Source organism: Clostridium mediterraneense, assembly GCF_900091705.1.
GTDB classification, from domain to species: Bacteria; Bacillota; Clostridia; order Clostridiales; family Clostridiaceae; genus Sarcina; species Sarcina mediterraneense.
This window is the reverse complement of sequence record NZ_LT594785.1, coordinates 981943-1097285: the sequence shown is the minus strand read 5'-3', so window position 1 is coordinate 1097285 and position 115343 is coordinate 981943. Positions and strand designations below refer to the sequence as shown.

The following is a 115343-nucleotide window of genomic DNA, read 5'->3' as shown; positions in this document are numbered from 1 at the left end:
AGTTCTTGGTAAGATGTTTGAACTAGGAAAAATTTCACAAGAAGAATATGATAACGCTATAAAAGATATTGATGATGGAAAACTTGTATTCCATTATACTCCTCCATCAAATAGTCTTAAATATGAATGGTTTACTAGAGCTGCTATAGATCAAATCGAAAAAGACCTTCAAAAGAAAGCTGGATATTCAGAAGAAGAAGCTAAAAGACTTTTAAGACAAGGTGGTCTTAAAATTTATACAACAATGGATGAAAAACTTCAAAATGAAGTTCAATCCATTATAGATGATAGAAGTAATCTAGGAGTACCTGGTACTGATACTACTAATGAATACGGAACTCCTCTACTCCAAGCATCAGCTGTAATTAAAGATTATAAAACTGGTGAAATTAAAGCTATGGTAGGTGGAAGAGGTGATCAACCTCCTATGTCACTTAATAGAGCTTATTCTGTATTAAAACCTACAGGTTCAACAACTAAGCCACTATCAGTTTATGCACCAGCAATAGATACAAAAATACTTACTGCTGGAAGTGTAATTGATGATGCTCCATTTGAACCTGATCAAAGAGCAAGACATAATGGCTACTCACCTAATAATGCTAGTCGTACATTTAGTGGAAATATGTCTCTTAGCAACGGACTTGCAGTTTCATCAAATGCTGTTGCAGCTAAAGTTGTTGATAAAATAGGTCTTAATAACGCTGTAGCTTATGGTAAAAAATTTGGTTTAATATACAATAAAAAATCTGAGACTTCTTTAACTGCAGCTGCATTAGGACAATTTAATAATGACCCTCAAGATCCTGATGGAAGTAACCCTTATTATTTAGCTTCTGCTTTTGGAGCTTTTGGAAATAATGGTGTTATGACTGAAGGAATGCTTTATAGAGAAGTAAAAGATTTTACTGGTAAAGTAATATTAAAAGCAAATCCTGAAAAAACTCAAGTTGTTTCTCCACAAACAGCATATATCATGTATGATATGCTTAAAGGACCAGTTCAAGGATTTGCATCTATTGCAAAAGTTCCTAATATCACCACAGTTGGTAAAACAGGAACAACAACTGATAATAAAGATTACTGGTTTAGTGGACTTACACCTTATTATTCTGCTTCAGTTTGGATAGGATATGATTCTCCAACTCCAATGGGTAGCTCAAGTAGTAAGACAGCTGGTAGATTATTCGGTAAAATCATGACAGTTGCCCATAAAGGTTTACAAGATAAACAAATTGAAAACCCTGGTGGAATTTCAAGAGCTTCTGTTTGTTTAGATTCTGGTCTTATACCAACAGCTTTATGTAAATCTGATCCAAGAGGAAGTAGAGTTGCAAGCTATTGGTTTATAAATGGAACTCAACCAAAATCTTATTGTGATGCTCACGTTAGTGTTAAAATAAATAAACTTAATGGAAAACTTGCTAATGATAATACACCTGCAGCATTAGTAGTGAATAAAGTCTTTATTAAAAAGAAATATATTCATAAAGGAACAAATGTTGCTGATTATCAATATTTAGCACCTTCCTCTTCAGATGATATGAGTTCAATTCCTAATATTGATGGCACAGATACTGAAAATCCAGATACTGAAAACTCAGAGGGTGAAAATATAGAAGGTGGAGCAAATGGTGAAACAGACGGAGGAACTACCACTCCTCCAAATACCGGAGATACTGTAACTCCTCCAAATACTGGAGGAACTACTACTCCTAATTCAGGAGGAACTACTACTCCACCGGCAAATAATACAACGCCACCAACTAATAATACATCACCACCAGCTAACAATGCAGTTCCACCAGCTGCTTAGCAATATAAAACAAATTTAATTTTAAAAGAAGCTATTTAAAAGATAGCTTCTTTTTTTGTAAAATATTTAACCCAAATATAAAATTTCTTATTTTATTAAGAAATAATTTTTTTATTCTTAAATTAAAATAACTTTTTTGTATAAATTTTGCTACTATTTTGGTGTTTATATTTAATATTAATTCATATTTATATATTTTAAAATTAATTAATTTTTATTAATTGTAGTTTTTAAGTAACTTTATACCACTTACAACTTTATATTTAGCTATAAGTTGTATTTATTTATGAACTTCCAAGTACTTTTTCTTGCATTATTAATAAAAATATATTAAAATCTTATTATAAAATTAGATAACATAATATTGGAATTTTAATAAGAAGGGGGATTTATATGAATTCATTAAATAATTTAATACTTCAAATTAATGATGTTCTTTGGGGAAAAGTACTTATAATTGCATTATTATCTCTTGGAATATATTTTACTTTTAGAACTAAATTTGTACAATTTAGATATATCAAAGAAATGTTTAGACTACTTGGTGATGGATTTGGTAGTTCAAAAGATAAGGAGAAAAAAGGTGTTTCTTCATTCCAAGCATTTTGTATTAGTACAGCATCAAGAGTTGGTACTGGAAATATTGCAGGAGTTGCTATAGCTGTTGCAGCTGGAGGACCTGGTGCAGTATTTTGGATGTGGCTAATAGCTCTTATCGGTTCAGCATCTAGCTTTGTAGAAAGTACACTTGCTCAAATTTATAAAGTTAAAGATGGAGATAGCTTCAGAGGTGGTCCAGCTTACTATATGGAAAAAGCCTTAGGAAAAAGATGGATGGGATTAATCTTCTCAGTACTTATAACAATTTGTTTCGGATTTATATTTAATGCAGTTCAAGCAAATACAGTTTCTCAAGCATTTGGAGCTGCTTTTGGATTTAAACCATTAGTTGTTGGAATAGCTCTTGCAGTTGTTACTGCTTTTGTTATTTTTGGTGGAGTTAACAGAATAGCTAAAGTTTCAGAAATAATAGTTCCTATTTTTGCTGTTGCTTATATCTTAGTAGCTGTAATAGTTATACTTTTAAATATAAAACATATACCTTCAATATTTTCAGAAATAATCCAAGGTGCTTTTAACTTTAAAGCTGCTGGTGGCGGACTTTTAGGTGCAGCAATTATGCAAGGTGTTAAGAGAGGTTTATTCTCTAATGAAGCTGGTATGGGTAGTGCTCCTAATGCAGCAGCTACTGCTGATACATCACACCCTGTAAAACAAGGTTTAATTCAAACACTTGGAGTATTTACAGATACTCTTGTAATTTGTACATGTACTGCATTTATAATACTTGTTAAGAATCAAGTTAAATTCTCAGCAATATTAGCAGCTAAAGGAATAACAGATCCAACTGGAGTACAACTTACACAATATTCACTTGAATCACATTTAGGTGTATTTGGAACTTACTTTATAGCAATATGTATTTTACTATTTGCTTTTAGTTCAGTTGTAGGTAACTACTACTACGGACAATCAAATATAGAATTTATCTGTGGTAACAATAAATTAATACTTAATGTTTATAGAGTATTAGTTGTAGCTATGGTTATCTTTGGTGCCCTAGCTAAAGTTCAACTTGTTTGGGATTTAGCAGATTTATTTATGGGTCTAATGGCCATATTAAATCTTATAGCAATTGCCCTACTTGGCAATATAGCATTTGCAGCACTTCAAGATTATACTAAGCAAAAGAAACAAGGAATCAAAGAACCTGTATTTAAAGCTTCTACAATTCCTTTAATAAAGAATACTGAACATTGGAAATAAAAAAAGAACTATCTCATTTGAGATAGTTCCTTTTAATTTTCCTATATTAATCTTCTAAATACTACTTCCTTACTAATATCTAAGCTTTCTCTATCTATAATAATCTTAAATATTTCAGGACACCCCTCATCTCTCCACTTTTTCATATAAACAGCTGTAGCTTTCTCATTATAATAAATCTCTTCTTCATACTCATCTGAAAATTCTAGAAAACTAACTACTGATTCTGAATCAAGTTTTATAAACTCATTATTTATATTTCTAATAAGAGGAATAAAAAATTTCATTGGTATTATGTATGGATATTTTTTATTGCTTTTTATAGTTCTACTTTCAAATATCGCCCTTTTTATTATCATATTATCTTTAAGCTTCTCATCTACATTTGCTCTAAATTTTAGAGCTCCTTTATTATCACTTTCTATCTTAATCTCTAACATCTATAAAACCCTCTCTATAAATCTATACTTATATTATAAATCTATTTTTAAAAAATTTAAAATACGATTTTTTTCTTATTTAAATATAAATTTCTACTGTTAAATCCTTTATTTCTATCTATACTTATAGTATTTTATTAATTTATTTGATATTATTGTAAACTTGCCCAAAGCACACTATAATTTGTATATTTATGTTTATTATATGTCTAAAATTTACTATAATATATATATAGATAAATTTAAGGGAGGCTTAATTATGAGATTATCACAACTATTAGAAGAAAAAAGAAAAGCTAAAAAGAGACAAGCTATGGCTAAAACAGCTAAAACTGTTGGTGTTACTGCTGTTGTTGGTGCTTCAATCGGTGCAATTGGAGGAATTCTATTCGCTCCTAAATCAGGAAAAGAAACTAGAGAAGACTTAAAAAATACTGCAATTGATGCTAATAAAAAGTTAAAGGCTAAAACAGAAGAAGCTAAAATTGCGCTTAATGAAAAAATGCAAACTGGAAAAGAAAATATTTCAGAAGCTAATGCAAAAATTAAAAACTATTTAAAAGAAAAGAAAAATAAAGAAGTAGTTACTCCTGCTAATAAAGTAGAAGAAGTTGTAGCTGATGAAAATGCAGTAGAAGAAAAGGCTACTATAGAATAGACTTAATTCTTTTATAGAATTAAGAGGAGGACATAATGATAACAATTAATATATTTGATATATTTTGGGCTATAATAGGAATTCTTGGAGCGATAGCTCTAATCTATTTAATAATTACACTTGTAAATCTTATAAAAGTTTTAAAGAATGTAAATAGCCTAATTGAACAAAATAAAAAAAATCTAGACACTACTCTAGATAATGTAGCACATATATCTGAAAATGCTAAAGATATAAGCGATGTTGTTACTGAAACTACTGCTGATGTTATAGTTGCAAAAGAAAACTTAACTAGTCAGCTTGATACAGTAAAAGATATTATAAATATAATACTTAGTGTATTTAATAAAAAATAAGAATTAGGGTACCTTTTAAAGGTATCCTAATTCTTATTTTTATTAAACCTCTACTATATCAATAACTTTACCACCACATAACTTTTCCATTACATAAATACTTGCATCTAATGTTCCCTTTATACCTTGAGAAAGAATAAACTTTCCATTATCTATAAAAGATTTATTTAATAAATTGTAATTCCAAAGTTCAGTTTTATATCTTTTTATTAATTCGTCTGGTAATATTATTTCCATTCCTTTTAAAAGTGATAACTCCATAAGTATACTAATTGAATCATCCATTGTAACTACAAATTCTGATTTATCTATCATATCTCTTAAAATCTTCTTTGTTTCTTCACTTTCTTTTATTATGTCAACCCCATCAATAAAGATCACAATATTATATTTTTTTCTTACGCTTATAGTACTCTCTATATTAATATTTAAGCCCGAATTAGATTTAACAATCATATCCTTAGAAAGAATATCTATATTAATTAAGTTCTTTTTTTCTTTATTACAACTATTTAAACATTCTGTTATAAAACCTAGCTTAGATAAGCTAAAACCATCAAAAGCTACTATTGCAACTTCTCTTTTTCTAACAAAACTATTTTTGATAAATTCATCTCTAGTTAATTTATAACTACTCGGTCCTATTTTATTAAAGCCTAATTTTTTTAATGTATGCTCCCCTTCTTTTGTCTTAACATTATTATCAATAATGAACTCTCCATAAAACTCATAAAAATAATATTCAAGAAGTAATCTTGTAGCTTCAAGTCCATATCCCTTACCTCTATAAGAATCTTGTATTCTTATATTTAATCTAGCTATTTTATTTGCTGAGTCATATCCATGAAAACTTACCTCCCCCACTGGAGTTCCATCATTTCTGTAAACTATACAATAAAAATTTTTTCCATCAGTTGGATTAATCATCTTCTTATAAAAGGTAATTCTTTTTCTTTCATTTAAATCAAAGGTTCCTCCAACATCTTTCATACTCTCATAATCTGACCAAAGCCTCTTTGTATATTCTAGCTCTTCAAAAGATGGCTTTTTTATATAAACTAAATTCCCTGTTCTTTTATATGCCTCTTTATTACTATTCATAAAATCACATCCATTTAAGATTTTGACATCATATGTTAATTATAGCACATAATTACCATTAAAAGTAAATTTATACCTATATTTATTTAATAATCATAAAAACATATAAAATTGTTACTTAAATTCAATTATTTTGTTTTATTTTTTAAATTTTAATAATATTTTAATATTTTTATTATTGTGTTGATTTTAATCATTTTGTAATTTATAATATTTTTTGTTGTTTTGTTTAGTAAATTTAAACTTAAAGTTTACTAAAACTGAACTCAAATTCGATAATTTAGCATAAGCTAAATTATAAGATACTTAGAGGTGTATTTTGGATATTGGTGAAAAAATTAAAAGAATGAGAATCGGAAAACAATTAACTCAAGAAGAATTAGCAAATAGATGCGAATTATCAAAAGGTTTTATTTCACAACTTGAAAATAATTTAACCTCTCCATCTATTGCAACTCTTATAGATATATTAAATATTCTTGGTTCAAATCTCCAAGAATTTTTTAATGAAGATAAAAATGAGCAAATTCATTTTACAACAGATGATATGTTCGAAAAAGAAGATAAAGATTTAAAATATAAGGTAAAATGGTTAGTTCCAAATGCTCAAAAAAATGAAATGGAACCTATTTTGCTAAGTCTTGATTCATTTGGGAAATATACATTAGAAGAACCTCATGAAGGTGAGGAGTTTGGATATGTCTTAAGTGGAAGCATTTATCTTTATCTTGGTGATAAAAAAGTAAAAGTAAAAAAAGGAGAGAGTTTCTACTTTAAGCCTGTAGCTAATCATTATATTGAAAACGCTGGTAAAAGTGAAGCTAAAATAATTTGGATAGCTACTCCTCCTTCCTTTTAAGGATATAGAAAGAGGTGTTTTTTTTTGAATGATAACATTATTGAATTAAAAAAAATTTCTAAGACATTTGAAGATAATAAAGTTCTTGACAACCTATCTTTAAATATAAAGAAGGACGAGTTTCTAACCCTACTCGGACCTAGTGGTTGTGGTAAAACCACTACTCTTAAAATACTTGCAGGTTTTGAATTTGCAGATAGTGGAGATGTATTTTTTAATGATAAAAAGATAAATGAACTCCCTCCTTATAAAAGAGAGCTTAATACAGTATTTCAAAAATATTCTTTATTTCCTCATATGAATGTATATGAGAATATAGCCTTTGGACTTAAGCTAAAAAAGCTTTCAAAAAATATTATTGATGAAAAAGTAAAAGAAGTATTAAAGTTAGTATCACTTGAAGGATATGAAAAGAGAAATGTAGAGTCATTAAGTGGAGGTCAACAACAAAGAATAGCCATAGCTAGAGCCTTAGTTAATGAGCCTAAAGTTCTTTTACTTGATGAACCTTTAAGTGCTTTAGATTCTAAACTTAGAAAATCTATGCAACTTGAATTAAAAAAGATGCAAAAAAAGCTTGGTATAACTTTTGTATTTGTAACACATGATCAAGAAGAAGCACTTACAATGTCTGATACTATAGTTGTCATGAATAAAGGTAAAATTCAACAAATGGGAACTCCTGAGGATATATATAATGAACCCTCAAATAGATTCGTTGCTGAATTTATAGGAGCTAGTAATATTATAGATGGAGTTATGCTTGAAGATTATAAAGTTAAATTTCATAATATAATCTTTGATTGTGTTGATACTGGCTTTGAAAAAAATGAAGATATCGAAGTAGTTATTAGGCCTGAAGATATTGAAATGTGCCCTGCTGAAAATTGTGAATTTACAGCTACAGTTAAATCAAGTGTATTTAAAGGTGTTCACTATGAAATTGCAGTTGAAGATGGTGATTTAAATTGGATTATCCATAGTACAAAAACTGCAAAGGTTGGTTCTAAAATTGGTATGTACCTTGAACCTGAAAGTATTCACATTATGAGAAAAGGATTAGATGGTGAAGAATATGAACGCTAAAGAAAAAAGATCAATACTTGCTTATCCATATATTGTTTGGTCTATTATCTTTATAGTTATTCCTCTTTTACTAATACTTTTTCTTAGTTTTACAGTAGAAACTGATAATGGTTTTGCTTTTAGTCTTTCAAACTACAAAAAAATAATGGACCCTTTATATGTAGGAGTTTTCTGGTACTCTATTTGGTTAGCATTTTTATCTACAGTTATCTGCCTTTTACTAGGCTATCCTGTTGCTTATATAATTTCTAAATATAATATAAAAACAAGAAATATTCTTATATTACTTTTTATAGTTCCTATGTGGATGAATTTCTTACTTAGAACTTATGCTTGGATGGCTATACTTAGTGAAAATGGTATATTAAATACTATTCTAAACTTTTTCGGATTTCACTCAGTAAAAATGTTATATACAGAAGGTGCTACTCTACTTGGTATGGTATATAATTTCTTACCTTTTATGGTTATACCTATATATACAATACTTGTGAAAATAGATAAAAACCTTATAAATGCTTCTTATGACCTTGGAGCAACAAAAAGTCAAACATTTAGAAAAGTAATTTTACCATTAAGTCTTCCAGGAGTAATGTCTGGAATTACTATGGTATTTATGCCTGCTGTTTCAACTTTTGTAATCTCAAGACTTCTTGGAGGTAGCAAATATCTTTTAGTAGGTAATTTAATAGAACAAGAAATTAACGCAGTTGGTGATTGGAATTTAGGATCTGCAATAGCAATATTTATGATGATACTAATACTTATTTCAATGGCAGTCATGAATAGATATGAAGGAAAATACTCACCAAAGGAGGGAGCAAAATAATGAAAGGAAAACTTTTAAAATTTTTATCTAGATTTTATATATATATAATTTTCATATTTTTATATGCCCCTATACTAACACTAATGGTATTTTCATTTAATGATTCTAAGTCAATGGCTGTTTGGAAAGGTTTTACTTTTAAATGGTATGGCGAACTTCTACAAAATGATAGAATCTTACATGCTTTATATTACACAATTTTAATAGCCTTACTTTCATCTGTTATTTCTACAATAATAGGTACAATTAGTGCAATTGGGATTAATAATATGAGAAAAACTCCAAAAGCAGTACTTCTTAATGTGAATAATCTACCAGTTCTTAATCCTGATATAGTAACTGGTATAGCTCTTATGAGTTTATTTGGATTAATAGGAAAGATTGTTCCTTTAAAAACTGGCTTTTTAACAATGTTACTTGCACATATAACATTTAGTATACCTTATGTTATATTATCAGTATTACCAAAACTTAAACAAACTCCTAAAAACATAATGAATGCAGCCTTAGACCTTGGAGCTAGTCCATATTATGCAATCAGAAAGGTTTTACTTCCACAAATAAAACCTGGAATAGCTGCTGGATTTTTAATGGCATTTACTATGTCTATAGATGACTTTGTTATAAGTTTCTTTACTACAGGACCTGGGGTTTCTAATCTTTCTATAGAAATTTACTCAATGGCTAGGAGAGGTATAAAACCTGAAATTAATGCTCTATCAACTTTAATGTTTATATCAGTATTAATACTTCTTTTAATAGTTAATAAGAAACAATCTTTAGTAGAAGGAGAATAGCTAAATGAAATTAAAAAAACTTATTATTATAGCTTCAATTTTTATTATTGCTATTGCTCTTATAATATCTGGCTATCTATTGTTTAATAAAAATAGTAAAGAAGATTCCAAGAGCTCAAATAGTAATGTACTTTATGTTTATAACTGGGGTGATTATATTGATCCATCCCTAATTAAAAAGTTTGAAAATGAAACAGGTATTACTGTTAAATATGATGTTTATGATACAAACGAAATAATGTATCAAAAATTAAAAAGTGGTAATGTAAAATATGATGTTATCATCCCTTCTGACTATATGGTTCAGAAAATGATACATGAAGACATGCTTGCTAAAATAGATTATTCTAAAATTCCTAATTATAAGTACATAGGTAAAGATTTTAAAAACCTTGCTTATGATCCAAACAATGAATATTCTGTTCCATATACTTGGGGAACAGTTGGAATAATGTATAATAAGAAAATGGTTAAAGAACCAGTAGATAGCTGGAATATTCTTTGGGATAAAAAATATAAAGATAAGGTTATAATGGTTGATAGCCCTAGAGATGCAATAGGAATAGCACTAAAAAAATTAGGATATAGCCTTAACTCTACTAATTCAGAGCAACTACTTCAAGCTAGAAATGAACTTATTAAACAAAAGCAAGAAGGTCTAATAAGAGCTTATATGGTTGATGAAGTAAAAGATGCTATGGTTTCAGGAGAAGCTGCTCTTGCAGTAGTTTGGTCAGGAGATGCTATTACAATGATGGATGCAAATCCTGATCTTGGATTTACTCTTCCAAAAGAAGGCTCAAATAAATGGTTTGATGCTGTAGCAATACCAAAAAATGCTCCAGATAAAGAAAATGCAGAGAAATTTATAAACTTCTTATGTGATCCTGAAAATGCAGCAATAAATGCAGAATATATAGGTTATTCTACTCCAAATGTAGGAGCACTTAAATTATTACCTAAAGATATAACAGATAACCCTGTTGCATATCCATCAGCAGATAAATTAAAAAACTTTGAAGTCTATGTAGATTTAGGAGATAAAAAAAATAAAGAAATAGATCAATATTGGATAGAAGTTAAAGCTTCAAGATAAATAAAAAAAGCACTACAACAGATTTCTGTAATTAGTGCTTTTTTTATTAAAACCAAATAGCCATTTCTCTTTTTGCGCTTTCTACTGAATCAGAAGCGTGAACTGAATTTTCTCTATTTGAAATTGCAAATCTATGTCTTATTGTTCCTTCTGCTGGATTTGTTGTTGATCCATTTAATTCTCTTATTTTAGCTATAGCATTTTCACCTTCTAAAATTAGAGCTACTAATGGACTTCTTCTTATATAAGCTATTAAAGGTTCAAAGTAATCCCTACCTTCATGTTCTTTATAATGTTCAATAGCTTTTTCTTCGCTTACTTGTTCCATTTTTATATTTACTATTTTTAATCCTGCGTTCTCATATATGCTTAGAATACTACCTATTAAATTTCTTTCAACTGCATCTGGCTTTATTAGAACTAAGCTCTTTTCCATTTGTTATCACTCCTTATGATTTATCATTGTCATTATACTCTCTCTTAATATTTAATTCAATTCCTTATCATATTATTCACATTATTCATAAATATATTTTAAAATCGTATTTATTTAATAATTTTGCTATTATTAAAATATAAAATATTTAAGGTAGGTGAAGTTTTTTTGATTAGAATTAAATTAATAGTTAAAGGATTAGTACAAGGTGTTGGCTTTAGATTCTTTACTAAACTTACATCAACTAAGCTTAATATAACAGGATATGTTAAGAATCTAGATAATGGAGATGTTCTTATAGAAGCACAAGGAACTCGTTCTAACTTAGATAAATTAAAAGTTCAACTCTATAAAGGAAATGGATTTTGTAAAGTAGTATCAATTGAAGAAACAAAGTTAGATATTATTCCCTCTGAAAAAAACTTTATATTTTAATTGAAAAAAAGATACTATTTTAAATTAGTATCTTTTTCTTATTTATTATTAACTTTACATATCATCCCAAAGTTGCTCAATATCATCATATGATTCAAAAATATTATCTAACATTTGGTTAATTTCTTCTATTGTCCACAATTTATATCTTTCTATTTTTTCAAGATTAATAATATTTTCATCTTTATTCCCCTTATAAAGAATCTTTTCACTGGCTCTATTTATGTATTCATCAACTATTTTTCCAACACTATTTTCTATCTCAATACTTTTTACTCTTTCATTATTTTCATCTCTAAAATCGACAACCATTCTTGTTGATTCCTTAAGAGTATTTAAAAAATCCTTATGTAAATCCTCAGCATAATTAAACCATATATCATAAGTAGTTTGAAAATTATCTGCGAACTTAAACATAAGTAAAAATAATAAACAATCATTACTTCCTACTATTGAATTTTTTAAAGCAATAATCTCATTATCTCCTATAATATCTATAGTTTTTCTATAATCCTTAACAAAGAATACTGGTATATTTTCTGAGTTTATTGTAACTAAAAGGGGGATTATTGTACCAACTTCTCTGCGATTTAATATGTCATTAACTGTTAAATCATCCATTTTTATCACCACCTAAAACGTCTCACTTTTCATACTAACACATAATAAATACTTTTTCCTTAGTAATGTTTACCAACAAAATATAGCACAATCTAAGAACAATTAAACTCAGATTTGTGCTATATAAATCTATTTAAAGTTTCTTTGACTTTTAAAGTACTCCTGTACTTCCCTATCACTTCTTAAAGTTGGAGAATTATAACTTATAAGATATCCTTTCAAACTCTCATAAAGTGGTAGATTTAAATATTTAAGCTTTACTATCTTTGAATCTAAAGTATTAAATGAAATAGTATCTTCTTCTTTTATGATTTCTCCATCAATTTTAAAACTAACTTCTTCCCCATCTAAAACTGTTTTAAATAAATTTTTACTTTCATCATAGTCGAATTCATAACATATATCACTACTCTTTATTCCTTTTTCCTTATGAATCATTGTATAAAAATATATATTATCTTTTTTATTTAGCATAGCCTCACCCACTTTAAAAAATTTAAACCATTTCATTAATGATTCTATATATTATATATTTTAAAATCTTAGACTATTCCCATTTATAAAATTATTTTATTTATCTCTTAAAAGCATAAAGCTACTAAGGTGTATATTTATAACATATTTAATAAAATAAAATTGAATATTTTACTATATAAATTAAAAGAGCAAGCTTGTTGCTCTTTTTTTATAAATTTAGTTAGGATATTCTCTATCTTATTTTTAATGAATATATTACATATATTATTACAATTTATTACTTTTAATGTCATTTTTATTGTTTTTGTAATATTTTGGTGATATACTATTTTTGTAAAATTAAACTTTTGAAAAGGGGGAGAAAATGTTTAAAAAGAGCTTACTTACTTTAACATTCCTAATTAGTTTTTTAGCTATGACTTTTAATATCTTTCCAGCTACTTATGTAAATGCTAATGAAACTAATAATACTGTAGACTTACCACAAATAGTAGGTAAATCTGCTATAACTATGGATTTAAAAACTGGTGAAATAATATATGCAAAAAATATAGATAGTAAGAACTATCCTGCTAGTATAACAAAACTTATGACAGCTTTAGTTTTTGCAGAAAATGCTAGCAAAGATTCTATTATACCTTATACTGCAAGTGCAAAAAAACAACCTGAATATTCTTTAGAAGCTAATTATGGTCCTATTAATATAGGAGATAAATTAACTGCAAATGATGTAATGAAATCATTATTACTTTTCTCAGCTAATGATGCAGCTTATATGGTTTCTGATTATGTTTCTGGAAGTGATACAGAATTTGCAAATCTTATGAATGATACTGCAAAAAAATTAGGACTTAAAAATACATACTTTAAAAATCCTAATGGTCTTCATGATCCTGAGCATTACACTACAGCTTATGACCTTGCTCTAATGTCAAAGGCTATAATAGAAAATAAGTGGGTTAAAGAAACAATAGCTACTAAGACTTCTCAAATACAATTTTTAGATAGCAAAAAAAGAATTAATATTGAAAATAGAAATAAGTTACTTGGTAAAGACCATAATATAGGCGGTAAAACTGGATTTACAGATCCTGCTGGTAGATGTCTACTTGCTTTTTATGAAAAAGATGACAGACTTTTAGTTGGTATAGTTTTAAATTCAGAATATGGGGCTACAGATACTCAAGTTTTTAAAGATATGAAAGCTATAATGGACTATAGTTTTGCTGCTAAAAAAGTTAACTATAAAAAAGCTGGTGAAGTTATAACTGAAGTTACTGCTACTTATAAAACTTTTGGTTTCTTTGGTAAAAAACAAGATATAAAAATTCCTATTGCTTTAAATGAAGATATAAAACGTTATGATAATTCATTACCTCCAGAAGATTTAAAAATAAATATTGATACAAAAGGAATGAGTGCTTGGGAAATAGCAGGAAATAAAGAACTAAAAACTGCTTTTAAAGAAAAAGATTCTACTATAGCTACTACTTCTAGTGCTAAGATTTCAAACTTTACTATTATAAAACAAAATCTACTTTATTACATAATAAGAATTGGTGGATTTATAGCTGCCATTATAGCTATAATAGTAATTATAAGAAGTATCAATATCTCTAAAAGAAGAAGAAGAAACTTTTACTCTAGAAGAAAAAAACGTATATTTAAATAAAGAGAGCTGTTAAAAACAGTTCTTTTTTTATTGTTACTAAATAAATTATATAAGCCCATACCCTACTAATTGGAGCAATTGGATAAAAAATTATAGATTATAGCCATATAAGTATTTGACACTAGTTTAATATTCTGTTAAAATTTTTTTAAAAGAATGGATATAAAAAGCTATGACAGGAAGAAGTAATTTAAGTATTTTCTTTAAAGCGAGTAAGTTATGGTGGGAGTCTTACAAGAAAACTTTTATGAATAACATCCTTGAGCTTCTAATCGAAAGAACTTTAGTTTTAGTAGACTTAGACGGAGCCTTACCGTTATTTTAGGAGAGTATCGTTTTTTACTGTACTTTTTGAGTAGGCTTATTAATTTAAGCAATTTAGGTGGCACCGCGGAAACCTTTCGCCCTATTTTTATAGGGTGGAAGGTCTTTTTTTATTTAAAATATTAATTTGGAGGTAATTTATTATGATAACTGAAAAAGGACTTATCTTACCAGAAAACTATAAATCAATTTTATCATTAAAAGAAACAGCTATAGCAATAAAACAATTAAAAGACTTTTTTGAAACTGCACTTGCAAAGGAACTAAAACTTACTAGGGTATCTGCTCCTTTATTTGTTCTAAAAAGTTCAGGACTTAATGATGACCTTAGTGGAAAAGAAAGACCTGTAAGATTTGATATGAAGGCAATTGAAGGTTCACAAGTTGATATAGTTCACTCTCTTGCTAAATGGAAAAGAAGTGCCCTAAAAAGATACGGATTTAAATATAATGAAGGTTTATATACAGATATGAATGCTATAAGAAGAGATGAAGATCTTGATAATCTACATTCAATCTACGTTGACCAATGGGATTGGGAAAAAATAATAAAGAAAGAAGAAAGAAATACAGATACACTTCAAAACATAGTTAAAAAAATATTTAATGTTTTTAAACAAACAGAAGAATATATCTGTGGACTTTATCCTTCTATCCCTAAAAATCTTCCTGATGAAATATTCTTTGTAACATCACAAGAACTTGAAGATATGTACCCAAATCTTAGTGGTAAAGAAAGGGAAAATGCTATATGCCGTGAGAAGAAGGCTGTATTTATAAGTTCTATAGGCTACCCTCTACTATCAGGAGAAAAACATGATGGAAGAAGTCCTGATTATGATGATTGGACACTTAATGGAGATATCTTATTCTACTACCCTGTTCTTGATAGGGCTATAGAATTTTCATCAATGGGTATAAGAGTTGATGAAGAAGCTTTAATAAAACAACTTACATTCTCAGATTGTTTAGATAGAAAAAATCTTCCTTTCCATACTCAACTTTTAAATGGTGAACTTCCATATACAGTAGGTGGTGGAATTGGACAATCTAGAATTTGTATGTTTTTCCTTCAAAAAGCTCATATAGGAGAGGTTCAAGCTTCTATCTGGGATGAAGAAATGATGGAACTCTGCAAGCAAAATAATATAGATCTATTATAATATCAAATTATATTTAAATAGGCAAAATTTATATTGTTAATTTTTTGCCTATTTTTTTTAACCCATATAATAAAAACGAGTATTATAAATAAATATCAATCTTGAAGCTTTTATTTATTCATAATACAACGACATACCATATTTTCCACTGATTTTTATGTGTACAAGCCTACATTACACTATACAAATTGGTATAATCATAATAGAATTAGTATGGATATAATTTTTACATAAAATATTTAATTTACTTAAAAACTAGGGAGGAACCAATGAAACTTTTACGTGAAATGCTAATTATACTAGCTATCTATTTTGTAGGACAATTTATTTCTACAGCCTTACATTTACCACTACCTGGTAATATATTAGGAATGATTATTCTACTTATTTTATTATGTACTAAAATCCTTAAAGTTGAACAAGTTGATAATGTTTCAACTTTCTTATTAGATCACCTTGCTTTCTTATTCATACCAGCAGGAGTTGGATTATTAAATGCTCTTGGTTACTTAGAAGGTAATATTACTAAGTTATTAATAATTGTAATTACATCAACAATGGTCATTATGGCTTCAACAGGAATAATAGTTCAATTTGTTATGAAACTTATGAATAAAAATAAAGGAAAGAAGGTAAGTTAGATGAGCAGTATTTTAGATAGTAGTTTATTTAGTATTATGATTTGTATATTTGCTTTTGAAATCGGAATATTAATTAACAAAAAAACAAAGATAGCACTACTTAATCCATTACTAATCGCTATAGCTTTAGTCATTATATATTTATTAACATTTAAAATAAGCTATACAACATTTAATAAAGGTGGACAATTTATAACTGACCTACTTCAACCAGCAACAGTTGTTCTTGCAGTTCCACTTTATAAGCAAATTAACTTATTAAAGAAACACCTAGTTCCTATAATTACAGGAATATTCTTTGGAAGTGGAATAGGTATTATATATATATTCTTCCTAAGTTACTTCTTAAAACTTAATCCTGCTCTTATAAGATCACTTATGCCTAAATCAATAACAACACCTATAGGTATGCAAGTTTCACAATCACTTGGTGGAGTCGTACCAGTAACAGTTGTTGCTATTATTGTAACAGGTATAACAGGAGCAATAGTTTATCCATTTATCTTAAAGATATTTAAAATTAAAAATGAAGTTGCTGTTGGAATAGCTCTTGGAACTTGTTCACATGCTGTTGGAACATCAAAAGCACTTACAATTTCTGAAACAACAGGAGCTATGAGTTCATTATCAATAGGGGTTGCTGGTCTTTCAGTAGTTATTCTTGCACCTCTTTTATATAGTGTATTATCTAGCATAGTTGGATTACACTAAGAAGAAGGGGCTGTCTCATAATACCACAATTTGGAAGAGTGAGACGGTTCCTTTTATTTTAATTGATTTTTATGCATGATAAATAAAGGTATTAGAAATACCCATTTGAATAAATATGAAAAAATGTTAGAATAAGTGCTTTTTTAATCTACCTGTATCTCTTTTGCTAATATAATTAATCATATTATGTGCTAATGAAATTAATAAAAATTGCGTTTCAACGTTTTTTAATCCTCTGTATGAAAACCTTCTAAACTTTCTACTTTCTTTTATCAATGCAAAGACACCTTCAACTTGTATTGATCTGTTTGTCCTAAGTTTAATACCATATTCAGATTTTATGTTTTCATTTGATATTTTTCTCATTAATTGAAATTCTTTATTTACTTGAATTGTTTTATTTCTATTAGTTTTTTTACATAATGATTTAAATTCACAGTTACTACAGTCTTCTGCTTCATAAATATCTACAATATATTCGAAACCACTTTTATTCTTGCGTTTCCCCGTATATTTATAACTTAAAGTTACGTTATTAGCACATATGTATTTATTATCTTTAGGGCTATAAGTCATATTATCAATATTGCTTACTTTGGTTTTGTAATTTCTTTTTTTTCTTATTTCATAATTATTAGGTTTAATATATGATTTATAGTCATTTTCTTTTAGATATCTATAATTTTCTAAACTTTCATAACCTGCATCTGCAATTATATTTTTATATTTATGATATTTAGATGTATCTTCTAGAAATGGAATTAACGTATTAACATCCGTTCTTTCTTGAGAAGCCATAAAATTTACTATATATCCAGAAGCAACTCCTATTTGTATATTGTAAGCCGGTTTTAATTGTCCATTTAGCATGTGATCTTCTTTCATTCTCATAAATGTGGCTTCAGTATCTGTTTTAGAAAAACTATTTCTTTTTCCTAAGATTTTTTCATAAGTGCAATACCTTTCAAGTTTTTCTATATATTCAGTTATTATTTCATATTCTCGTTGAACGGGTGATTTCCGTTTACCCTTGCCATAAACAAATTTAATAGCTTCATTACTTATCATTTCTTTTAAATATTTTTGCAAAATTAATAGGCAATATAAATAATCATCATTAACAGAAACCCCATAAAGTAAAAAGTGATTTTTAATCTTTTCTTGTAATTTTTCCTTAGATTTCTCTATGGACTTTCTCCACACAAAGGAATATTTATTAGCATATGCCTCTATTTTAGTACCATCAATGAAGATATTTTCAAAGTTAATTTCACCAATAGATGAAAGATAATCAACAAACTTACTAAGTATTTTCTTCATAAGTGGAGATACTTTTTTTATAAATCTGCATATTGTATTTCGTGTAGGCGGTTTTAAATTTTTTAATAACCAAATAAAATCTAAATTTCGTTTACACGCATCTTCTATTTTTCTACTAGAATATATCCCTTTTATGTAAGCATAAACTATTAATTTTAGCATAGTAATTGGTTCTACCGCTGGATTTCTACCTTTTTTGTAGAGATTACTTAAATCCTTTCTTATTTTTAAATTATCTATAAAGTAATTTAGCGTCCTCACCATACAATTTTTTTCTAGAATATTTTCTGTATTTATGGTTAAATTTATATCATAGGTTTTGTTTGTTTTTTGCATACTTATATTTTAAACAAAATCTATAAAAAGTCGTTTAAACGCAAAAAAAGGGATTGCCTCTAAAGATGGAATCTAATTCCACTTTGAGACAGTCCCTTTTTATACTTAATATAAATTTCTTACACTAAAATTCCTACTCTTACATAAAAAACTCAACTATAAGCCATAATAGCAATATATGAAAATTTAGGAGGTTAAATAGTTATGAAAATATTTAAAAATATTGCTATAACACTATTAGTAAGCTTTTTACTTATTTCTGTATATTCTATTATAGCTAAAGCTGATTCAAGTAAAAAAAAAGATATTTTATATACGAACTCAAACTTTAGTACCCAGGCTGACAACTTAAATCTAATAGTTAATACAATAAGTACAAATAATAATAATTTAGTTATAGACTCTTATCTATTAAATACTACTTCAAAAGATATTAAATCCATAAAAAATTTCAATCTAACTTTAAAGGATGCTAATGGTGCAGTAGTTACTAAAGAACTATTTCCTAGTATTCCTATAGAAAAACCATTAAAAGCTCTTAATGGGGTTAGAGTTTTACTTACTATTCCATTAAAAGATGTAAATCTAGCTAATAAAGATTTTGTTAATATTAGCTATAACTTTACTTTTGATTACGAAAATTAATTTTTTATATTTTAGGTACGTTAAAGAACGTACCTTTTTATTTTTCTTTATTAACAAGTTCAACACTAGTCTTATCACTATCTCCTAACTGAATATCTACAATTATTTTTTTATCTTTTATTTCATTTTCAATATCACTCTCTTTATAAAGACTTTTTAATGTAAATAGTCCTTGACATTCTCCTGCCTTTATATCAGAAATTAATATATTTTTCTTATCCCCCACTTTTTTTACTATTTTTATTTTTTTATAACTAGCAAGTTCCTTTAAATCTCCTAAATATTTAGCTTCTAACTTACACTTTACTTTTTTCTTCTCTACTCTAGTTAAAGTATAATTACAATCCCACATATCATTTTTAGCACTAAATACACATTTTTCTTGAGAGCTTACAAAATATAATATAAACATTACTACTAGTATATTACTTGCTAATATTATAAAAAATATTTTTTTATTCATAAAATCACACCTATTTTTATTTATATTAATTTATAACTATTCAGAAAATTTAAAAGTCATTCTATTTTTTTACTATTTTATACCTTTTTGTACCTATATTTAAAAATTATAAGTCTTTATGTTAAACTACATAAGTATAAAAATATAAGGAGATTTATCTATGCAAATAATAAAATCATTATTTTATAATAGCAGGTATCTTTGAAATAGGTGGAGGATATCTTATTTGGCTGTGGTTACATGAAGGAAAAAGCCTTTGGTATGGACTCTTAGGTACTCTTTTATTAATAATTTATGGAGTTGTACCTACATTACAACCTCAAACTGATAATTTTAGTAAAGTGTATGCTGCATATGGTGGTATTTTCATTGTTCTATCACTTTTATGGGGATGGAAATTTGATAATATAATTCCTGATAAATTTGATTTAATCGGAGCTTTTGTTGCACTAATAGGAGTTTTAATTATTATGTATGCTCCAAGAGGCTAAAATAATTATTATAAAAACCATTATAAACATTATTATTTATAATGGTTTTTATTTATATATCAAGTTATAATTTACATATATTGTTAGTTAATTTACTAATCTAAAATTATTTTGGTGGTGAAAATTATGGATTATAAAGATATCTTAGCTATAATTATTGTGATTATCGCTATATTTATTTCAGGAAAATTATTCCCTAATACTCCTTTAGCTATTTTAGGAAATAATATTAAACTCTTATTCAGACATAAAAAATAATATCCTAAAAGCTAACTTAGAGCTATATAAACTATACTCTAAGTTTATACATAAATTTCTTATTATATAAAACTTATAGAATAAAGAAATCAGTATATACAAATTTGTACATACCGATTTTTATTACTTTTAATTTCTTGTAGCTATAAATAATGCTCCTGCATCATTAACTAATAAATTGTTCCCAACTACTAAAAATGATACTGGAATACTAGAAGAATCCATATTATTAAGACTAGCTATACTAGGATCTTCTGAACTAGTTGATGCTGATAGTAAAGTAAGATATCCATCTTCAAGACCTAAAGGATTACCTGGTACAGCTCCAGTTAACCCTGGATTTCCATATGCAGGATTACACGGACTTTGTTTTGTCATATAATAATTTGTAATATTATATTTTGTCCCAAAATAATCTATAGAATGTTCACTTATAGTAAATTGTTTTCCTGGAAGATTCTTAATCCCCTCAAAGCCATAAGCTGAACCTCCACCATTATATCCTACAGCTTTTCCTACAGTCCAAGTTCCTATAAACTTAGAAAGCTCTGCACTTGTAAGTGGTGTTGCTTTAACATTTGATTGTGAATTCTTTGGTTGTAAATCAAAGCTTAAAGAGCCTTGATTTTTTATGCTATTATTTGAAGTTTTTGTAGATATTACTTTTTTACTATCAGTATTTTCTGTAGTACTACTACTTCCTTTACTATTATTAGCACTATTACTATCTACACTAGATTTTACATCACTATTACTACTTGATGTATTTAAATTATTAGCAACATCCTGTTGTGTTTTATTGGCTTGTGCTTCAGGCTTTGTATTATTATTATAAATTGCACTACCAACTGTAGATGCTACTTCTCCAGAAGCTGAACTATTTGCTACACTATCAGCAAATGCATAACATGCTCCTCCAATAACAGCTACTGCTATAATTATACCTATAATTGCTTTTTTCATTAATATTTCTCCTATATTTACAAAAATGCTATTTAGAGTATATACCTTACATATTATTTATTCAAATACAGTAAATTGTTAACTATTAAATAAATTCTATTATAGAAATTAATTCTATTAATAAAATAATATAACTTTAATTATTATCTAACAAAAGTAGTTTTTAAGAATTAATTTCTTTAAAATATCTTTTATAATAAATAAAAGATATACAAACTATTATTAATAATCTGTATACCTTCTTAAAATTAAATTATTTAATTTATATAAATTCAATTTTCCAGTTGAAATAACCTGTTTCTTCATTTAATTCATATCTAAAATATGCACTAAATAAATTTCCTTTTTTACTCTTTAAATTTCTAAATCCAACTTTCCCATTTTTAAGTAAAAGAGCAACCATTTCTTTGCTTACCTTTTTACCAAAGGAAGTTATATATTTATCATCTTTCCAAATAGTATATTTGCAACCATTTTTCCAGTTAACACAGCCAAATCCCTTTTCCCCTTCTATTACGGAGTTACCACAAACAGGACACTTACCTATTTCTTCTTTTCCTTCTGGAAGTTCAACTTTAAATTTATGAAGTAATGATCTATCTTCTTTTATAAGTTTTACAGCATTTATAGTAAAGTTCTTTATAAGATTTAAGAAATCTTCTTTTTTAACTTTACCTTTTTCTATATCTGATAAAGTTTTTTCAAGCTTTCCTGTATATTCAAGGTCTAACAGTTCTCTTGCTGGGAAAATTTCTACTATTGTTCTACCAAGTTCTGTTGTTGTTAAACTCTTACCTTTACTTTGTATATATCCTATATCTTTAAGCTTCTTTATAGTTTCAGCTCTAGTTGCTGGCGTTCCTATACTAAATCCACTAAGTATAGCAGCCATCATTTCATCTGAATTTTCTTCTGACACTAAATCATTATTTTCAGAATCTTTATCTATATCTTTATCACTATTTGATTTATCATTTTTCTTAAAGCTCTTTCCACAAGTCTCCATAACTCTAAGAAGAGTTTTTTCTGTATGTAACTTTGGTGGTTTCTTAGTAACTTTATTTACACTAACTTTTATTATATCAAGCATTTCTTTTTCTGATACCATAGGAAGTATAGTATCTTTAGTTTCAATGCTCTCAACTTTTCGCCAGCCTTCTACAAGTTGAACCTTTCCTCTTGATACAAATACTCCTTTTGCCTCTTCTTTATTAACTTTTAAAGTTATCTTAGTTTCTTCAAATTCAGCAACAGGCATAAATTGCATTATAAATCTATTCTTAACTGCAGAATAAACTATCATTTCATCTTTAGAAAGTCCTGAAGGTTTAACATATGTAGGAACTATAGCACTATGGCTTTCTACCTTAGAATTATCAAATACTCTCTTATTTTTAATAAACTTAATCTCATTTTCATATGGAAGATCTCTCTTTAGAGTTTCTAAAACCTTTTTAGTTCTATCAACTAAACTTTCTTCAAGACATATACTACCTGTTCTTGGGTAAGTAATAAATTTCTTTTCATAAAGTGATTGAGCAACTTTTAAAACTTTATCTGAAGTCCATCCTTTATATTTACTTGTTATATGTCCTTGTAAATTTGATAAATTAAATAAAAATGGTGGATATTCTTTTTTCTTTTCTGTTTGCTTCTCTACAACTTCTACTCTTTCAGACTTTATAGCTTTAGCAATCTTATCTAAATATTCCTTTTCCTCAAACTTTTCATCAAGCTTTCCCTCTTTATTAGTTTCATAATAAAGTCCTTCAAATTCTTTATTTTCACTATTTTTAAAACTTGCAAGCATCTTATAATAGCTAGTTGCATTAAAGTTCTCAATTTCTTTATCTCTATCATATATAATTTTTAAAGTTGGAAGAAGTACTCTACCTATATTTAAAATACTATTATCATTAAGCTTATATCTAATAGTAGCTACAGATGTTAAGTTTATTCCTATAATCCAATCTGCCCATTGTCTACCTATCCCAGCATCTTGAAGAGATTTCATTTCTTCATTAGGCTTTAAAGCTTTCATTCCTTTTTCAACTTCTTTAGCTGTCCATTCATTTAAAAGAAGTCTATAAACCGGTTTTCTCTCATTAAAATAAATAAAAAGCTCATCTGAAATAACTTGCCCTTCTCTATCATAGTCAGTAGCAGATATTATTCCATCAACATCATCTCTATCTATTAAAGACTTAATTATATTGATTTGTTTTTCTGCTCCCTTATCTGTAATAGCTCTATTAGCAGAATCTGTTTTTATCTTATACTTAAATTCTTCTGGGATAAAAGGGAACTTTTCCATTCTCCATCCCTTCATATTCTCATCATAATCTTTAGCATCATAAAGTTGTAGAAGATGTCCAAAAGCCCAAGTAACTAAATACTCATTCCCTTCAAAATATCCATCTTTTCTTGACTTTATCTTTAACGCATCTGCTATATTCTTAGCAACAGAAGGTTTTTCAGCTATAATAACTTTCTTCAAAAAATCATCCTCCTAATTATTTAGGCACTACTTTTCACATCTCTTATAGATTATTAGCCAAATTTATATCTATAAGTCAAATATCATACATTTAATTAATAAAACCCACAATATAATATTATATTGTAGGCTTTTGTTCTATATATAATTATAATATAAATTATGTAAAACTCAAAATTTACTAAGGCTACTTTATCTTAAGTCTTATCCTATTTCTCTCCATAGACTCTATATGTCCTGCATTAAATTGTAATTTCTGATTTTTCTTAAGATTTGTAAATGCAACAGCAAGTTTTAAATCTCCATCTATTTTTTCTTTATTGAGACTCCAAATAACTTGATGCTCTTGAATTAAGTCTCCTTCTTCAACTTTAATTTCAAAAGCCTTAGCACTTAAGAACTTAATATCTACACCTATCTTCATAATAATATTTATCCCTTTTTTAGTTTCTAAAATTACAGCCTTATTCTCCTCTAATATTTTCTTTACTTTGAATCTATATATACTTCTTATCTTTTCATCATCAACATAAAAAGCAAAACCATCTCCCATAATTCCTGAAGAAAAAATCCTATTATTTATTTCATCAAATTCAACGAGCTTTCCTTTCGCAGGGGAGAAAAAATTTATATATACATCTTCTACTATCTTATCTTTTTTCTTTTTTACAAGCTCCTCTTTAACTATCTCTTCATCTTTCTTGCTATTGTTTTTTTCACCTTTAAAGAACTTTATCTTATTCTTTTTTATAATAAGTAATGAAGAAAAATAATAAATAGCTGCAAAAACAACACCTAAAACTAATAGTTTTAGAACATTTAAATTTTGCTGTATTAATGAAAAAATAATAAATTCTATAAGTCCACCTGAAAATAAAATTCCTATATTTATATTAAATAAAGCTAAAATAAGAAAGGCTATCGCTGATATTAAACAATAAATTATAAAAATTAAAGGAGAGAAAACTAATAAAAATAGTTCTAAAGGTCTTGATACTCCTAGTAAAAAACATAATATAGCTATAACAATTAATATCTTATCAAAATCATTTTCATCTTTTCTTTTTTTATATATTGCAAGAATTATAAACGGAAGTGAGAACATCTTACAAATATATTCTCCAGCCATATAATGTCCAAATATAAATGACTGCTTTTCAGTAAGTTGTTTAAAAAATACAGCAAAATCTCCCGTAACAATTTGACCAAGATTATTTATATACTCACCTGATATATTTAAAAATGAATTTTCCCAAAGGTATTCAAGCTCAAATGGACTTAAAAGCCTATCTATAAATCCATATATAAATGGTACAAAGATATTTTTACTATTAATTAAGAACTTTGAAAAATTAAAAATAGTTTCTTGAATAATAGGCCAAGCTAATCCAAAAATAACTCCTATAAAACCTGCAATAGCAAAAGAAATAAAAGCAATAACTAGACTTAAAACATAATAATTTCTATCCTTCTTCTTTAGATGCTCTACATATTTACTAATATATATAACCACTATGCTCCAAAATAAAACTAATACTATACCAGTATCTAAGCTTGGAACAGATAAGACCATTTTACACATAGGACTAGCTAAATTATCTAATCCAATATTCGCTACAATAGATATAATCATATTATTAATAATAAATCCAACGACAAATATAATTCCCATTAAAACATCTGCTTTACAAAAATTCATCACAATTGAAAAACCTAAAATTAAAGCAGAATTTTCACATATAATTTTCACTAATGATTCTAAAATAAAAACAAAATAAGTTAAAAAACTCATATAAAAATTGTCAGTATTTAAATATCTAGAAACTATATAAGATATAAATAATATTGATTGTGAAATGCTTAAGATTGCTATAGGGAGCAAAATTGCTTTTCTTAATTCATTCTTAAATTTAATAATCTTAAATTTCACCCTATTCATTCCCTTCATCAAATAATATTTCATCCTTTAAACTTTAGTGTTTCCTTAAGGTATTCAATCTATTTATACTTATATATATTTATTAAAAATTTTATCCAAAATAAAAAAGAGTTATCTATTCTTAGACAACTCCTTATATTAACAAATATTATTTTCTATTAAGAAATTTTTAAATTCTTCTGATTCTCTAACTACTTTTAGTTCTTCATCTTTATAAATATATTTCATAAATCCTTTATATAACTCCACTGCTTTTATTATATCCTTAATAGCTTTTTCCACATTATTATTTAAAGCATAAAAACAACTTCTATTATAAAAAAGAAATTCTGATTCTGGATTATACTGTATTCCTTGTGATAATATTTCTATACCTTTATCTAGATTGCCCTCTTCCTTATAAATAACTGCTAGATTCAGAAAACTACCAGCATGACCAGGATTCTTTTTTATTGATTTTATATACATTGATTTACTTTTATCAATAAGATTTAGTTTCTTATAAATAACTCCCATATTATATAGAGCCATATAATTATCCTTATTTATATCTAAGGCTTTAGAAAACATCCTATAAGCATTATTTATATCATTTTTTTCTTCATATATAGAACCAAGATTCATATTTCCCCAAAAATCATCAGGACAAATCTCTAAAAGTTTCTTATACCAAACTATTGCCTCATCTTTATCACCATTAAGATCTAAAGCATTAGCTAAAAAGAAAATTCCTCTATCATAGACAGGATTAATTTCAACTGCCTTTTTATAATTTTCTATAGCTTTAGGATAATTTTCTTCTTCATCATACATAACAGCAAGACCATAATAGGCTCTTGCCTCATAAGAATTTATACTTATAGCTTTTCTATAATTTTCTTTAGCTTTTTCTATCTCTCCAAGCTCATCATATAATAAGGCTATATTAATGCTAAGATCTACATCTCCCTCTTCGCCTAAAAATTCCTCTGCTCTTAAATAATAATTAAGAGCTCTTATAAACTCTCCAGCATCATGAGCTTTCTCACCTTTATCTATATAATTGTCTATTAATCTATCTTTTTTCTCCATTTTACACCTACTGTTTCTAAATATACTATCTAATATACTCTAAAACATTACATAAGTATAGTTTATCTTAACTAATTACTAGTCTTAAGAAAGTTAATCATATCATCTATAACTTCATCTCTATTAGAGTCATTTAGCATTTCATGTCTTCCATCTTTATATAATTTATAACTAACATCACTAACTCCATTAGCTTTTAAATCCTTTACTAAAGATTTAATCCCCTCACCAAATTCTCCAACTGGATCACTATCACCAGCAAATATATAAAGCTTTGTTGATTTTTTAATCTTAGCAAGCTCTCCATTTTTATGTATTGCTCTTGTTCCTCTCATTAAATCATAATAAAAAGAAGTTGTACATACAAATCCACAATCAGGACTACTTATATATTCATCTACTGATTTTTCATTTGCACAAACCCAGTCAAACTCAGTTCTACTTGGCTTAAATCTATCATTAAAATTACCAAAAATAAGTTTATCCATAAGCTTACTCTTATGTTTTCTTCCTCTAATCTTCATTTCTACCCAAGCTATCATAATTCCAAGAATTGCAATAGACTTCTGTCTTCCATTTGTTCCAGATAATATAACTCTATCTATTTCTTGTCCATACATTTCTAAATATCTTTGACTAACAAATGATCCCATACTGTGTCCAAATAACACAACTTCTATTCCTGTATTTTCTTTTCTAGTATTTTCAATAAGTTCTTTAACATCAGTAACTAACCAATCAAATCCTTCGTTGTCAGCTATATAACCTCTGTTTTCTTCTTCTTTATCAGTAAAGCCATGTCCCCTATGATCATGTGAGTAAACATAATAGCCTTCATTAACTAATCTTTCAGCTACATAATCATATCTTAAAGCAGTTTCTGTCATTCCATGAACTATATAAATAATAGCTTTTGGCTTAAAATCTCCAGTCCACTTATAACAATTTATTTCTTTTCCGTCACTATCTTTAAACTTGAAGTTATCTCTCATTTAAAATCTCCCCCAAAATTTATTGTCATATATATAATTTTACCTTCAAGTATTTTGTTGTCAACTAATCTTACTTTATCTTATAGTTCATAAAATATTTTTCTATTTTTTCTCTCCAATACTTTCCTCTTTTACTATCTATCTTAGTAACTACCCTTAGAAAATATTCAAGCTCTCCCCTTTTTTCAAGTCCCTTCATTAAATGTCTTGGATATGATAATTTCCTACTATAATTTTTCTTTGGATCTATTATCATTACTTTTTTAGTCTCTAGATTATAAAATATATCTTTACATCTTATATCAAGTCTCTTAAATTTTAATCTTTCAAATTCAATAACCATCTTATAAAGTTCACGAGCTAAATCTTCATCTACTTTATTTCTTCTAAGATATTTATCAAGTCTAACTCCAGGAACATAGTCTCTAATTATATAGTTATTACCAACTTCATAAACTTTAGGAAAAAACTTCGAACCATTAACTTTCTTAAGTATATAAGACTCATCTTTCCAAGATCTAGGCCTTCTAAAAAATTTAATAGTCTTTCCATCTTTAAATAAAAAAACTACTCCATTATGTCCTTCACCAATCTTAACTGCCTCTTTAAGAGCATGCTCAAGTTCTTTTGAAACTTCATTTGAACTATAATCAAAATTCTTACTCATATCTTCCCTCAAAATATCGCTTTATTAATTATATGATTTGAAAGTAAAAAAAGACACTACTCATAGCCTTAACTATCAATAGTGTCCTTAAATTCTTCTTATTTATATAGAGCTGTATATATATTTTTATATGCTTCTACTTTTTTAACGTATTTATCTGTTTCTTTAAATGGTATATTATCTATATTTTTGCCATCTGAAGAATATTCATGATTGCTAAGCCACTTTTCAACATTACCCCTACCAGCATTATAAGCTGCTATAACTAGACCTTCATCATGAAATTGTTCATTTAAATTATTTAAATACCAACAAGCAAATTTTATACTAATCTCTGGGTTTAAAAGCATATTGGGTTCAAAATTTTCTTCACCTAATTGCTCTGCTATCCAATTACCAGTAGTATTAGTAATTTGCATAAGACCTTTTGCATTTTTTCTAGATTCTGCACTTTCATCAAAATTACTTTCTGCTTTCATAACAGACATAACAAGCATTGGATTAACATTATATTCCCTGCTATACTTTGCAACATAATTAGTATATTTTAATGGAAATAGCACCCCTTTAACTAAAATCATGCTCCCTTGTAGTATTAAATACGCAAAAGCTATTAAAAATAATAATTTAAATGCTTTTTTCATTTTAAACTCCTAATTTTCATATAATTTTAAAAAATCTATTAAATCATCCACCTGTTCTTTAGTATTTATAAGATTACCATTATTATCAATTATTAAATTAGCATAGTCTCTTTTCTTTTCAAGGCTCCACTGTGAGTTTATTCTGTTAACTGCTTCACTTTGAGTAAGTCTATCACGTTCTTTAAGCCTTTGAATTTGTATAGGTAACTTTATCCACACTAAAACCATCATATCCATTTTCTCATTATATCCATGTTCTATAAGTGTAGCCCCATCTAATATAACAAGCTTTTCACCTTGCTTTTCATATTCACTTAAAGCTTCATCTATAGCATTTTTTATATATGGCATGATAATATCTTCATATTTTTTTCTTTCCTTTGGAAATCTAAAAATATGATTTCCAAATTCTCTTCTTCTAAAATCCCCTCTCCAGTCAAAGAAACCTTCCCCAAAATTAAGTTTAACTTCTTTTAATATATTAGGATTTTTATCTAGAACTTCTCTAGCTATTATATCTGCATCTATAATTTTAAATCCAGCTTCTTTTAACATTAATGAAATAGTGCTCTTACCTGAGCATATTCCGCCAGTAAGCCCTACTTTAATCAACCTATCTTCACCTTCCTATTTTGCATCATACCATGTACTTCCTACGTTAATATCTACATCTAAAGATACGCTAAGATCTATAACATTTTCCATTTCTTCTTTAACTATAGTCTTAACCTCTTCAAGTTCATCATTATAAACATTTAAGATAAGTTCATCATGTACTTGTAATATAAGCTTACTCTTTAGATTTCTTTCGTTTAATTTATTAAATACATTTACCATAGCAAGTTTTATAATATCAGCTGCTGTTCCTTGTATAGGAGCATTCATAGCAAGTCTTTCCCCTAAAGCTTTTACCATCTTATTAGATGCTGATATTTCTGGTATAAATCTTATTCTATTTAACATAGTAGTTACATACCCTTTAGTTTTAGCCTCTTCTAAGACACTATCTATAAATACTTTTATATTAGGGTATCTATCAAAATAAATGTCCATATATTCTTTTGCTTCATTCTTTTTAATATTTAAATCTTTAGCAAGGCTAAAATCACTAATTCCATAAACTATTCCAAAGTTAACAGCCTTAGCCCTACTTCTCATAAGAGGAGTAACATCTTCTATTGCAACATTAAATACTTCTGAAGCAGTTTTTGTATGAATATCTGAATGATGATTAAACGCATCTATCATATTAGCATCATCTGACATATGAGCAAGAATTCTAAGCTCAACTTGTGAATAGTCGGCTGAAAGAATACATTGATTTTCTCCTCTTGCTTTAAATACCTTTCTTATTTCTCTTCCCATCTCATATTTTATAGGAATATTTTGAAGATTAGGTTCAGTTGATGAAAGTCTTCCTGTAGTTGTTATAGTTTGATTAAAGCTTGAATGAATTGCTCCATCTTCATCTATAACTGCTTTAAGCCCTTCAACATATGTTGAATATATTTTTGCTAATTGTCTATAATAGATTATTTTCTCTACTATTGGATGTTTATCAGCTAATTTTTCTAAAACTTCAGCATTTGTTGAATATCCTGTTTTTGTTTTCTTAACAGGAGGTAAATCTAATTTTTCAAATAGAATCTTACCAAGTTGCTTTGGAGAATTAATATTAAATTCTTCATCTGCAAGCTCAAATATTTCTGCTTGAGTCTTATCAAGTTCAGATTTAAACTTAACTGAAAGATCATCTAACATTGATTTATCTACTGTAAATCCTATTTCCTCCATAGATGCTAAAACTCTTGCAAGTGGTTGCTCTATTTCATATAAAAGCTTTTCCATCTTCTTTTCTACTATAGCTTTTTTAAGCTTTAAAGTAAGCTTTGGCATATAGTAAAGTGATACAAGTTCTATATCCTTTTCTTCAAATTCTGGATATTCTTCTAAATATATTTTTACTAAATCTAAAATGGGATATTCTCCCTTTGATGAGTCTAGTAAGTAAGCTGCAAGCTCTATATCAAAATTAATATTTTTAATATCTATATCAAATCTTGATAATATTTTTAGTGCAAGCTTTGAATTATATAATATCTTTTTAGTTTTTTCATCTTCAAAGATTTCCTTAAGTATTGGCTTTGCTTCTGCATCTGAGAATAAATTATCTGATAAAATAGTATCCATAAATAAAACATAATTTTTTTCATTACTATTAATAAATATTTTATCAAACTCAATTGTAGAATACATATGAGCATTTTTACTTGTAAATCTTATAAATAATTCATCTGATAAATTTTCTTTAAGCTCTCTAAGACCTTTTGAATCAGTTATTTCTATTGCTTCTACTTTTAAGTTTTCCTTAGGTTTTTCTTCTATTTCTGTACCAGCAAGCTTTGCAAGCTTTTCTTCTGGTATTCTCATTTCAAGCTTTGTATAAAGCTTTCTAAGTCCATCTATATCATAACTAGTATTTGACTTAATTTCATCTAGGTCAAAATCTATTGGAACATCAACATTAATTGTAGCAAGCTTCTTTGAGAATATTGCTTGTTCACTATATTCTGTTAAGTTTTCTTTTATCTTCTTACCACTAATATTATCTATATTTCTTAATACTTCTTCTATTGAACCATAAGTATTTATAAGCTTATAAGCAGTTTTTTCTCCTATACCTGGAACCCCCGGTATATTATCTGATTTATCTCCCATAAGACCTTTAACATCTATAAATTGTGTAGGAGTAACAGTAAATTCTTCAATCATTCTCTTTGCATCATAACACTCAATTTCTGATACACCTTTTTTAGTGATACAAACTTTAGTATTATCAGTAGCTAATTGAAGAGCATCTTTATCTCCAGTCATTATAAATACCTCTAAGCTTTCTCCTTCTGCATATTTTGCAAGGCTTCCTATAAGGTCATCAGCTTCAAATCCATCCATCTCATAAATAGTTACTGAAAGTTTTTCTAACATATCTTTAACTATTGGAAATTGCTCTGCAAGCTCTGAAGGCATCTTTTTTCTACCTGCTTTATAATCTTTATATTCTAAATGTCTAAAAGTAGGTGCCTTTCTATCAAATGTTGTTACTATATAATCTGGCTTTATATCTTCTTTCATTTTAAATAACATATTTAAAAATCCATAAACTGCATTAGTATGCACACCATCTTTATTACTAAGCGTAGGTATAGCATAAAATGCTCTATTTAATAGACTATTCCCATCCAATATAAGTAGTCTTTCCATTATTTATCCTCCATTTAATTAACACTAGTTAATTATTCTTACCATTTTAATATTTTATTATAATCCTTCTAGAAAATACTTAAATCCATTTCATCTGAAAGATTCTTTAGAATATGTTTTCCTCCGACACTATTACCTTTTGAATCTAGTGCTGGTCCATAAACTCCTATACCCATTCTTCTTGGGACTGATGCCATAATTCCTCCACCTACTCCACTTTTTGCAGGGATTCCTATATGTACAGCAAATTTACCTGAATCATCGTACATTCCACAAGTAACCATTATAGTTTTTACTATTCTACATACATCTCTTGATATAATTCTTTCATCACTCCAAGGAAGAACTCCATCATTTGCAAGCATAGCTCCAAATTTAGCAAGATCTTCTGTTGTTACTTCCATTGAGCATTGCTTGAAATATAAATCTAAAACTTCTTCTACATCACCTTTTAAGAATCCACTACTCTTTAAGAAATAACCAAGTGCTCTATTTCTATCTCCTGTTTCTTTTTCTGATAAATAAACATCTTCATTTATTCCTATATTATCATTACCCATAACTTTTCTTGTAAAAGCTAAAAGTCTTTCAAATTTTTCTTCCTGTGTTTCCCCAGCTATTAAAGATGTAGTAACTATCGCACCTGAATTAACCATAGGATTATAAGGCTTATCACTATCTCTTATTTCTAAATTAACTATACTATTAAAACTATCTCCTGTTGGTTCCACTCCAACTCTTTCAAATACATTTTCTCTTCCATTATCTAAAATAGCGAGCATAAGTGAAATTACCTTTGATATACTTTGTATAGTAAATTTCTTATCAGCCATTCCTGACTTATAAACATCTCCATTTAGTGTAACTACACAAATTCCTAAATCATTCTTATCAGCTTTTGCAAGTTCTGGTATATATGAAGCCACTTGGCCTTCATTAACTACTTCTTTTCCTTTTTCTAAAAAACTATCTAATAATTTATTCAATTTTAAACCCTCTTTTCAATGTCCGCATTTTTAATATATTTTTCCTTAGTTTAAATATATTTTAATACTTATATTATAAACTTAAATTTAATTATTATCTATATATAGTTACTTTACTAGACCTTTCATCATATTTTAAATTAGAAGAACTAACTAGGAGATAAAAATGAGGCTTAATTCAGAGTCAATAAAATATTTAAATAACTGTTCGATAAAAAAATTTATGAGAAATTATGAATTTCTAGGAGAAGGAATTGCAAGAAAAGTATTTGCTTTAGATGACAAATATGTTATTAAAGTTGCTAAAAACGAAGATGGTTACCATCAAAACTTTGTTGAAAGATATGTATATGCAAACTGCTCCGATAGAATTAAACAATATTTATGTCCTATCTACTATTCTAATGATAGGATTATAATCATGGCTAGGGCTATGCCATATAATAAAATTATAAAGAAACAGGGATTTGTTAATCCAGAAAAATTTATAGATGATAAATATATCTTACGTGATTTAAATTACTTAATAAATAATTTTTATCTATATAGAGAAGATATATTTTCTGCTCGTTCTTGGGGAATTATAGATGGGAAATTCTATTTGATTGATTTTGGTTGTACCTCTGATTATGGAGATAGAGTTTATGATGATCTTAAGGAAATCTATTATAAAAATAAGGAAAGACATAGAAAATATTAATAATAGCTTTATTATAGCTTAAACTATCTCTAATAGGTATTAATCTATATTTGTGATAATAATAATTATTTATTATAATAGTAATAATAAATAACTGATATCGATTAAAGAAAGGTGTGATTTTATGATAGAAAACTTTGATTTACTATTAGATAAATATGCAAAACTTGCTGTAAATATAGGTGTTAATGTACAACAAGATCAAATTCTTGTTATAAACTCTCCTATAGAATGTGCTAACTTTACAAGAAAACTTGTAGAAGAAGCTTATAAAAAAGGAGCAAAGGAAGTAGTTGTTCACTGGAGTGATGAAATTACAGGAAAACTAAAATATGAATACTCTCCTTTAGAAGTATTTGAAAATGTTCCTGAGTGGGTTAGAGATTCTAGACTTAGCTATGCTAAGAAAGGAGCTGCTTTCTTAAGTATCTCTGCTTCAGATCCAGAACTTTTAAAGGATGTAGATCCTAAAAAAGTTTCAACATTTAGAAAGGCTTCAAGTATTTCATCAAGAGAATTCAGCGAAATGCTTATGAGTAATCAAAACTCTTGGTCAATAGTTTCAATTCCTACTAAAGGCTGGGCTAAAAAAATATTCCCAGATGTTTCAGTTGAAGAAGCAGTTGAAAAGCTTTGGAATGAAATATTTAAAATAGTTAGAATCGATAAAGAAGATCCTGTTGCTGCTTGGGAAGAACATAAAAATACTTTAAAAGAAAAAATGAATTATTTAAATTCAAAGAGAATTAAGTCCCTTCACTATACAAATAGTCTTGGAACTGATCTTGTTTTAGAACTTCCTAAGAATCATTTATGGCTTGGTGGAGCTGAAGTTAATACTTCAGGAGTTGAATTTATAGCTAATATGCCTACTGAAGAAGTTTTCTCACTTCCTTTAAAAACAGGTGTTAATGGTATAGTATATAGCTCAAAACCTCTTAACTATGCTGGAAATCTTATAGATAACTTCTCATTAACATTTAAAGATGGTAAAGTTGTAGATTTCACAGCTGAAAAAGGTTATGACACATTAAAGCATCTCTTAGATACAGATGAAGGTGCAAGACATTTAGGAGAAGTAGCTTTAGTTCCGCATGATTCTCCTATCTCTAACTCAGGTATTATATTCTTTAATACTTTATATGATGAAAATGCATCATGTCACCTTGCTCTTGGTAAAGCATACTCTGTATGTATTAAAGATGGAGAAAATATGACAGATGAAGAACTTGCAAAAGAAGGTGCAAATGATTCATTAACTCATGTTGACTTTATGATAGGAACAGCTGACTTATCAATAGTTGCTACTTTAGAAAATTCAGAAACAATAAAGATATTCGATAACGGAAACTGGGCTTTCTAATATAATAAATTTAGGCTTAGGAAGAAATAATAAAATTATTTCTTCCTAAGTCTTTTTTATGAAAAATTTGTCTATTATTTTATTAAATTTTCATATATAATATAATTCTATTATATATATTAACAAAAATTTAATAAAAGGAGTATAATAATGAATAAAGATAGGTTACAATCATTTACGGATGCTGTAATTGCTATTATAATGACTATTTTAGTATTAGATTTTAAAGTACCAAGTACAGTAAGTTTAGATGGTCTTTGGGATATGAGATATAAATTTTTAGCTTACTTACTTAGTTTCTTAGTACTTGCTCTTTATTGGATGAATCATCATCATATGCTTCAAATAGCGCAAAAAGTTACTGGGAAGGTTTTATGGGCAAATATTAATTTTCTTTTCTGGACTTCATTACTACCTTTCTCAACTTCATGGCTTGGTGAACATATAAATAGTGTTTATCCAGAAATGTTTTATGGTATTATCTTTACCTTAGGTAATTTTGCGTACTATCTATTACTTAGATCCTTAATGCAAGCAGACGGAAAAGACTCAAAAATATATAAGACATTTCAAAATTATTATAAAATATATATAACTTTAAGCGTGGGTATTTTAGGTGTTATCTTAGCAAATTTCTACCCAATAGTTGGAATAATAACTTACTTTATAATTATAGTGCTTTGGATTATTCCTGAAAAAAGAATAGAAAAGCTTTTTAATGAAATATAAAGTTTTAATAATATTAGTATAGAATAACTATTACTTAAAACAATAAAAATATCCACTCAGATTTTAAATCTAAGTGGATATTTTTTAATTAGATATCTTATTTATAAAATAATTTAATATCTCTTTATTATCACCCTTAAGCTCTATTTTTTTATCTTCCCCTCTATAAATATATCCACCTTTATTAAATCCATTTGCAATTTCTGCCTTTATTTTTTTTATGACATATTTACTGTTTATCTCTTGTTCTCTTAAAAATTCTAATCTTTCTGGATCTTTTCTCCACTCAAACTTTAATTTTTCTATAACATTTAAATAAGCTATTATATATTTTACTTTTAAATCAAGTTCTGCTTTTCTCTTACCATACCAGAAAATTATATTTTCATACTGTTTAGTATTTAAAACATAATAGCCTCTTCTTATATCTCTATCTTCTTTAATGTAACTATCTAGCTTTATCATTCCGCTACCTTGGCTCTGACAAATCTTTCTTCCTTCCACATCAATAGATACTGGAATATTCTCCAAATCTCTATCATTTAATAATTCTTTAAATACCTCTTCTACAGTAGATATTATGAATTCATTTTTTTCTGCTGATGTTACTCTCTTTAAGTGCATAGCTACTCTATTATCTACAATTTTCTTTTCTTCACTTATAACTGAATAACTGCCTGTCCAATCACAATAAATAACTTCATCCTTAACTAAAGTTTCTAAAACCTCATCTATTGCTAAATTTATAGAGACCTCTCCTCTTATAAATGAATATCTTAAATAACTTTTTATATCATCTTTTCTTGATTTCTTAGTTTCTGAGTTTTTAAATAGATATAAAAGTTTTAATAATCTATCTATAAGGTCTTCATGCTCTGAATAAGTCTTTGTTAATCTATTTATTGCTTCAATTTCATCTTCCCTTAAAAGATGTTCTGCAACTCCTAAATAAAGATCAATATTTTGTTCTACTATCTTTTTAACAACTGAATATATGTATGCTTTATATTCCTCATTTGTCTTCATACCCTTATTTAAATTAATATCTCTTGGCATATACAAACGACCATTTGTTGTATATGTTTCTCTTCTTTGTGATAAAGTTTCATCTTTTATTCCCTGAACAAATATTATTTCCTCAAGTTGCTCTTTATTTTCAATAAATCTTTCCATAGCAAAATTTATTTTAACTATTGCTAAAGCGACTTCATTTTCATCTAGTATATCTTTATCTTTTATAAGCTTATAAAAATTATACCAATTTATAAATTCTTCCTCTCTAGTTTTATTTACGTCCAATTTAATTCCTCCATAGTCTTAAAATAATAAATAACTTTCTTTTAATAATTAATCAAATCCATTAGCTATTATGTTATTTCTACATATACTATTATTATATTATACTACTAGACACTATAAAATAAATAATAAAAACTTTTTGTTGAAAAAGCTGTTTCTAAACAATAAATATAGGTGATATCTAATGCTTAACAAAAATCCAGATGATTTTCTGGAAATAAAACAATTATCATTTATTTGCAAGTATAAATTTAATTCTAAATTATCTGAATCTACTATAAGAAATTACTTGTATAAGGATATAAAAAATAAGTCTTTAAAATCTAAGTATATAAATGGACATCATTTTATTATGTGGGGTGACTTCTTAAATTTATTAAACCATGATTATCTAAGACTTGGATTTAGTTATAATCCAATAATAAAAAAATAAAAAGTTATCTCAAAAGAGATAACTTTTTATTTTATAATTTAAACTTATGTATTTCTGATCTAAGATCCATTGCAATTTCTTCTAGATTATCAGTTGAATCACTAAGTCCCTCCATAGTAGCACTTACTTCTTGTGTAGAAGCTGTAACCTGTTCAGTTGCTGCTGCTACTTGTTCTGATATAGATGCAATACCACCTATTTCAGAAACTACAGTATCTTTATTTACATTTATAAAATCAACAAAATTCTTTATTTCAAATGAGCTCTTATTTACTCCATCCATATCAACACAAATCTTATCGAATATCTCTTTAGTTCTTAAAACTGCTTCTTCTTGTTCTTTCATAACAACATTACTTTCTTCAATAGCACCTGTAGCCTTTGAAGATTTAACACTAACTTCATCTACTATTCTCTTAATTTCTTCTGTTGAAGTTTTTGATTGCTCAGCAAGTTTTCTAATTTCTTCTGCAACTACTGCAAATCCTCTTCCAGCCTCTCCAGCTCTAGCAGCCTCAATACTAGCATTTAAAGCAAGTAAATTTGTTTGCTCTGTAATTTGAGATATACTATTTGAAATAACATTAATCTTATTTGTACTTTCAGATACATCTAAAACAACATCATGGAATTCCATAGAATTCTTTTTACTTCTAGTATACTTATCCATTAAAGCTTCTATAACAGCCTTACCTTCTTGTTCAATTATTTTATTAGACTGTTCTGATGACTTACTCATATTATCACTTATAAATGCTATATCGCTAAGTTGTACTGATAGAGCTTCCATTGAGTTAACGCTTTCATGCGCATTATTAGATTGTTCTATAGCTCCTCTTGATATAGATTCTATGGCTTTGGCCACTTCAGATGTAGAAGCTGTTGTTTCTTCTGCCATAGAAGCTATATTTTTAGCTGCTTCAAGGAATATATCTGCATTCTTATCTATATTTCCTATAAGTGCTTTTATACTTTCAATACTTATATTTAAGTCATTTCCTAAAGCTTCAAACTCATCTCCACTTTCTAAATGAACAGTTTCACTAAAATCACCTTCAGCCATATTATTAATTATTTTTCTTAAAGTAACAACACTATTATTAATACTTTTCCCTAAAATATTAGCTAAAATAATACTAACTCCTATAGTTATTAAAATTGAAATTAATACTGTAAGTCTTAAATTTCTCATTGCTTCTTCTATCGATTGATTATTTCTTATAGCATTATTAGTTTGAAAATACATAACTAAAGCAATTGCTATTTGAGCCAGTATTGAAATTCCAAGAACATATAGTTTTACTTTACTTCTAATACTTTTTAAATTCTTTTTGTTTTTCACTTTAGATCCCCCTTACAAATATATCAGCTATTTTAAATTACAATACACTTAGATATATTATCGATATCACAAGTGAAAACTTTAACATTTAAAATAATAAATATATACAAAATAAAAAGAGCTATCTTCTTTTAGATAACTCTTAAACTAAATTCCCTTAACATATTTCTTGCTTACTGCTAAGTTCGAGAAAAAAATTGTTCGTTTCCTCAACAACAACTTTTCTTAGGCCTATTATCCCAACTAAATTAGGAAGAGCCATAAGTCCATTAACTATATCCGCAATAATAAATATAGTTCCAAGTGGTAGAAATGCCCCAATTCCAACCAACATTATATATATTATTCTATAATACTTAACAGATTGTATTCCCATAAGATACTCAATACATCTCTCACCATAATAATTCCATCCTAGTATAGTTGTAAAAGCAAAAAATATAAGCCCTATATTAACTATATAAGTCCCTAAAATTTCTAATGGTAAACCTCTCTGAAATGCTGCAGTTGTCATACCTGCACCTTCTAAACCACTTGCTGAATAAACCCCAGTTACAACAATAACAAGTCCAGTCATTGTGCATATTAAAATAGTATCAAAAAAGGTACCAGTCATTGATATAAGCCCCTGTTTAACTGGTGAATTTGTTTTTGCAGCTGCAGCAGCTATTGGCGCACTACCAAGTCCTGCTTCATTTGAAAAAACACCTCTTCCTACTCCCATTTGAATAGCCATTGTAATTGTTATACCTGTTGCCCCACCAAAAGCCGCTCTTGGATTAAATGCACTTTCTAAAATCAATGAAACAGCCCCTGGTATTTCCTTATAATTAAGTATTAAAACTAATAATACAGCAACAATATATAAGCCTGCCATTAAAGGAACTACCTTTTCAGAAACTTTAGATATTCTCTTTATCCCTCCGAGTGTTACAAGTGCTACTAAAATTGTTACTATAATAGCTGTAACTACTATCGGAACATTAAAGCTAATTTTAGCTGCATCTGCTATAGATTTAACTTGTCCAAAAGTTCCTATACCAAAAAATGCAACTCCTATTCCTAATAATGCAAATATCTTTCCAAGCCATTTGATTCCTAGACCTTTTTCTATATAATACATAGGTCCACCTGACATATTACCTGACTCATCAACTTTTCTATATTTTATAGCAAGAACTCCTTCTGCATATTTTGTAGCCATTCCAAAAAAAGCTGCAATCCACATCCAGAATAATGCTCCAGGTCCTCCTGTTTTAATAGCTGTCGCTACTCCAACTATATTACCTGTTCCTATAGTAGCCGATAAAGCTGTACATAATGCAGCAAAACTTGAAACATCTCCTTTTGCCTTATCTGAAGAAAACTCTTCATCTTTTGAAAAAACATACTTTAAAGCAAGAGGTAATCTAAATACTTGTAAAAGCCCCAATTTCAAAGTTAAATAAATTCCTGTTCCTACTAAAAGTATTAAAAGTGGTGGACCCCAAATAAAAGAACTTATCCCCTTCAGTCCTTCCTCTAGTGAAAATCCTTGTAACAATAAACTAAAACTGAACATAAAAAAACCTCCTTAAATTACTTTAGGAGGGTATACAAAATAGACTAAAATAATATTACTTATTTTAGTATTTTCTATCCCCTGTCCTTTTACCTGAGAGTTTGAGCAAATTTCTTTGCCTTGCTCCTTCGGTGCTCATTTTAAAAATGAGTCTCTCCAGAGGCTCGTCCAACATTGGTCCTTTTACCTGAAAGATTTCCCTCTTCGGTGGATTATAAAAATAATCTCTCTCCCAATGCCTTCATCCGAACTCTATTAAATATTTATTCTTCTCTATAAAGTTTATACTGAGTTTTTTTAAAAATCAAGAATTTTTATAAAAAATTTTTAAAAAGATTTATATTCTATTTCTCATTTCCCCTCTATAAAAGGCTCTTATATTTTCCATCATATCTTCAAATAATCTTGTTCTTGCCTCTAAACTCGCCCAAGCTACATGTGGAGTTAAAAGTAATTTATCTTTCTTTTCTACTTTTAATAAAGCATTATCCGCATGCATAGGTTCATATTCAAATACATCTAAAGCTGCTGCTCCTATTAAATCTTTATCTATAGCTTTTGCAAGATCACTTTCAACAACTATTGGACCTCTTCCTAGATTTAAAAGTACTGCTGAATTTTTCATTTTCTTAAATGCTTCATAATTCATAAGTCCTTTAGTATTTTCATTTAAAGGTGCATGTATTGAGATTACATCTGATTTTTTTAAAAGTTCTTCAAATTCAACTCTTGTAAATTCTGAATCTGAGTTTCTTCCTGATGTTGAATAATATATTACTTCAGCTCCAAATACTTTTGCAAGATTTGCAACCTTCTTACCAATTTGTCCAAGCCCAATTATTCCCCATGTCTTTCCTTCTAAATCAACTATAGATTTATCTAAATGAGTGAATATATCTGACTTTGTATATTCTCCTGATTTAACATAATTATCATAATATGCAAGCTTATTATAGATATTAAATAACATAGCAAAAGTATGTTGAACAACTGTATTAGTTGAATATCCTGCAACATTAGTAACTGCTATATTTCTTGATTTTGCATATTCTATATCTATATTATTATAACCTGTTGCCATTTCACAAATTAATTCTAAATTCTTAGCATCTTTTAAAGTACCTTCATTTAAAACTACTTTATTAGTAATAACTATATTAGCATCTTTAATTCTATCTTTAGCTTCTTCATAAGAACTTAACTCATAAGTTTCTAATTCACCTATTTCAGAAAGCTTATTAAAATTAAATTCTCCCATTGTCTTTGCATCTAAAATAACTATCTTTTTCATTTTTTCACCTCTTTAACTTGTTTTATATAATAATATATTATTCCTCTTAAGAAATAAAAGCAAATTTTTCTATATAAAAAGGTTATCTCTTTAAGAGATAACCTTAAAACTAAGCTGTTTTTCCTTTTTTAAATGCTGCAAAAATATAATGTAAAACTACACCTATAACTACACCTATAGCTAAATTAGATGTTGCAAGAACTATAGCTATTGTTACTATCATAACTATTGTATCTGTTATTGAATTTTTAGGAATTGTATATATTGACTTCCAATTAACTGTTGTTATAGCTATCATAACCATAACTGCAATAACAGCTGCTATAGGTATAATCTTAACGATATCTATAAAGAATACTATATATATCATAAAGAATATTCCAACAAAAAATGTTGAAAGTCTAGTTCTTCCACCAGATTTTGTATTAATTATTGACTGTCCAACTAAAGCACAACCAGCCATTCCTCCAATAAATGCTGTAAGTATATTTCCAAGTCCTTGACCAATACATTCTCTACTCTTATTACTTTCTGTATTTGTCATTTCATCTAAAGTCTTTGCAGTTAATAGACTTTCTACTGATCCTACAATAGCAAGTGATATTGAATACATAAGAATAATACCTATTGTATGTGTATTTATAGCTATTGTTGGCAGTAAAAACTTTGGATATCCAAGCTCTAATCCTTTTAATGTACCTAAATTATATCCATCAACTTTAAATAATAAAGCAATTATTGTAACTACTATTATAGATATAATTGCTGGTGGTATCTTTTTTGTAAGATAAGGGAAAGTGTAAATGACTAATATTCCTATACCAACTAAAATGTACATTACTAATCCTTGACCTTTAAAATAATGTATTTGGTCCACAAATATAAGTATACCAAGTGCATTAACAAATCCATGCATAACTGATTCCGGTATGTATTTAACTAACTTTCCTGCTTTACAGATACCAAAAATTATTTGAAAAACTCCTGTCATTAATGTGACTGGCATTATGTAACTAGTACCATAATTTCTAACAAGTACTGCTAAAACAAGTGCCATTGATCCAGCTGATGCTGATATCATCCCTTTTCTACCACCAAATATTCCTACCATTATTGACATAGATATTACAGATAGAAATGATATGGATGGGTCTACACCTGCTATAAAGGCAAATCCTATAGTTTCTGGAATAAGAACTAGTCCTATAACTAAAACTGATAGTAGATCTGGTCCTATATTAGAAAACCAATCTTCTTTAATCTTACTTAACAAGATTTTCACCTCTTCCTTTGTTTATTTATTTTTTACATAACCTATTTTATCTCAAAACCTACCCTATATCAAAACTTATTTTATACCAAAAATATATAGTTCTTTCTTTAATTCTTCTCCTTTGTTAAATTATATATACATAATAAAAACAAACAATATTTTTAAAATACATTTATATTTAGTTAACAAAAAATACATCTCTTTAATATTTTATTAAAATGTTGTATAATTCACTGTATATAAACTAAAAAGGAGTGAGCTTATGGTTTTAATATTAACATTTACAATCTTTTTATTATTCTTCTTGATGGTAATAAACTTTTTCGCAGTTTTATTTAGATTGACTGGTATGCCTATAGATAAAGCCAGATTTCAAGTTATATCTCTACTTACAAGTACAGGTTATACAACTAGAGAAAGTGAAACTATAGCTCAACACCCTACAAGAAGAAAACTTGCTAGTTGGCTTATGATATTTAGTTATGTAAGTACAGCAACATTCATATCTTTCATAGTAAGAATTATAACAAGCAGTCTTTCAGACACTCGTTCAATGGGAGAATCAATTGCACTTATGCTTTTATTTTTCTTAGGCTTATTTTTAATTCGTAGAAGTATTTTCTTTGGAAAACTACAAAATATAATGGAATCAGTAATTATGAAATCATCAAAATGGCACAGTATTTTTGATGATAGACTTATAAATATTGTACAAAGAAAAGGATATGGTATTTATGAAATATACATAAGTAAAAATAATTACCTTGTTGGAAAAAGTATAATAGATAGTAAACTTAAAGATATTGAAATACAAGTTCTTAGTATAGATAGAGGGGACAAGCTTATAAACTTTCCTTCACCTGACTTTGTTTTTCAAGTTACAGATAAAATAACTGTCTATGGAAATATTAAGAGTATTACAAATACCTTTAAAGAAATAAACGTAAAAAAATAGAGAATAGTCGTTACTATTCTCTATTTTTATTTTTTACATACAAATTCTTTTACTTCTGAAGTTTTTGCAAATTCAAATTTAGATTTATACTCTACCTTTTCAATCTTGCAATTATCTCCTATGATAACTTCATCTCCTGAAATAAACTTACATTCAACATTTTCTATATATATTTTTTTACCTGTAATCTCATTACATCTTAATATATTCTTAGACTTAAACTTATCTAATAAACCTGTCTTCTTTTCTTTGTCTGTAACTATTTCTAAATCATCACATATTATTCCCTTAATACTACTCTTTTCTTTAAAATATACCTTTATATTATCAACTCTAATTTCCCCTGCAATATCTACTGTTCCTAAAAGATCGAAATTATCACCTGTTAAAATTCCCCTTGACGCAAACATACCTCTTAATTTAGCATTAATAAATTTTATATTACCTTTAACTGAAAGATTTCCTTGCACTAAAAGTTCATCACAAATAAGATTTTTATTTAAATTTGATATCCCTTTTGAATTAAATATATATGTCGCAGTCACATCTTTTTCAGCTGTTAAACTACCTGAAACCATTATACTCTCTGCTTCTATATCACCAAATATTGTACCAAGTCCATTTACTTCAAGAACCTCTGTATTTATATTAGATTTAATTTTTCCTATTCCTGAAATATTTATATTTCTATAATCTCCTCCATCTGCAGTTTCAAAAGGCTTAACTTCTAAGTCTTTTAAATCTTCCACTAATAAGCACCTCTTTCTTAAGTCTTCTAAAATTATAAAAAGTATCAGGAAAATTAATTTCCCTGATACTAAATCTATCTACTAGTATGCTATTATTTCGATACCATCTTCTGTAACAAGAATTGTATGCTCTGCTTGAGCTGATAATGATCCATCAGCTGTTCTAGCTACCCAACCATTATCTTCATCAATAGTTACATGATATTTCCCTGTATTAAGCATTGGTTCTATTGTGAATACCATTCCTGGAACTAAGACAACTCCTTCTCCTTCTTCACCTATATGAGGCACAAAAGGTTCCTCATGGAAATGGATTCCTACTCCATGTCCACCAAAGTCTCTAACTATTGAATATCCATTAGCATCAGCTATTTTTTTAATAGCTGCCCCTATATCTCCAAGGTGTCCCCAAGGCTTAACAGCTTCTATACCAGCTTTTAAAGCTTCTTTTGTTACATCAACAAGTTTTTGAGCTTCATCTGAAACTTTTCCTATTGTAAACATTCTTGAAGCATCTGAATAATAACCATTCTTTATTGTTGATACATCAACATTTATGATATCTCCTTCTTTAAGAATTATATCTTCTGATGGAATACCATGACATACTTCATCATTTATTGATGTGCATACGCTCTTTGGGAATCCTTCATAATTTAAAGGAGCTGGAATAGCATCATGTGCTACTGTATAATCATATACAAGCTTATCAATTTCAGCTGTACTCATTCCTGCTTTAATTTCTTTTTCAATTAAATCAAGAACTCCATTATTAACTTCTGCTGAAATTCTTATCCCTTCTATTTGTTCTTCATTTTTAACAAGGTCTCTTCCAGGCATTTCCTCGAAGTTTCTTCTCATATGTTCATATTTTTCATCAAACTCATAGTGGCATTTTTTATATTTTTTACCGCTACCACACCAGCATGAATCATTTCTATTTATCTTCATAAAATTTCACTCTTCTCTCATCAATTAATATATATTTTCAATTATACTACTATGAACAATTTTTTAAAAGTTTATAGACAAATTTATTTTGATTCACAAACATTCTAAAATTCTTTAATCATCTTTATATGTGGAATTCCTGCTTCCATATAACCTTCTCCATATATCTTAAATCCTAATTTTGCATAAAAATCTTTAGCATACTCTTGTGCTGAAATTTTTATCCTTTCTTCTGATAAATTTTCCCTTATATATTCTAAGGCCTTCTTAACTATATCATAGCCTAAATTTTTTCCTCTATACTCTTTTAATACAAGAACTCTTCCTAAAGATATTTCATCATATGCAAGACCAGCTGGAACAATCCTAAGATATGCGATTACTTTATTATCATTTTTCATAAACAAATGATAAGATTCTTTATCATTATCATCTAATTCATGTTCTGATGTAATTTTTTGCTCCATAATAAACACTTCAAATCTAGCTCTAAATATTTCAAATAATTCTTCTGTAGTTAATTCATTAAACTTTTTAATATATATATCCATTTTTCCTCCTCCTCTCTAAAATAAATTAATAAAATTCATTCCTAAAACTTTATTTAATTATATAAAAATATTTACAAATTAAAAAGCTTTATATTATTTGCTATCAAATATAATAAATTATCTTAGTAAATGCTATAATTAAATAATTAAATTTACTTATAAATAAAAAGGATACTTAATATGAAAATAAGAGAATATAAATCAGAAGATTTAGACGAAATCATTAAACTATTTTATATGACTGTTCATTATATTAATTCTAAACATTATACAAAAAAGCAACTTAAAGTTTGGGCTCCACCTATAGATAAAATTCCTAAAAAACTATGGGATGAGTCTCTTCAAAATCACTATACCATTATTGTAGAAGATAATAATAAAATCCTTGGTTTTGGCGATATAGATAATACAGGCTACTTAGATAGACTTTATGTTCATAAGGACTTTCAAAAACAAGGAATTGCATCAATAATTTCTAACAAACTTGAAGAATATGCAAAACAATTAGGCTGTAGCTCTATAACTACTCATGCTTCAATTACAGCAAAACCTTTTTTTGAAAAACGTAGTTATAAAACTATAAAAGAGCAAGAAATAATGCGTAAAAATCAAATTCTTATAAATTATATAATGAAAAAAGATTTATAAAATGTATTAAATTTTTTATATAAGGAAAACATAACTATATATCATATAGATAAGGAGAATTTTTTATGGCTACAGAAACAGGAACAGTAAAATGGTTTGACCCTGAAAAAGGATATGGATTTATAACAAATGAACAAGGAAATGATGTATTTGTTCATCATTCTCAAATACATGATGATAAGCAAGAAAAGAAGCTTAATGAAGGAGATAGCGTAAGCTTTGTTCCAGAAGATGGTAAGAAAGGTCCAATGGCTACAAATGTAGAAAAAATAATGTAAAATAAAAATAGGAAGTAGTTTTTTTACTACTCCCTATTTTTTATATAATTTTTTTGCAAAATATCTTTTATATTGTTTTAGCCAATCATCTAATAATCCAAAGAACTCATATTTTTTTAAATAAAAATTAAATACAGCAAAAAAACATCACAATAAATGTGATGTTTTCTATGGTGCGACTAAGTCTATAAGCCGAGTTCTGTATTTGACAATCATCTATCTAGGCTTAATGTTACCACTAAGCTCAAGCGACACACCCGAGAACAGAGCGAGCAACTCCTAAACGTTCTCCTATTCGGTCTTGCTTCAGGTGGGGTTTACATAGCTATACTGTCACCAGTATACTGGTGCGCTCTTACCGCACCGTTCCATCCTTACCTAGCTAAGCTAGGCGGTTTATTTCTGTTGCACTTTCCTTAGAGTCACCTCCACTGGCCGTTAACCAGCACCCTGCTCTATGAAGCTCGGACTTTCCTCTCCTTATTTCTAAGCAGCGATTGTCTGGCTTACTCGCAATAATTATATTATCATATAAATTAAATCATATCAATGTAAATTTTTGTAATTATCTATAAAAATATAATGCAGCTAATATTAAGCATATCAAAAGACTTATAGGAAAACTAACTATACAAGATAGAATTATAAAAACCAAAAGTCCTACAAGAGCTTTCTTAATAAGCTCTCCCTCCCTACTTTTTGCTGGAGGAATAACTACTTTTTTATTTTTAAATCCTTTTCTAAAATCATTATATAAATTTTTTAGATCTTCCTTAATATCAGAATAAGAAAAATTATTTGATTTATTATATTTTTTTCTACTATAATTTTTGCTTTTTCTATAATTCCTATAACCAATTCCATAAAGCTTATATTTACTATTTAATTTAGCCATATTATGCTCCTTAAAATAACTTTATATATAATATGAGCAATTACGCATATAAGTTTTTAAAATTTAGTCACCAACTCCAAAATCAGTATTTTCAAAAAGAACCTCTATATCTTCATTATCTTTTAAATATGCATATTCTTTTTCAAACCACTTTATAAGTTCTCCATCTCTTTTAAACTTTGTTGTATTTTCAGTCCATATGTTTATAGTTGCTTTAGGAAATTCATTTATAACTATATCCATATCTCTTTTTATCATTTCTTTAGTTTGTCCCTCAATTCCTACAAGAAGACAAATTGAATCATAGTATTTCTTAACTTCATCAATACTATCATATTCTATATTTTTATTTAAAACATTATTTCTAAAATCATCATCAAAAGTTTCAATACCTGTTTTAAATATAACTTCTACTCCATCAAAGAATTCTTTGATTTTATCTAGCCTTTTTCTATAAAGCCAATGTGCTTCAAAATATAATCTTTTAATATTTTTTTCTTTAACTATTCTCTTAATTTCATTTAAATCTTCCTGTGGTATTTCAAATACACTACCTGAATTTATAACTTCAAGTACTCCTTTTTCTCCTGTTATTTGTTCTAAAACAGGCTTGTTTACATTTAATATTTCACATTTGTCTTTTGAATTATCTGAAATATAATCACAGAAAGTACATTTTCCCCAAGCACAAGGAAAACTCTTTAATAATACTATTTCTCTTTCATTTTTACCATTTATAACATTATATCTATCCATATTTTTCACAACCTTATTTTAATCTATTTTTCATTGTGCTACTCATTCTTTTCATTATAATTAATGAAACTCCTGTACAGAATAATTGATTTCCATAGTCAGTCATAAATTGCATTATAACAGCAGCTACTACTGGACTAAATCCTAGATATTTAAGGAATAAATAAACATAAGTTGATGCTGATGGTGTAATTCCTCCATAAACATAAACTGTTATTAATGCACTTGAAGTACTTACAAATATTATTACTATAAGCATAGACCAGAACATCTTTTTCATATCTATCCAGCCTTTTCTGTAAAGTAATGCTATTGCAATTCCATTAAATACTTGTACTACTGCATAATAGAATGATGATGGGTCAAATATTACTCCACATAATAATGAACCAAGTACCCCTACTATTACTCCTTCAGTAGGTCCCATAAGCATTGCTATGAGATTTGTACCTATTGCATCTAAATAAATAGGTATTCTACAGGTCATTGCTATAAATGGTGCTACTACATTAATAGCGATTCCTATAGCCATTACAGCTAATTTAAAGCTTGTTAATTTCTTCATGGTATAACTCCTTTGATATTATTTAACCATAGAAGAACTGCTTAAAATAAAAAATGCCATAACAAAGAAACATACCTCGTTACAGCTACAGTTCCTAGTTTTTTATAGAAGGATGGTTTCGAACTTCTACTAGATATTTATCTAGATTTTATTTATTTTTCATTTAATATTATATCATCTATTTACCAATATTCAATATTTTTAAAAATAAACTAATTTAAATAAAAAAGATATAGTAAACCTATATCTTTTTTAAAATATCTATAACTCTATTTTAAACATTGTTCCATAACCTAGATCACTACTCACAGAGATTTTAGCATTATGTAAGTCTATAATCTTTTTTACTATAGATAAACCAAGTCCACTACCACCAATTGACCTATCACGAGCTTTATCTACCTTATAAAACCTCTCGAATATATGTACTAATTCATCTTTAGGTATTCCGGGACCATTATCTTTTATATAAAATTCTACCTTATCATTCTTATTAATTAAAGATAGACTTATCTCTCCACCACTTTGAGTAAATTTAATACTATTTTGAATTAAATTTATCCATACCTGACTTAAAAGCTCTTTATCTCCTAAAATACTTACCTTTTCAAGATTTAAATCCATATTTATATTTTTATCAATCCATTGTGGCTCTAAGGCTAAAACTACATCCTTTATTTGAGTATCTAATCTATATTCCTTAGCTTCAAAACCATTAGAATCTGATTCAAGTGTAGTAAGCTTAAGTAAGTTTTCACTTAATTTACTTAAACGTGAACTCTCAAGCTCAATAATATTTAAATATTCTAATCTTTTCTCTTCACTTATATTTTTACTTTTAAGGATTTGTGCAAATCCTTTAATTGATGTTAATGGTGACTTTATTTCATGAGATACATTAGATATAAACTCCTGCCTCATCTTTTCCATCTTATCTAAATTAGTACTCATATCATTTATATTTTCTACAAGTTCATAAAAATTTTCATCATCTACAAATTTATTTTTTAATTTAATATTGTACTCACCTTTTGAAATAGACTGTATGGCTTTATTTATAAGACCTATATAATCTTTTATTTTTATATTTAAGAAATATATAAATGCTACTATTAAGATTAATAAAAAAATTAGATTAATAACTGAATTTAATAATTGAAATAAAAAACCCTCTGTTCTTTTTCCAAGGAGATAAAAAATAAAATTACTTATTGTATAACTAAAGTAAGTAAATATTACTGGGAGTATAATTAGAATTAATATACAAGCTATTAATTTAAAAATATTTTTTAAATTCATATGTCCACTTCCTATATATAATTAATTACTTTCCATACGATAACCAAGTCCTCGTATGGTTGTAATTTTAAATGAATGTTTTTCTTTTGGAAATTTATCACGAAGTCTATTTATATGAACATCTAAAGTTCTCTCATTTCCATCAAAATCATATCCCCATATTTCTTCTATTAAAACATCCCTACTTATAGTTTTTCCTAGATTCTCTGCAAGTTTATAAAGAAGTTGAAATTCCTTCAACGCAATATCTATTTTTTCTCCATTAACTTTTATTTCAAAATTCTTTTTGTCCATCCAAAGCTCTCCTACACTTATACTTTGAGATAGATTAATCTTATATCTTTTTAGAAGAGCCTTAATTCTAACATCAAGCTCTTCTAAATCAAATGGTTTAGACATATAATCATCTACTCCAGCACCAAAACCTTTAACTATATCCTGTGTTTCTCCTTTTGCTGTTAACATTAAAATTGGAAAATCATAATCTTTTCTAATTTCCTTACATAAATCTAATCCATTAACTTTAGGCATCATAACATCTACTATTGCTAAATCTATTTTACTCTCATAAACTTTTTCTAAAGCTTCCTGTCCATTACTAGCTCCTTCTACTTCATAAGCAGAATTCTCTAAAAAAACCTTAATTAATTCTCTAATATGATTATCATCATCTACAACAAGTATTTTAATCATTCTTATCTCCTCATTAGTTATATCAAAATATATTATTACTCTTCTTCAACATCAGTAGGAGTATCCTTATTTACCATTAATGCAACTATAGCTCCCAGTGCACATATAATTGTTCCAACTAACATAGCACTGTGCATACCAGCTACAAATGAATTTGCTGTTGCTGTTTTAATTACATTATTAATTTGCTCTGAGGCTCCATTAATTATAGGCGCAACTCCTTGTGTTACTGTTTTTGTTACTATATCACTATTACTAATCTTATCTATTATATTACTTGGTATATTCCCATTTACTAAATATTCATGGAAGTTCTTTGTTGTACTGTTAGCCATAATTACTCCAAGTACTGAAACACCTAAAAGGCCACCTATTTCATGTGATGTATTTTGAAGACTTGAAGCTGCTCCAGCTTGTTTAACACTAGCATTTCCAATTAAAGCATCTGTTGATGCTGGAATTATAATTCCAAGACCAAAACCTAAAATACCTAAAGAAGTACCTAATATCGCATAACTACTATGAACTGTAGTAAATGTAGCTAAGAATAAACCTAATGACATAATAAGTATACTTATTACTAAAGCCCATCTGGGTCTTAAAAATCTAATAATAGGAGCTGAAATTACAGCACTAACTAAAAGACATATTCCAAGAGGTAGAAGTCTTATTCCAGACATAAGTGGTGTAACTCCTTGTATTTGTTCTGTGTATAACATTACATAAAACATTGTCCCTTGAAGTGCAAACATAAATAGCACAGTCATTACTACACCAGCAATTATTGATTTATTCTTAAATAATTCAAGTGGAATACATGGATCTTTAGCTTTTCTTTCAACTAAAATAAATAATATTAAAAATATAGCTGCTACTATTAAAAGTTCTATTACTAAACTAGAATGTATACCTTTCTCTGGGATACTTATTAAACCATATGATAAAGCACCTAAAAATACAGACATAGTTAAGATACCTAAAATATCAAATTTAGTTTCCTTAAATCTTTCAGTTTCTGAAATAAGCATTAAAGCGAGTACTGCTGATATTGCTCCAATAAATACATTAACATAAAATGCCCAGTTCCAATTTAAATAATTTATTATTAATCCACCAATTATAGGCCCTATAGCCACTGTTAAGCCATTAACTGAAGAAAATATACCTATACCTGCTGAAAGCTTCTCCTTAGGCATAACACTACGAATAAGAGCTAAAGCATTTGTACTTATTAAAGCTCCAAAAACACCTTGTATAATACGAAATGCTATAAATAAAACTACTGATGAAGAAAGTCCTATAGCAAGTGATGATAAACCAAAACCAACTATACCTATAGTAAATATAATTTTTCTTCCAAATCTATCTCCAAGTTTTCCTGCTACAATCATAAAGATACCTAAACTTAAAAGATATCCACTAGTAATCCATTGTAATTGTCCCTCTGTTGCATGCATATCCCTAACTATAATAGGGTTAGCTATTGAAACTATTGTACTATCTAAACTAACCATAAGTGAACCAAAGACTATAGCAAGTAATGCTAACCAATAATTCTTACTCATAGTTGAACTTATTTTTTTAGAATTCTCCATTTCTAATTCCTCCTATGTAAACATCTCAATCTTTTGTATGTATACATAGTAAAACTTCTATTTAAACTGAATTTAAATAGAAGTTAAAATTCTAAAAAAATATTTTATAAAAATGAATATGGATCCTCTGACTTTTTAGATATTATAAACTCTACATTTTCTCCCATATCCTTAAGCTCTTTTTCTAATTTCTTATTTACTTCAATAAGAACAGGCCATTCTGATTTAAAATGTCCTATATCAAGTATGCACATACCCATTTCCTTATAATCTGAAACAAAATGGTAAGTTGTATCTCCTGTTATTATAAGCTCTGCTCCTCTTCTTCTTGCAGCTTCAAAAAAGCTTTGACCACTTCCATTAACTATAGCAATCCTTTCAATTTCTCTATCTAAATCACCTGCATATCTTAAATGATCTACATTAAAAGCATTTTTACACTTTTCTATAATTTCTCTTAAAGTTAATTTCTTTTCAAGATTTACCATTCTTCCTATACCAGCATTATTATCAGCTTTATGTTTATCTATAATTTCTTCTGATTTAAAACCTAACATACTAACAATAGTATCATTTATACCTTCTTTAACTGAATCCCAGTTAGTATGTGCTGAATAAAGATTTATATCATTTCTTATAAGTTCTATAATCTTCTTTCCTTGTAAGGTATCTGTTGTTATTGAACTAGGCTTTTTAAATATTAAAGGATGATGAGTTAGAATAAGCTCTACTCCATTTTCTTTTGCCTCTTCTATAACTTCATTAGTACAATCTAAAGCAAGTAAAACCTTTGTTATTTCCTTTTCTCTATCTCCAACCATTAATCCAACATTATCAAAATCTTCTTTAAGATTAGTTGGAGCAATCTTTTCCATTACTTTAATAAAATCATTTAATAGCATTTAATCATCTCCTCTAATACTTTTATCTTTTCCGCAAGTTCTTGTTTCTTAATATTTGCTGATTCTGTATCTTCTTTAATATAAGTAAGCACTTTTTTACTATGTTCAATCTTAGCTTCTATATACTCCTTTAATAAGTCTCCTTTTTTTCTAAGAAGCATTGGGCTTATTTCATAATATATTTTATCTTCAAATTTTAATCTCTCAGCATTTTCATTATATCTAACAGTAAATAATTCATAATATTTACCTTCATCTTTTAATAACTTCTCATCTATTATTTTATACTCATTATTATATAAAAATTCTCTTAATACCTCTGGATTTTGTGCTGGTTGTAAAACCATAAGCTTATAATTTTTAACCTTCTCTATATCAGCAAGAAGAATATCTCTAGTTAGATTTCCTCCCATTCCAGCTATAACTATTCCTTCAACCTCATTTACCTTTAATGGTGCAAGTCCTGGTCCTAAATAACACTTTACCTTATCTTTTAATCCATCAAGTCCTATATTTTTCTTAGCTTTTTCTAAAGGTCCTTTATTTATATCTGAAGCAATAGCTGTTTCACATATTCCATTCTTAACAAGATACATAGGAATATAACCATGATCTGTTCCTATATCAGCTATACTTTTACACCCTTTAACTTCATCTGCTATTGCTTTTAATCTTATACTTAAATCCATTACTTTTCCTCAGCTCTTTCTATAAATAATTAATTAATATTTGTACCTGTATAAAAGAAAATAAAAATGTTGTACTTAAAGGCATATACATATATCTAATAGCAAGTTTTTTATCATACTTAGCTGTAAAATAAGATGCATAGTACATACAAGTTAGAATTATCATATTAAATACTCCATACATCATTTGTTTAAAAGCAAATTGCTTCCCATTTCCCCAAAGAACTACCATAAGATTTGCATTAAAACTTAAAGGCATCTTTTCAGGAAAAATATCAAAGATATACAGTATAAAAGGAAATGCAGTCATTAAGATAACAACTATAGTAGTTATTATTAGTGGATATAAAAATGACTTCTTTTTAAATAATTCTTTACTATTATAATTTTTAATCTTAAATTCTTTTATAGGTACTGATTTATCAAATAAAAAAGTTAATACCTTATCTATCTCTACTGGAGAAATTCCATAAGATAAATTTTCTGTATGAATATAAATAACTTTCTCTGAAGATGTTATAAAAGCTCTAGTTGTTCCTATACCTTCTACAACCATTCTTCCAAAAGCATATCTTTGCTTTCCAATTCCAGATAATTTAAATCCATCTATGTATTTTTCTTTTACAAGTAAACCATTAATTTCATCAAAATTTATTTGTATATTCTTCATTCCCCAAAAGGCATGAATTATTATCTTCTCTTTTTTAATTATATATTTTAAAGTTAAATCTAATAAAATATAATACATACACCATATAGTATATATTATCGTAACTAATCCTATTAATTGTTTTTCTATATAACCATCAACTAATCTAGATAAAAAAATTAATATTCCATCACCAAATAATAAACAAAATACTAATTCAAATACAGCTATTCCCCTCTTACTTTTATACTCACCCATGTTAATCTCCCCCTATTGTAGTATAACATATCAATATATTAGGCTCAAAAAAAAGATTAGTACCAAATGGTACTAATCTAAATAATCTTTTAACTTCTTACTTCTGCTAGGATGTCTTAATTTTCTAAGAGCCTTAGCTTCAATTTGTCTAATTCTTTCTCTTGTAACATTAAATTCTTTTCCAACTTCTTCAAGAGTTCTTGCTCTACCATCATCAAGACCAAATCTTAATCTTAATACTTTTTCTTCTCTAGGTGTAAGAGTATCAAGTACATTTATTAACTGTTCTTTTAATAAAGTGAATGCTGCTGCTTCTGCTGGTGCTAAAGCATCATCATCAGGAATAAAGTCGCCTAAATGTGAATCTTCTTCTTCACCTATTGGTGTTTCTAATGATACAGGTTCTTGAGCAATCTTTAAAATTTCTCTTACCTTATCTACTGGCATATCCATTTGTTTTGATAATTCTTCTGGAAGTGGATCTCTACCTAATTCTTGTAATAATTGTCTTTGAACTCTTATAAGCTTATTAATAGTTTCAACCATATGAACTGGTATTCTAATTGTTCTAGCTTGGTCTGCTATAGCTCTTGTTATTGCCTGTCTTATCCACCATGTAGCATATGTTGAGAATTTGAATCCTTTTCTATAATCAAATTTTTCAACAGCTTTTATAAGTCCAAGATTACCTTCTTGTATAAGGTCTAAGAATAACATTCCTCTACCAACATATCTTTTAGCTATACTTACAACAAGTCTAAGGTTAGCTTCTGCAAGTTTTTTCTTTGCATAAACACTGCCTTCTTCTATCTTATTAGCAAGTTCAATTTCTTCTTCTGATGAAAGAAGTGGAACTTTACCTATTTCTTTAAGGTACATTCTAACAGGGTCATCAATTGCAATACCTTCTGGTATTGAGATTTCTAAATCCTCTTCCTCTTCTTCCTTATTCATTTCACTTATTACTTCGACTCCCATGGATTCAAGTACTTCATAAATCTTTTCAATTTGTTCTGGTGTTAAATCTATTTCATCAAGTTCATCCATTATTTCTTTATAAGTTAATGAACCACTTTTCTTACCTTTATCTACTAACTTCTTAACTATTGCCATTCTGGCATTCTTATCCATCATTTCTATTTTAGCACCTTTACCCTTAACATTTGTTGTTTTATCACTCATGGGTTTGCCTCCTTCCGCTTTAAGAACTATCTACTACTTCTTTAAACTTCTTAGTTTTTCCTGTATTTCCTTTGATTGTTTTAAATATGATAAGGATGCTTCTATATCTCCTAATCTTTCACTATCCTTTAATCTCTTCATTATATTTTCTTGTTCCTTTTTTAGTTTGTGCGTTTTTATATTATATATATAGTCTTTAATTAGAATCTCTACATCTAGATTATCATTTATAGAATTAATTTCTTTTATCATAAGAATTTCTTTTAAGACTTCTGAATCTTCACATCTTAATTCTAAACTCCTATACAAGTCCTTAAATCCATTCTCTGCAACAACTTCTTCAATTAAAGTATATAATTTTTTATATGAATTATCTGTACAATCTTCCACTAAAAAATATTTTTTTACTAGTTCATAAGTTTTTTCATTCATCATGAGACTAAATATATTTCTTGTAGATTTTACATATGCAGGTTCTATATATAATTTTGTTCCATAATATTCCTCATTATTCATATTTTTATTGCTTTTATTTAATATTGTCATTTTTGAGCTTAATAAATCATATAAAGCTTGCTCTTTTATTCCAGTTTCCTCTGATATTTTCTTAATATAAACATCTTTCTCCACTGGATTAATAGTAGCTAGAACTTCAGTAATTCGATTTCCATACTTAACAATATCCTCTTGTTTTGACAGATTAAGTCCTTGTTTTGAAATTGACAATTTATAATCTATAAGCTTTTGAGCTTTATTTACTTGTTCTAAAAACGCTTCTCTCCCATTTAATCTAATAAATTCATCAGGATCTTTTCCTTTAGGAATATTTAAGACTCTTACTTCAAGTCCAACTTCAGTTAAAATATCTAATCCTCTAAGTGTTGCCATCTGTCCTGCTACATCAGCATCATAAGATATTATAACTTTATCAGCATACCTTCTTATAAGTTTAGCCTGTTTTAGTGTCAATGCTGTTCCAAGAGAAGCTACAGCATTAACTATTCCATGTTGATGAAGAGAAATACAGTCCATATACCCCTCCACTACAATAAGACTTCTATCTTTTATACCATTATTCTTTATCGCAAAATTTAAGCCATAAAGGTTAGTTCCTTTATCAAATACTATTGTTTCTGGAGAGTTTAAATATTTTGGCTTAGAATCATCTAATACTCTTCCACCAAAACCTATAACATTGTTATTGACATCAAATACAGGGAATATAACCCTATTTCTAAATCTATCATAAGAAGTTTTTTTCTCATCATTATAAATAACAAGACCTGTTTCTCTTATAACTTCTTCCTTTAGCTTTAGCCCTCTCAAAAACCCAAGTGTTTCTCTCCAACCATCTTTAGCATACCCTATACCAAATGATCTGAGAGTTTGCTCTGTGAGTCCTCTTTTGTAAAAATATTCTTTTATAGAACTATTTTGTTGAATATTAGAAAAATAATATCTTGCAACAGCCTTATTAATATTATGAAGAATTTTTTTCTTCTCTTGCTGTGGATTTCTCTTTCCCTCTTCAAAATTTATTTGAATATTTGCTCTATCTGCTAAATACTTTACAGCTTCAACAAAATTTAAATTTCTGATTTTCATAATAAAGCTAAGAACATTTCCTGCCTCACCACAACCAAAACATTTAAATATTTGCTTATCTTCTGACACACTAAAAGACGGAGATTTTTCATTATGAAACGGACATAAACCTGAAAAATTTCTGCCTGATCTCTTGAGCTTAACATATTCTGATATTACATCTGCAATATCATTTTCTTCTTTTACTCTTTCTATAATTTCCTCTGGAATTTTCAAGAAAACTCCCACCTTACTTTAAAGTTTTTATTGGAACTATTACTAATTCGACATTTATTTTATTTTTCCTCTTTTTTTTTAAAAGTTTTTTTATTTTTATCTATATTTTTGTCTTTTAAAATAATCTTAAACCATTTTATTGAAAAAATACTTTTTTATTTAAATTTATTTGTAGTTATTATACTTTGTAATTAAAAGCTTTTATATGTATTTTTATTTTAATTCTACTAATTTAATATAAATAAAAAAACTATCTAATCTATACTATTCTATACATAATAAAAAAAATCCTTTTATATTATATTTTATTATACTTTTAGGCTTTTATAACAAGTTACTTAATCAAATAAATCTCCTTATTTAGTATAATGCCATCCTCTTAATAATATGTATATATTAGGTAATTTATCTAGGAGGATTTCTATGAGTGATGACAAAAAATTGCTTACTTCTGAAAAAGAACTTTTAAGACTTGCTCGTAACTATGTACTTCCCGAATATAATCTACAAGATTGTAGTATAGAACAAATAAAAATTAAAAATAGTGCAAAGCATAGGGCTGTCTATAAAATCAAATCAGAAGATAAAGAATATTGTTTAAAAAAGGTTTATTATGACGAAAAAAAACTTTTATTTATGTATTCTGCTATGGAATGGTTGTTTAGGGCAGGATTTAAAGTTCCAAGAATACTTGCTACCAGAAATAATAATAGATATGTAAAAATAAATGGCTTACTTTTTATATTAAATTCTTGGGTCCCAGGAAGTAAATGTGATTTTAATAATCTTGAACATCTTAATATAGCTTCAGAAACCTTAGCCCTTATGCATAAATCAGCCAAAGATTTTATTCCCATAAAAGGAAGCCATCTAAAAACTGGGTATGATAATCTCTACATATCCATAAACAAACATTTTAATCAACTTCTTTCTTCATATAATCAAGCAAATAAAAAAAAGGACAAGTTTTCAAGAATATATCTAGATTACTTCCCTCAAAATATAGAACTAGCTAAATTTGCTCTTGAAGTATCAGCTACTATAAATTTTGATAAACTTAGTCGTTCATTATGTCATGGAGACTATGTTAATAAAAATCTTTTATTTAATGATAAAGAAGTTTATATAATTGATTTTGATAAATGTTCTTATGATTATTGTATGTCAGACCTTTCTTATTTTCTAAGAAGACTTCTAAAGCGTGGTGAAACTAAGTGGGATTTTGAAATAGCAAAAAATATTATCTTAAATTATAATAAAGCCAATCCATTAACCCAAGATGATATAAAATATTTAATGGTTTATTTATCATTTCCTCAAAAATACTGGAGAACTTCTAGAGATTATTACTCTAGTATCTCAAAGTGTAATAAATCTGCTTCAAAAAAAATGCTACTTGATACAGTTTTAAAAACTTCTTATCAAGCAGAGCTTGTAGAAAAAATGAAGGATTTTTTCTTAGAAGAATTCAATATTCAATTCCAATAGACTAAAAGGAGCTGTCTCGTAAGAGATAACTCCTTAATTTTTTATCTTCTATTCTTAACTTGTGCTTGTGCAGCTGCAAGTCTAGCTACTGGAACTCTAAATGGTGAACAACTTACATAATTTAATCCCAAATTATGACAGAACTCTATTGAAGATGGATCTCCACCATGTTCTCCACATATTCCAAGCTTTATATTTTCTCTTACTGATTTTCCTTTTTCTACAGCTATCTTCATTAATGAACCAACACCAGTTTGATCTAATTTTGCAAATGGGTCTTGTTCATATATTGCCTTACTATAATAATCATTTAAGAATTTAGCAGCATCATCTCTTGAGAAACCAAATGTCATTTGAGTTAAATCATTTGTACCAAATGAGAAGAATTCTGCTTCCTTAGCAATTTCATCAGCTGTAATAGTCGCTCTTGGTATTTCTATCATTGTACCAACTTTATATTCTATCTTAGTATTATTTTCAGCCATTACTTTATTAGCTGTTTCTACAACTATATTCTTAACATATCTAAGTTCTTTTATTTCACCAATTAAAGGTATCATTATTTCTGGAACTACATCATAGCCTTTATTTTTCTTCACTTCTATAGCTGCTTCAATAACTGCTCTTGTTTGCATTTGTGCAATTTCTGGATATGAAACTGCAAGTCTACATCCTCTATGTCCCATCATTGGGTTGAATTCATGTAAACTATCTATAGTTGCCTTTACTTCTTCTAAGCTTAAATCCATTTCATTAGCTAGATTTTTCATGTCTTCTTCATGAGTTGGTAAGAATTCATGTAATGGTGGATCTAAAAATCTTATAGTAGCTGGTCTACCTTCTAAAGCTTCATAAATTCCAATAAAATCTTCTTTTTGCATTGGAAGTATCTTTGCAAGAGCTGCTTCTCTATGTTCTACATCCTTTGATAAAATCATTTCTCTAACAGCTTTAATTCTATCTTCAGCAAAGAACATATGCTCTGTTCTACAAAGTCCTACCCCTTCTGCTCCAAAGCTTACTGCTTGTCTTGCATCTTTTGGAGTATCAGCATTACTTCTTACTTGTAGCTTTCTTATTTCATCAGCCCAAGACATAAATGTTGCAAAGTAACCACTTATTTCTGGAGTAACAGTCTTAAGTTTTTCTGCATATATATTTCCTGTTGATCCATCTATTGAAATATAATCGTTATCAGTTAAAACCAAATCTCCTATAGTTACTGTCTTTTTATTTTCATCAACTTTTAATTCTCCACATCCAGCAACACAGCAAGTTCCCATTCCTCTAGCTACAACAGCTGCATGAGAAGTCATACCACCTCTTACTGTAAGAATTCCTTCTGCTGCTATCATACCTTCTATATCTTCTGGTGAAGTTTCAAGTCTTACAAGAACAACATTTTCTCCATTTTCTTTTCTAAGCTTTGCTTCATCTGCTGTAAATGCTATTTTACCACAAGCTGCTCCTGGTGATGCTGGTAAGCCTTTTGCTACAACTTCTATTTTTTTCATTGATTCTAAATCAAATGCTGGATGCAATAAAGTATCAAGTTGTTTTGGTTCAACTTTTAAGATAGCTTCTTCTTTAGTTAACATTCCTTCTTCAACTAAATCTACAGCTATTTTAAGTGCTGATTGAGCTGTTCTCTTACCATTTCTAGTTTGTAAGAAATAAAGTTTTCCTTCTTCTATAGTAAACTCCATGTCTTGCATATCTCTATAATGATTTTCAAGTTTATTAACTATTGCTATAAACTCGTCATAAATAGTTTTATTTTGCTTTTCTAATTCTGAAATAGATTTAGGTGTTCTTATACCAGCAACAACATCTTCACCTTGCGCATTCATAAGATATTCTCCATAAATACCCTTATCCCCATTTGCTGGGTTTCTTGAAAATGCAACTCCTGTACCTGAAGTTTCTCCTTTATTACCAAATACCATTTGTTGAACGTTTACTGCTGTTCCCCAAGCACTAGGTATATCATTAAGTCTTCTATAAACTATAGCTCTTGGATTATTCCATGATCTAAATACAGCTTTTATTGCTTCTATAAGTTGAACTTTAGGGTCTGAAGGAAAATCTTCTCCCTTTTCTCTTTTATATACTTCTTTAAACTTACCTACTAATTCTTTTAAATCATCAGCTGTTAAATCAGTATCAACCTGTACACCTTTTTCTTCTTTCATTTCATCTAGTAAATCTTCGAATAATCTTTTTTCTATTCCCATTACAACATCTGAGAACATTTGAATAAATCTTCTATATGAATCATAAGCAAATCTTGGATTATTAACTAACTTAGCCATAGCTTCTGTAGCTTCATCATTTAAACCTAAATTTAATACAGTATCCATCATTCCTGGCATTGAAACTCTAGCTCCTGATCTTACAGAAACAAGTAAAGGATCAGTCATTGAGCCAAATTTTTTTCCTGTTTCTTCTTCTAATGCTTGTAATTTAAAATAAATTTGATCGATAACTTCTTCAGATATCTTTTTCCCATCTTCATAATACTTATTACATGCCTCAGTAGTTACTGTAAAACCTTGTGGAACAGGTATACCTAAATTAGTCATTTCAGCTAAATTAGCTCCTTTTCCACCTAATAAATTTTTCATGCTTGTATTACCTTCTTTAAAAAGATATACATATTGCTTTTTATCCATTCTCATACCCTCCGTTTTACCTAGAATTTAATATTTTTAAAGACTCGCTCACAGATTATGTAAGTAAGCCTATACTAATACTATTCTATTAAACGGAAAAATATTTATTCTATTTTGCCTAATTTAACAAATAATTTAGTTATATTTGTTTTAGATACCTTACCTATTATTTTTAAGTATACCTCACCATCATCATTCTTCATTTCTTCAACTACTGGTATAGAATCAATTTCATGATTTATTATTTTACTTGCTACTTCAAATGCACTATCTTCAACATTTGCTGAAATTATGTTAGGCATTCTTGTCATTATAACACCTACTGGTACTTTATATATATCTGTTCCTCCAATAGCAACTTTTAAGAAATCTTTTCTTGAAACTGCTCCTGTTAATTGACCGTTATTTTCAACAAAAATAGTTCCTACATCTTTTAAAAATAAGTAAACTATAGCATCATGAACCATTGTATCTTCTGATATAACACTTGGTTTTGACATTATATCTCCAACTTTTATATTACTTAATTTTTCTAACACTAAATTATTAGATGATTTTTCTGAACATACATAACCTACTTTAGGTTTTGCACTTAGCATACCTATCATTGTAAGCACTGCTAAATCTGGTCTTAAAGCTGCTCTAGTAACTCCTAACTTTGATGCTAAAGCTTCTGATGTTATAGGTGCCTCTTCCTTAACTAATTTAACTATTTCTTCTTGCCTTGGTGTTAGCTTCACTTTATCTACCTTCTTTCCCGAAAATTTAAGAGGAATGCTAATTTATAAATGAATACATAAACTAATCCCTAGTCTAAAAATCCAACAAACCATAAACTAACTATTCCTCTACCAATAATCCTCTCTATTTTTGTTTATCTATATCTTCAAAATTTACTGTATATGAAAAACTTGAACTATTATCTAGTTCTTTAGATTTTTTATTAAAACTTGGTTTCTTAATTGATTTAATACTATTAACTATAGCTAAATCTTTTTCTTCAGTTTTGTTATTTGATTTGAACATCCCAGTCTTATTTTTAAACATATCTGTTGCAGTATTTGCAAAACCTTTTGTTTTTTCCTTTAAATCTGAAGCTGTGCTTTTAATTATTTTATTTACAACCTCTACTGATCCATCAGTTTTTGTAATTTCTATAACAACATTACTTGCTACTGCTGCTACTGCTAATACAGCTAATACAGGTGGTAATAAAACTGCTATAACACCAGCTGCTATACCTGCATTTACTGGAATATCCCCAATTACTTTATCATCTTTTTTAATTTTAATTCTTGAAACATTACCTTTTTCAACTAATGATAATATCCACTTTTTTAAATCTTCTATTGATTCTTGTTTTTTAGCTTCTTCTTCATTTAAAGCATCCATTTGGGCTTTAAATTCTTCTCTTTGCTTATTTTCTATATAAATTATAGCTTCTAATACATCTCCATTTGAAAGTTCTAACGCCTCTTTTGCATCTTTATAAGTAACAGATGTTCTTTCTATAATTTGATCCACCTTTTCAAGTGTAATATTTTCCATGAACTATCACTCCTTTATAAATTTCAACATATCTAAACTTTTAGGTCTTCTTGTATAATTAGATGAAATTATTGAAGAAGTAATTTTAAAAATTTCTTCTTTCATTTCATCTGTTAAACTTACTCTATAAACCTTGTCTAAAGTAGTATTATTTAAAAATCTTAGTGCATTAAATGAACCTTTACTTAGATATATACCATGTTCTTTTGGACAATTTTCACAAACTCCCCCATGATAAGATAGGCTTATATAATTAGATGTTTGCAGTTTCTTTTTACAAAAGACACAATTCCCAAAATCTAAGCCATATCCTGTTGCTCTTAAAAGCTTTAATTCAAAAGCTCTTGTTAAAAGTTCATAATCTAAAGCGTCAGTATCTAAAAGATAAATGGCTGTTACAAACTGCTTATACAGTTCATAATTAGCATCTTCATCTTCTGTAGAAATATCTATAAGTTCACAAAGGTATGAAGAATAGGTTAACTTTTCAAGATTATTTAAAAGACCTTGAAAAGAATTTCTAAGCTTCCCCTCTGATAATCTACACATACCCTTACCTTTAAAGAATAAATAGTCTCCATAACAAAGAGGTAATGTGACTGAAAATAAATTATTTTTACTTCTTTTCGCACCTTTTGCAATAGCTGATATTTTTCCAAACTTCTCAGTATATATCCAAACTAATTTATCATTCTCTTTGTAATCAAGGGATTTTATAATAATTCCGCTTGTTTTTAAAAGTCCCAAACGAAATCCTCCTATCTTAAACTATTTATTCTTATATCCAAGTTCTCTTAATAGAGTATTGTTATCTCTCCACTCTTTTCTTACTTTAACCCAGATTTTGATATTAACTCTTGCTCTTAGGAATCTTTCTATTTCATATCTAGCAGTTTCACCTATCTTTTTAAGAGTCTGACCATTCTTACCTATAATAATTCCTTTATGTGAATCTTTTTCACATATTAGGTCTACTTCTATATTATATTTTCCATTCTTATCTTGTTTCATTTGAATAATATCAACAGCTATACCATGAGGAACTTCTTCACTTAAAGTTCTTAAGGCCTTTTCTCTTACTATTTCTGATACAACAAACTTTTCTTGTACATCTGTTATCATATCATCTGGGTAATATTTAGGTCCTTCTGGCATATATTTTACCATAAGCTCTACAAGCTTATCTGTATTTTTTCCCTTTATAGCTGATATAGGTATTATTTCAGCAAAATCAAATTCCTTAGAATATTTAACTAAAGTTTGTGCAACCTTATCTTGAGTTGCTTCATCTATTTTATTTAATATAAATATAACAGGTGCTTTTTGAGCCTTTAATTGTTCTATTATATATTTATCGCCTCTTCCAAGGTCACCTTCTGGTGTAGTTAAGAATAATACAAGATCTACTTCTTTTATAGAATCTTTAGCACTATTAACCATATATTCACCAAGTTTATGTTTTGGTTTATGAATCCCTGGTGTATCAACGAAAACTATTTGATAATCGTCTCCTGTTAATATTGTTTGTATATTATTTCTTGTTGTTTGTGGTTTATTTGAAACTATTGAAAGTTTCTCACCCATAAATAAATTTAATAAAGTAGATTTTCCAACATTAGGTCTACCTACTATTGTTACATATCCTGATTTGAACATTCAAATCCTCCTTATTTATCTAAATCTGTTTTTGAAAATGCTCCTGGCATCATTTCTTTAAGTGTTGTTTCTATATAATCATTTTCTGACTTAACAATATAAATTTTCATATCCATATCTTTAGCAAACTCTAACATAACCTGTCTGCATATTCCACAAGGGTAAGTAAAATTATTTAAATCCCCAATTAAAGCTATAGCTTCTAAATTTCTAGCTCCATTTGATACGGCATTAAATATAGCAGTTCTTTCCGCACAGTTTGTTGCTCCAAATGATGCATTTTCTACATTACATCCTGTATATATGTTTCCATCTTCAAATAAGGCAGCCGCTCCTACTTTAAAATTTGAATATGGACAATAAGCCTTTTCTCTTGCTTCAATAGCTAACTTTATTAATTTTTCCTTCATCTTTAATGCCTCCCAAATTTCTATAAAAGTATAATATACCCTATTTATTTAAATAGGGTATATTAATTATAGCATTATTTTATTATTTAATAAATTTTTTTAACTTAAAATTATTTATTTTAGCTAAAAATTTCAAATATAATAAGTGTTACTGAAATACCTAAGATAGCTCCTGCAACTACTTCTTTTAATGAATGGACTTTTGAATCAACTCTACTTTGCGCTGTTATAAAGGCCATAAAGTAACTAAGCATAAATATTATTGCCTCTCCTGATATTATTGATATACAAGTAGCAATAGAAAAAGCAATTGCACTATGTCCTGATGGCATTCCACCTTTTAAAGGAGTTCCCTCTCCCCATATAGCTTTAGCTATAATAGTAAGCATTGCTACTATCATAATCACTATAAAAATAAGATAGTAATCACTATTCTTAATTTTTATTGCAAGACTATATGTTACTTCAGAAAGTTTATCCCCAAAGACTACATAACCAACAAAAATAGCATTTATTGCAGTAACTAATACTGCACCAGCTGCTGTATCTTTAGCAATCTTAACTAAAGGATGATAATGATTATTACTAAGATCAACAGCACTTTCTATTGCTGTATTTACAAGCTCTGCTGCTATAACCATTGCTATACAAATAGTTAAGGCTATCATTTCTTCCTTACTTATATCATATAATAAACTAGATATAAGAACTATTAAAGCTATACCAAAATGAATTTTCATATTTCTTTGAGTTCTAAGAGCATATAATATTCCATTAATTGCATAGTTAAAACTATCTAAAAGTTTTTTCACCTTAACCTCACCATACCTTAATCATTTCTAGTTAATTTAAGCTTTGATAAAATATCTTCTTCCCTTGCTCTCATAACTTTTTTCTCTTCTTCTTCCATATGGTCATAACCTAATAGGTGTAATACTGAATGAACAACTAAATAAGAGCATTCTCTATTAAATGAATGATTAAATTCAACTCTTTGTTCTTCAGCTCTTTCTAATGATAAAACTATATCTCCAAGAATTAGTTCTTCCCCATCAAAATAAGTTTTATCCATTTCTTTTCCTGTATAAACATCTTTATATACTTTTCCATTAGGATAATCAAGCATTGGAAAAGATAGAACATCAGTTGCTCTATCTATATTTCTTGTTTCATTATTTATTTCTTTTATTTGTTCATTATCAACAAAAACTAAAGAAACTTCACATTTTTTATCTACTTTTTCTTCACTTAAAGCAAATTCAATAGCATTTTTTAAAATCTCTTCAAAATTACTATCAACTTTAAATTTATCTTGTCTATTATCTACATAAATCAATTTTATTTCTCCTCTTTTGGATATTCAATTCTTTGATGATATATTCCATTTAAAGCTTTTAAGAAACATTTTCTGATATCTTCTATATCTTTAAGAGTTAATTCACAGTCATTTAATTGTCCTGAATCAAGCTTATCTTTTATGATATTATTTATCATAGTTTCTATCTTTTCAGGTGTATGGCCTTTTATTGACCTTACAGCTGCCTCACAAGAATCAGATAACATAAGTATTCCTTCTTCTTTTGATCTTGGAGTTGGACCTGGATACTTAAAATCTTCTTCCTTAACTGAATCTGGATCATCAGAATTATTTTTAGTATTTAAATAGAAATACTTAACTAAAGTATCTCCATGATGGGTAACTATAAATCTTTGTATATCATTTGGTATATTATGTTCTCTAGCCATATCCATACCGTCTTTAACATGAGATATTATAATCTTTGCGCTAAGTTTATCAGATATTTTATCATGAGGATTCTCATTTCCTATTTGATTTTCTTTAAAGAAATAAGGTCTCTTTGTCTTACCTATATCATGATAATAAGCTCCTATTCTAACTAATAATGAATTTGCTCCTATTTCTTCTGCTGCAAGCTCTGCAAGATTTGCTACAAGCACACTATGATGATATGTTCCTGGAGCTTCTATTAATAATTTTTTTAGAAGAGGATTATTAGGATTAGATAATTCTAATAACTTAACTGTTGTCACTATATTAAATGTAGCTTCAAAGAATGGCAGTATACCTACTGCTAAAACTCCTGATAAAACTCCACCTAAGAGAATATACCCAGCATTAACAACAATCTCCATAAAATTATTTGTAACTATAGTTCCTATTGCAAGACTTATCGCACTTGTAACAATCGCTGGAATTATAGCAGCAACTAATATATCATTTCTTTGTTGCATTCTTTTTAAGATTATTGCTCCAAGTACTGAACTTATAATTGCAATTACAATAATTGTAGAATTAAAGTTTGTTGCCCCAGCTATTAATATTACATTTAAAGTACTTATAACTAATGATAATTTATAGTTAGTTAAAAGCGTTAATAACATTGGTGCTGTTACAAATGGTATTAAAAATGGTGAAAACATCGATGTTATTCTAGCTATTAAAATAGACATAACATTTATTATGCTTATTAATACTAGCTTTGAAAAATCATCAAATATTTTTCTATGATATTTTCTTATATATCCATATTGTATTGCTAAAACAAGAGCAACTAATCCAGCAATCGCTATATAAATATAGAAATCTGTCTTAGAAGTATTTAAAAGTCCTAATTCACCTAAAATCTCTAATTGCTGTTTTGTTACTGGTTCACCTTCATTAGCTACTATTTGGCCTTTTTTAATAACTGTTGGTGCAAGATTTTTAAGAACTGCATTTATTTCTTCCTCTGTCTTTTCTTTATCATAGAAGAAATTAGGCTTAATAAGTGCTAAATCTATCTTATAAATAATTTCTTGCAATGTCTTATTAAAAGTATTATCCACTATAGTATCCATAGCTCTTTGCCTAGCATCTGCTAGAGTATCATACTTTATATTTGATGGATTATCAGTACTATTTTTATTATCGCCAATAGGATTTGAATATGCAGCATTTAATGATTGAGTCACCATCTTCTGTAAACTCTCTAATTGATTTTTATCCAAGTCAAATATAGCCTCATATTGACTATTAGTTAAGTTAAACTCTTTATAATTAGTTAAACTATTAATTTTACTAGCTGAACTTTCATTAACTTTAGCCAAATTATTAAGCTCTATAAAGAAGTTAGTAACAGTTGACTCAGCATCCTTTTGTATATCTGTTTTTAAAGTATACTGTTTATCAACTTTTTCTATAGCATCTTTACGTCTTGCTTCTGTTTGTATCTGATCGACTATTTCCCTATTAGCCTTTATATTAGCCCTAGGTATATCTCCTACCTTTAAATTATATTTTTTACTAATAAGAACAGTCATTAAAACTAAACATATTATAATAAAAGTTCCTGTAAATAAAATTATTCTATTTGAATCACTTAATATACCTCTGGCTCTTGATAAATATTTTTTCAAGTCTACTTCACCTTCTCCTCCTTTGATATATTATTAGATAAGTTAATTAAAAAGATACTATGTCTTGTTCTACTACAAATAAAACCTTTAATAATATCTTCCCATCACCAATATCTTCTGTACTCTTCTTTTTATCAACTATTACAGCCTGCCTACTTATTTCTTTTACAGTAGCCTTCTCTAGCTTAGCTATAGCTTCTTCAATTATAGCCTCTTCACTTTTGTTTATCTTTTCTACTTTTTTCTCATGATAAACATTTTTCTTTATAATTTTTCCCTTATGTTCTATTTTATCATAACTCTTGAAATCTTTCTTTGCCTTTTTAAGATAAATTTTCTTTCCAAACAAATCTAAATATATTTCTTCATCTGTTTCATTAGTATAAACTTCCTCTTCTCCACTAACTTTAAGCTCTACAATTTTTTCATATAAAGTATCTGCTATTACAACTCCCTCTGGTATAACTTTCTTACTTTCACTAACTCCATCTGTCTCAAGATCAGATATTATTTCTTCTCCCTTTATAAGTACATCTCCTTTTTTTACTGGATCTCCATCCTTTACTGCTGCAGTTCCTGAAGAAGTATAAATTCTTTTTACAACTCCATCCATTTTAGCTACTTTCTCCGAACCTATATCTTCTTCCTTCTTTTCTCTAATATTTGTAGCTTTTTTTTCTTCAAATTTAACCATAAGAGTAGAACCTTCTATTCTAACATTAATCCACATTATTCCATCCATATTTTTTTCTACTTTTTTCTCAATATCATAAACATCTATACTTGACTTTCTTATTCCTGGGCTAATCCCTATTCCCTTTAAATAACTCCTAACCTCATATGGTGGCAGATAATTTTTACTTTCTATATTAATTCTCCATATAAATTTAGACATTCCAAATAAAATCAAACTAAATAAACATGCTCCTACAACTAAAGCTATACTCTTTTTTGCAGCAATAAAAAAACTAAGAAGCTTGCCATTAGATTTTATTTTTATCTTCCCCCCCATACTCTTAACAAACTTCTTAATAGCCTTATAATCCTTATATCTAATATCAAATCTTATAGTAACAGCATCTATCTTTCTTAAATTACGAATTTCAAAAGAGTTGTTCCTCATCAAATTTAAAATATGTTCAACCTTAAAAACTTTTACTTCAACACTTATAATAGCATTACCTAAAAACATAATATTCATTTTATTTTCCCCCCTCATATTCTAATGATTTTAAATCACCTTCAATTATGAGAGTCTCTCCACCCATAAATAATAAGTTAAAATTATCACCTAATATTTTTAAAACTCCAACCTTAGTTTTTAGCTTAATTTCTTGCTTATCAAAAATTATAATTCCCTTATGATTCTCTATTCTTATCTCATTTCTTCCTATTATCTCTATCTTTGGAAATGATAAAACAATATCTTTAGGTATATCTAATTTTTCTAACTTACTTTCTTTATTTCTTTCTAATCTACTCATAAATATTCTCCTTATAATTAATCCCCTAATAATTTATGAGTAAAATATCCTGTTTATTACATATAACATAATATTGAAAATTTAAGATAAAAAAAAAGAATCCGCTTTTCAGCGAATTCTCTACTTATTTAAATACTCTTTTACTAATTGACTGACATGTTTTCCGTCTGCTTTACCAACAGTTACTGGTCTAATCTTAGACATCAGTTTACCCATGTCTTTAATGTTATTTGCTCCAATTTCCACTGCTGCGTTTTCAATTATGCTTTTTATTTCTTCTTCACTTAACTGCTGAGGAAGGTAGTTTAACAAAATTTCGATCTCAGCTTTACTTTGATCAACTAAATCTTGTCTATTTCCCTTTTCGAATTCAAGCATAGCTTCTCTTCTTTGCTTGACTTCTTTTGCTAAGATTTCTATAACTTTTTCATCCTCAAGCTTAACACCCTCATTTTTTTCAACAAGGAGTATAGCTGACTTAGCAGTACTTAAAACATTAGACTTAAATTTGTCTCTATCCTTTAAAGCCTGCTTCCAGTCTTCTTGAAGTTTATCTTTAATAGTTGGCATTTAAATACCTTCTTTCAAAAGATTATTTATAATTTATAAAACTTTTAAATTAAAAACTACTTGAACTTTCTCTTTCTTGCAGCTTCTGATTTTTTCTTTCTCTTAACACTTGGCTTTTCATAGTGTTCTCTTTTTCTTACTTCTGAAAGCACTCCTGCTCTAGCACATTGTCTCTTAAATCTTCTTAGTGCTTGTTCTAATGATTCATTTTCTTTAACTCTGATTTCTGACATTCTTTTTCCCTCCCTCCGCTAGCGTAAATTATAGATTAATTCACAGCCGTGGGCTAAATAACACACGCTATATTATACTATAATTATTTTATAAGTGTCAATAATTTATAAAACTTTTATATTTTTTATCCTGCTGGCCAATGAAGCTTACGTCCACCAATAATATGGAAATGTAAGTGACCTACAGTTTGACCACCATCTTCTCCACAATTAGTAATAACTCTATAACCTGTATCTGCTATATTTAACTCCTGTACTATTTTATTAATACTCTTAAATATATGTGAAATTATATCTGCATTTTCTTCATTTATTTCATTAACACTAGCTATATGAGCTTTAGGAATAACTAAAAAATGTACTGGTGCTGATGGCTCTATATCATAGAAAGCTAAGACCTTATCATCTTCATATATTTTTTTGCTTGGAATTTCTCCAGCTATTATTTTGCAAAAAATACAATCTGTCATCTTTTCACCTCCTACTAATAAAATTTCTAAATATAGTATAACACTTCTTATATATTATTTATACTAATTCACCTATAGCAATTTCATTTTTACTATCAATTATTTTTACTTTTCTTATTTTACCTATAATATCCTCATCTGTCTTCAATTCTACAGCAAGGTAATTTTCTGAATATCCTCCAACAACACCTTGGTGATTATATTCAAATAAAACTTCCATTTCTTTTCCTATAGAATTCTTAGCAAATTCTTTTTCATTTCTATCATTAAGTTCTATAAGCTTCTTACTTCTTTCTTCTTTAACATTTCCATCAATTTGATTTTCCATAGTAGCAGCTCTTGTTCCTTTTCTAGGACTATACTTAAAGATATGCATCTTTGTAAGTTTAATTCTATCTAAGAAATTATAAGTTTCATTAAACTCTTCATCTGTTTCTCCTGGGAATCCAACAATTACATCAGTAGTAATAGAAACATTTTCTATCTTATCTCTAAGCATATTTACAGTAGCTTCATAATCTTCTGCTGTATATCTTCTATTCATTCTCTTTAAAGTAGCTGTACATCCACTTTGAAGTGAAAGGTGGAATTGCGGACAAAGTTTCTTAAGCTTCATAATTCTTCCAATAGCTTCTTCTGTAAAGAAATTAGGTTCTATTGATCCAATTCTAACTCTTTCTATTCCATCTATATCTTCTATTTGTTCTAATATATCTATTAATGTTATCTTTTCATCTAAGTCATAACCAAATGAAGCTATATGTATTCCTGATAAAACTACTTCTTGGAAACCATCCTTTGCAAGTGTATTTATTTCTTCTATAACTCTTTTTGGATTCTTTGAACAAATTGATCCTCTAGTATATGGAATTATGCAATAACTACAGAATCTATTACATCCATCTTGTATTTTTAAGAAAGCTCTAATATTTCCTTGATATTGTTCAACATTAAGTTCTTCAAATACTTTATTTCTAAGAACTGCGCCAACTTTAACTTGTTGCTTTCCTTCTTCTCTAGCTTTATTTACATAATAGACAATATCCCCTTTATTTCTTGTTCCAAGAACAACATCAACCCCCTCAATAGCTTCAACTTCCTTTGAAGCTATTTGAGAATAACAACCTACAACAGCTATAATAGCTTTATCATTTTGTCTTCTAGCCTTACTTATAAGTTGTCTTGATTTCTTATCCCCCATATTAGTTACAGAACAAGTATTTATTACATAAACATCTGCAACTTCTCCATAATCAACAACTTCATAATCTTCTTTTACAAATTTCTCAATCATTGCTTCTGATTCATATTTATTTACCCTACATCCTAAAGTAGAAAAAGCAACCTTCATTCCTAATTTCCTCCTAAATCTCCAAACTCATATTGTAATAAACTTGAGCAAGTGAATCCAGCTGTTTCAGTTCTTAAGATTCTAGGTCCTAAAGTTACTATATGAGCATCAATATTCTTTAGCATCTCAATTTCTTCTTCTTCAAATCCACCTTCTGGTCCTATTACAACAGCTATCTTTTGTATATCCTTATCTCCTATAGCTCTTGCCATACTTTTTACTCCATATCCTGTAGCATTTTCATATGGTACAACTATAAGATCCATTTCCTTCATTTCACTTAAAGCCTCATCAAAACTTATAGGCTCTAAAATTTTTGCTATATGACTTCTCTTACTTTGTTTTGAAGCCTCTAAAGCTATTTTATTTAATCTATCAAGTTTTTTAAATTCACCTTTTAATTTAACATCAACTCTACTAGTTATAACTGGTATAAACTCTTTTATTCCAAGTTCAACTCCCTTTTGAACAATTAAATCCATCTTTGAAGCCTTTGGCATACCTTGGAATAAATAAATTTCAAGATTACTTTCATTATTAGTATCAAACTTTTCAAGTATCTTAACAATAACTTCTTGTTTATTAACTTCCTCTATCTCTCCTAGAAACTCTTCTCCACAAAGATTATTAATAGCAACTTTCTCTCCCTTAGTTACTCTTAAAACCTTATATATATGCTTAACATCATCACCACGAATTACAGCATGTGTATCTGTAAAAAGTTCTGCAGGAGTAAAAAACTTATGCATATTATTTCTCCTTTAAACTATTTTAATTTAGCAACTATACAGTTCCATTCTCCATCTTTATTAGCTTCTATAATTTCAAATCCTTGTTCTTCAAGTTTATTTAAAACCATATCTCTCTTATCATGGATAATTCCTGATGAAATAAATAAACCACCTTGTTTTAATACCTTCTTGACATCATCAGTTAAAATACATATTATTTCAGCTAAAATATTAGCCACAACAAGATCTGCCTTACCTTCAACAACATCAACAAGATTTCCATATATAACTTCTATATTATCTACATTATTATGTCCTACATTTTCTTTTGCTGCTTCTACTGCTACTGGATCTAAGTCAACCCCTACAACATGTTTTGCATTAAGCTTTGATGCAACAAGAGCTAATATACCTGAACCTGTTCCAATGTCGAATACTGTTGAATCTTCTTGAACATACTTTTCTAAAGCTTCTGCACACATTCTTGTGGTTTCATGTGTTCCTGTTCCAAAAGCCATACCTGGATCAAGTTCTACTATTAATTCATTATCTTTAACTTCATAATCTTCCCAAATAGGTTTAACAACTATTCTATTACCTATCTTTGTTGGTTTATAGTACTTCTTCCAATTATTTGCCCAGTCTTCTTCCTTCATTGCTTCCGTTAAGACTTTACCTTCTCCAATATCTATTCCCCAGTCCTTAATTTCTGCTATCTTTTCTTCTATATATTTAATAGTTTCTTCTATATTTTCTGTTTCTGCAAAATAAGCCTTTACTACAGCTACTTTACCTTTATGTTCAAATATATTTAAATCTGCAAAATCCCATGTTAAAGGTCCTTGTTCTCTTCCTAAAACATCATTAGGGTCTTCAATTGCAACTCCCTTACAATCTAATCCATAGAATATTCCTGATATAGGTTCTAAAGCCTCACTTTTTGTTATAACTTGTATTTCAATCCAATTACCTTCCATATGTATCAATTCCTTTCTTTATATAAAGTCCATCTTAATTGTACCTTAAACTTGCTAGTATAATTATAACCTCTTAACTCATAATTTAAAATAATATTTTATATTATTAAATAAAAAGCTTAAAATATGAAATATATTTTTTACAAAAAAATAAAAGGAGCCCTAGCCCCTTTTATTTTTCAGATTATTTCTTTTTGAATCTATCTCCTAATTCATCAAAGAAACCTTTTTTCTTTGTCACAGCTTCTTCTGTTTCTTCACCTAAAGTATTCATAAATACTTTAAGAGCTTCTTGTTGTTCTTTATTTAAATTCTTAGGAACTTCTACTATTATATTAACGTATTGGTTTCCTCTCATTGTTGAATTTATTCTTGGAACACCTTTACCCTTTAATCTAAATCTTGTTCCTGGTTGTGTTCCTGCTGGAACTGTATATTTAACATTACCATCTATTGTTGGAACTGTTATTTCTGCACCAAGAGCTGCTTTTGTCATTGACATCTTATAATCGTAGTAAATATCTGATCCTTCTCTCTTAAATATCTTAGAAGGTGCAACATTTACTCTTACATATAAATCTCCTGCTGGGCCACCCTTTAATCCATGTTCTCCTTGACCTCTTAATGTAAGTATGTTTCCTGTATCAACCCCTGCTGGAATATTAACAGTAATCTTTCTTGATTTTCTAACTCTTCCCTTGCCTCTACAATCAGTACATGGAGTTTCTACAATTTCTCCTGTTCCGTTACATTCATCACAAGCGCTTGTTGAAACAAAACTTCCAAGAGGTGTTTGTCTTTGAACTCTAATTTGTCCAGATCCTCCACACTTAGAACATGTCTTCTTACTTGTTCCAGGTTTTGCACCTGATCCACTACATGTTTCACAATTTTCTTCTCTTGTTATATTAAATTGCTTTTCAACACCTGACATAGCCTCTTCAAAAGTTATATTTAAACTATATTCAAGATCTCCACCTCTTATTGGTCCATTATTTCTTCTACTTGAGCCGCCTCCAAAGCCGCCTCCAAAGAAACTTTCAAATATATCACCGAATCCACCCATGTCACCCATGTCGAATCCACCAAAGCCACCAAATCCACCAGCTCCACCACCGAAGCCACCATCCATACCAGCATGACCAAATTGATCATACTTAGCTTTTTCTTCTGGATTTGAAAGTACTTGATATGCTTCATTTATTTCTTTAAATTTTTCTTCTGCTTCTTTATCACCCTTATTTTTATCAGGGTGATATTTAACTGCTAATTTTCTAAACGCTCTTTTGATTTCATCATCTGAAGCCCCTTTTTCTAATCCTAAGACTTCATAAAAATCTCTTTTAGCCATTTTTACACCACCTATAAATTTTCTATTTACTATTTATTAATATATTATCCTTACTTAGAAAAAGGGAAGACTTTAGCCTTCCCTTTAAATTCTTTTTAATTATACCAAAGCTTTAAAACTTTTTGTAGTTTTTATATTACTTATCTTCGTCAACCTTGAAGTCTGCATCTACAACGTTATCGTCTTCTTTTTTAGCTTCGCTTGTTTGAGCACCTTCTGCTGCAGCTTCTGGATTTTGTTGATATAACTTAGCTGAGATTGCATAGAATTCTTGTTGTAATTCTTCCATTGCCTTCTTAATAGCTTCTAAATCTTCTCCATCTTTAACAGCCTTTAATGCTTCCATTTTAGCTTCAACCTTTGATTTATCTTCTGCTTCTAACTTGTCACCAAGTTCCTTTATAGCATCTTCTGTTTGATAAATAACTTGTTCTGCATTATTCTTAATTTCTATTGATTCTTTTCTCTTCTTATCTTCTTCAGCAAATTTTTCTGCTTCCTTAACAGCCTTATCTATTTCTTCTTCTGATAAGTTTGTTGAAGCTGTTATTGTGATATTAGCTTCTTTATTTGTAGCCTTATCTATTGCTGATACCTTAACTATACCGTTAGCATCTATATCAAATGAAACTTCTATTTGAGGAACTCCTCTTCTTGCTGGAGCAATTCCACTAAGTGTGAATCTTCCTAATGACTTATTATCTGCAGCCATTTCTCTTTCACCTTGAACAATATTAATTTCAACTGATGTTTGGTTATCTGCTGCTGTTGAGAATATTTGACTCTTTCTTGTAGGTATTGTTGTATTTCTTTCGATTAACTTAGTTGCAACTCCACCTAATGTTTCAATACCAAGGCTAAGTGGTGTAACATCAAGTAATAAGATTCCTTCAACGCTTGAATCTCCAGCTAAAACTCCAGCTTGGATTCCAGCACCCATTGCAACAACTTCATCTGGGTTAACTCCCTTTGAAGGTTCTTTTCCTGTGAACTTCTTAACAGCTTCTTGAACTGCTGGTATTCTTGTTGATCCACCAACTAAGATAACCTTATCTATATCACTTAAGTTTACGTTTCCGCTACTTAAAGCTGTCTTCATTATTTCTATTGTCTTTTGAACTAAATCACTTGTCATATCATCAAACTTAGCTCTTGTAAGTGTCATATCAACGTGCTTTGGACCTGTAGCATCTGCTGTTATGAATGGTAAGTTGATCATTGTTTGTGAAGCTGATGATAATTCAATCTTAGCTTTTTCTGCTGCTTCTTTTAATCTTTGAAGAGCCATTTTATCTTGTCTTAAATCAATTCCATTTTGAGCTTTGAAATCTTCTGCGATATAATCTATTATTCTTTGGTCAAAGTCATCTCCACCAAGTCTAGCATCACCATTTGTTGATACAACTTCGAATACTCCATCACCAAGGTCTAATATTGAAACGTCGAATGTTCCACCACCTAGGTCATATACTAAAATCTTGTGAGCATCATCCATTTTATCTAAACCATATGATAAAGCTGCTGCTGTTGGTTCGTTGATAATTCTTAATACTTCAAGTCCTGCTATTTTACCAGCATCCTTTGTTGCTTGTCTTTCAGCATCATTAAAGTAAGCTGGAACTGTGATAACTGCTTGAGTTACTTTTTCTCCAAGATAAGCTTCTGCATCAGCTTTTAATTTTTGAAGTATTATTGCTGATATTTCTTGTGGTGTATATTCTTTACCATCTATATTTACTTTATAATCTGTTCCCATATGTCTCTTTATTGAGATTATTGTCTTATCTGGGTTTGTTATTGCTTGTCTTTTAGCAATTTGTCCTACTAATCTTTCTCCATCATTTTGGAATGATACTACTGAAGGAGTAGTTCTTGAACCTTCTGCATTAGTAATAACTACTGGTTCTCCACCTTCCATAACTGATACACATGAATTTGTTGTTCCTAAATCTATTCCAATTATTTTACTCATATTAATTTCCTCCTCAAATTTAAAATCTTAAATTAATTATTTATTTTAAATTAGTAGCTATATTAGTTTGCTACCTTTACCATTGTAAATCTAATTACCTTGTCACCTTTTTTATATCCCTTTTGGAATACTTCTGCAACTTGGTTAGCATCAAAATTTTCATCTTGAATATGCATTACTGCTTGATGTAAGTTTGGATCAAAACCATTTTCAGTTTCAATTTCTTCAACACCTAGTTTTTCTAGAGCATCAATAAATTGCTTTATTGTCATTTCAACTCCTGTTTTATAAGCTTCTACTGAGCTATTTTCAACAGAAATTGCTCTTTCTAAATTATCAAGAACAGGTAACATCTTTACAAGAACATCTTCACACGCATCTGTGTAAATTCTTTCTTTTTCTTTTTCTGTTCTTTTTCTGTAGTTTTCATATTCAGCACTTAATCTTAAAAGTCTATCTTTATAAGCCTCAAGCTCATTTTCCATTCTTTTACTCTTGTCTTTAAATAACATAAACTCTTTCTTTAAATCCTTCAATTCATCTTCTTTAAGACTTTCTTCATTTGATTCAGTAGATTCACTCACTACTTCCTCTTCTGAAGTTTCTACAGTTTCATCTATCTTTACTTCTTCTTCATTTACTATTTCATCTTTTTTTTCTTGATCCATAGCTTTATTAACACCTCAATTCTAATTATATTATTAACTAAATATCATCATTTAAAGTTTCATTTAATTCTTTCATAACTTTATCCATGATACTTAGAACTTTTGAATAATTAATTCTTCTAGGTCCTATAAGAGCTATAGTTCCTAAATCTCTACCACCAATTGAATAGCTGGCTGATATAACTGAACATTCTTTAGCTTCAGGAATAAAGTTTTCATCTCCTATTTTTATAGTAATGCCATCACTAGAATCTATAAGGCTTGTTATATAATCCTTATTATGAAGTAGTGCTAACATTTCTTTTGCTTTTTCAATGTCGTTATATTCTGGATACTTAAATATATTAGTGGTTCCTTCCATAATTAATTCTTCTGCACTCTTGCTTTTTAAACATTCATATAAAGCAGGTAGAATTGCATTAAATATATGGTCATAACCTTCTAAGTACTTCTTGACATTATTTATAACTTCAAGATTAATTTCTTCTATAGATAAATTTTGTAAACATTTTGTTAGTACAAAAGCTATCTGACTTAAAGTTTGAAGATCTGGGATTTCTCCCTTCACTTTAACTAATTTATTCTTAATAATGCCATTATCCATAACCATTACACATAAGATACTATCATGTTCTACTTGTACTAACTGTATAGATGTTATGAAACTTTTCTTTATAGATGGTGGATTAACCACACAAGTAAGTTCTGTAAGTTCTGAAAGTAAACTACTTACTTCATGAATTAATGAATTTATTTCTGTTTCACGCTCATGCGTTTCTAACATACTATTTCTAATTCGTAATTCATCTTCTACACTTACTCTCTCATATTCCATTATTCTATCTACATATAGTCTATATCCTTTACTTGATGGTACTCTCCCAGCTGAAGTATGTGGTTGCTCTAAAAGCCCCATCTCTTCTAAGTCAGCCATTTCATTTCTGATTGTAGCTGGACTTACACCAAGATCATATTTTTTAGCGATAGTTCTAGAACCAACTGGTTCTCCTGTAGAAATATAATCATTTATAATAGCTTGAAGAATTCTAAGCTTTCTTTCATCTATCATTTATAACTATCACCTCTTTTATTAGCACTCATTAACCTTGAGTGCTAACGACTATATTTATAATATATAACTTTACCATATATTCGTCAATTTTAATTTTCACTTATTAAATTCAGAATTTCTTCAAAATATTAAATTATCTTTTATTTATTCTATATTACTACTATTTATAACACTTTAAATTATATTTCTAATAAGAAGTCTGCCATAATTATATTTGAATATTCAATCCCCTTTACTGTTAGCTTTATTCTCCTATCTTCTCTTATAATTAAACCTTCTTTTATATGTTTAGAGATAATATCTTCATAAATCTCATCTATTGATTTATTAAATCTATTTTTGAATTCTTCTTCACTAATTCCATCTATTTTTCCAAGTCCCATAAACATAAACTCTTCTATATTTTCATTTTGTGTATTAATATGATTTTCTACTTCTACTGGCTCATTTTTAAAAATCCTTGATATATAATCTTCTACTTCTAAAATATTTGTAATTCGTCTTCCATTAATATGTGAACTAGCAGCACTACCTACTCCAATCCATTCTTTCATTTCCCAGTAAGCAATATTATGTCTACTTTCTAAATTTTCTCTACTATAATTAGATATTTCATATTGCTTCATTCCACTACTTTCTAAAATTTCTTTAGCTATATAATACATTTCTCTTTTAATCTCTTCATTAGGAAGTTCTACTTTGCCTTGTTCATACAATTTATCAAGTACAGTTCCCTCTTCAATAATTAAACTATATGTTGAAATGTGTTCTGGCTTTAAACTAGATATAAGTTCTAAACTTTCTTTCCAATCATTTAATTTTTGTCCTGGAAGAGCAAACATTAAATCTACATTAATATTATTAAAACCACACTCTCTAGCTAAATTAAACTCCTCTTTAAAAACCTCGTAGCTATAATTTCTTCCTATATCTCTAAGTAAAGTATTCTGAATAGCTTGAAGTTTTATGGATAATCTATTTACTCCATATTTTTTCATGATATCTAGCTTTTCTTTTGTTATACTTCCAGGAGTACACTCAATAGTAAATTCTAAATTATCTGATAAATTTAACTCATTTATTTTCTTAAATATAATTTCAAGTTCTTCAGCTTCTAGTAAACTTGGAGTTCCACCCCCAATAAATATTGTATCTATAAAATATTTATTTAAATTTTTATCATCTATTTCTTTATTTAAAGCATCAATATATTGTCCCTTTAAACTATCCTTTCCTATAAATGATGAAAAATCACAATAATAATACTTCTGCTCACAAAATGGGATATGTATATATAATGATATATTTTTCATGTAATATCCTACTCCCTAATTCATTTTATTTTAAAATTAATTTATTTTTGATGATATTATTCTATTTCTAATAATAAATCAGCCATAACTACATTAGAATATTCAATCCCTTTTGCTGTTAACTTTATTCTATTATCCTCTCGTATAATTAAACCTTGTTCTATATATTTAAATATAATATCTTTATAAATCTCATCTATAGATTTATTAAATCTATTTTTAAATTCCTCTTCACTAACCCCATCTATTTTTCTAAGTCCCATAAACATAAATTCTTCTATATTTTCTTTTTCTGTATTCATATGATTTTCTGCTTCTGGTGACTTATTTTCAGAAATTCTTGATATATATTCTTCTATTTCTGAAACATTTGTAATTCTATTCCCATCAATATACGAACTAGCAGCACTACCTACTCCTATCCATTCCTTCATATCCCAGTAAGCTAAATTATGTCTACACTCTAAATTTTCTCTACTATAATTAGATATCTCATATTGCTTCATTCCATTACTCTCTAAAATATCTTTAGCCATATGATACATTTCTCTTTCAATATCTTCATTTGGAAGTTTTAAATTCCCTTGCTCATACATTCTACTAAAAGGAGTTCCATCTTCAATAATTAAACTATATGCTGAAATATGTTCTGGTTTTAAACTAGATATAAGCTCTAAACTTTCTTTCCATTCATTTAATTTTTGTCCTGGAAGAGCAAACATTAAATCTACATTAATATTATTAAATCCACATTCTCTTGCTAGATTAAAATTTTCTTTAAAAACTTCATAACTATGAATTCTTCCTATATCTCTAAGTAAAGTATTTTGAACAGCTTGAAGCCCCATAGATAATCTATTTACTCCATACTTTTTCATAACATTTAACTTTTCTTTTGTTATACTTCCTGGATTACATTCAACAGTAAATTCTAAATCATCTGAGAAATTTAACTCATTTACTTTTCTAAGCATAATTTCAAGCTCTCTAGCTTCTAATGAACTGGGAGTTCCACCTCCAATAAAAATTGTATCTATAATATAATTTTTTAAATTCTTATTATCTATTTCTTTATTCAAAGCTTCAACATATTGCCCTTTTAATCCTCCCTTTCCTGCAAATGATGGAAAGTCGCAATAATAACACTTTTGATCACAAAATGGTATATGTATATATAATGATATATTTTTCATGTAATATCCTGCTCCCTAATTTATTTAAATTTATTTTCATTAATATTAGCCAAGCTAATAACTACATTTAATATATAACAACTATATATATTTGTCACTTTTCAGAAAAACCTCCTAATACATATAGTTTCTTTTTAAGTTAAAATTTAAACATATTTTTTATAGGTAATTTATTATAAAAATATATAATCTTCTTATTAAATAAGATAAAAAATAAAAGAGGCTCTTCTTAATTAAAGAGAGCCTCCTTTACTTAATATTAAAAGTATTATTAATTTATTTGCTGAAAATCTACATTAATAATATTATGATTTATGTTATGTCTAGAAACCTTTAATATTTTTGCTTCAATCTTTTCTTCTCCCAATTCAAGTTCAATAGGCTTATTAAAGCCAAAGTCATTTATATATTTATCCATATCTGTTCCACAAAGTGATATAGGAATAATTTCTTTATCATTTTTTCTTAAAGTACCTGTAGCTATATTATTTCTTCTAAGTTTTTTACATTTTATACTTACATCTCTTAATTCTAATTTCACAAACATCCCTCACTAAAATAAATATTTTTTAATAATATATTTATAAGGAATTATATTTAGAACTACTTTACAGAATAAATTTTAGTAAAAAAGAAGCTTACTATATATAATAGTAAACTTCTTTTTAATTAATCTATTTTCAATACTGCCATAAATGCTTCTTGTGGAACTTCGACTGAGCCAAGTTGTCTCATTCTCTTCTTTCCTTCTTTTTGCTTTTCTAAAAGCTTTTTCTTTCTTGAAATATCTCCACCATAACATTTAGCAAGAACATCTTTTCTCATAGCTTTAACTGTTTCTCTAGCTATAATCTTATTTCCGATTGCTGCTTGAATTGGAACTTCAAACATTTGTCTTGGTATTATTTCTTTAAGCTTTTCTGTTATAGCTCTACCTTTTTGATATGCTCCACTTTCTGGAACTATCATTGATAATGCGTCAACTGAATCTCCATTAAGAAGAATATCTAATTTAACAAGAACTGATTCTTCATAACCTTTTAATTCATAATCAAGAGATGCATATCCTCTTGTTTTTGATTTAAGAGTATCAAAGAAATCATAAACAATTTCATTAAGAGGCATGTCATAATCTATAACAACTCTTGTTTCTTCAATATATCTCATATCGATATATCTACCTCTCTTTTGTTGGCAAAGTTCCATAACTGCACCTGTATATTCTGAAGGTGTAATTATTGATGCCTTAACCATTGGTTCTTCCATAAATGCTATTTCTGAACGATCTGGAAGATTTGTTGGGTTTGTTAAATCAAACTTTTCTCCATCTGTCTTAGTTACCTTATAAATAACTGATGGTGCTGTTGTGATGATATCTAAATTAAATTCTCTTTCTATTCTTTCTTGCATGATTTCCATATGAAGAAGTCCTAAGAATCCACATCTAAATCCAAATCCTAAAGCTATTGATGTTTCTGGTTCAAATGTAAGGGCTGCATCATTAATTTGAAGTTTTTCTAATGCTTCTCTAAGTTCTTCATACTTAGCTCCATCAACTGGATATATACCTGAGAATACCATTGGCATAGCTGGTTTATATCCTGGTAAAACTTCTTTTGTTGGATTATTTGCGTCAGTAACAGTATCACCAACTCTAGCATCTTTAACATTTTTAATTGATGCTGTTATATATCCAACTTCTCCAGCTTCAAGTTCTTGAACTGGCATCATTCCTGGTGTAAATACTCCAACTTCTGTAACTTCGTATTCTTTACCTGTTGCCATAAGTCTTATTTTTGTTCCAACTTTAACTTTTCCATCACGAATTCTTACATAACAAACTACACCTTTGTAACTATCATAATAAGAATCAAAAATTAAAGCTTTAAGTGGAGCCTCTTTATCTCCTGTAGGTGCTGGAACCTTTTCTACTATTTCTTCTAAAACATCTTCTATATTTAATCCTGTTTTAGCTGAAATAAGAGGACATTCTGATGCTTCTACTCCAATAACATCTTCTATTTCTGCTCTTATTTCTTCTGGTCTAGCACTTGGTAAATCAACTTTATTGATTACAGGTACTATTTCTAAATCATTATCTAAAGCTAAATAACAGTTTGCAAGTGTTTGAGCTTGAATTCCTTGAGTAGCATCAACTACTAAGATTGCTCCTTCACACGCTGCAAGACTTCTTGATACTTCATATGTAAAATCGACATGTCCTGGAGTATCAATAAGATTTAATATATATTCTTCTCCATTTTCTCTTTTATATATAAGTCTAGCTGCTTGTGACTTGATTGTTATTCCTCTTTCTTTTTCAAGTTCCATAGTATCTAGAACTTGTTGTTCCATTTCTCTTTCAGTTAATGTTCCTGTTTTTTCAAGGAGCCTATCTGCAAGTGTTGATTTACCGTGGTCAATATGTGCAACTATTGAAAAATTTCTAATAAATTTCTTTTTATCCATATTCAATCTGTTCCTTTGTCTAAATTTGAACAGCGTTCACCCCCATTGTAAAATAAGTCAAGATAGATTATACCATAACTTAGAATAGAAATGTTAATATTATGGCTAGTTTTTAATAGATAATATCATATGCTAATTCATCTACTTTTTTTATTGCACTATCTATTGTATCCATTATATTAACTATTACTCGTCCAGCAATAGTTTCATTTAAATCAATTTTATAATTTCCAAAAACAACTACAAACTTTTTACCTATATCATAAGTTTTTATAAAACTATTATCCTTACTAAGTTTTTTCAAATCTAAACCTGTTTTTTCTTTTATATCTTTATAATTAACATTTGTTATTTCATATTTATTACTATTAAAAGCCTCAGTTGCAGCTATATTTACTTTAAAAAATCCCCATACTCCCATTGTAAGTGAAAAAACAACTGCAATTACTGCTATAAATCTTTTAAACAAATAAGAACACCCCCTAAATATACTATCTATAAGAGTGTCCTTATTTACCATATTTATTCAATTTATAATGGATTTTATTGAGTTTCTCCATTTTGTCTTGCATATAATTCTTCTGCTATAAGTCTTGCTATATATTTAGCTGAATTTTGAGCCTCTTGTGGAGTACTCTTTTCTGCTCCAACTTCTATAAGTGTTGAATTTAAAAGAATATGCTGATTATATTTTGCACTTCCCCTATTTACAGTTCTTATTCCTCTTGTAAGTCCCGGGAATATTTCTTGAGATTTTTTATACATTCTTTGATTCATTGCATGAGTAGATTCAAAATTTTCACTATTTCTAGTATCTACAAACATAATCTTTGAAAGAGCTTCTCCATTTAGCTCTGTTGTTACAATAGATTTATTTGCATTTGTACCTATACCATCTCTATGCAAATCTATAACCATATCAAAACTTCCATATTTATCAGCATACTTTTGCACTGTTTCTCTTGATCTATAATAACTTTCCTGATAAAAAGTTGAGTGGTTTGTCTTATCATGAATTGTTGATATTCCATAATACTCTTCAAGCTCTTTAGCAATTAATTCTCCAACTCCAATAACATTCTTATCGGAGTCAGGACTAAAATCTCTTGGTTGTGAATATCCTTCATCAGTATGAGTACTATAGATTAAAACTCTTGGCTTTGATTGATCCAATGTTTGAACTATATTAGGATTTCTAACACCTTCAACCTTTATATTACTAGGTTTTTCTGATTTATCTATACTAGTATTATCTAAAACAAAAGAATCTATATCATCTTTAGCATTAGTTTCATTATCTGCTAACATATTATATTCATTAAAACCTGGTAGTTCATAAGCTAATATATTTTCAGGATTTATTTTATCTACTCCTAATGTCTCTATAACAATACTACTTATAGTAAGACTACTTTCTTCATACGCTTCCTCATCATAATACGTTCCTTCTATAAGTGGCATTCCTGCATTAATTAACTGTATGTATGCTAGTCCACCTTTAACATCTCTTTGTAAAGCTATTTTAATAAACCTCCCCATAAATATAAGAGTTACAATTAGAAACAGAACTAATCCCACGGGAAATTCCTTTTTTCTCTTGCTACTTTTTCTTAGTACCACAAAATATCCCCTCCTCTATATAAAATTTATATGTAAAGCAGGGGAATATTATGTTACCTAATTTAAAAAACTATTTATATCTTCTAACAACATATCAGGTTGAAGTGCAACATTAAGTCCTTCTGAAACTAATTTAGAAATAGAGTCTATTATATCATCAACTTCTTTTGGAGTTACCATAAGATTTCCTACATAAGGATTTAATAATTCTCTTATCATTTTAGATTTTTCATATCTATCTATATTTTTTAGCATATTATAAAATCCCTTGCTCTCATCAGCATTTTCAATCATTTCATCAATTACTAAGTCAATAGCATCACTAGCTATTGTTGCAGCATCTACGACTGTTGGAACTCCTATAGCTATAACTGGAACACCCATATTTTCTTTATTTATTTTCATTCTATTATTTCCAACACCTGCTCCTGGTTCTATTCCTGTATCTGTTATTTGTATAGAATTTGCAACTCTTTCTAATTTTCTAGAAGCTAATGCATCTATACAAATTATTTGAGATGGTTTTATTTTTTCAATCAAAGATTTTATTATTTCTCCTGATTCTATTCCTGTTGTTCCTAAAACCCCTGGAGCAATAGCACATACTGGTCTTACTTCATCACCAAAATGCTCTGGTATTAATTTCTTTAAATGCCTTGTAACCATTAATCCTTTAACAACCTTTGGACCTAAAGCATCTGGAGTTACTCCTTCATTTCCAAGTCCAACAACTAAAGTAACATCATGCTCTTTAATTTTAATCATTTGTTGAATACTAGATGCTATAAGATGTGATGCCTGAGTTTTAATATCTGCATCATAATGAACTTCTGATGGCATATCTATTGTTATATAACGCCCTATACCTTTTCCGATCTTTTTTTCTCCATCTTCATTTATGATATCTACAGTTGTAACTTTTATCTCATCTATAATTTCTTCCTTGGCAATTACACCATCTATTTCCCTTTTAAATTTTTTCTCATAAAGTTCTCTTTTTTCCAAGGCCATATCAGTTCTTACATTATCCATAAAAAAACACCTACTTTAATTTTTTTGTTATAAATATATCCTGTCCTTTTAATTTAATAATTATGTCCTTTTAATTTTAAAAACACTTGAACTTATATTTTTTAGATGTTATAATTACCTTTGTTAAATAATGAACTCGTGTGTAGTTTCCCCAAACTTCACATATGGTTAAAAATTAAAGGGGGTGAACTAGAATGGCAAATATTAAATCAGCTAAGAAAAGAATTAAAGTAACTGCAACTAAGACTTTAAGAAACAAAATGCTTAAGTCAGCACTTAAGACTTCAATCAAGAAGTTTGAAGTAGCAGTTGAAGCTAATAACGTAGAAGAAGCTAAGGTTCTTTACACAGCCGCTGCTAGATCATTAGATATGGCTGCTAGCAAGGGTATAGTACATAAGAACATGGCTGCTAGAAAGAAATCAAGATTAGCAAGCAAGTTAAATGCTATGGCTTAATTGTATTGGTGTTAGAAATCTAACACCTTCTTTTTATTAAGATGTGCTTGCACTCTTAATAAAAAAGAAGTGCTCTCTATGAGGCACTTCTTTTTTTATACTAAAATATTTATAAGCATAATCTCCATCTCTGTTCTTTTATCAAGATGTGATTTACTCTTTAATCTTTTTTCTGTTTCTAAACTAATATTCAATGCTTTCTTTATAGCATTTTCATTAAATCTTTTACTTTGTCCAATTAATTTTTCAACTATAAATATTGGTAATTTAAGTTCTTTCACAAAGTCATCTACTCTTAAACCATTATTAAGTCCTACCTTAATTGTATAAAGCCTCTGAAATTGTCCTTGTATAAGTCTTAATATAGGGAATACATCCTCTCCTTTATTAAAAAGCTCATTCATAAGATCTATAGCTTTATTTGGCTTCTTAATTGATATTAAATCTATTAAATCAAATATATCATCTTCACTATTTGATTGTTTCATAATATCAATATCAGCTCTTGTTATATCTCTATCCTGTGCATAATTAACAAGCTTATCTACTTCTTTTTCAATAATATCAAAATTATTATGAGCTATTTCACAGAAATATTTAAGTTCTATTTTCCCTATTGATTTACCTTTAGATTTAAATATTTCTTCTACTCTATTATAAAATCTAGCACCTTTTAATTTGTCTATTGATACTATAGTACATCCTTTTTTATCAAGATCTAATAATTTTTTAAATTTATTAGCCCTTTCTCTTTTATCATTTAAAAGAACATAAGCTATAATAACAGTAGTTTCTGGTGGTGTTTCAAAATATGATTTAGCTTTTTCATAAAAACTTTTTGAGTCATTATCACATTTATCTCTTAAAAAATTTGCTCTAGATACTACAACTGCTCTTTTCTCTGCCATAAAAGGTAAGGTTTCACAAGCATTCATAAATGTATCATAATCTAAGCCTACTGCATCAAATTTTACTGAATTTAAATCTTTAAAGTTTAAGTCAATAGATTTTTCCATTATCTTGTCTATGGCTTCCTTTATTAGCACCTCATCTAAACCACAAAGTATATATGCATTATTTAGTTTGTTTGCCTTTAAATCAGCCTCTAATCTATCTAAATCTATCACCTTTACTGACCTCTTTCATCTATATAAATTTCATTAAACATTATAACTACTTTCTCATCTTCATTTAGTAAGTCAATTATATCATAATTATCATTGCTTAACATTATAAAAGAGCCTTTTATCTTAGGATTTACATATATATTAAAATTATTTCTTAAATTTAACATGATATCTTTCTTTAAAACTTTAACTTTATTTATGGCATTTTCCTTTTTTATTTTGTTTATAAATATATCTGAATCATTTGAAGTATAAGCTACTTTTTTAAATCCATTTTCAATAATTAGCGCATTATTCCATGTATCTTCATATAGATAAAGCTTTGTAAATAAGCTAAATTCAGACATAAATATCACAAAAATTAGCATGCAACATAAAACAAAAAACTTCTTATTTAAATAACCTTTATATATAGAACTAAAAATAATTAATATAATAGTATAAATAACTGCGTAGATCTCTTCACAGTAAAATATATCTAAGGAATAATATTGTAAATATTCCACTAAAAAATTAAATATCTTAAAAGCTATAGATAACAATGAATAAAACCATAAAATACTTACATTAAGTAAAAACATAATTAATGAAACTATACCTAAAGGTAAAAGTAAATATATTAAAGGGGTTAAAACAAAACTTCCAAGTGCAAAATTCATAGTAAAACTCTTAAAAACAAATATCATAAATGGATATATAAAAACTTGAGCTGCTAAACTCATACTAAGAGAAGTATTTATATACTTTGGTAAGAAATAAAACACTCTTTGAAAGACTTTATTAAATAATAATATCCCAAGAGTAGCTAAATAACTTAAATCAAATCCTATATCAAGTAGGTAATATGGTTTTACTAAAAGAATTAATATTGCAGATAAACTAAGTGCAGCTATTGAATTATAGTTTTTCTTCACTTTAAAAGACATTTCTAAAACTACTAAAGTTATATAAGCTCTTAAAGCAGATGCTGTGAGTCCTGTTAAAACTACATAAAAAAATACTAAAGCAAGTGATATTTCTTTTTTTATAAATTTCTTTAAAATACTGTATATAAAAACTATATGAAATCCTGATATACAAATTAGATGTATTACTCCTATATCTTTTAACTTTTCCTTATCTTCATATTCTAAATAATCCTTATCTCCAAATACTAAGGCAGTTGCCATAGCTGCATTTTTTTCACCAATATATGATTTTAAATTATTATAGTACTTATCATTTATTTGTCTAAGTTTAAAAATAAAATCTTCCTTTGTTTTTAAAATATCTTTTACAAAAATATGTCCTACTCTACCACTTTGTATATCTATATCTTTTTTAAATTTTCCATTAGCATAAATAAGTTTATTTTCATCTAACTTTTGTTTTGAATAAATATAAAATTTTCTTCCATTAACTATCCCTAAATAATGATCCTTATATGTATCAGTTATTCTTATCTTAAAATTATCCTGCCTATTTTGATAAAAGTTATAATAAAAATACGAGCTTAAAAAACCAATAAAAACAAAGCTTAATAAAATACAAAAATACTTTCTATTATAAGTAATTAAATATATAGTAATAAAGGATATAGTAAATATAACCATACCCTTTATATTAATATTTAAAAGCATAAAATTTATTAAGCCTATCATAATTGCAAAGCATATATATATTAAAGGCTTTTTAACTTCTAATTTATCTATCTTCCTCACCAAATCACCCTAGTAAGGATTTTATCCATTTTTTATGAATAAATTCATAGATTATAAAAATAGTAAAAATAATTAATAGTATACTAAGTTTGTTAATTATATTACTTAAATCTTTTAAATAATATATTGTACTAATTATTAATAATCCACTATTTAATGAAGCTATAATTTTTAATACTTTACTCATACTTTTAAAGTTCTTAACTTCAAGTAATTTTTCAATAACAAATTTAAAATATAAAAGAGAGAATCCAATTATAGAAACCTTAATATCTTCTTTAAAGATTATCATGGCAAATACAATAATACCAAGCCCTAAACCATCTTTTAATAGAATCTCTTTAGTATTAAAATTACTATTCCTATTAGGATTAAAAATATCCATTAATCCAATTAAAGCTACTAAAATAATATTAAATATATAGAACATTAAAAATCTAATACTTGATTCATTAAATACTAGATAACTAATTATAATTAAGCTTAATTCCATAAATAGCACTCTCTTAAAGAAGTTTAAAGCACACTCTTTTTTATAAGCTAAATCTTTACTAACATTCATTATTTCTATAAATTTTTCTAAAATATTCTCTCTTATATATACATCAGATATATCTCTTAAAAGCTTTGCAGGTTTTCTACCTTTACTTATTCCTATATCAGACAAAGAAATACTTGGAATATCAGCTAAACTTTCCCCTATACTTGAGATTTTATATGATTCTGCAAATAAAGATATTATTTTAGTTTTTATTTCTGGAGTTATCTTACACAATATTTTAACTCTAGATAAAATATTTATAAGTTCCTTTTTATCTAAAGATAAAATTTCAATCCCTGATATTACTTCATCCATTCCTTTAGTTAAACCTAAAGATATTCCAAGTCTATTTGCTACAATCTTATTATCCTCCGTTATTAAAATAGGATGTACTTTTTGAGATTTAATATCTCTAATTAAATCAATAACCATATCCTTGATAGGATTTTCAAATCCTATAATTCCAACAAAAACAAGATTACTTTCTATATTTTCATCTTCACTTGGTTCATATGTAAAACTTCTATATGCAAAGCCTCTAGTTATTAAAGCTTTATTAGATATATTAAAATCTATCATTCTTATTTTCTCTATATCATTTATAGTAATTTCTCTTTCTATTCCATCAATCATTATAAACTTACATTTTTCTAAAAGCTCATCTACATTTCCTATAACATTTGCCCTATATTGAGACTTAGCTTTATTAACACTTGTACTAACTCCCTTATCAACATCATATGTAATATTAAAAATACGTGGATATTTAGAATTTATAGTAGTTTTAAAAATTCTTTTCTCAGTAGCAAAATTCATTAAAGCTATATCTACTAATTCACCTTCATATCTATTTTCTTCCCTTATAAATTTAGCTTCATTATTTAAAAGTGCTATATCTAAAATCCTATTTATGTTTATATCATTTAAATCTATACTATCAATCTTATCTATTAACTTTTCTGAAGTATATAGAGTTTTAACTCTCATTTCCTCTTCTGCTATTGATCCTATCTTATCTAAAAATACTACATTTATGTCTTTTGCATAATCTAGAATCATCATATTATTTATATCTATATCTTTCTTTGTGAAATCATATCTTTTTACTAATTTAAATATATAAAGAAGATTAATAAATCTTACACTAGCAATTAAAAACCACATATTTGAAATAACCACTAATTTATCTTCCCTATTAATAAGTAAAATTCCTATACTTAAAATTAAAGCAAAAATAATAATAGGTTTTTTAAAATTACTAATAGCTTTTTCATTATCTTTAGCTATCTTATTTCTTCTCTCTTTTAATTCCTTAAAATATCTTAAAATCCTTGAAAACTGAGTATTTTCACCAACACTAATAACTACTCCTAGCCCGTCTCCATCTTCTATTCTACTTCCTCTAAAAGCTATATTATTAAAATCAGTTAAAGACTTTGCTCTCTCACTTAACTTAGCACTATATTTTTTAATAGCTAAATCTAAACCTGTTATATTTCTTTCATTTATACCAAGCTTATTACTTTTAATAATTCTAATATCTGCTGGAACAATACTATTTTTATTTAAAATTACTATATCACCAACAACTAACTCTTCAGTTTTTACTATATCCTTAACTCCACCTCTTATAACTTTTATATCAGAATAATTAATATCTGATAAATTTTCTATTTGCTTTTTATAATCATTTATTTCAATATATCTAATTATAAAAATACTTATTAAAATCATAATTAAAATAAAAGTATTTATATATTGTTTAGCTAATATAGTCAAAAATATAGAAAATAAAATTAACCATATAGATTTACTCTTAAGCAAAGTAAAAATACTTTCTTCCTTTTTTATTGAAAAATCTATTTTATTACTTCCAAATTTTTTTGAATTTATCTCTATATTTTTATATGATAACCCTCTCACTTTATCACTATTAAAGCTTCTTATAATCTCATCACAACTTAAACTACAAAATTTCCTCAAACCTGTCCATCCACCATTCTATCTCTTAATTACCAGCTTGATTATATTACTTTTTTTTACTATTGTCACTATATTTTCTATTAAAGTTCTTTAATACAATAAAAAAATACAAACAATTAAATGTCTGTATTTTTCTAATATAATTAAAATTATTTTGTTTTAGGATTAAAAATAAGTGCCATTATATATCCAAAAACTACAGCAGCTGTTATTCCACCAGCTGTTCCAACTGCTCCTCCTGTAAAAGCTCCTAGAAAACCATATTCTCTTACAGCTTTCATTACCCCTTTAGCAAGTGATAATCCAAAACCAGGTATCGGAACTGTAGCTCCTGCTCCACCTAAAAGAGCTAACTTTTGATAAAGTCCTAAAGCTCCTAAAATAGTTCCTATAACAACAAAAGATACTAAAACCTGTGCTGGAGTTAAATTAGCTAAATCAATAAGAAGTTGCCCAATAACACAAATAAGGCCTCCAATTATAAATGCCCATATATATCCACTCATTATTTTTCTTCCTCCTTCATATATTCTATAGCTACTGCATGAGCTATTCCTGGAACACTTTCTCCTTGTAAAGTATAAGAAGGACTAAGTAATGCACCTGTTGATATTATTAAAACTCTTTTAAAATGACCACTTAAAAGTCCTTTATATATATATGAACAACTTATTACAGCTGAGCAACCACAGCCACTTCCACCTGAATGAGTTTTTTGCATTTCTTTATCATAAATGACATCTCCACAATCAATAAATTTTTGTCTTATGTCATATCCATATTCTAATAAAAGTTTTTCAGTCATTTCTTTTCCTATTTTTCCAAGGTCACCAGTTGCTATTAAATCATAATCATCTTGAGATCTACCTGTATCTTTAAAATGTTTATAGATAGTATCCACAGCTGCTGGTGCCATAGCAAGGCCCATATTTTCTGGATCTTTTATACCATAATCTTTTACTTTACCAGTAGTTACATGAGTTACATAAGGGAAATCTCCTTCACTACCTAATAACATTGCACCTGAACCTGTTACAGTCCATTGAGATGGCTCTTTTCTTTGCGCACCATATTCTAAGGGAAATCTAAATTGTCTTTCTGCTGATGAAAAATGTGAAGAAGTTGAAGCTATTGAATATTTAGCATATCCTCCATCAACCATAATAGCTGCAAGCCCCAAAGATTCAGTCATTGTAGAACATGCACCATAAAGTCCTAAAAAAGGTATATTAAAATCTCTAGCCGCAAAATTTGCAGAACCTGTTTGATTAAGTAAGTCTCCTGCAAATAAATAATCTATATCTTCTTCCTTAAGTCCACCTTTTTTTATAGTTTCTTTTATTGCTGTATACATAAGACTTGTTTCAGCCTTTTCAAAACTTTCCTTACCATTTTTATCATCACTAAGAGTAATATCAAAATAATCCCCATATGGTCCTTCTGCCTCTTTTGGTCCAACTACACTAGTAGTTTTTAATATTTTAGGTTTATTAGTTAAAATTATTGTTTGTTCTCCAATTCTTTTAGTTTCCATAAATTAAACCACCACCCCTAGTCTTAATAATATATAATAAATAATCCCTACTACTACAGAACTTGATATCCCATAAACTAAAACTGGTCCAGCAATAGTAAACATTTTTACACCAACACCTGCTATAAAACCTTCACTTTTAAATTCAATAGCTGGTGAAACTATAGCATTAGAAAAACCTGTTATAGGAACTAAGGTTCCAGCCCCTGCTACACTTGCAATCTTATCATATACTCCTATACCAGTTAAAAGAGCTCCTATAAATATCATTATTATAGGTAACCATGTAGCAACTTGCTCTTCTGGAATATTGTAACTAAGTAATATTTTTCTTATAAATTCCCCTACAAGACAAATAACTCCACCAATCCAAAAAGCATTTATACAATTTCTAAATACTTTTGGCTTTGGTTGTATTTCATCTTTAAGTTCATTAAACTTTTTCTCTATCTTCTTCTCACCTTTATCTTGTTTCATAAATCTCACCCTCTTTTCTTAATCTAATTGTATTTAGTATTTATCTTATTAAGATTATTATTCAATTTCACGATTATTTTAATAAAAAAATAGCTCTTAAATAGTTATTACTACTTAAAAGCTATTTTAAAAATAAATATATATGTTTTCTGTCATATCCATATTTAGTCCTCTTTTAATTTATCCTTAATATTAACAAGTATTTTTTTCTCTATTCTTGAAACCTGAACCTGACTTATTCCTAGAAGTTTTGCTACCTCACTCTGAGTTTTATCTTTAAAATATCTAAGCAAAATTATTTTTCTAGATTTATCATCTAAAGTTCTAATAGCTTCTTTTAAAGCTATTTTCTCTATCATATCATCATTCTCTTCTAGATTTTCACTTATTTTATCGATTAATAAAATTGGTGAACCCTCATCTTGATGTATAGTATCATGAAGATAATGCATATTATTTACAGATTCCAAAGCAAATAAAACTTCTTCCTTATCTATTGAAGCATAATCTGCAAGTTCTCCTACAGTAGGCTCTCTACCTAAATCTTTAACAAGAGCTTCTTTATAAAAATATAATTTTTGAGCCATTATTTTTACATTTCTACTAACCTTTATTATTCCATCATCTCTTAAAAACCTTTTAATTTCACCAAGAATCATAGGAACTGCATAAGTAGAAAACTTTACATCATATGAATTATTAAAATTCTGTATAGCTTTAACAAGCCCCATAGAGCCTAATTGAAATATATCTTCATACTCATATCCTCTATTCAAAAATTTCTTACATAATGAAGATACTAATGGAGTATTTATTTCAACTAGCTTATTCATAGCATCTTTATCCCCTTCTTGAGCAAGGGTTATGAGTTCTTTATTCATATCATAATTAGGCTTTTTATTGATATTAGATACTTCCATATTCATTCACCTATTCTAATTCTCTTAGTTTTTTCTTCATTATTACTCTAGTTCCAACTCCACTCTGACTATCTACTTCTAGTCCATCCATAAATGTTTCCATAACAGTAAAGCCCATTCCTGAACGTTCAAGATCTGGCCTTGAAGTATATAATGGTTCTTTGGCAAGCTCTATATTCTCTATACCTTCCCCCTTATCCTCAATTAATATCTCTATTTCTTTACCTTCAATCCTAACTTCTATTGCAACAATCTTACTCTCATCATTTCCATATCCATGTATTATTGAATTAGTAACAGCCTCTGAAACTGCTGTTTTTATATCTGTTAATTCTTCTATAGTTGGATCTAACTGAGCTATAAATGCAGCTACTGATACTCTAGCAAAAGCTTCATTTTCAGACTTTGCTAAAAATTCTATTCTAACCTTATTTTCTTTCATTACTTAATCCCCCGCTCTTTTAAAGATTTTCTACTGCTTCATTAACATTTGGATAAACATTTATTATTTTGAACATACCTGATAAATCAAAAATTCTCTTTATACTAGGATTAACTGAAGCTATAGCAACCTTTCCACCTCTCATAGAAACTCTTTTATATCTCCCAATAATAACTCCTATACCTGAACTATCCATAAAGCTTACAGATGAAAAATCAAAAATAACTTTTTCTATTAATTGTCTATCAATTCTATCATCAATCTTTACTCTCACTTCCTCTGCACTATGATGGTCTAACTCACCTGAAAGCTCTACTATAAGAGTTTTAGCCTTATTTTTAAAATCTATATACATAAGGATTACACCTCCAATTTCAAATAATCTTTTTCCATATTTTAACATATTTATTTTTATGAGTCAACATAATCAATTTATTGTTGCATATATTTATAAGTTATAAAAAAAATAAAATGGATACTTTAAAATTAAAGCATCCATTTTTATCCTACTTATATTTTGCTAATTCTATATTTATAGCCGTAGCGATATTTTCTAAAGTATTATTATTTCCACTCATTAAAATTTCCATAGCATCACTTATATCTCGCATAGTATATATATGAAACTCACCCTTTTCTACTGCTTCCTCAATCTCTTTACAAAGGATAATTTCATTTTTATTACTTTCAGGAATTAAAACTCCTTTACCTATATGAGTATCTAGTACATTACAAATATTAAAGAAACCTTCTATTTTTTCATTTACTCCACCAATAGGTTGCACTTCCCCAAATTGATTTAAAGATCCCGTAACTGCAATAGTCTGTCTTATTGGAATTTTACTTAAAGAAGAAATCATTGCTATAACTTCAGCAACTGATGCACTATCTCCATCCAAACCACCATACATCTGTTCAAAACTTAAATGAAAGTCTACTGGTGTTGTCTCATAATTATTTAAATAATTATTTAAAAATCCCCTTAATATATTTACAGACTTATTATGGATTGCTCCACTCATATTACTTTCTCTTTGGGTATCTATTATTCTTCCAAGACCTTTATAAACAACACAAGTTATTCTTATAGGCTTACCAAAACTTAAATATCCATTATCTATAACAGCAAGCCCATTAACACTACCTATAATATTATCATTTATATTAAGTAGTATTTTTTTATCTAAATACATCTTTTGATACTCAGCCTCTAACGGACTTCTTTTATAAGCTATTTCTCTAATATCACTATCATTTATTTCTACTTTTTTATTTCTTACAGCATGATTACTAGCTAGAATTAAATTTCTTTCTAGCTCATCAACATCCCAAAATATTTTATTTCTATCCTCTGCTTTCCTTGAAAGATATTTTCCTATCTCATTAATTGCCTTATTCGAGAGTGGTAAAATTTGCTTTTCTTTTACAAGGGTATCTATATAATATTTCATAGTTTTCTTAATTTCAGAATCTATTTTGACTAAAGGATTAAATTCAGCTCTTACTCCAAAAATTTTAGCAAAATCCTCATCATTATTATATAAGACATCATAGCTCTTATAATCCCCTATTATAATAACCTTCACATTAATAGGTATTGGCATAGGTTTTAATCCATTTAAAGATAATAATTCTAAATAACCTCTATCATAATCAAAACTTACCCTACCATTTAAAAGAGCTCTTCTTAAATAATAATAACTACTTTGATTTGTTAGTAAAGAATTTAACCTAAGCACAATACAACCTTCATTAGCTTTAAGAAGTGAACCTGCTTTTATTAAAGATACATTTGTTGAGTAAGCTCCATTATGATTTTCATATTCTATACCACCAAAAAGATTATTAATAGATGGGTCTTCTTCAAATATAACTCTAGGATGCTCTACCTTACTATTATCTACTAAAATATTAACTAAATATTTTGAAATAATTTCAGCTATTTTTTCTTCATCATCCTCATATGCCATAGAATATATATCTACAACCTTATCTTCTATACTTTCACAAACATCTAAAAGATATTCTTTAGCCTCATCTAATTCCGCAAACTCTTCTATAATATCTTCCTTTAAGTCCTCAGTTTCTTCTATTATATAAGTTCTAAAAATATCTTTTAATCTATATATAGAAAGGTCCTCCACCTCTTTTAGTTTTTCTAATATGTCCTCAGCTCCATCTTTCAATTTAGCCATTTTTTCAATAAAATCCTCATCTTCACTCTCTAAAATAGTTTCATCTTTTTCATCTTCATCTATAGGAATAAAAGTTAATCCTGCTGTTGTAGCTTTTAACTCAAACCCCTCTTCTTTAGCTGAATCTATCAATTCTTCTATAAAATTATTTCTCTTTCTACTAACATCATCTATTATTTTTTCCTTCTCATCATTTATAGAAGAATTGTAAAAGCTATAAATCTTGCTAGAATACAGCTCTTTTATATTTTCCACCTGCTCTTTTAGTTTTAATCCATAACCATTTTTAACAATTAAAACCTTAGGTTCTCTCTCATTGTCCAAGGTGGCATAGCAAATATCATTAGGCTTTTCTCTTTCAAGCATTATAGTACTTATGCTTTCAACCATTTCTTTTATTTTTTTATTAGAAAAGCTATCTACTAAATAAACATTAAAGCCTTCTTTGTCTATATTTAAAGCTTCCTTTATTGTTTTATAGACATTATTACACTCTAAGATATTCTCTTTATTTAATTTCTCTTCTACTAAAAAACTAGTGTTGTAGATTATTTCTCTTGGAGTTAACTCTCTTTTCATAATTTTCTACTCGAAAAACTAAATCTACTAAAAGATTTTAAGTTTGTTAGAGCAGCTCCCTCCTTTAAAGTAATATACTATATTAATATTCTAATTTATACATTTAGGGAGCATTTTAGTGTAATTTTCTATAATTTTATTTTCGACAAACTTCATAACTAAAGTAATCCTAATTATATTTAATAAAAAAGACTATATCTAAATTAATTTAGATATAGTCTCTAAGTATTTTCTATAAATTAATAATCTGAGCTTGAAACTCCGCCTTCACAAATTGTTATTGATGATGAAGCTCCTATTCTTGTAGCACCATTTTCTATAACTGCTTTAGCATCTTCAAAACTTCTAACTCCACCTGAAGCTTTTACTCCCATATCTGGCCCAACAGTTTCTCTCATTAATTTTATATCTTCTGGAGTTGCTCCTCCTGTTGAGAATCCTGTTGATGTTTTAACAAAATCAGCCCCTGCTTCTTTTGAAAGTTCACAAACCTTAACCTTTTCTTCATCAGTTAAAAGACATGTTTCAATAATAACCTTTGTAAGTGCCTTTCCTTTAGCAGCTTCAACTACTGCTTTAATATCATTTTTTACATATTCATAATCTTTATCTTTAAGTCTTCCGATATTAATTACCATATCAACTTCATCTGCACCTTTAGCTATTGCATCCTTAGTTTCAAAAGCCTTAACTTCTGAAGTATTTGCACCTAAAGGGAAACCTATTACAGTACATACCTTAACTTCACTACCCTTTAGCATCTCTGCCGCTAATTCTACATTAGCTGGATTAATACAAACTGAAGCAAATTTATATTCTAACGCTTCCTTACATATTTTTTCTACTGATTCTCTTGTTGCATCTGCTTTTAATATAGTGTGATCTATCATTGATGCTAATTGTTGTTTGTCCATGTTTCAGCCTCCTATGAGTTAATATATACTATACTTTATTATAAATCAGTTATACTAATTAGTCTACCCTCGTTTAATTAAATTATACTTTATTAACTACTTATTATATTTGTCTACATTTTCTTAATATTTTAAACTTACTTCCTCTAAATTACTTGTTTAAAATAAGTTTTATAAATGTAATCGATATGTTATAATATTAGATATGTTTAATGTTTAACATAAATTGCAATTATTTTTTTATTATATTATTAAGTAAAAAGGAGTATTAGTATGGGATTTAAAGAAAAATTATCCAAATATTACACTGATTCATATTTAGAAAAGTACGGAGATAGATTAACTCAATTTCAAGGAAGTGTTCTTTCAGTTAAATTAGAAGAAAAAACTATACTTTGGATATTCCATAAACTAAGTGTAACTTTAATGGTTAGACCTGATAGAAGCAGAGTTATATCAAAATGTGTTTACAATAAAAATAAATGGTTTAAAAAAGCTACATTTGTTCCAGTAAAACAAGGAAACAATGTTATTATTCAAGGTCTTAAGACTGTTAAGGATGGTAAAGAATTCATAGAAATTAGTAATGTGCTTAATCTGACAATTAAACAAGATTTAGTTCCTGTAGATCATTCACAATTAAAGAAAACTAGACAGCAACAAACAAGAATGAGATAAAAAAAAGAACTGTTTAAAATAGCAAAACTATTTTAAAGCAGTTCTTTTTTCACTCTATTTTTTTCTAACTTTGATAAGCAAATATAAGCTATTTATGAATGCTATTATTGATGAGAAGAAAATTACATAAAGCCAATGCTTAACTCCAAGTGGTACTGTATGGAATATTGATGCAAAGAAAGGAATATATAAAATTGAACATAACATTGTTATAGATACTAATACTGCTCCAACTAAATAAGGATTAGTAAATAGTTTTATTTCAAATATTGAATGCCTTTCTGATCTACATTCAAATACATGTATAAGCTGAGACATTACAAGTGTACTAAGTGCCATTGTTCTACAAGTTGCAATATCCATCTTATAATACATTCCCACTAAGAATGATAATAAAGTACAAATTCCTATTAAAGCTCCTCTTATAACTATCTTTTCAGTTAATCCTCTCGCAAATATACTTTCATTTTTATCTCTAGGTCTCTGATTCATTATATCCATATCAGCTGGGTCTACTCCAAGGGCAATTGCTGGAAGCCCATCTGTTGCAAGATTAACAAATAAGATTTGTATAGGTAACATTGGTATTGGTAGTGAAAATAAACTTGCTAAAAACATTGTTAAAACTTCACCTATATTACAAGATAAAAGATATCTTATAAATTTTCTTATATTATCATAAATACTTCTACCTTCTTCTACAGCTGCAACTATTGTTTGGAAGTTATCATCCATTAATATCATAGCTGATGCTTCCTTAGTTACATCTGTTCCTGATATCCCCATAGCTACCCCGATATCAGCTTCTTTAATTGCTGGAGCATCATTAACTCCATCTCCTGTCATTGCAACTATATTACCATTTTTCTTAAATGCTCTAACTATTCTTAATTTATGAGTAGGTGTTACTCTTGCAAATATTCTAATATTTTCAACTTTTGCTTTAAGTTCTTTATCACTCATTTTTTCTAATTGTTCACCAGTAATAACTTGTGACTCAGAATTAGTTATGCCAAGTTCTCTTCCTATAGCATAAGCAGTGTTTTTATGATCTCCTGTTATCATTACAGGTTTAATTCCTGCAAGTTTACATTTAAGTACAGCATCTTTTACTTCTTTTCTTGGAGGGTCTATTATTCCAACAAATCCTACAAATATAAGATCAGACTCTAAGCTTTCATTTTTTGAAATACCTGATTCTTTATAAGCTCCTCCAATACATCTTAATGCTCTTCTACTCATATTATCCATAGCATCTGCTATTTGCTTTTTCTTTTGGAATGTAAGAAGTTTTACAGTTCCATTTTCAAGTATATGAGTACATTTATCTATTAATCTTTCTGGAGCCCCCTTAACATAGGCTACTTCTCTACCTGCTTCTTTAACTACAACTGACATCATTTTTCTTGATGAATCAAATGGTATATCAAAAACTCTATTTATTCCTGCTGTTATTTTTTCAAGTCTTGCTACATCTTTAAAATAAAGTTTAATAAGTGCTGTTTCTGTTGGATCTCCATGTAAAGCTTTCTCTATATTAGTTTCTGAGAAATCATAACTACAATCATTACAATAAACAAAACTTTTCATAAGCTTATTGTTTTCTGGAACTCCATCTTGATCTACTTTAAAGAATCTTCCATCAACAAAGACTTCTTTAGCAGTCATATTATTTTGAGTAAGTGTTCCTGTTTTATCACTACATATAACAGATGTACATCCTAAAGTTTCAACTGCTGGTAATTTTCTTACTAGAGCTTTTCTATTTAACATTCTTGATACCCCAAGAGCTAATGCAACTGTAACTATAGCTGTAAGTCCTTCTGGAATAGCTGCAACAGCAAGACTTACTCCTAAAAGAAACATATCTCCGATAGGATTTCCTCTTATAACTCCAAGAACTGTAACTAAAGCACAAACAATTAAACAAGCTACAACAAGAACTTTTCCAAGTCCCTCTAACTTTTCTTTTAATGGAGATTTTTCTACTTCTATATTATCAAGCATATTAGCTATTTTACCCATTTCAGTATCCATAGCTATTTGATTAACTTTTAAACAAGCTTTTCCCTTAATTACTGTAGTACCCATAAAAGCATAATTACTACCTCTATTTATACTTTTAGTTACTCCTACTGATTCTCCTGTAAGTATTGATTCATCTATAACAAAATTGTTGCACTCTACAATTTCTCCATCTGCAGGTATTCTATCTCCAGCTTCTAAAATAATAATATCCCCAATAGTTACTTCATTTGCATTAATTACTTTAACATTATTATCTCTAAACACTTTACAAGTTGGTGATGCCATAGATTGAAGTGCATCTAACGATTTTTCAGTTTTAAATTCCTGAATAAAACCTAATATTGCATTTAAAATAACAATTATACAAATAGTTATAGCATCTGCTGTATCTCCCATAATTCCTGATATAACAGTAGCTCCAAGCAAAACCCAAGTTATAAAATCATTAAATTGAGATAAAAATATTCTAATTGGTGATATCTTATTTTTCTTTATAATTTCATTTAATCCATATTGTTTTTGTCTTTTTTCAGCTTCTGCAGTTGTTAATCCTCTTAACATAAGCTTTTCATGTTTTAAATTTTCCACCTTATACTCCCTCCTTATCATTAAACTTCATAAATAATATATGTTATGTATAGCTACATTTAGAACTTATATAAATATTAAAGCTATTAAACTTTACAATTACTTATATAAGCCTTAAAATATTAATAAAGTTATTTATGCAAAGGAGATTTTACAGATGAAAGACGTAATTTATGTAACTGGACATAAGAATCCTGATTCAGATTCTATTTGTGCAGCAATTTCATATGCAGAATTTAAAAATAAAACTCAAGATATTCCTGCAGTTCCAGTAAGACTTGGAAATGTAAGTCAAGAAACTCAATATGCTCTTGACTATTTTAATGTTGAAGCACCTCAATTTATTGAGACTGTTAGACTAAAAGTTGAAGATTTAGATTTTGATAAAATAGAAGCAATACATCCAAATGTTTCAATTAGAAAAGCTTGGACTTTAATGAACGAAAAAAATACAAAGACAATGCCTATAGTTGATGAAGATAATAATTTAGTAGGTTTAGTTGCTACATCAAATATTACAGCTACATATATGGATGTTTTAGATAATAAAATACTTGCAAAGAGTGAAACACCTCTTGAAAATATAGTGGAAACTTTAGATGCAGAAATTCAAAATGTTAATGAAGCAGTTAAATTATTCCCAGGTAAATTAGTAGTTGCTGCTATGCAACCTGAATCACTTACTTCATTTATAGATGCAGGTGATATTGCTATAGTTGGAGATAGACCTGATACAATAGAAACTCTTATAAATCAAAGAGTTTCATTAATAGTTATCGCTGGTGGTCATAAAGCTAACGAAGAATTAATTAAATTAGCTAAGGAAGCTGGTGTTACAATAATATGTACACCTTATGATTCATTTACAACAAGTAAACTTATAGTTCAAAGTTTACCAGTTAAATTCCTTATGACAAGTGAAAACATAATTTCTGTTTCACTTGATGATTTAGTTGATGATGCTAAAAAAGTTATGAGTGAATCAAGACACAGCAGCTACCCTATATTAGATGAAAACAATAAGTTTGCTGGAATGCTTGCTAGATATCACTTAATCACACAACATAAAAAGAAAGTTATCCAAGTAGACCACAATGAAAGAGGCCAATCAGTTGATGGATTAGATGAAGCTCATTTATTAGAAATAATAGACCACCACAGAGTTGCTGATATTCAAACAGGTCACCCAATCTACTTTAGAAATGAACCTGTTGGATGTTGTTCAACAATAGTTGGTAAGAGATTCTTTGAAAATGGTATAACACCATCAAAAGAAGCAGCTGGTCTTATGTGTTCAGCTATTATCTCAGACTCATTACTATTTAAGTCACCTACTTGCACACAAGAAGATAGAGATATGGCAGAAAAACTTGCTAAGATAGCAGGTATTGATTTACAAACTTACGGAAAAGAATTCCTTAAGGCTGGTACTTCATTAAGTGGTAAAACAGTTGAACAAATATTCAACCAAGACTTTAAGCCATTTGTAATCCAAGGAACTAAAGTTGGTGTTGCTCAAGTTAACACAATGGATATTGATGGATTCATGAATGAATTAAAGGACGAAATGCTTGAATACATGCAAAAGAAAGCTGATGAAATAGGAGCTAAAATGACAATGCTTCTATTAACAGATATTATAGAAGAAGGTTCTCAAGTTCTTGTAGCTGGAGAAGATCCTGCAATAGCTGAAGAAGCATTCGGAGTAAAACTTGTAGATAATACAGTATTCCTAAAAGGAGTATTATCAAGAAAGAAACAAGTAGTACCTCCATTAACAAACGCTTTATTAGCAAGATAATCTAAATAAAAAAGCTGTCTAAAAAGACAGCTTTTTTTATTTAGATCTCATATTATTTACCATACTCCACATCTCATCAGCAGTAGTTATACTCTTTGAACCAAGTTGAAAGGCCCTTTGAGTTATTATCATATCTGAAAATTCTTGACCTATATCAACATTTGAAGCCTCAAGCTTTCCTTGATATATAGATGTATCATTTATTTTATTTATCTGCACATTATCTTTAGGAATAAATAAATTTTTTCCTACTGATATATACGGGTCACTTCCATTTGCTGAATATAATGGAACCTTACCTACATTAATAAGTCTTCCATCATATTTTCTAAAAATTTTTCCTTCTGAATCAACTATAAAATTTTTACTATCTAGAGTATCAAACCCCTGATTTTTAAGATTCAAATATTCTTGTGTATATTCAATATCTAATTTATTTCCATTTGAATCAACTATATCCCCATTAATATCTATAATAAATGAACCATCCCTAGTATAAAACTCTTTTCCATATGCATCTGTTACTTTAAACATACCAAGACCATCAATTCCAAGATCTGTTGAAATTCCTGTTTCTAAAAGAGCTCCTTGATAATGTTCTCTACTAGTTTCTCCAGCTATAACCCCTGTTCCAGTAAAAGAACCTTTATTGGTACTCGGATAACCTCTTCCTTCTAATGACTCTTTCAAAGAATCTTTAAAATTAACTTCTACCCTTTTATAGCCATTAGTACTCATATTAGCTATATTATTTGATATTATATCTAATTTTATTTGATTAGCATTCATAGCACTTTGACCATTCCATAAAATTCTATGCATTTTATCCCCTCACTTTATTGTCTATCTTACAGATCCAATTTCATTTGCTGCTTTCCCTAATGTTTCATCAATACTTTGCACTATCTTTTGATTAGTTTCAAAAGCTCTCATAACACTAAGCATATTTACCATCTCATCAACAAGATTCACATTAGATTCTTCTAAAGCTCCTTGTGCTATATATACAACACTATTTAGATTTGGATTTTGTGATGAATATAAGTTTTCTCCTATTTTACTTATATCTTCATCTTTATCAAATGTAGCTGTAGCAATTTTATACACAGCTTCTTCTCCATTTACACTAAGCTCATTTCTATCATTCATAACAAAATTATCAGTCCCAACATAAATAGGTTCTAAATTATTAGTTCTTTTATTTATTCCCATAACATTAAGCCCTGAACTATTTACAAGATAACCATTAGTACTAACTCTAAAACTACCATTTTTAGTATAATAATTTTCATTACCTCTATTTACTATAAAATAGCCCTCATCATCTATTGCAAAGTCAGTAGTTTTATCTGTAGCTTTTAAAATACCTTGCTCTTTTCTAATTGATGTTCCATCTATCTGTACTCCCAGACTAAGTGTTCCAATTCCTTTTGTTACATTATTTTTATTATCTCTATTTTGAATCATAACTTCATCGAAAGATTTTAAATTTACTTCCTCTGCTTTATATCCATTAGTATTGATATTTGCTAGATTACTAGTTATGCTACTTTGCTTTGCTTCAAGACTTATCATTCCTGAAACTGCTGTATATAATCCTCTTATCACTTTTTCACATCCTCACTAAAAATAACCTTACACTCATCTTCATAGTGCATACCATAAATTCTGGCTTTTTGTTCTATTTTAGATTTTGAAACCTCTAAATTATACTGTGAAAAAAACATACTAAAGCTTCCTATTAATATTCCTATACCAACTCCAAATAAAAGCTTTCTATCAGTAAAAGAATCTATAAACTTTTTTCCTATTTGTATAAATCTTTTATTAATAATAATTCCCCCTTACCTATTTGAAGTCTTCTACAAATCTCATCATCCTCTATTCCAAGCTCTATTAAATTTTTAACTTTAAGCACATTAGAAGTATTTTTATTTTCCTTTAACTTATTATCGTCCTTTTTTATTATTTCTTCAGAGTCTTGAGAATTATTATTAATCTTTATATGTACATTTTTATTATCATTATTATAAAAATCTAAATTATTACTGTTTATATGAGCAAGTTTTAAAAGTCTTACCTCTTCCTTTAAATCCACTATTTCTCTTTGCAGTTCTATAATAGTCTCACTTAAATCTTTTCTTATCTTTAGTATTTCAATATCAACTTTATTTGTACTTTGTTCCTTATTAATAAGTATATTTTCAAAATTATTTTTATCTTCACTTTTAATAGCTTTTATATTTATAATAATTAACGCTAAAGCTACTAAAAATAAAATTATAATCATTATCTTCACCCTACAATTCTATCTATATATAACTTATTTCTTTCATAACTTTTTTAAGGTTACTAATAGCTCTACTATGAAGCTGACATACTCTTGATTCTGATACATCAAGTACATTTCCAATTGCTTTTAATGTAAGATTTTCATAATAATATAGGTTCAAAATAGTTCTATCTCTTTCATTAAGCTCATCTATACATCTAGCAAGCATATCAACCTCTTCTTTTCCTTCTAAAATCTTCTCAGGTCTTGGACTTGAAGTATCCTCTAAAACACTATTTATAGTAACTTCATCATCAGTAAAAATTATTGTATCTAAAGAAATCATAGAAATATAATTTATATATCTTTCTATTTCAGAAACTTCTTTATCACTTATCTTTAACTCTTCAGCTATTTCCTTATATGTTGGTTCTCTTAATAATCTTGTTTGAAGAACTTCTAAGGCTTGATTATATTTATTAAGTTTATCCATAGCTCCTTTTGATATAGGACTATTTCTTCTCATTTCATCAATCATAGCTCCCTTTATTCTTATAGAAGCATAAGTAGAAAACTTCATCCCTTTATCAGGGTTAAATTTATTAAAAGCATCCATTAATCCTAACATTCCATAGCCTACTAAATCATCATATTCAATATATCTGCTCTTTCCCATAATTACCTTTCCAGCAATATGTTTTACCAATGGAATATATTTTTCAATAACTATTTTTTTATCTATCCCCTCAAGCTGTGTAAGCATCTAAAAACTCCCCCTTAGATTAGCTCCATCTGTTTTCTCATTATAGAAAATACAAGTTTAATTATTTTTTCTCTAGTTCTTTCCTCGATATCTACAAATTCTATTCCTAAACTATATTGATTGAAGCTTGTCTCTTCTACTCTAATAATTTTTCCTTTTACCATAAATTTGCCATCATCTGTTTTTACAAAGCTTACTATCTCTTCATCTATCTCTAGTTTTTTATTACTCTTAATTTTCATTCCACCACCACTTAAATCTAAGATTAAGGCGTTAAATTCTTCATCTTTTCTAAAACACTTTATTCCTCTTATTGTCTCTACCCTAACATAATTTCTTCTTTGAATTTTCTTAATATCATATGGCTCTGAAAGTCTATATAATCTAATATTCCCCTCAATTTTTCTATCTATAACTTTACAACTAAGCTCATAAACACTACCTTCATTACCATATTTAATTAAATGAATATCATCACCCTTATTTAATATTAAATATTCATTATTATGTAAAGGAATATCTATATAAATTTCATCATCATTAACTGACTGTATCCTACTTTTATAAACTTTATCATCCTCATAAATTTCTATATTATTATTAACCTCTAACTTAAACCTCTTCACCATAGATCCTCCCTAAGAAAATATATAAAATAACTTTTTAAAAAATCCATCAAACCCATTACTCTCTTTATCATTTGTCTTACAAATAGAGTTTGCTATTTTTCTCAAACATTTTGCTGTATCAGAGGAAGGATAATTAATAACCACAGGTATCTGCTGTCTAACAGATTCTACAAGTTTCCTATCTTCAAATATAAATCCTAAATAATCTAACTTAACATTTAAAAACTTTTCACCTACTTTTTTTAACTTGAAATAAGTTTCCCTTGCCTCTTTTTCCGAAAAGCTTCTATTTATAATAATCTTACTTTCAGTTTTCAAATTAAAATGCTTACTTGCTTTCATCAGACTATACGCATCAGTAAGTGAAGTAGGTTCTGGTGTAGTTACAATAAATAATTCATCACAAGCTGCTATTAATCCTAATACTGTTTTACTTACCCCTGCACCAGTATCCATAAGAATATAATCATAATCTTCTAACATAGCTAATGATTTTAAAAATTTATCTCTTTGCTCATCTGAGAATTCTTCTATTTTATTTACAGCACTTCCTCCAGATAAAAGTTTTATCCCTTCTGGTCCATCTTCTATAACATCAATTATATTCATACCATTTAAAACTACATCATAAATATTATGCTTTGGATAAATTCCTAAAAGGACATCATCATTTCCCATTCCTACATCAGCATCAAATACAAGAACCTTTAATCCTTTTTGTCTAAGCAATATCGCAAGGTTTACAACAATATTACTTTTACCAACTCCACCTTTACCTGAGCTTATAGTTATAACTCTAGCCTTTTTATTTTTTATCTCACTAAACTCTAATTTTTTCTTTTCTCTTACTAAGTCCCTTAAAATTGCAGCCTGATCTAGCATAAATACTCTCTCCCTAAAATTTCATTCATAACTTCTTCTGGAGAACATTGTTTTATATCATTTGGAACATTCTGTCCTGTTGTTACAAATCTTATAGGTAATTTACTAATATGAGCAATGTTAAGTAATGTACCAAGTGATATTGTCTCATCTAATTTAGTAATTATGATATCTTTATAAGCTAAGCCCTTATAACCATTTATTATAGAAATTAAATCCTTATTCTTTGTAGTAGCAGAAATAACAAGACTTATATTATCTGGTTCTAATTTTTCAATAAAAGTTTTAAGTTCTGATATTTGCATTATATTTCTACTACTTCTACCAGTAGTATCTATTAAAATAACATCACAATCTTTCATTGAGTCTATAGCAAGTTCCATCTCTTTTAAAGTCATTACAACTTTAAATGGAATATTCATTATCTCAGCATATGTCTTTAATTGCTCTACAGCTCCAATCCTATATGTATCTATTGTTATAAGTCCAACTAATTTATTTTCATTTAAGGATAACTTACCAGCAAGTTTTGCAATAGTAGTAGTCTTTCCAACACCTGTTGGACCAACTAAAACAGTTTTCCCCTTTAAAATAGCTTTCTCTACTTTTATTTTTTGTCTTATTCTTTTCTCTATAACTTGAGTATCCTCTTCCTTTATCCCCTCAAATATTTCCTCAATAGCTTCATCTATAACGTCTTGCTCTTTAAATCTCTGTCTAAGGGAATTTTCATTTTTCACTTCTTTATCTACAAGCTTCTCTACTAAAGATTTTAATTCCTTAAATTCTTTATAAATTTCCTTTTCTTCTTTGTTATTCTGCAAAATTTCTTCTTTTTCTTTAATATTCTCCTTTCTAGAATAAATTTCCTTTTTCATAAGCTCTTTAATAGCATCTAGAGACTCATTATTTTCTTCTTTTTTAACATTGTTATAACTATTGTCTTTTGTTGCTGTTACTTCTATTAATTTATTTGTAAAAAATCCTGCTATCCCAGCTTTTCTAACTTTTCTTTGAGATATAATTACAGCATCATTCCCAAGTTCATATCTAATTCTAGTCATGGCTTCATTCATATTATTTACAATATATTTTTTCACTAACATCTATATAGTCACTACTCCTTCTGCCTTTATTTGAACATCATTTGGGATTTCATTAAGTGAAACAACCATTACATGCGGGAAAATCATTTCTATAAATCTTCTAAATGACGCTCTTATATTAGGTGAAACCAATATAACTGCCTGATTATTATAAAAATAAACTGATTCTATTTTTTCCTTTATAGCATTATAGATTTTTGTACTAGTATCTGGATCAATTACAGGGAATGAACCTTGTATTGATTTTTGAGTATTTGAAGCTATAAGCTGTTCTAAAGAATTATCTAGAGTTATTACTGTTACAGCTCTTTCTTCATCAACTATCTGATTACAAATCATTCTTGATAATGAAAATCTAACGTATTCAGTAAGTACTTCTGTATCTTTAGTATTTCTGGAATTATCAGCAAGTGACTCCATTATAGTTACCATATCTTTTATAGGAACTTTTTCTCTTAATAAGCTTTGTAATACTTTTTGTAATTCTCCTATAGTTAAAAGGTCTGGAATTAATTCTTCAACAACTGCACTATATTTCTCTCTAACATTATCAACTATAATTTTAACTTCTTGTCTTCCAAGTAATTCATATGAATGTGATTTTATAGTCTCTGTAAGATGAGTAACCATAACAGTAGTTGGGTCAACAACTGTTAGACCTCTTATTTCAGCATCTTCTCTTTGATCTTGATTTATCCAGACTGCTGGAAGACCAAATGTTGGTTCCACTGTTTTTATACCACTTATTTCTTCCATATCACCTGTTGGGTCCATTGTTAAAATCATTCCTGGCATAACTTCTGATGAACTTATAACTGTCCCCCTAAGTTTTATTAAATATTCATTAGTCTTAAGCTGTAAATTATCTCTTATTCTTATAGGCTGTACTACTATTCCCATTTCTATTGCACATTGTCTTCTTACAGAAGCTATTCTTTGAAGTAAATCTCCACCAGCACTTTCATCTGCTAATGGAATAAGACCATAACCGATTTCTATTTCAATAGGCTCTACTGATATTAAATCCATAACATTTTCTGGCTCTTTTCTTTCAAGTTCTTCAACTTGTTCAACTTCTTTAGCTATACTTTCTTGTTCTTTCTTTTCTTCATCTTTATAAACAAAATATGCTGATGCACCTGTAAGAACTGATAAAATTAAAAATGGTGCTTTAGGCATATTAGGTACTATTGCTAATGCAAACATTAAAAATGAAGCAAGTGCTAATGCTATTGGAAAAGCTGTAAGTTGTTTAGTTACAACAGTTCCAAAGTTTTCTGATGTTCCAGAACGAGTTACTAAAATACCTGATGCTGTTGAAATTAAAAGTGCAGGTATCTGACTCACAAGCCCATCACCAACTGTTAAATTTACATATGTAGTAGCAGCTTGTCCAAATTCCATATTTAACATAGCTACTCCAATAATAATTCCACCAATAATATTTATTACTGTAACTATTATTCCAGCTATTGCATCTCCTTTTACAAACTTAGAAGCCCCATCCATTGCTCCATAAAAATCTGCTTCAAGCTGCAAATCTCTTCTTCTTATTTTTGCTTCTGCTTCGTTTATAAGGCCTGAATTTAAATCAGCATCTATACTCATCTGTTTACCTGGCATAGCATCTAAAGTAAATCTAGCTGATACTTCTGAAACTCTTCCAGCCCCACTTGTTATAACCATAAACTGAATTATTATAATTATTAAAAATATAATAATTCCAACTACATAATTTCCACCAATAACAAATTCTCCAAAAGCTGAAATAATCGAACCTGCTTCCCCTTCACTTAAAATAAGTCTTGTTGATGAAATATTAAGTCCAAGTCTAAATAAAGTTGTAATAAGTAGTAAGGTTGGAAACACTGATAATTGCAAAACATTTGTCGTAAACATAGTTATAAGTGTTATAACTACTGATATAGTAATATTTAATGCTAAAAGTACATCTAGTACTGGTGATGGAAGTGGGATTATTATCATTAAAATAATTCCTATTACTCCAAATGCAACTAAAACATCTTTATTAGCTTTTATACTAATATTTTTTAAATTCAATATTTTCCCCTCTTTTCTAAGCTGTCCATTTATTTATCAAGCTTATATATAACTGCTAATATCTCAGCTACTGCCTGATACATTTCGACAGGTATATCCTGGTCAATATCAACTGTCTCATACATAAGTCTTGCTAAAGCTCTATTTTCTACAACTGGAACTTTATGTTCTTTAGCAATCTCTTTTATTTTAAGAGCTATATTATCAGCTCCTTTCGCAACAACTTTTGGAACATAGTCTTTTACCCCTTTTTCATATTTCAAAGCTATAGAAATATGAGTTGGGTTAGTTATTACTACTGTTGCATCAGGTACGGCTTGCATCATTCTATTCATTGCTAACTCTCTTTGCTTTTGTTTTCTTTTCCCCTTAATATGAGGGTCCCCTTCTGCTTGTTTTGATTCTTCTTTTATTTCTTGCTTTGTCATCTTCATATCTTTTTGATGCATTTTAAATTGCATAAAATAATCTGCTGCTGCTATAACTATAGAAACTAAAACTATTCTAAAAATTATTCCAACTAATAAAGATTTAAACTCTACACCAAAACTAGGTAAATATAGGCTTCCAAGCTTTATAAGCTTTTCATAATTATTCTTTACAAAATCAAATCCAATATAAGCAAGCAAACTTACTATTAAAATATTTTTTACAAGGTCAATT

At 28.0% G+C, this 115343-nt stretch carries 114 protein-coding genes, 1 other RNA gene, 3 riboswitches and 1 other annotated feature (2 of these 119 only partly in view); of the genes, 28 read left to right on the top strand and 87 right to left on the bottom strand.

What is annotated here, in order from left to right; genetic code table 11:
• Together BN8917_RS07305 and BN8917_RS07300 are read left to right on the top strand one after the other, a co-directional pair.
• Nucleotides 1-1816, top strand: the 3' portion of a protein-coding gene (locus BN8917_RS07305) for a transglycosylase domain-containing protein (protein ID WP_066872636.1). Its footprint begins 764 nt before the window's first position; 1816 of the gene's 2580 nt are visible here — the last part of the coding sequence; its start codon lies off the left edge, out of view; it ends in the stop codon at nucleotides 1814-1816.
• A gap of 393 nt (nucleotides 1817-2209) precedes the next feature.
• Nucleotides 2210-3643 (top strand): alanine/glycine:cation symporter family protein, encoded by a 1434-nt coding sequence (locus BN8917_RS07300; protein WP_066872633.1) that lies wholly within the window; start codon nucleotides 2210-2212, stop codon nucleotides 3641-3643.
• 41 nt (nucleotides 3644-3684) lie between these two features.
• Here BN8917_RS07300 and BN8917_RS07295 read toward each other — a convergent pair whose 3' ends face one another.
• Nucleotides 3685-4083: a hypothetical protein gene (locus BN8917_RS07295; RefSeq protein WP_066872631.1), complete on the bottom strand. Its 399-nt coding sequence runs from the start codon at nucleotides 4081-4083 to the stop codon at nucleotides 3685-3687.
• Nucleotides 4084-4342: 259 nt separating this feature from the next.
• Between BN8917_RS07295 and BN8917_RS07290 the strand changes: the two genes are divergently transcribed.
• Both BN8917_RS07290 and BN8917_RS07285 read left to right on the top strand, forming a co-directional pair.
• Nucleotides 4343-4741, top strand: a complete 399-nt coding sequence (locus BN8917_RS07290) for a YtxH domain-containing protein (RefSeq protein WP_066872628.1) — start codon at nucleotides 4343-4345, stop codon at nucleotides 4739-4741.
• Nucleotides 4742-4776: 35 nt separating this feature from the next.
• A complete protein-coding gene (locus BN8917_RS07285; RefSeq protein ID WP_096030715.1) occupies nucleotides 4777-5097 on the top strand; it encodes a DUF948 domain-containing protein in 321 nt (106 codons plus the stop codon).
• A gap of 42 nt (nucleotides 5098-5139) precedes the next feature.
• Here the strand turns inward: BN8917_RS07285 and BN8917_RS07280 are convergent, their stop codons facing one another.
• Nucleotides 5140-6198 carry a GNAT family N-acetyltransferase gene (locus tag BN8917_RS07280; protein ID WP_066872622.1) on the bottom strand — a complete coding sequence of 353 codons (1059 nt, stop codon included), beginning with the start codon at nucleotides 6196-6198 and terminating at the stop codon, nucleotides 5140-5142.
• A 319-nt stretch (nucleotides 6199-6517) separates the two neighbouring features.
• Between BN8917_RS07280 and BN8917_RS07275 the strand changes: the two genes are divergently transcribed.
• The 5 genes from BN8917_RS07275 to BN8917_RS07255 are packed head-to-tail and all read left to right on the top strand — an operon-like array spanning nucleotide 6518 to nucleotide 10865.
• Nucleotides 6518-7057, top strand: a complete 540-nt coding sequence (locus tag BN8917_RS07275) for a helix-turn-helix domain-containing protein (protein WP_066872619.1) — start codon at nucleotides 6518-6520, stop codon at nucleotides 7055-7057.
• Between the two features lie 24 nt (nucleotides 7058-7081).
• Nucleotides 7082-8143, top strand: a complete 1062-nt coding sequence (gene potA, locus BN8917_RS07270; RefSeq protein WP_066872616.1) for a spermidine/putrescine ABC transporter ATP-binding protein — start codon at nucleotides 7082-7084, stop codon at nucleotides 8141-8143.
• Nucleotides 8133-8972, top strand: coding sequence for an ABC transporter permease (locus BN8917_RS07265; protein ID WP_096030714.1), 840 nt, complete (start codon nucleotides 8133-8135; stop codon nucleotides 8970-8972). The genes potA and BN8917_RS07265 overlap by 11 nt, the downstream gene beginning before the upstream one ends.
• Nucleotides 8972-9769 carry an ABC transporter permease gene (locus tag BN8917_RS07260; protein WP_066872610.1) on the top strand — a complete coding sequence of 266 codons (798 nt, stop codon included), beginning with the start codon at nucleotides 8972-8974 and terminating at the stop codon, nucleotides 9767-9769. The genes BN8917_RS07265 and BN8917_RS07260 overlap by 1 nt, the downstream gene beginning before the upstream one ends.
• A gap of 4 nt (nucleotides 9770-9773) precedes the next feature.
• Nucleotides 9774-10865, top strand: coding sequence for an ABC transporter substrate-binding protein (locus BN8917_RS07255; protein ID WP_066872607.1), 1092 nt, complete (start codon nucleotides 9774-9776; stop codon nucleotides 10863-10865).
• Nucleotides 10866-10911: 46 nt separating this feature from the next.
• Here the strand turns inward: BN8917_RS07255 and ndk are convergent, their stop codons facing one another.
• Nucleotides 10912-11301, bottom strand: coding sequence for a nucleoside-diphosphate kinase (ndk, locus tag BN8917_RS07250; RefSeq protein WP_066872604.1), 390 nt, complete (start codon nucleotides 11299-11301; stop codon nucleotides 10912-10914).
• 168 nt (nucleotides 11302-11469) lie between these two features.
• Between ndk and BN8917_RS07245 the strand changes: the two genes are divergently transcribed.
• On the top strand, nucleotides 11470-11736 hold the full coding sequence (locus BN8917_RS07245) for an acylphosphatase (RefSeq protein WP_066872601.1): 267 nt from the start codon (nucleotides 11470-11472) through the stop codon (nucleotides 11734-11736).
• A 54-nt stretch (nucleotides 11737-11790) separates the two neighbouring features.
• On the opposite strand, the gene BN8917_RS07240 is transcribed toward BN8917_RS07245, so the two are convergent.
• Together BN8917_RS07240 and BN8917_RS07235 are read right to left on the bottom strand one after the other, a co-directional pair.
• Complete coding sequence (locus tag BN8917_RS07240; protein ID WP_066872598.1) at nucleotides 11791-12357, bottom strand: hypothetical protein; 567 nt, start codon at nucleotides 12355-12357, stop codon at nucleotides 11791-11793.
• Nucleotides 12358-12486: 129 nt separating this feature from the next.
• Nucleotides 12487-12831: a hypothetical protein gene (locus BN8917_RS07235; RefSeq protein ID WP_066872594.1), complete on the bottom strand. Its 345-nt coding sequence runs from the start codon at nucleotides 12829-12831 to the stop codon at nucleotides 12487-12489.
• A 367-nt stretch (nucleotides 12832-13198) separates the two neighbouring features.
• Between BN8917_RS07235 and BN8917_RS07230 the strand changes: the two genes are divergently transcribed.
• From BN8917_RS07230 to BN8917_RS07215, 4 genes are all read left to right on the top strand, one after another.
• Nucleotides 13199-14506 carry a D-alanyl-D-alanine carboxypeptidase family protein gene (locus BN8917_RS07230; RefSeq protein ID WP_066872591.1) on the top strand — a complete coding sequence of 436 codons (1308 nt, stop codon included), beginning with the start codon at nucleotides 13199-13201 and terminating at the stop codon, nucleotides 14504-14506.
• A 163-nt stretch (nucleotides 14507-14669) separates the two neighbouring features.
• Nucleotides 14670-14918: a binding site (T-box leader), on the top strand.
• Between the two features lie 55 nt (nucleotides 14919-14973).
• A complete protein-coding gene (gene asnA / locus BN8917_RS07225) occupies nucleotides 14974-15993 on the top strand; it encodes an aspartate--ammonia ligase (protein WP_066872588.1) in 1020 nt (339 codons plus the stop codon).
• A 269-nt stretch (nucleotides 15994-16262) separates the two neighbouring features.
• Nucleotides 16263-16634, top strand: a complete 372-nt coding sequence (locus tag BN8917_RS14495) for a CidA/LrgA family protein (protein WP_066872585.1) — start codon at nucleotides 16263-16265, stop codon at nucleotides 16632-16634.
• Nucleotides 16635-17345: an LrgB family protein gene (locus BN8917_RS07215; RefSeq protein ID WP_066872582.1), complete on the top strand. Its 711-nt coding sequence runs from the start codon at nucleotides 16635-16637 to the stop codon at nucleotides 17343-17345.
• Between the two features lie 126 nt (nucleotides 17346-17471).
• Here BN8917_RS07215 and BN8917_RS07210 read toward each other — a convergent pair whose 3' ends face one another.
• Nucleotides 17472-19001 carry an IS1182 family transposase gene (locus BN8917_RS07210; protein ID WP_084748467.1) on the bottom strand — a complete coding sequence of 510 codons (1530 nt, stop codon included), beginning with the start codon at nucleotides 18999-19001 and terminating at the stop codon, nucleotides 17472-17474.
• A gap of 204 nt (nucleotides 19002-19205) precedes the next feature.
• On the opposite strand from BN8917_RS07210, the gene BN8917_RS07205 reads away from it, so the two are divergent.
• Nucleotides 19206-19646 (top strand): hypothetical protein, encoded by a 441-nt coding sequence (locus BN8917_RS07205; protein ID WP_066872579.1) that lies wholly within the window; start codon nucleotides 19206-19208, stop codon nucleotides 19644-19646.
• A 37-nt stretch (nucleotides 19647-19683) separates the two neighbouring features.
• Here BN8917_RS07205 and BN8917_RS07200 read toward each other — a convergent pair whose 3' ends face one another.
• A complete protein-coding gene (locus tag BN8917_RS07200) occupies nucleotides 19684-20109 on the bottom strand; it encodes a hypothetical protein (protein WP_066872576.1) in 426 nt (141 codons plus the stop codon).
• Nucleotides 20110-20294: 185 nt separating this feature from the next.
• Between BN8917_RS07200 and BN8917_RS14045 the strand changes: the two genes are divergently transcribed.
• Entirely contained in the window at nucleotides 20295-20600 is a 306-nt protein-coding gene (locus tag BN8917_RS14045) for a YnfA family protein (protein ID WP_084748530.1), read from the top strand.
• 126 nt (nucleotides 20601-20726) lie between these two features.
• Entirely contained in the window at nucleotides 20727-20858 is a 132-nt protein-coding gene (locus BN8917_RS14700) for a hypothetical protein (protein WP_265327635.1), read from the top strand.
• Between the two features lie 129 nt (nucleotides 20859-20987).
• Here the strand turns inward: BN8917_RS14700 and BN8917_RS07195 are convergent, their stop codons facing one another.
• The 10 genes from BN8917_RS07195 to glsA all read right to left on the bottom strand — a co-directional run bounded on the left by BN8917_RS07195 (nucleotide 20988) and on the right by glsA (nucleotide 33878).
• Nucleotides 20988-21821, bottom strand: a complete 834-nt coding sequence (locus BN8917_RS07195) for a hypothetical protein (RefSeq protein ID WP_066872572.1) — start codon at nucleotides 21819-21821, stop codon at nucleotides 20988-20990.
• A 262-nt stretch (nucleotides 21822-22083) separates the two neighbouring features.
• Entirely contained in the window at nucleotides 22084-24318 is a 2235-nt protein-coding gene (locus BN8917_RS07190; RefSeq protein WP_066872569.1) for a type IA DNA topoisomerase, read from the bottom strand.
• A 187-nt stretch (nucleotides 24319-24505) separates the two neighbouring features.
• Nucleotides 24506-26281: a PTS glucose transporter subunit IIA gene (locus BN8917_RS07185; protein ID WP_084748528.1), complete on the bottom strand. Its 1776-nt coding sequence runs from the start codon at nucleotides 26279-26281 to the stop codon at nucleotides 24506-24508.
• A gap of 114 nt (nucleotides 26282-26395) precedes the next feature.
• A complete protein-coding gene (locus tag BN8917_RS07180; protein WP_066872561.1) occupies nucleotides 26396-27328 on the bottom strand; it encodes a tetratricopeptide repeat protein in 933 nt (310 codons plus the stop codon).
• A 71-nt stretch (nucleotides 27329-27399) separates the two neighbouring features.
• Nucleotides 27400-28320 carry an alpha/beta hydrolase gene (locus BN8917_RS07175; protein ID WP_066872558.1) on the bottom strand — a complete coding sequence of 307 codons (921 nt, stop codon included), beginning with the start codon at nucleotides 28318-28320 and terminating at the stop codon, nucleotides 27400-27402.
• A gap of 70 nt (nucleotides 28321-28390) precedes the next feature.
• On the bottom strand, nucleotides 28391-28987 hold the full coding sequence (locus tag BN8917_RS07170) for a hypothetical protein (RefSeq protein WP_066872555.1): 597 nt from the start codon (nucleotides 28985-28987) through the stop codon (nucleotides 28391-28393).
• Nucleotides 28988-29085: 98 nt separating this feature from the next.
• The gene (locus BN8917_RS07165; protein ID WP_066872553.1) at nucleotides 29086-29631 is read right to left on the bottom strand and encodes a lytic transglycosylase domain-containing protein; all 546 of its coding nucleotides are present in this window, start codon (nucleotides 29629-29631) and stop codon (nucleotides 29086-29088) included.
• 9 nt (nucleotides 29632-29640) lie between these two features.
• Complete coding sequence (gene coaE / locus BN8917_RS07160; RefSeq protein WP_066872550.1) at nucleotides 29641-30243, bottom strand: dephospho-CoA kinase; 603 nt, start codon at nucleotides 30241-30243, stop codon at nucleotides 29641-29643.
• 15 nt (nucleotides 30244-30258) lie between these two features.
• Entirely contained in the window at nucleotides 30259-32892 is a 2634-nt protein-coding gene (polA, locus tag BN8917_RS07155; RefSeq protein WP_066872547.1) for a DNA polymerase I, read from the bottom strand.
• 68 nt (nucleotides 32893-32960) lie between these two features.
• Nucleotides 32961-33878, bottom strand: coding sequence for a glutaminase A (gene glsA, locus BN8917_RS07150; RefSeq protein WP_066872544.1), 918 nt, complete (start codon nucleotides 33876-33878; stop codon nucleotides 32961-32963).
• Between the two features lie 166 nt (nucleotides 33879-34044).
• Here glsA and BN8917_RS07145 point away from each other — a divergent pair, with 166 nt between their 5' ends.
• From BN8917_RS07145 to BN8917_RS07135, 3 genes are all read left to right on the top strand, one after another.
• On the top strand, nucleotides 34045-34578 hold the full coding sequence (locus tag BN8917_RS07145; protein ID WP_066872541.1) for a hypothetical protein: 534 nt from the start codon (nucleotides 34045-34047) through the stop codon (nucleotides 34576-34578).
• A gap of 124 nt (nucleotides 34579-34702) precedes the next feature.
• The gene (locus BN8917_RS07140) at nucleotides 34703-35941 is read left to right on the top strand and encodes an aminopeptidase (protein WP_066872540.1); all 1239 of its coding nucleotides are present in this window, start codon (nucleotides 34703-34705) and stop codon (nucleotides 35939-35941) included.
• 150 nt (nucleotides 35942-36091) lie between these two features.
• Nucleotides 36092-36670 carry a TMEM175 family protein gene (locus BN8917_RS07135; protein ID WP_066872539.1) on the top strand — a complete coding sequence of 193 codons (579 nt, stop codon included), beginning with the start codon at nucleotides 36092-36094 and terminating at the stop codon, nucleotides 36668-36670.
• Between the two features lie 84 nt (nucleotides 36671-36754).
• Here the strand turns inward: BN8917_RS07135 and BN8917_RS07130 are convergent, their stop codons facing one another.
• The gene (locus tag BN8917_RS07130) at nucleotides 36755-37969 is read right to left on the bottom strand and encodes a hypothetical protein (RefSeq protein ID WP_066872536.1); all 1215 of its coding nucleotides are present in this window, start codon (nucleotides 37967-37969) and stop codon (nucleotides 36755-36757) included.
• A 184-nt stretch (nucleotides 37970-38153) separates the two neighbouring features.
• On the opposite strand from BN8917_RS07130, the gene BN8917_RS07125 reads away from it, so the two are divergent.
• A complete protein-coding gene (locus BN8917_RS07125; protein WP_066872533.1) occupies nucleotides 38154-38402 on the top strand; it encodes a hypothetical protein in 249 nt (82 codons plus the stop codon).
• Nucleotides 38403-38433: 31 nt separating this feature from the next.
• Here BN8917_RS07125 and BN8917_RS07120 read toward each other — a convergent pair whose 3' ends face one another.
• From BN8917_RS07120 to BN8917_RS07105, 4 genes are all read right to left on the bottom strand, one after another.
• Nucleotides 38434-39744, bottom strand: a complete 1311-nt coding sequence (locus tag BN8917_RS07120) for a methyl-accepting chemotaxis protein (protein WP_066872530.1) — start codon at nucleotides 39742-39744, stop codon at nucleotides 38434-38436.
• A 157-nt stretch (nucleotides 39745-39901) separates the two neighbouring features.
• A complete protein-coding gene (locus BN8917_RS07115) occupies nucleotides 39902-41305 on the bottom strand; it encodes an alanine/glycine:cation symporter family protein (protein WP_066872527.1) in 1404 nt (467 codons plus the stop codon).
• 71 nt (nucleotides 41306-41376) lie between these two features.
• Nucleotides 41377-41470: riboswitch (glycine riboswitch) on the bottom strand.
• Nucleotides 41471-41550, bottom strand: a riboswitch (glycine riboswitch).
• A gap of 92 nt (nucleotides 41551-41642) precedes the next feature.
• Entirely contained in the window at nucleotides 41643-42596 is a 954-nt protein-coding gene (locus tag BN8917_RS07110; protein WP_066872524.1) for a D-2-hydroxyacid dehydrogenase, read from the bottom strand.
• 109 nt (nucleotides 42597-42705) lie between these two features.
• Nucleotides 42706-43869 carry a SulP family inorganic anion transporter gene (locus BN8917_RS07105; protein WP_066872521.1) on the bottom strand — a complete coding sequence of 388 codons (1164 nt, stop codon included), beginning with the start codon at nucleotides 43867-43869 and terminating at the stop codon, nucleotides 42706-42708.
• 262 nt (nucleotides 43870-44131) lie between these two features.
• Here BN8917_RS07105 and BN8917_RS07100 point away from each other — a divergent pair, with 262 nt between their 5' ends.
• Entirely contained in the window at nucleotides 44132-44824 is a 693-nt protein-coding gene (locus BN8917_RS07100; RefSeq protein ID WP_066872518.1) for a TrkA C-terminal domain-containing protein, read from the top strand.
• A 26-nt stretch (nucleotides 44825-44850) separates the two neighbouring features.
• On the opposite strand, the gene BN8917_RS07095 is transcribed toward BN8917_RS07100, so the two are convergent.
• The 3 genes from BN8917_RS07095 to BN8917_RS07085 all read right to left on the bottom strand — a co-directional run bounded on the left by BN8917_RS07095 (nucleotide 44851) and on the right by BN8917_RS07085 (nucleotide 47075).
• Nucleotides 44851-45573 (bottom strand): hypothetical protein, encoded by a 723-nt coding sequence (locus tag BN8917_RS07095; protein ID WP_066872515.1) that lies wholly within the window; start codon nucleotides 45571-45573, stop codon nucleotides 44851-44853.
• Nucleotides 45574-45654: 81 nt separating this feature from the next.
• Nucleotides 45655-46524 (bottom strand): methionyl aminopeptidase, encoded by an 870-nt coding sequence (locus tag BN8917_RS07090; RefSeq protein ID WP_066872512.1) that lies wholly within the window; start codon nucleotides 46522-46524, stop codon nucleotides 45655-45657.
• 104 nt (nucleotides 46525-46628) lie between these two features.
• Nucleotides 46629-47075, bottom strand: coding sequence for a GNAT family N-acetyltransferase (locus tag BN8917_RS07085; protein WP_066872510.1), 447 nt, complete (start codon nucleotides 47073-47075; stop codon nucleotides 46629-46631).
• A 180-nt stretch (nucleotides 47076-47255) separates the two neighbouring features.
• On the opposite strand from BN8917_RS07085, the gene BN8917_RS07080 reads away from it, so the two are divergent.
• Both BN8917_RS07080 and BN8917_RS07075 read left to right on the top strand, forming a co-directional pair.
• Nucleotides 47256-47723, top strand: a complete 468-nt coding sequence (locus BN8917_RS07080) for a GNAT family N-acetyltransferase (RefSeq protein WP_066872507.1) — start codon at nucleotides 47256-47258, stop codon at nucleotides 47721-47723.
• Nucleotides 47724-47788: 65 nt separating this feature from the next.
• On the top strand, nucleotides 47789-48001 hold the full coding sequence (locus BN8917_RS07075) for a cold-shock protein (protein ID WP_066872503.1): 213 nt from the start codon (nucleotides 47789-47791) through the stop codon (nucleotides 47999-48001).
• A gap of 172 nt (nucleotides 48002-48173) precedes the next feature.
• Here the strand turns inward: BN8917_RS07075 and rnpB are convergent.
• From rnpB to dnaG, 12 genes are all read right to left on the bottom strand, one after another.
• An RNA gene (gene rnpB, locus BN8917_RS07070) (RNase P RNA component class A) lies at nucleotides 48174-48514 on the bottom strand.
• 52 nt (nucleotides 48515-48566) lie between these two features.
• On the bottom strand, nucleotides 48567-48896 hold the full coding sequence (locus tag BN8917_RS07065) for a hypothetical protein (protein ID WP_066872500.1): 330 nt from the start codon (nucleotides 48894-48896) through the stop codon (nucleotides 48567-48569).
• A gap of 63 nt (nucleotides 48897-48959) precedes the next feature.
• Nucleotides 48960-49652 (bottom strand): radical SAM protein, encoded by a 693-nt coding sequence (locus BN8917_RS07060; protein ID WP_066872498.1) that lies wholly within the window; start codon nucleotides 49650-49652, stop codon nucleotides 48960-48962.
• Nucleotides 49653-49665: 13 nt separating this feature from the next.
• Complete coding sequence (locus BN8917_RS07055) at nucleotides 49666-50217, bottom strand: ECF transporter S component (protein ID WP_066872495.1); 552 nt, start codon at nucleotides 50215-50217, stop codon at nucleotides 49666-49668.
• Between the two features lie 88 nt (nucleotides 50218-50305).
• Nucleotides 50306-50350: riboswitch (PreQ1 riboswitch) on the bottom strand.
• A gap of 128 nt (nucleotides 50351-50478) precedes the next feature.
• Nucleotides 50479-51516 (bottom strand): sensor histidine kinase, encoded by a 1038-nt coding sequence (locus BN8917_RS07050; RefSeq protein ID WP_066872490.1) that lies wholly within the window; start codon nucleotides 51514-51516, stop codon nucleotides 50479-50481.
• A 21-nt stretch (nucleotides 51517-51537) separates the two neighbouring features.
• Nucleotides 51538-52209, bottom strand: coding sequence for a response regulator transcription factor (locus BN8917_RS07045; protein ID WP_066872487.1), 672 nt, complete (start codon nucleotides 52207-52209; stop codon nucleotides 51538-51540).
• 35 nt (nucleotides 52210-52244) lie between these two features.
• Nucleotides 52245-53804: an MFS transporter gene (locus BN8917_RS07040; RefSeq protein WP_066872484.1), complete on the bottom strand. Its 1560-nt coding sequence runs from the start codon at nucleotides 53802-53804 to the stop codon at nucleotides 52245-52247.
• Nucleotides 53805-53908: 104 nt separating this feature from the next.
• Entirely contained in the window at nucleotides 53909-54706 is a 798-nt protein-coding gene (locus tag BN8917_RS07035; RefSeq protein WP_066872482.1) for a Nif3-like dinuclear metal center hexameric protein, read from the bottom strand.
• Nucleotides 54697-55395: a tRNA (adenine(22)-N(1))-methyltransferase gene (locus BN8917_RS07030; RefSeq protein ID WP_066872479.1), complete on the bottom strand. Its 699-nt coding sequence runs from the start codon at nucleotides 55393-55395 to the stop codon at nucleotides 54697-54699. The genes BN8917_RS07035 and BN8917_RS07030 overlap by 10 nt, the downstream gene beginning before the upstream one ends.
• A gap of 19 nt (nucleotides 55396-55414) precedes the next feature.
• On the bottom strand, nucleotides 55415-56302 hold the full coding sequence (locus tag BN8917_RS07025) for a PH domain-containing protein (protein ID WP_066872475.1): 888 nt from the start codon (nucleotides 56300-56302) through the stop codon (nucleotides 55415-55417).
• A gap of 72 nt (nucleotides 56303-56374) precedes the next feature.
• A complete protein-coding gene (gene rpoD, locus BN8917_RS07020; RefSeq protein ID WP_066872472.1) occupies nucleotides 56375-57484 on the bottom strand; it encodes an RNA polymerase sigma factor RpoD in 1110 nt (369 codons plus the stop codon).
• Between the two features lie 33 nt (nucleotides 57485-57517).
• On the bottom strand, nucleotides 57518-59305 hold the full coding sequence (gene dnaG, locus BN8917_RS07015) for a DNA primase (protein WP_066872469.1): 1788 nt from the start codon (nucleotides 59303-59305) through the stop codon (nucleotides 57518-57520).
• A 423-nt stretch (nucleotides 59306-59728) separates the two neighbouring features.
• On the opposite strand from dnaG, the gene BN8917_RS07010 reads away from it, so the two are divergent.
• Nucleotides 59729-60793: a CotS family spore coat protein gene (locus tag BN8917_RS07010; RefSeq protein ID WP_066872466.1), complete on the top strand. Its 1065-nt coding sequence runs from the start codon at nucleotides 59729-59731 to the stop codon at nucleotides 60791-60793.
• A gap of 41 nt (nucleotides 60794-60834) precedes the next feature.
• Here the strand turns inward: BN8917_RS07010 and ppdK are convergent, their stop codons facing one another.
• The 28 genes from ppdK to gpr form a co-directional block, all read right to left on the bottom strand.
• Nucleotides 60835-63465, bottom strand: a complete 2631-nt coding sequence (ppdK, locus tag BN8917_RS07005) for a pyruvate, phosphate dikinase (RefSeq protein ID WP_066872463.1) — start codon at nucleotides 63463-63465, stop codon at nucleotides 60835-60837.
• A 104-nt stretch (nucleotides 63466-63569) separates the two neighbouring features.
• Nucleotides 63570-64205 carry a transcriptional regulator CcpN gene (locus BN8917_RS07000; RefSeq protein ID WP_066872460.1) on the bottom strand — a complete coding sequence of 212 codons (636 nt, stop codon included), beginning with the start codon at nucleotides 64203-64205 and terminating at the stop codon, nucleotides 63570-63572.
• Nucleotides 64206-64329: 124 nt separating this feature from the next.
• Nucleotides 64330-65013 (bottom strand): DUF4342 domain-containing protein, encoded by a 684-nt coding sequence (locus BN8917_RS06995; protein ID WP_066872458.1) that lies wholly within the window; start codon nucleotides 65011-65013, stop codon nucleotides 64330-64332.
• A gap of 6 nt (nucleotides 65014-65019) precedes the next feature.
• Nucleotides 65020-65760: a DNA repair protein RecO gene (gene recO, locus BN8917_RS06990; RefSeq protein ID WP_084748526.1), complete on the bottom strand. Its 741-nt coding sequence runs from the start codon at nucleotides 65758-65760 to the stop codon at nucleotides 65020-65022.
• A 21-nt stretch (nucleotides 65761-65781) separates the two neighbouring features.
• A complete protein-coding gene (gene era / locus BN8917_RS06985; protein WP_066872455.1) occupies nucleotides 65782-66669 on the bottom strand; it encodes a GTPase Era in 888 nt (295 codons plus the stop codon).
• Between the two features lie 11 nt (nucleotides 66670-66680).
• Entirely contained in the window at nucleotides 66681-67079 is a 399-nt protein-coding gene (locus tag BN8917_RS06980) for a cytidine deaminase (protein WP_066872452.1), read from the bottom strand.
• Nucleotides 67080-67198: 119 nt separating this feature from the next.
• Nucleotides 67199-67891 (bottom strand): diacylglycerol kinase, encoded by a 693-nt coding sequence (locus tag BN8917_RS06975; protein ID WP_066872450.1) that lies wholly within the window; start codon nucleotides 67889-67891, stop codon nucleotides 67199-67201.
• A 17-nt stretch (nucleotides 67892-67908) separates the two neighbouring features.
• Nucleotides 67909-68415, bottom strand: coding sequence for an rRNA maturation RNase YbeY (ybeY, locus tag BN8917_RS06970; protein ID WP_066872447.1), 507 nt, complete (start codon nucleotides 68413-68415; stop codon nucleotides 67909-67911).
• Nucleotides 68416-68417: 2 nt separating this feature from the next.
• Nucleotides 68418-70496: an HD family phosphohydrolase gene (locus BN8917_RS06965; RefSeq protein WP_066872444.1), complete on the bottom strand. Its 2079-nt coding sequence runs from the start codon at nucleotides 70494-70496 to the stop codon at nucleotides 68418-68420.
• A 46-nt stretch (nucleotides 70497-70542) separates the two neighbouring features.
• Entirely contained in the window at nucleotides 70543-71697 is a 1155-nt protein-coding gene (gene yqfD, locus BN8917_RS06960) for a sporulation protein YqfD (RefSeq protein ID WP_066872441.1), read from the bottom strand.
• A 1-nt stretch (nucleotide 71698) separates the two neighbouring features.
• The gene (yqfC, locus tag BN8917_RS06955; RefSeq protein WP_066872436.1) at nucleotides 71699-71980 is read right to left on the bottom strand and encodes a sporulation protein YqfC; all 282 of its coding nucleotides are present in this window, start codon (nucleotides 71978-71980) and stop codon (nucleotides 71699-71701) included.
• A gap of 120 nt (nucleotides 71981-72100) precedes the next feature.
• Nucleotides 72101-72550, bottom strand: coding sequence for a GatB/YqeY domain-containing protein (locus BN8917_RS06950; protein WP_066872433.1), 450 nt, complete (start codon nucleotides 72548-72550; stop codon nucleotides 72101-72103).
• A gap of 56 nt (nucleotides 72551-72606) precedes the next feature.
• Complete coding sequence (gene rpsU, locus BN8917_RS06945) at nucleotides 72607-72783, bottom strand: 30S ribosomal protein S21 (RefSeq protein ID WP_003451446.1); 177 nt, start codon at nucleotides 72781-72783, stop codon at nucleotides 72607-72609.
• A 125-nt stretch (nucleotides 72784-72908) separates the two neighbouring features.
• A complete protein-coding gene (locus tag BN8917_RS06940) occupies nucleotides 72909-73253 on the bottom strand; it encodes a histidine triad nucleotide-binding protein (RefSeq protein ID WP_066872430.1) in 345 nt (114 codons plus the stop codon).
• A 58-nt stretch (nucleotides 73254-73311) separates the two neighbouring features.
• Nucleotides 73312-74604, bottom strand: coding sequence for a tRNA (N(6)-L-threonylcarbamoyladenosine(37)-C(2))-methylthiotransferase MtaB (gene mtaB / locus BN8917_RS06935; protein ID WP_066872427.1), 1293 nt, complete (start codon nucleotides 74602-74604; stop codon nucleotides 73312-73314).
• 2 nt (nucleotides 74605-74606) lie between these two features.
• The gene (locus tag BN8917_RS06930; RefSeq protein ID WP_066872424.1) at nucleotides 74607-75353 is read right to left on the bottom strand and encodes an RsmE family RNA methyltransferase; all 747 of its coding nucleotides are present in this window, start codon (nucleotides 75351-75353) and stop codon (nucleotides 74607-74609) included.
• 17 nt (nucleotides 75354-75370) lie between these two features.
• Nucleotides 75371-76312 carry a 50S ribosomal protein L11 methyltransferase gene (gene prmA / locus BN8917_RS06925; RefSeq protein ID WP_066872422.1) on the bottom strand — a complete coding sequence of 314 codons (942 nt, stop codon included), beginning with the start codon at nucleotides 76310-76312 and terminating at the stop codon, nucleotides 75371-75373.
• Nucleotides 76313-76496: 184 nt separating this feature from the next.
• The gene (dnaJ, locus tag BN8917_RS06920) at nucleotides 76497-77663 is read right to left on the bottom strand and encodes a molecular chaperone DnaJ (RefSeq protein ID WP_066872419.1); all 1167 of its coding nucleotides are present in this window, start codon (nucleotides 77661-77663) and stop codon (nucleotides 76497-76499) included.
• Nucleotides 77664-77799: 136 nt separating this feature from the next.
• Nucleotides 77800-79635, bottom strand: coding sequence for a molecular chaperone DnaK (gene dnaK, locus BN8917_RS06915; RefSeq protein WP_066872417.1), 1836 nt, complete (start codon nucleotides 79633-79635; stop codon nucleotides 77800-77802).
• A 62-nt stretch (nucleotides 79636-79697) separates the two neighbouring features.
• Nucleotides 79698-80303 carry a nucleotide exchange factor GrpE gene (grpE, locus tag BN8917_RS06910; RefSeq protein WP_066872414.1) on the bottom strand — a complete coding sequence of 202 codons (606 nt, stop codon included), beginning with the start codon at nucleotides 80301-80303 and terminating at the stop codon, nucleotides 79698-79700.
• 37 nt (nucleotides 80304-80340) lie between these two features.
• Nucleotides 80341-81372 carry a heat-inducible transcriptional repressor HrcA gene (hrcA, locus tag BN8917_RS06905; RefSeq protein ID WP_066872411.1) on the bottom strand — a complete coding sequence of 344 codons (1032 nt, stop codon included), beginning with the start codon at nucleotides 81370-81372 and terminating at the stop codon, nucleotides 80341-80343.
• A gap of 182 nt (nucleotides 81373-81554) precedes the next feature.
• The gene (gene hemW / locus BN8917_RS06900) at nucleotides 81555-82688 is read right to left on the bottom strand and encodes a radical SAM family heme chaperone HemW (RefSeq protein ID WP_066872408.1); all 1134 of its coding nucleotides are present in this window, start codon (nucleotides 82686-82688) and stop codon (nucleotides 81555-81557) included.
• A gap of 56 nt (nucleotides 82689-82744) precedes the next feature.
• Nucleotides 82745-83881, bottom strand: coding sequence for a radical SAM family heme chaperone HemW (hemW, locus tag BN8917_RS06895; protein WP_066872405.1), 1137 nt, complete (start codon nucleotides 83879-83881; stop codon nucleotides 82745-82747).
• 271 nt (nucleotides 83882-84152) lie between these two features.
• Nucleotides 84153-84422, bottom strand: a complete 270-nt coding sequence (locus tag BN8917_RS06890; protein ID WP_066872402.1) for a hypothetical protein — start codon at nucleotides 84420-84422, stop codon at nucleotides 84153-84155.
• 128 nt (nucleotides 84423-84550) lie between these two features.
• Complete coding sequence (gene lepA / locus BN8917_RS06885) at nucleotides 84551-86350, bottom strand: translation elongation factor 4 (protein WP_066875398.1); 1800 nt, start codon at nucleotides 86348-86350, stop codon at nucleotides 84551-84553.
• A gap of 112 nt (nucleotides 86351-86462) precedes the next feature.
• Nucleotides 86463-86819, bottom strand: a complete 357-nt coding sequence (locus BN8917_RS06880) for a hypothetical protein (protein ID WP_066872399.1) — start codon at nucleotides 86817-86819, stop codon at nucleotides 86463-86465.
• A 74-nt stretch (nucleotides 86820-86893) separates the two neighbouring features.
• Nucleotides 86894-87889, bottom strand: a complete 996-nt coding sequence (locus tag BN8917_RS06875) for a stage II sporulation protein P (RefSeq protein WP_207644764.1) — start codon at nucleotides 87887-87889, stop codon at nucleotides 86894-86896.
• Nucleotides 87890-88027: 138 nt separating this feature from the next.
• A complete protein-coding gene (gene gpr / locus BN8917_RS06870; RefSeq protein ID WP_066872393.1) occupies nucleotides 88028-89002 on the bottom strand; it encodes a GPR endopeptidase in 975 nt (324 codons plus the stop codon).
• Nucleotides 89003-89196: 194 nt separating this feature from the next.
• Here gpr and rpsT point away from each other — a divergent pair, with 194 nt between their 5' ends.
• Nucleotides 89197-89460 carry a 30S ribosomal protein S20 gene (gene rpsT / locus BN8917_RS06865; protein WP_066872390.1) on the top strand — a complete coding sequence of 88 codons (264 nt, stop codon included), beginning with the start codon at nucleotides 89197-89199 and terminating at the stop codon, nucleotides 89458-89460.
• Nucleotides 89461-89555: 95 nt separating this feature from the next.
• Here the strand turns inward: rpsT and holA are convergent, their stop codons facing one another.
• The 11 genes from holA to deoC all read right to left on the bottom strand — a co-directional run bounded on the left by holA (nucleotide 89556) and on the right by deoC (nucleotide 101872).
• Nucleotides 89556-90587, bottom strand: coding sequence for a DNA polymerase III subunit delta (holA, locus tag BN8917_RS06860; RefSeq protein ID WP_066872386.1), 1032 nt, complete (start codon nucleotides 90585-90587; stop codon nucleotides 89556-89558).
• A gap of 2 nt (nucleotides 90588-90589) precedes the next feature.
• Entirely contained in the window at nucleotides 90590-92287 is a 1698-nt protein-coding gene (locus tag BN8917_RS06855) for a ComEC/Rec2 family competence protein (RefSeq protein WP_066872383.1), read from the bottom strand.
• A gap of 4 nt (nucleotides 92288-92291) precedes the next feature.
• A complete protein-coding gene (locus BN8917_RS06850) occupies nucleotides 92292-94811 on the bottom strand; it encodes a P-type ATPase actuator domain-containing protein (protein WP_066872380.1) in 2520 nt (839 codons plus the stop codon).
• A 149-nt stretch (nucleotides 94812-94960) separates the two neighbouring features.
• On the bottom strand, nucleotides 94961-95317 hold the full coding sequence (spoVAE, locus tag BN8917_RS06845; RefSeq protein ID WP_066872377.1) for a stage V sporulation protein AE: 357 nt from the start codon (nucleotides 95315-95317) through the stop codon (nucleotides 94961-94963).
• Nucleotides 95317-96345 carry a stage V sporulation protein AD gene (gene spoVAD, locus BN8917_RS06840; protein ID WP_066872374.1) on the bottom strand — a complete coding sequence of 343 codons (1029 nt, stop codon included), beginning with the start codon at nucleotides 96343-96345 and terminating at the stop codon, nucleotides 95317-95319. Before spoVAD ends, spoVAE begins: the two co-directional genes overlap by 1 nt.
• Before the next feature lie 3 nt (nucleotides 96346-96348).
• Nucleotides 96349-96822, bottom strand: a complete 474-nt coding sequence (spoVAC, locus tag BN8917_RS06835) for a stage V sporulation protein AC (protein WP_066872371.1) — start codon at nucleotides 96820-96822, stop codon at nucleotides 96349-96351.
• 164 nt (nucleotides 96823-96986) lie between these two features.
• Nucleotides 96987-97742: an RNA polymerase sporulation sigma factor SigF gene (gene sigF, locus BN8917_RS06830; RefSeq protein ID WP_066872368.1), complete on the bottom strand. Its 756-nt coding sequence runs from the start codon at nucleotides 97740-97742 to the stop codon at nucleotides 96987-96989.
• Nucleotides 97743-97752: 10 nt separating this feature from the next.
• On the bottom strand, nucleotides 97753-98184 hold the full coding sequence (gene spoIIAB, locus BN8917_RS06825) for an anti-sigma F factor (RefSeq protein WP_066872364.1): 432 nt from the start codon (nucleotides 98182-98184) through the stop codon (nucleotides 97753-97755).
• A 19-nt stretch (nucleotides 98185-98203) separates the two neighbouring features.
• Nucleotides 98204-98539, bottom strand: coding sequence for an anti-sigma F factor antagonist (spoIIAA, locus tag BN8917_RS06820; RefSeq protein ID WP_066872361.1), 336 nt, complete (start codon nucleotides 98537-98539; stop codon nucleotides 98204-98206).
• Nucleotides 98540-98690: 151 nt separating this feature from the next.
• Entirely contained in the window at nucleotides 98691-100958 is a 2268-nt protein-coding gene (locus tag BN8917_RS06815; RefSeq protein WP_066872358.1) for an AAA family ATPase, read from the bottom strand.
• Between the two features lie 239 nt (nucleotides 100959-101197).
• Nucleotides 101198-101872, bottom strand: coding sequence for a deoxyribose-phosphate aldolase (deoC, locus tag BN8917_RS06810; protein ID WP_066872355.1), 675 nt, complete (start codon nucleotides 101870-101872; stop codon nucleotides 101198-101200).
• A 273-nt stretch (nucleotides 101873-102145) separates the two neighbouring features.
• Here deoC and BN8917_RS06805 point away from each other — a divergent pair, with 273 nt between their 5' ends.
• Nucleotides 102146-102550: a hypothetical protein gene (locus BN8917_RS06805; protein WP_066872352.1), complete on the top strand. Its 405-nt coding sequence runs from the start codon at nucleotides 102146-102148 to the stop codon at nucleotides 102548-102550.
• A gap of 54 nt (nucleotides 102551-102604) precedes the next feature.
• On the opposite strand, the gene BN8917_RS06800 is transcribed toward BN8917_RS06805, so the two are convergent.
• Nucleotides 102605-105139, bottom strand: a complete 2535-nt coding sequence (locus BN8917_RS06800) for a cation-translocating P-type ATPase (protein ID WP_235830026.1) — start codon at nucleotides 105137-105139, stop codon at nucleotides 102605-102607.
• A gap of 184 nt (nucleotides 105140-105323) precedes the next feature.
• On the opposite strand from BN8917_RS06800, the gene BN8917_RS06795 reads away from it, so the two are divergent.
• Nucleotides 105324-106967, top strand: a complete 1644-nt coding sequence (locus BN8917_RS06795) for a putative manganese-dependent inorganic diphosphatase (protein WP_066872346.1) — start codon at nucleotides 105324-105326, stop codon at nucleotides 106965-106967.
• A 36-nt stretch (nucleotides 106968-107003) separates the two neighbouring features.
• On the opposite strand, the gene BN8917_RS06790 is transcribed toward BN8917_RS06795, so the two are convergent.
• The 10 genes from BN8917_RS06790 to BN8917_RS06750 form a co-directional block, all read right to left on the bottom strand.
• Complete coding sequence (locus BN8917_RS06790; RefSeq protein ID WP_066872343.1) at nucleotides 107004-107789, bottom strand: flagellar hook-basal body complex protein; 786 nt, start codon at nucleotides 107787-107789, stop codon at nucleotides 107004-107006.
• Between the two features lie 21 nt (nucleotides 107790-107810).
• On the bottom strand, nucleotides 107811-108575 hold the full coding sequence (locus BN8917_RS06785; RefSeq protein WP_066872340.1) for a flagellar hook-basal body complex protein: 765 nt from the start codon (nucleotides 108573-108575) through the stop codon (nucleotides 107811-107813).
• A complete protein-coding gene (locus BN8917_RS14695) occupies nucleotides 108572-108694 on the bottom strand; it encodes a hypothetical protein (RefSeq protein ID WP_265327634.1) in 123 nt (40 codons plus the stop codon). Before BN8917_RS14695 ends, BN8917_RS06785 begins: the two co-directional genes overlap by 4 nt.
• Before the next feature lie 80 nt (nucleotides 108695-108774).
• Nucleotides 108775-109257, bottom strand: a complete 483-nt coding sequence (locus BN8917_RS06780) for a hypothetical protein (RefSeq protein ID WP_084748520.1) — start codon at nucleotides 109255-109257, stop codon at nucleotides 108775-108777.
• 22 nt (nucleotides 109258-109279) lie between these two features.
• Nucleotides 109280-110002: a FliA/WhiG family RNA polymerase sigma factor gene (locus BN8917_RS06775; RefSeq protein ID WP_066872337.1), complete on the bottom strand. Its 723-nt coding sequence runs from the start codon at nucleotides 110000-110002 to the stop codon at nucleotides 109280-109282.
• Between the two features lie 14 nt (nucleotides 110003-110016).
• A complete protein-coding gene (locus BN8917_RS06770; RefSeq protein ID WP_066872334.1) occupies nucleotides 110017-110628 on the bottom strand; it encodes a flagellar brake protein in 612 nt (203 codons plus the stop codon).
• Between the two features lie 12 nt (nucleotides 110629-110640).
• Nucleotides 110641-111513, bottom strand: coding sequence for a MinD/ParA family protein (locus tag BN8917_RS06765; RefSeq protein ID WP_066872331.1), 873 nt, complete (start codon nucleotides 111511-111513; stop codon nucleotides 110641-110643).
• Nucleotides 111507-112619 (bottom strand): flagellar biosynthesis GTPase FlhF, encoded by a 1113-nt coding sequence (flhF, locus tag BN8917_RS06760; protein WP_066872327.1) that lies wholly within the window; start codon nucleotides 112617-112619, stop codon nucleotides 111507-111509. Before flhF ends, BN8917_RS06765 begins: the two co-directional genes overlap by 7 nt.
• Nucleotides 112620-114683 carry a flagellar biosynthesis protein FlhA gene (gene flhA / locus BN8917_RS06755; protein WP_066872324.1) on the bottom strand — a complete coding sequence of 688 codons (2064 nt, stop codon included), beginning with the start codon at nucleotides 114681-114683 and terminating at the stop codon, nucleotides 112620-112622.
• A 26-nt stretch (nucleotides 114684-114709) separates the two neighbouring features.
• Nucleotides 114710-115343, bottom strand: partial view of a fused FliR family export protein/FlhB family type III secretion system protein gene (locus BN8917_RS06750; RefSeq protein ID WP_066872321.1) — the end only. The gene runs 1190 nt beyond the window's last position; only the last 634 of its 1824 coding nucleotides appear in the window; its start codon lies beyond the right edge, outside the window; the stop codon is at nucleotides 114710-114712.

Excerpts from the sequence above, each read along its gene's own strand:
- grpE (WP_066872414.1), bottom strand. The coding sequence starts at position 80,303 with ATGGATCAAGAAAAAAAAGATGAAATAGTAAATGAAGAAGAAGTAAAG.
- BN8917_RS07265 (WP_096030714.1), top strand. The coding sequence starts at position 8,133 with ATGAACGCTAAAGAAAAAAGATCAATACTTGCTTATCCATATATTGTT.
- BN8917_RS07285 (WP_096030715.1), top strand. The coding sequence starts at position 4,777 with ATGATAACAATTAATATATTTGATATATTTTGGGCTATAATAGGAATT.
- sigF (WP_066872368.1), bottom strand. The coding sequence starts at position 97,742 with ATGGAAGTATCTAATATCAATAAAAAGCCTAATTATGATATGAATAAA.
- BN8917_RS07290 (WP_066872628.1), top strand. The coding sequence starts at position 4,343 with ATGAGATTATCACAACTATTAGAAGAAAAAAGAAAAGCTAAAAAGAGA.
- BN8917_RS07010 (WP_066872466.1), top strand. The coding sequence starts at position 59,729 with ATGAGTGATGACAAAAAATTGCTTACTTCTGAAAAAGAACTTTTAAGA.
- BN8917_RS14495 (WP_066872585.1), top strand. The coding sequence starts at position 16,263 with ATGAAACTTTTACGTGAAATGCTAATTATACTAGCTATCTATTTTGTA.
- BN8917_RS06805 (WP_066872352.1), top strand. The coding sequence starts at position 102,146 with ATGGGATTTAAAGAAAAATTATCCAAATATTACACTGATTCATATTTA.
- BN8917_RS07170 (WP_066872555.1), bottom strand. The coding sequence starts at position 28,987 with ATGAGTAAGAATTTTGATTATAGTTCAAATGAAGTTTCAAAAGAACTT.
- spoIIAB (WP_066872364.1), bottom strand. The coding sequence starts at position 98,184 with ATGAAAGAAAATAAGGTTAGAATAGAATTTTTAGCAAAGTCTGAAAAT.
- mtaB (WP_066872427.1), bottom strand. The coding sequence starts at position 74,604 with ATGAAGGTTGCTTTTTCTACTTTAGGATGTAGGGTAAATAAATATGAA.
- BN8917_RS07115 (WP_066872527.1), bottom strand. The coding sequence starts at position 41,305 with ATGTTCAGTTTTAGTTTATTGTTACAAGGATTTTCACTAGAGGAAGGA.
- BN8917_RS07185 (WP_084748528.1), bottom strand. The coding sequence starts at position 26,281 with ATGAAATATTATTTGATGAAGGGAATGAATAGGGTGAAATTTAAGATT.
- BN8917_RS07180 (WP_066872561.1), bottom strand. The coding sequence starts at position 27,328 with ATGGAGAAAAAAGATAGATTAATAGACAATTATATAGATAAAGGTGAG.
- BN8917_RS07205 (WP_066872579.1), top strand. The coding sequence starts at position 19,206 with ATGAAAATATTTAAAAATATTGCTATAACACTATTAGTAAGCTTTTTA.
- hemW (WP_066872408.1), bottom strand. The coding sequence starts at position 82,688 with ATGAAAAATATATCATTATATATACATATCCCATTTTGTGAGCAGAAG.
- spoVAE (WP_066872377.1), bottom strand. The coding sequence starts at position 95,317 with ATGAGTGGATATATATGGGCATTTATAATTGGAGGCCTTATTTGTGTT.
- BN8917_RS06765 (WP_066872331.1), bottom strand. The coding sequence starts at position 111,513 with ATGCTAGATCAGGCTGCAATTTTAAGGGACTTAGTAAGAGAAAAGAAA.
- polA (WP_066872547.1), bottom strand. The coding sequence starts at position 32,892 with ATGGAAAGACTACTTATATTGGATGGGAATAGTCTATTAAATAGAGCA.
- BN8917_RS07030 (WP_066872479.1), bottom strand. The coding sequence starts at position 55,395 with ATGGATTTAAGTATAAGATTAAAAGCAATAGCAGATGAAGTTAAAGGG.
- BN8917_RS07135 (WP_066872539.1), top strand. The coding sequence starts at position 36,092 with ATGAATAAAGATAGGTTACAATCATTTACGGATGCTGTAATTGCTATT.
- BN8917_RS07195 (WP_066872572.1), bottom strand. The coding sequence starts at position 21,821 with ATGAAAAAAGCAATTATAGGTATAATTATAGCAGTAGCTGTTATTGGA.
- gpr (WP_066872393.1), bottom strand. The coding sequence starts at position 89,002 with ATGGATAATGTAAGAACTGATATGGCCTTGGAAAAAAGAGAACTTTAT.
- BN8917_RS07110 (WP_066872524.1), bottom strand. The coding sequence starts at position 42,596 with ATGAAAAAGATAGTTATTTTAGATGCAAAGACAATGGGAGAATTTAAT.
- BN8917_RS07025 (WP_066872475.1), bottom strand. The coding sequence starts at position 56,302 with ATGGGTGAGTATAAAAGTAAGAGGGGAATAGCTGTATTTGAATTAGTA.
- BN8917_RS07085 (WP_066872510.1), bottom strand. The coding sequence starts at position 47,075 with ATGGATATATATATTAAAAAGTTTAATGAATTAACTACAGAAGAATTA.
- era (WP_066872455.1), bottom strand. The coding sequence starts at position 66,669 with ATGTTCAAATCAGGATATGTAACAATAGTAGGTAGACCTAATGTTGGA.
- BN8917_RS06815 (WP_066872358.1), bottom strand. The coding sequence starts at position 100,958 with ATGAAAAGAGAGTTAACTCCAAGAGAAATAATCTACAACACTAGTTTT.
- spoVAC (WP_066872371.1), bottom strand. The coding sequence starts at position 96,822 with ATGAAACAAGATAAAGGTGAGAAGAAGATAGAGAAAAAGTTTAATGAA.
- asnA (WP_066872588.1), top strand. The coding sequence starts at position 14,974 with ATGATAACTGAAAAAGGACTTATCTTACCAGAAAACTATAAATCAATT.
- BN8917_RS06795 (WP_066872346.1), top strand. The coding sequence starts at position 105,324 with ATGAAAGACGTAATTTATGTAACTGGACATAAGAATCCTGATTCAGAT.
- BN8917_RS06980 (WP_066872452.1), bottom strand. The coding sequence starts at position 67,079 with ATGAAGGAAAAATTAATAAAGTTAGCTATTGAAGCAAGAGAAAAGGCT.
- BN8917_RS14695 (WP_265327634.1), bottom strand. The coding sequence starts at position 108,694 with ATGTTTTTTTCACAGTATAATTTAGAGGTTTCAAAATCTAAAATAGAA.
- BN8917_RS07200 (WP_066872576.1), bottom strand. The coding sequence starts at position 20,109 with ATGAATAAAAAAATATTTTTTATAATATTAGCAAGTAATATACTAGTA.
- BN8917_RS06875 (WP_207644764.1), bottom strand. The coding sequence starts at position 87,889 with ATGGGGAGGTTTATTAAAATAGCTTTACAAAGAGATGTTAAAGGTGGA.
- BN8917_RS06780 (WP_084748520.1), bottom strand. The coding sequence starts at position 109,257 with ATGATTATAATTTTATTTTTAGTAGCTTTAGCGTTAATTATTATAAAT.
- BN8917_RS07255 (WP_066872607.1), top strand. The coding sequence starts at position 9,774 with ATGAAATTAAAAAAACTTATTATTATAGCTTCAATTTTTATTATTGCT.
- deoC (WP_066872355.1), bottom strand. The coding sequence starts at position 101,872 with ATGGACAAACAACAATTAGCATCAATGATAGATCACACTATATTAAAA.
- BN8917_RS06995 (WP_066872458.1), bottom strand. The coding sequence starts at position 65,013 with ATGGAAAATATTACACTTGAAAAGGTGGATCAAATTATAGAAAGAACA.
- BN8917_RS07090 (WP_066872512.1), bottom strand. The coding sequence starts at position 46,524 with ATGAAGATAAATAGAAATGATTCATGCTGGTGTGGTAGCGGTAAAAAA.
- BN8917_RS07100 (WP_066872518.1), top strand. The coding sequence starts at position 44,132 with ATGGTTTTAATATTAACATTTACAATCTTTTTATTATTCTTCTTGATG.
- BN8917_RS07210 (WP_084748467.1), bottom strand. The coding sequence starts at position 19,001 with ATGCAAAAAACAAACAAAACCTATGATATAAATTTAACCATAAATACA.
- BN8917_RS07175 (WP_066872558.1), bottom strand. The coding sequence starts at position 28,320 with ATGAGAGATAACTTCAAGTTTAAAGATAGTGACGGAAAAGAAATAAAT.
- BN8917_RS07060 (WP_066872498.1), bottom strand. The coding sequence starts at position 49,652 with ATGGATAGATATAATGTTATAAATGGTAAAAATGAAAGAGAAATAGTA.
- yqfC (WP_066872436.1), bottom strand. The coding sequence starts at position 71,980 with ATGAGTAGATTAGAAAGAAATAAAGAAAGTAAGTTAGAAAAATTAGAT.
- BN8917_RS07230 (WP_066872591.1), top strand. The coding sequence starts at position 13,199 with ATGTTTAAAAAGAGCTTACTTACTTTAACATTCCTAATTAGTTTTTTA.
- BN8917_RS06930 (WP_066872424.1), bottom strand. The coding sequence starts at position 75,353 with ATGCATAAGTTTTTTACTCCTGCAGAACTTTTTACAGATACACATGCT.
- ndk (WP_066872604.1), bottom strand. The coding sequence starts at position 11,301 with ATGGAAAAGAGCTTAGTTCTAATAAAGCCAGATGCAGTTGAAAGAAAT.
- BN8917_RS07300 (WP_066872633.1), top strand. The coding sequence starts at position 2,210 with ATGAATTCATTAAATAATTTAATACTTCAAATTAATGATGTTCTTTGG.
- BN8917_RS07045 (WP_066872487.1), bottom strand. The coding sequence starts at position 52,209 with ATGATTAAAATACTTGTTGTAGATGATGATAATCATATTAGAGAATTA.
- BN8917_RS06790 (WP_066872343.1), bottom strand. The coding sequence starts at position 107,789 with ATGCATAGAATTTTATGGAATGGTCAAAGTGCTATGAATGCTAATCAA.
- BN8917_RS07235 (WP_066872594.1), bottom strand. The coding sequence starts at position 12,831 with ATGCTAAATAAAAAAGATAATATATATTTTTATACAATGATTCATAAG.
- spoVAD (WP_066872374.1), bottom strand. The coding sequence starts at position 96,345 with ATGGAAACTAAAAGAATTGGAGAACAAACAATAATTTTAACTAATAAA.
- rpsU (WP_003451446.1), bottom strand. The coding sequence starts at position 72,783 with ATGTCAGAAATCAGAGTTAAAGAAAATGAATCATTAGAACAAGCACTA.
- rpoD (WP_066872472.1), bottom strand. The coding sequence starts at position 57,484 with ATGAGTGATAAAACAACAAATGTTAAGGGTAAAGGTGCTAAAATAGAA.
- rpsT (WP_066872390.1), top strand. The coding sequence starts at position 89,197 with ATGGCAAATATTAAATCAGCTAAGAAAAGAATTAAAGTAACTGCAACT.
- BN8917_RS07055 (WP_066872495.1), bottom strand. The coding sequence starts at position 50,217 with ATGAAGAAATTAACAAGCTTTAAATTAGCTGTAATGGCTATAGGAATC.
- BN8917_RS07215 (WP_066872582.1), top strand. The coding sequence starts at position 16,635 with ATGAGCAGTATTTTAGATAGTAGTTTATTTAGTATTATGATTTGTATA.
- BN8917_RS07080 (WP_066872507.1), top strand. The coding sequence starts at position 47,256 with ATGAAAATAAGAGAATATAAATCAGAAGATTTAGACGAAATCATTAAA.
- prmA (WP_066872422.1), bottom strand. The coding sequence starts at position 76,312 with ATGGAAGGTAATTGGATTGAAATACAAGTTATAACAAAAAGTGAGGCT.
- BN8917_RS07280 (WP_066872622.1), bottom strand. The coding sequence starts at position 6,198 with ATGAATAGTAATAAAGAGGCATATAAAAGAACAGGGAATTTAGTTTAT.
- BN8917_RS07125 (WP_066872533.1), top strand. The coding sequence starts at position 38,154 with ATGCTTAACAAAAATCCAGATGATTTTCTGGAAATAAAACAATTATCA.
- BN8917_RS07065 (WP_066872500.1), bottom strand. The coding sequence starts at position 48,896 with ATGGCTAAATTAAATAGTAAATATAAGCTTTATGGAATTGGTTATAGG.
- hemW (WP_066872405.1), bottom strand. The coding sequence starts at position 83,881 with ATGAAAAATATATCATTATATATACATATACCATTTTGTGATCAAAAG.
- hrcA (WP_066872411.1), bottom strand. The coding sequence starts at position 81,372 with ATGATAGATGAAAGAAAGCTTAGAATTCTTCAAGCTATTATAAATGAT.
- flhF (WP_066872327.1), bottom strand. The coding sequence starts at position 112,619 with ATGTTAGTGAAAAAATATATTGTAAATAATATGAATGAAGCCATGACT.
- BN8917_RS06800 (WP_235830026.1), bottom strand. The coding sequence starts at position 105,139 with ATGTTAAGAGGATTAACAACTGCAGAAGCTGAAAAAAGACAAAAACAA.
- BN8917_RS06950 (WP_066872433.1), bottom strand. The coding sequence starts at position 72,550 with ATGCCAACTATTAAAGATAAACTTCAAGAAGACTGGAAGCAGGCTTTA.
- BN8917_RS07140 (WP_066872540.1), top strand. The coding sequence starts at position 34,703 with ATGATAGAAAACTTTGATTTACTATTAGATAAATATGCAAAACTTGCT.
- spoIIAA (WP_066872361.1), bottom strand. The coding sequence starts at position 98,539 with ATGTATATAGATTTTAAAAATAAGGCTAAAACTCTTATAGTAGAGCTT.
- BN8917_RS07145 (WP_066872541.1), top strand. The coding sequence starts at position 34,045 with ATGAGGCTTAATTCAGAGTCAATAAAATATTTAAATAACTGTTCGATA.
- BN8917_RS07295 (WP_066872631.1), bottom strand. The coding sequence starts at position 4,083 with ATGTTAGAGATTAAGATAGAAAGTGATAATAAAGGAGCTCTAAAATTT.
- BN8917_RS07035 (WP_066872482.1), bottom strand. The coding sequence starts at position 54,706 with ATGCTATTAAATGATTTTATTAAAGTAATGGAAAAGATTGCTCCAACT.
- BN8917_RS07075 (WP_066872503.1), top strand. The coding sequence starts at position 47,789 with ATGGCTACAGAAACAGGAACAGTAAAATGGTTTGACCCTGAAAAAGGA.
- yqfD (WP_066872441.1), bottom strand. The coding sequence starts at position 71,697 with ATGAATATTATGTTTTTAGGTAATGCTATTATAAGTGTTGAAGTAAAA.
- BN8917_RS06940 (WP_066872430.1), bottom strand. The coding sequence starts at position 73,253 with ATGACAGATTGTATTTTTTGCAAAATAATAGCTGGAGAAATTCCAAGC.
- lepA (WP_066875398.1), bottom strand. The coding sequence starts at position 86,350 with ATGGATAAAAAGAAATTTATTAGAAATTTTTCAATAGTTGCACATATT.
- BN8917_RS07040 (WP_066872484.1), bottom strand. The coding sequence starts at position 53,804 with ATGGAGAATTCTAAAAAAATAAGTTCAACTATGAGTAAGAATTATTGG.
- BN8917_RS07050 (WP_066872490.1), bottom strand. The coding sequence starts at position 51,516 with ATGAATTTAAAAAATATTTTTAAATTAATAGCTTGTATATTAATTCTA.
- ppdK (WP_066872463.1), bottom strand. The coding sequence starts at position 63,465 with ATGGATAAAAAGCAATATGTATATCTTTTTAAAGAAGGTAATACAAGC.
- BN8917_RS06775 (WP_066872337.1), bottom strand. The coding sequence starts at position 110,002 with ATGCTTACACAGCTTGAGGGGATAGATAAAAAAATAGTTATTGAAAAA.
- BN8917_RS07240 (WP_066872598.1), bottom strand. The coding sequence starts at position 12,357 with ATGGATGATTTAACAGTTAATGACATATTAAATCGCAGAGAAGTTGGT.
- BN8917_RS14700 (WP_265327635.1), top strand. The coding sequence starts at position 20,727 with ATGGATTATAAAGATATCTTAGCTATAATTATTGTGATTATCGCTATA.
- BN8917_RS07260 (WP_066872610.1), top strand. The coding sequence starts at position 8,972 with ATGAAAGGAAAACTTTTAAAATTTTTATCTAGATTTTATATATATATA.
- dnaJ (WP_066872419.1), bottom strand. The coding sequence starts at position 77,663 with ATGGCTAAAAGAGATTTTTATGAAGTCTTAGGATTAGAAAAAGGGGCT.
- dnaK (WP_066872417.1), bottom strand. The coding sequence starts at position 79,635 with ATGAGTAAAATAATTGGAATAGATTTAGGAACAACAAATTCATGTGTA.
- BN8917_RS07165 (WP_066872553.1), bottom strand. The coding sequence starts at position 29,631 with ATGAAAAAAGCATTTAAATTATTATTTTTAATAGCTTTTGCGTATTTA.